Genomic DNA, 115343 nt, shown 5'->3' on the forward strand with positions numbered 1-115343 from the left:
GTTCTAGCTTAAAGTCATCATCACAGTGTACCAACCTTCTATAATGATCGTATAGAAAGGTTTGAGGTTAAAGCGCTCATCGTACTGCCGTCAATAGCGCGACTACTAAGCCAAACCAATTTATCCAGCGAGTTGTAGGTACCAGCATGTCACGAATATTGCTTTTACTATTGTGTTTACTTCCACTCAAAGGGCATTCTTTCCCAAATAGCGGGCATGCTTGGTCTCACCGCAGTATTATCTACTTCTCTCCGCTGCGAGATGAATATGTGGAACGTTTTTTACTGGAAGCCTTAATGAATGAGTGCGACCTAAAAAATCGTGACATTGTCACGTTAGTGATAACAGAAGATGGCGACAGTGAACCGCCATGGGTAAAAGAGCACTTTGATCTTGGCGTGTTATTTAATCTCTTTCAGATCAATTCACAACAGCATACCGCCGTGTTAATTGATAAAAATGGACAAGAGAAATTGCGCTGGGGGAAAAAGATAAATTGGCAGACGTTAAAGCAAGTAATTGATAATACTGACCTAGGAAAACAAGAGAAAAAGAGACGAAAAGATCCATGTTCAATCTAAATAATGACAGAGACTAAAACTTGGGATAGATAAAAAGTAGAGTAGATAAAAATCTTGAGATTGTACTTTGAGATAAAAATAGAATGGAGGCGCCTCCCGGAGTCGAACCGAGGTCCACGGATTTGCAATCCGCTGCATAGCCACTCTGCCAAGGCGCCTTTATTTGTTCCAACCCCTCAGGAAGAGAAATTGGAGCGACACATCGGGTTCGAACCGATGACCTCAACCTTGGCAAGGTTGCGCTCTACCAACTGAGCTAGTGTCGCATTAGTTACTAAGTAACTGATTTAGATGGTGCCCCGGGCCGGACTTGAACCGGCACAGCGCGAACGCCGAGGGATTTTAAATCCCTTGTGTCTACCAATTCCACCACCAGGGCACACAAATCTAAATTTGTGATGCCTTTACGAACAAGTAAAGCACCATCTCTCACCGCTTTCGCCGTGAGAACGAGGCGTACTTTACCCGATTATAATTTTACGTCAACAATAAATTTGACCAAAACAATCAACTGCTTAGTTTACGATCTTGATGTGCGTATTTCATACCAAATTCGCTACTTTTTCCGCTACCCCTCAAAATAGAATGACGCATTCTCTAAACCCAATTTCTGTTTTTGACCGTTCACCATCGATAGATTTCATGCCTTGAGTGCTATTAACGCACGAACGACAAAAACTCATTGTGCGCTTTGTAATCAACAAATGATGGACGCTGACAAAACTCTCGCGTAAATTATTAAAAATATTGGACTAATTCATAAAAAGGATCTTTGATGAAGTTACAAATCCCAACCAATTACCAACCTCTACTCGAACTGCGTGATACCGAAGTCGCGATTAAAAAGCTCAAAGATTACTTTGAGTATGCTCTGGCTTATGAACTGTATTTGACCCGTGTCTCTGCACCATTGTTTGTTAAGCCAGAAACTGGCTTAAACGATAACCTAAACGGTACTGAGCGCCCGGTAAGCTTTGACTTACTTGACGACAACGGTGCTCAGGTTGAAGTCGTTCATTCTTTGGCGAAATGGAAACGCATGGCGCTAGGTCGCTATGGTTTTCAAAAAGATGAAGGGCTTTACACTGACATGAATGCGATTCGTCGCGATGAAGAGCTAGACAACATTCACTCGATCTATGTTGACCAATGGGATTGGGAAAAGGTGCTCGATAAATCGATGCGTAATGAAGAGTACCTGCGCACAACCGTTGAAAAGATTTATAACGCTTTCCTAAAAACAGAAAACTATATCTATCAAGAATACCCAGTATTAGAAAGACGCCTTCCCGCCAAGGTGACCTTTATTACGTCGCAAGAGTTGCTTGACCGCTACCCAGATTTATCATCAAAAGAGCGTGAAAACGCGATCTGTAAAGAACATGGAGCGGTATTTATCCGTAACATCGGCCATGCCCTTTCTGATGGTGAAAAACACGATGGTCGTGCGCCTGATTACGATGATTGGAACTTAAATGGCGACTTACTGTTCTGGAACCCAGTGCTTGATAGCGCTCTGGAGCTTTCCTCAATGGGCATTCGCGTTTGTGAAGAGAGCCTAACCGAGCAGCTAGCCCTTTCCGGTTGCGAAGATCGCGCTTCACTGCCATTCCACAGTATGGTTTTAGACAAATCCCTGCCTTACACCATTGGCGGCGGTATCGGCCAGTCCCGTATTTGTATGTTCTTCTTACAAAAAGCGCATATTGGTGAAGTTCAGTCGTCTATCTGGCCTGATGCGATGATTGCAGAGTGCGAAGAGAATAAAATTCAACTACTGTAATAAACCAATGATAACGGCCCCTGAAACCAGAGGCCGTTATTATTAACTAGCAACAACTCGATTCCGCCCACTATTTTTAGCTCGATATAGGCTCTGATCAGCTTCAAAAAAGTAACTCTCATCGGCTAAGAATTGACCGGGTTCGGCTTTTCGGCTAACACCAATTGATATTGTCACCTTCACCAGTCCATGTGAAGTTTGTAGTGGAGAATTTGCGATTGTTTCTCGTATATTATCCAAACGTTGAATTGCATTCTTATCTGCTTTAATTAACAGTAAAAACTCTTCCCCCCCCCAACGTACAAACAATTCTTTAGTATGTAATTTTAACTTCACAGCTTCTGCTAGCCTTATTAATACTTCATCCCCAACCATATGGCCATAAGTATCATTTATCGATTTAAAGTAATCTACATCTAAAAGAGCTAGATAATATTCGTCATGTAGGGATATTTCCTTTCCTTTCGACAATTGAAGGTAATAATGATGGCGATTGAATAAACCTGTTAATTGATCCACACCGGAATGAGTCACTAATATTTTATTTTCGCACTTAATTAGATAGGTTCTAATGCTCATGAATACCATCAATAATATGGCAACCACCCCAAACCAACTAGCATAGGCTAAATATCGTTGCTTTTTTGTAAGAGCTAAACTTTTTTCATGGTTGTTTCTACTTAATTTATCCCTTTGCAGTAACAAATCTAATGTTTCTTGGGCATGAGTTAAGTCATGTAGTTTTGAAAGCAATTGATTTTTTTCAGTTTGATATACCTGCTTCGCAAGTGCATACGCAGATCTATAATCACCACTTAGCTCAAATATTCTTGTTTTATATTTAAGAGTCTTGAATGTTGAATAGATTTTATTATCAACCTGAAAGCTATGTATACTTAGGTCTATTGCTTCTAGAGCTTCAGAGTAATTTTTTTTAGCAACTTCCAGCTTAGAACGTTTTAGATAGCAGCGTCCTAAGTTATAGGTAAATTGTTCTCTCTGACTAAGTGATATACATTGTTCTATTAGGGAACTAGCCTGCATGTATTCTTTATTAAGCAGCGCAATATTTATCTGGCTTCTTATATCAAGAATTTGATAACGCATAGTTTGTTGACTTAGTTGAAAATACTTGCGGGCTTGTAAATCAGCCAATTTTGCTGCGGGAATATTGCCTATTTTACCTTGGATTACCGATTCATTATACCAATATAACTGTTGAACACTATGATCAGGTTCTGAAAGTTGGTTATGAATCTTTCGAGCACTTTGTATATGATGCAAGGCCTGCTTTCCTTGTTCCATCATTAAGTACATTTTTGCTAGATTATAGTGACTTTTACTCTGTGATAATCGTTCATTATGCAAACCTGACAAGTAAGTACTTCTCAATAGATACTTCTGCGCTTCAATAAGTTCATGTTCTGCTAACGCCATACTCCCAGCCCAATTCAACAGTCTTGGCATTAAAAAGGCATGTTTTTTAAGTTCTGCGTTAGTGAGTAATTCTTCTAACAGAAGATACCCTATGCGTTTATCACTAGAATGCCAAATATGCAAAGCTAACTCTGCTTCTAGTAAAAGATCCATCCATTCTATCTGAACAATTTTTTGTGGCACGATGCCCATTGCTTCTTTTATCCATAGTTCTTCGCTATAGAGTGAAAGGTTGTGCAAAATAATATTGAGATAAGCATAATCAAGCAGCGTGAAATCTACTTTACTCTTTAATATCTTTTGAATCCTATCCGCAACAATATCCGGCTCTAAATGTGACCGATCAAGTAACTCTCGCCATTTGTAACTAGGCATAACGCGGCTTTCATCTAACCACTCTTTCCACTGATGGCTAGGCAAATTAGATGTAATTTCTTGCTTTTGTTTTATAAAATCCAAAGTAAACGCTTGAGATGGACTATTAATTTGGTGATAAATAGCCCATGTAACAAACATAACCGGTAAAATAAAAACGAATCTACTAACACGCGGGAACACGTAGAAAAGCCTATCAAGAAAAAGGGGCGCAATAGTACAACGGAACATAGCAGCACACAATCGTTTGCTTTGTGTATGATGCAATATTATATGTCGTAACTTTCTTATAATGAGGGATATCGCGATGTAAAAGGAAAATAATGGAGGCGCCTCCCGGAGTCGAACCGAGGTCCACGGATTTGCAATCCGCTGCATAGCCACTCTGCCAAGGCGCCATTATTTTTGACCAATTCTCAGAGAGAGAAATTGGAGCGACACATCGGGTTCGAACCGATGACCTCAACCTTGGCAAGGTTGCGCTCTACCAACTGAGCTAGTGTCGCAATTTTTGTTACTATCGTAACGGGTTAGATGGTGCCCCGGGCCGGACTTGAACCGGCACAACGCGAACGTCGAGGGATTTTAAATCCCTTGTGTCTACCAATTCCACCACCAGGGCACACAAATCTAAACTTGTGAGGCCTTTACTGAAAAGTAAAACACCATCTGGATATCGATATGAGCTTATCGCTATCTTATTATTTGGAGCGACACATCGGGTTCGAACCGATGACCTCAACCTTGGCAAGGTTGCGCTCTACCAACTGAGCTAGTGTCGCATTTTGTATCAAAGCATTTTCTTTAAGAGAAAATGGAGGCGCCTCCCGGAGTCGAACCGAGGTCCACGGATTTGCAATCCGCTGCATAGCCACTCTGCCAAGGCGCCTTAATGAAACGCTTGAGTTACCCACCGCTGCGTTCGCTGCATACTTTACGGATTACGGGATCAGAGTCAAACAAAAATATTAATTCTTTGTTTGTTTGCCGAATATAAAAGCGATTGGGTGACTATTCGATCAAATTGAACAAATTTTATAACGCCAATATGACCTAATCCCGATGACTAATCAAAACCCAACGCAACACGTTCAAGCTTTTTAAGTCCTTTAACCACCAGCGCATACGAACGTTCGCACAAATCTTCGACCATGCCATCCTCTACATCACCTGGATAATACACGGTAATCCAATGGCGTTTGTTGGTGTGATAGCCTGGGGTAATATCATTAAACTGGGAAGTGAGCACTTCTCCATCTTCTGGCTTTACTTTTAGAGTGACGTACTCTCGCCCTTCTCGTCTTGCTAAAATAGCAAACATTTTGCCTTTCACTTTATACACCAAAGCATCCGGACCAAATGGGTAATCGGCTTCTGCACATTGGAATGAATCAAGAAATTTCGCCAACTCTGTATTTGTCATTGTACTTCCCTTTCAATCAGTTTTCGGTGAGACATCTTTCGTCACGATGTCGACAAATCCATCGAGACATAATGATTGTTACGTATCGAACGTCATCAACCACTGTTTGAGCTGTTGATTTAGCGGCTCTCGTTCATTGACTGCAATACCCGCCATCAACTCCTGCTGCAAAGTAACGTGTTGCTCTATTAGATGCTCGATTAACTCTAACCCTTTATCGGTGAGTTGCACACTCACACTACGTCGATCCAACGGATTGCTCGCACGTGAAACCAATTCTTTATCGGCAAGCCTATCAAGTCGATTCGTCATCGCCCCAGAGGTGAGCATTAAAGCACTTAACAACGCATTCGGAGTTAACGCATAAGGCTCTCCGCTGCGCAGTAGTGAGGCCAGCACATCAAACTCTCCCATTTTAAGATCATGTTGTTTGTGCAATTTCGCAATACGCGTTTCTAAATGCTTACTTAAGCGCAACATTCGGCCAATGATCGCCATTGGCTCGGTATCTAAGTGCGGTTTTTGTACCGCCCATTGTGTAATGGCTCTTTCTACCGGATCCTGTTTCATGACTCACTGCTATTAAATTGGTTTTTATCTTTACGTAAAGACACTTTACATCGTTCGACTATCACCGTACATTCTACGATTAATATCTTTATGTAAAGATAAGTAACCAGCAATGGGTTACTGTCAAAAACGGCACTATGAATATACTCCTTGCGATGATCCCCGCATTTTTCTGGGGTTCGACCTACGCGGTAACCCAGTATGCACTGCCTAACTGGCCACCGATTCTACTCGGAGCATTAAGAGCTCTGCCTGCTGGTTTGCTATTGTTATCCATTAAACCCATGTGGCCACATGGTAAACAGTGGCGTCAACTTGCCCTGCTTGGCACTATCAACATCGCTATCTTTTTCTGCTTGATCTTTGTGATGGCACTGACGCTACCATCGGCGATTTCGGGTGTAGGCATGATGTCAGTCCCTGTATTTGCCATGCTCTATCATTGGTTGTTTCGCGGGCGTGTTCCTGCGGCTATTCAAGCGATATGTGGCGCCCTATTGATCTTATTGGCATGGTTGCTCTTTGACCCAAGCGAAATTACGCTCAACCCGATTGGGCTGCTGGCAATGCTCGCAGCCATCATTTGTATCGTGATTGGTAGTGATATTACCAAATCACTTGGTACCAGTATGCATTGGTGGCAGGTGCTCACTTGGCAGCTTATTCTGGGTGGGAGTTTGCTTAGTTTAGTCGCCACCATACATGGTGTGTTTGAACCTTTGTCTTACCTCACTGCGATTGGCCAGTTTAATGCCCACAATTTGGGTGGTTTGCTCTGGGTGATCATTCTCAACACCGCATTAGGCTATGGTTTGTATGTATGGCTATTGCAGCGCATGACCGTAGTGGAATTTACCTTTGGCGGCATCGCCAATCCGATTGCAGGCATCGTGTTTGGCTTACTGCTGATGGGGGAGAAATTTAGCTCGTTTCAATACAGCTTAATGGTTGGCATGATCATAATGTCGTTACTACCACAGATCGTGATGCAACGTAAACGTCGTAAAGCGCTAATCTAATCGCCGCCTATCCCCGTCAACGCTATTTTTGTTCAAGCTTGCCGGTTAAAAAGAAGGCCACGAGAGTCATAGCCTTACCTTCATCTACATGCTTCGCGGGGTTACCACTTACGCATCAAACGTCCAACTAAATTGGGGTGATATGCCCAGCTATGGTCAAACATCTGTAGTAACTCGGGGTTGCCATATTTAGACAAGTTAATCGCATGGAAGCGATTAGAGCAGGCTTTTAAATCCAACACTTGTTGCTGCATTTCCGCCACCGGAACAGGCGCAATAAAATCAGAAATCACCACCATATCGGCATTGCGGTACTTATCTCCCTGCATTAACGAGACCGTTTTCTTAATCACCGGCTCTAGATCCGTACCACCATGAAAGCTATAACTTAAAAAGTCGCTCGCTTCACGCAAGCCATCTTGCTTGGTTAACTCGTAAGTGATCACTTGCGTTGAGAACAGCATGACATAGCATTCCCGTTCTTCGGCCAATGCGATTTGCATCAGCGCGTAAGCCATTGCTTTAGCGCATTGCTCAGGAAAGCCACTCATTGAACCTGAAGAATCGATACAGACCACAAACGGGCCTTTATCGATGTCCGCTTTACTGTGAGCAGGCGTATGGGCACGTATTTTACGTAAAGTGCGTGATTTACCCTGAGTTTTATAATTCATCAGTCGCTTATCCACTAAATGCTTATAGAAGATCACTTCCAATTCTGGATAAGCGAGAAATAGGGTTTCGTTTGGCAGTAGCTTATTAAGATCATCGCTTTCATGCACACCAACAATATCATCGGTCGCTTCATCGCTGAGCTCTTCCACCACTTGAAGTTCTTCTTTTGGTGTGCGTTGTAAACTAGGATCATTGACCTCACTGGCCATACGTCCAAGCTGCTCGGCAATTTCTTGTAAGCCTTGGTGTTTTTGTAAAAACTCGGCGTGACGCTTCATGACGGTGAGATCATTTTTACTCAGCTTAGCTGATGCCATATCCCATAGGCGTCCAACACTACTTTCATCACCTTCCTGCGTCACTTTATCCATGTTTTTCATGGTTTCCATGCGCTGGTAAAGATCTTTCAACACCTTCTCTTTGTTGACTTCTAACTCTGTTAACTGCGCTTGGCGAATCGCATCATACAAACTTTGATACCATTGATCGCAAAAATAATGAGGGAACATTGGGTTAGATAACCCTTTGTTTTTCTCCAACAGTCGACGGGCTTGTAAATAAAACGCACTATGCCATTCAAGCTGCTTCACCACTTCTGGTATCTGTTGGAAGAACCGGGCTTCATCCCAATGGATCACTTCTTGATACAGCGCCAGCTCTTGCTGAAACCGTTCCGTTTCGCATACTTTGGTAATACGCTTTTTAACGCTGCCACGCCACTTAACCAAATGATTCTTTACGGATGATTTAATACCGCGATTCTCCGCCATCGCCATCACTTGTGAGCGAGCCATCAAATCATTCACTGCCGAATCGATAATGCCTGAATCGGCAATCATCAATGCAAGGTTAAGTCCGTCTGCGCCTAACATGCCGTCACCTATGCAAAGAACTGATCAAGATTTTTAAATCGAAATACCGTGCGTTCACACTCGGCTTTGGTCGATTCAAGCTGTTGCTGCAAGCTTTGTAAGCCCGCTTCCATCGCAATCGGCAATTCTGGATGAATGAAGCCATGAGGAAGCGCACCATGAAAATTCGACTTAACTTTACGCAAATGATGTTCTGCATGTTCTAGTTGCGCGACCGCTTGCTCAGACTTGGCCAACCACTCTTGATAGGTCGCCGCATCAAGCCCCTTTTTCGTCACCAAACCGACCAGTACCGCGCGGTTAGCGATATCTTTGACGATCAAATTGTTCGCCGCGTCTAAATCAAAACGTAGCAAGCAAAGGTTCGTATTCTGGTTTACGTAACCGTAAACATTGCCACTGCCCTCTTTGACTACACGCTCTAGCTCATGCTTAGGTACATAGATCCAGCGGCTATCACCTTTTTCGGATTCCGACACTGACATATTGCTTTGTAGTAACACCAATTTAACCAGATCTTTGGCATTACCAACTTGATAGGCTTTAGCATCACTCACATCGTAGTGATGAATTTGCTTCTTAATCAAACCCGTGGTCGATTCCAGCGATACCAACATCGAGAACTCCGCTTCCAACTCTTCTTGCACATCAGCGAGTTCTTCACGACACACGTTCAGTTGCTGCTCTACCTCTTGCTGGTCAAAAGCATGATTAAGTGCAAAGTCGTTCATGACCTGTTGCACAATTTCAAGTGATTCTGGGCTGTTCCACAAACAGTCTTGTAATAGCAGTAGATCAAGCGGATTAATGGTTTCACGGCCATTAAAGTAAGCGCTGGCTTTAAGTAACTTGACCGCTTTTTTCCATCGGCGGTCAGAGACGTACATGTCTGATTGGGCGAATTCAACCCCCACATCCGCCGCCTTTTGCTCAAGCAGTGATTTTAACTGATAAAGCTTTTCAAACACATCATCGCCCAGCGTCAGTTGATCAAGCTCTTGCTGCCACTGATGATATTCCAAATCGGTAATCGCCAAACCCGGTGGAATTTGTGCCTCTTGCGCAGTCCCTACTGTGAGCATTGATTTGAAGTTTTGTTTGTTTTGGATTCGATTGACAAAGATGCGCACCAACATGCGGTCATAAAGCGCCTCTAATCCACTGTCTTGGTCGGGTAATTCGTTAGAAGCAGAGACCAACAAACGCATCGGTACACGCTCTACATCACTGCCGTTTTTGAAGGTTTTTTCATTCACTACCGTTAATAAGGTATTCAGGATTGCCGGCCCTGCTTTCCAAATTTCATCAAGAAATACGACTTGTGCAGTTGGCAGATACCCCTGTGTTAAACGATGGTAACGACCGTGATCTTTTAGCTCTTGAATACTAAGTGGGCCAAATACCTCTTCGGGCGTTGAAAAACGCGTCATCAAGTATTCAAAATAGGACGAGTTATCAAAAGCTTGAATTAAGCGTTTGGCAATCAAACTTTTGGCGATACCCGGAGGGCCTAACAAAAACACGCTTTCACCGGCAAGTGCCGCCAATAAACACATCTTAATCGTATCTTCACGCTCATAAACGCCATCCGACAGCGCTTTGGCTAGCTTATTGATACGTTCAGAAAGTAGTGCTTTATTGGAGTGATTCACTCGTGAAGTGTTTATCAACATTTTGCTCCTTGACCCTGCGGTATTAGCTTCCTTAAATGTAAACACTTGTTATCAAAATGTTACACATACATTTAAAGAATAGAGCAAATATTTATAACAGAACCACTTTTGCGGGAACGGAATGCAATCATTGTTTGCATAATTGAGATAGGCATCACTTTTTCATTCGAGTGATTCTCAACCTATTAGAATTTAGACGCTTTTATTCCACAGAATAAATCGCTAAGGTAGCATCAGTCTCTTAAGAATCGACCGATACCATGACGCAAGCAAGTTACCAAAATGTGATCCATACATGGAAGCGTATTTCACTGGTTGAAGAACAGGTTGAATTACCCAATGGTCAACAAATCGTTCATACCACTATCGCTCATCCTGGCGCAGCGGTAATCCTGCCGATTGCCGACAACGGCGACATCGTGATGATTAACCAATATCGACCGTCGCTTAAAAAGTGGTTACTTGAGCTACCGGCAGGCACACTCGAAAACGACGAGCCCATTGAACAATGTGCTTGTCGCGAATTAGAAGAAGAAACCGGCTATAGCGCTGCCACCATTCAGCCGTTGGGCCAAGTGACACCACTTGCCGGCTTTTGTGATGAAATCCAGTATCTTTTTGTCGCCAAACAACTCAGCAAAACCGCTCGTTATCAGTGCGATGACGATGAGGTGATTGAAGTTATCCATTTACCGCTTGCTCAAGTAGAACAAATGATCATTAATGGTGAAATCACCGATGCTAAAAGCATAGCCTGCCTATCCAAAGCTAAGCTGTGTGGTTATATCTAAATGCTTTTTAGCCGCAATCAATAAAGGAACATTCATGGATTTTCGTTCAGATACCGTAACTAAACCGACGCAAGCAATGCGTCAAGCGATGGCCAATGCTCTTGTCGGTGACGACGTTTATGGTGATGACCCAACCGTCAATGAATTAGAGCAATGGGCAGCTGAGCGCCACGGCTTTGAAGCGGCCCTGTTTACCACCTCTGGTACACAAGCGAATTTACTCGGTTTAATGGCGCACTGCGGCCGTGGTGATGAATACTTATGTGGCCAGCAAGCGCATAACTACCGCTATGAAGCCGGTGGGGCTGCCGTGCTCGGTTCTATTCAGCCACAGCCAATCGAAAACAATCCCGATGGTACGCTCGATTTTGCCAAGCTCGAGGCGGCAATCAAACCCGATGACAGCCATTTTGCGCGTACTCGTCTATTAAGCCTTGAAAACACCATCAATGGCAAAGTGCTCCCTTTAGCTTATCTTGCGCAAGCAAGGAAATTTGTCGATAAACACCAACTCGCCTTGCATCTGGACGGCGCGCGCGTTTATAACGCTGCGGTTGCGTTAGATGTAGATGTCAAAGAGATCGCGCAATACTTTGATTCCATGACAATCTGTCTTTCAAAAGGATTAGCCGCGCCAATTGGCTCACTACTATTCGGTAGCCATGAGTTTATTGCCAAAGCACGTCGTTTGAGAAAAATGGTAGGTGGTGGTATGCGCCAAGCAGGCATTTTAGCCGCGGCAGGGAAACTCGCATTAACCGAGCAAGTGCCACAATTAAAGCAAGATCACGCCAATGCGAAGCGCTTAGCTGAAGGGTTAAGCGAGATCGACGGCTTCTCCGTCAATCCTGAGTTCATTCACACTAATATCGTTTTCACCAAACTCGATGATAGCGTTGACGTAAAAGCATTGGCAGAAAAGCTCGCTCAAGATGGTATTACTATCTCACCAAGCAATCCGTTGCGCTTTGTCACCCATAAAGACATCTCTGCACAAGATATTGAAACACTATTATTGAAAGTCTCGGCTGCGATCTAATTTCATAACTAGAGCCCATCGCAACTCTAATGTAATATCGGCGCTGTCAATCTGACGCATTATATTTTACTGATGCGTCAGTGTGCTTCCCTTAAGTATGTCCTGAGACTAGGAAGCGCTTTTTTATTTCAAGTAACTACAGCGATATCATCACATGATTAACAAATTCGTTTGGCTTTCTCTTTTGCCTTTAGTGTTTTCTTCTTTCACGTTTGCCGAGTCTTTCGGCGATGCCAAACTCGGAAAAGTAAAATCACCAAGCTGTGTGTTCTGCCATGGGCAAACAGGTAAGGCCATCAACCCAAGTTACCCTAATCTTAATGGGCAAAATGCCGCGTATCTTTATCAATCGATGTTGGATTATCAGCAAGGTAAACGCACCGGTGGCATGGCGCAAATGATGGGAGCGCAACTGCGTAACTTGAACGAGCAAGATCTAAAAGACATCGCCGCATTTTACGCCGAACAACCTTAATTTTATCACAGAGATATCAAGGCTAACGGATCGCTTCCACAAGCGGCATTTTTCATTTGTGTAATCACCGCCTTCGATATAGACTGCGCCACCTTTAAAATATGACGAACAGTTAATGCAAAACACGACACGATCGTTCCAGCTAAAATTCCTCCACCCTCGCTACTGGGGTACGCTTCTATTGGTCGCGTTTATGTTCCTGCTTAGTACGTTGCCGTTTAAGCTACAACTGAGTCTAGGTAAAGGGATAGGACGTTTTGCGCTAAAGCGCATGAAAAAGCGCACCCATACCATTCGCCGCAATCTTGATTTATGTTTCCCAAACATGAGTGAGGAAGAAAAAGCGCGCTTGATCGAACAGAACGTCGAAAACACCGGTATTGCGCTATTTGAAACCGCAATGGCATGGTTTTGGCCCGATAAACGTGTTAATAAACACGTGACTATTGTCGGCCTAGATAAGCTGGTTGAACTTGAAAAGCAAGGTAAAGGGGCTTTGATGCTGGCCGTTCATTCAATGAACTTAGAGCTTGGCGCACGTGCTTTTGGCATTCATATGTCTGGCATGGGGGTTTATCGCCCGAACAACAACCCATGCTTTGATCATTTTCAATATCATGGCCGTTCTCGTTCAAATCGCACTTTGATTGACCGTAAAGACGTTAAAGGGATGATTCACGCCCTGAAAACGGCAGAACGAGTTTGGTATGCACCGGATCATGATTATGGTCGCCGTCGTTCAACCTTCGCACCGCTGTTTGCGGTTGAGAATGCCTGCACCACGACAGGTACCAGCCTACTCGTGAATGCTTCTGATTGTGCTATCGTACCTTTCACCATGGTTCGCGATGAGAATGACCACTATATTCTAACCATTCATACACCGTTAGAAGGCTTCCCGAGCGATGATGAAACCGAAGCTGCGGCATTTATCAATAAAGCAGTTGAAAACTCAATTCTTGCCGCTCCAAGCCAATACATGTGGCTACATCGCCGCTTTAAAACTCGCCCAGAAGGCGAAGCGTGTCTTTATACCGCCAATGCATAAGCAACAAGTAGAACAAGACAGATTTTGGATACTAAAAAGCCCCTCGAAAGGGGCTTTTTAGTATCTCTCGTACTCGGACTAAACACTAGGTACGGTACAGCACCTTCACTACGTGCCAACCGAATTTGGTCTTGACTAAATGTGGTACCAAAGTTTCGCCACTGAAACAAACTTTATCAAACTGCGGGACCATTTGGCCTTTACGAAACTCACCAAGGTCGCCACCATTTTTACCTGATGGGCAGCTTGAGTATTTTTTTGCAAGCGCTTGAAATTTTGCGCCTTTCTTTAGCTGCTTGATGATATCTTCAGCTTGTTCTTTGTGCTTAACCAAAATGTGTAGAGCCGCTGCTGTATTAGCCATGCTTGTGTCTCTTTCGTTTATCAATCTCAATATTTTATGATTGTACCAAAAATTATGAGATCTTCATCATACCTTTGTACCATTGTCACATTCACAGCATCTTATTCTGTCAATCTCTGATCTTGTTCATTGCACCCAGTGCCTTTTGGGTTACCATGACCCATATTGATTATAATGTTTGAGAATCACCAATGGCCAAAAAAAGCAAAGCAAATCAGTCACAAGGCATGCTTATGTTTACCCTAACAGCAAGTAAGCAGATATTTGCTATTGGTACATTGAAGGTACGTGAAATTGTACCTTATGCTCAGATGACACAAATCCCCTACTCACATCATCATGTTATTGGAACGGTGACTATCCGTGATCTCAATGTACCGGTGATTGATATGCCTGCTGCGATTGGTTTTAGACCAATTCAGCCTGAAGAATATGCTTCTTGTTATCTGATCGTCACCGATTGCTTGCGCACAGTCGTGGCTTTCATGGTACGCAGCATTGAAAAAATCATCGACTGCGACTGGCGTAACATCGAACCCTCGCCACGCAGTGCGGGTAATAATGTGTTTGTTACCGGCATCACGCGCTTCGAGGATAAAATCGTCCAGATGTTGGATGTTGAACTGCTGCTGTCGAAAATATATCCGCCATCTGAATCTGCTCGCATTCCTATTTTGACCGATGTTGAGCGTGAGAGACTAAAAGCGCTCAATATTCTGTTGGTCGATGATTCAAGTATCGCTCGTAAGCAGCTTTCTGATGCACTCGACAGTATTAACATCCCCTATCAGATCTGTATCAACGGTGTGGAAGCGCTCAATGCGATGCGAGAATCGGTGAGTAAAGGGCAAGCCATTGACCTATTGGTGAGTGATATTGAAATGCCGGGGTTGGATGGCTATGAACTGGCGTTTGAAACGCAAAGTGATCCCGAACTTCGCCACGCTTATATCATCTTGCACACCTCACTCTCGAGCGAGATCTGTGTTAATCGAGCACAGCAGGTTGGTGCGCATGAAGCACTAGAGAAGTTTAACGCTGGCGATCTGATTAAAGCGATGTTACGCGGTGCTGCTCAGCTCAATCAACACAGCCTTCAACTCTCTGTTACTGACTAATCAGTAGACATCGCAAAACAAATTGAGCGCAACCTATCACAGTTTTTTGCTAACAGACGATAAGCAACTATACCTATGCGTTACAATTGTTTACCTTCTGTTTATATATAAATATAAACTTTCGAACCATATTTGCTAATTAGTAACTAACCCGTGAGTAAAATGATCCACATTCACTCACATTTTAGTAGTATAAGTACAAGAGTTTTAAGAAGAATTGCCCAAAGAGATGACTGAAGACGAATTCAAAAAGTCGACCGCCAATTTAAAAAAGGCCGTCCCACTCATGATGAAGAATCACGTTGCCGCAACGCCGTCCAATTACGCACTATGGTATACGTACGTCGACAATGCCATTCCAAAGCTCAACCATGAGCTAGAAACGGTCATTGAGAGCTTTGGTATATGCCCTCCCGCAGCCGGTGAACAGCTCTACCACCGTCACGTCGCGACACGCAATGAAACTAAATTGAGCGACTTACGAGCCAATATCGAAATATTGGTCAACGAAGTTGCTAACTCGATGAACGATACCCTCAGTGACACCTCTCAATTTTCGGAAATGATCGATAAAAGTTTTCGCAATTTGGAACGCGTTGAAGATGAGAGTATGTCAATCGATGAGGTGATGGCCGTGATTCGCCAGTTAGTTTCTGAATCTCGAGACATTCGTCACTCCACCAGCTTTCTCTCAAACCAGCTGTCGACAGCTGGCCATGAAATTAGTCGCCTTAAATCGCAATTAGCGGAAGTGCAACGAGACGCTCTATTCGACAGTTTGTCCGGCCTCTATAACCGTCGTTCGTTCGACAACGACATTCACACCTTATGTCGCAGTGAACAGAACTTTTGTCTGATCTTGGTCGATATCGATCACTTTAAGAATTACAACGATAACTACGGTCACTTGTTTGGTGATTCGGTGATTCGCGGGCTTGCGCGACGCTTACAAAGCAGTTGCCGTGATGGCATTACCGCTTATCGCTTTGGTGGTGAAGAGTTTGCGTTAGTCGTCCCTAACCGTAATCTGCGCGTCGCACGTCAGTTTGCCGAAAGCTTGCGCCGTGCCGTGGAAAAGCTCTCGATCAAAGATCGTCGCAGTGGCAAGCAAGTCGGTAATATTACCGCTTCGTTTGGTGTCACTGAGCGTCAAGAAGGTGAGTTTGCTGAAGACCTTATCGAACGTACTGACAAATTGCTTTATGAAGCCAAGCAGCTTGGCCGCAACCGAGTCATGCCGTTGTAAGCATCGCTCTGACTTCTCGACTATCCTATATCTCAACTATCCTTGAACAAAATGCACAGCGCATTTGTTTAAAAGAAAAAGTGGAGATACGTCATGATCAGAACACCTACACTGTTTACCATCATAGGGCTGTCTACGGCCCTTGGTCTCGCTGGCTGCGCATCAGAAGACAATCCCTACAAACCCACTAAGTATCAAGCTGCCAGTAATCCAGCTTCGGTCTATTGCGTAGAAAGTGGCGGTGAACTAGAAATGTTGACTCTCGAAGGCCAGCGCACCACTTTCTGTGTATTAAACAATGGTGAGAGAGTCGAACAGTGGGAATATTATAAACAAAATCATCGTCAGCCCGACTCGGACAGTAGTCAATAACCGAACAATATCAAACTCAACCGCGCGATGTGGATTGATTAGGAGTCGATGCGTCACTCTCTGGATCAAATCGACGGTTGAGTTGAGTGAGTAAAGTGTGAAACTCTGCGTACAATGGCTGGAGTAGAGTGGCCTTATTACTGGCGTTTAACGCCTCAACCGAATAACTCTGTGATAGCTCGATCAATACCGCCAATCGGGTCAGAACGTCTTGATGAGCTCGAGTATATTCCAGAGTAAGCAGTTGCGTGATGGCACGCTTAGCCACCTGATATGGCTGAATGCTTACCAGCTCGATCGGAGCGGTAAAAGCTTGCTTGAGCACTCCTTCCATATAAACGCGGTAAGTGGTCAATTCATCAACCAGCAAAAAAGCCTGTGCCTGCTCACTCTGATGAGGATAAGGAACAGCGCAATGTTGAGTTATATCCAATGAGATGGTTACATGCAAACCAGCTTGCTCACAGCGCTGTGTGAGCGTGGTCAATAACCCCTGCTCTGGCATCATTTTTTGAATCTCAATAATGCGTTGAAGGTGATATTCATTCGACACTAAACAAATTTCAACACATTCACTGGGTTGGCCGGAGTTGTCGCATTTCCTTTCGCACAGCCCGCTTGCAATAAGCTTACTTGCTGCGTTTTCCATGTTCTCAATGGTATTTTCAGATTGCCCCTCCAGTATTAAGTGGCCAAACGAAGTATACGAGTCAGCCAACGGGGCGAATAGATGCTGAAAGTGATCCGCCATCGCGTGTGCTTCAGATCTCTTTTGCCCACGCAATTGGCCACCACAAAAAATCAACGCTGTTTGCTCGACTGGCATTGGCGTCAAATAAGCGGCTAACGCTGCGACACGCGAATGTCCTTCGGCAGTTAACTGGTTATCGCACAATCTTTTCCCTAGCACTAACACCACCCGTTTTACATTACCTAATGGTGCGGGGCAGATTCCTTTCTCACTCACAGCTCAAGATCCTTGTTTTGTTACTATAGTTGGTAGTGTGCCTGTCGTTTTGCCTATTACAAAGGATGGTGGTTATGTTGTCTATCTTTGATATTTTTAAAATCGGCGTCGGCCCTTCCAGCTCTCATACCAATGGGCCCATGTTAGCCGGTTATGACTTTATTCAACGGCTGAAAACCGGCTTACATTCTCAAGCTAGTGTGCAGATTGAACGTATTCAGATTGATCTGTTTGGCTCATTATCACTAACGGGTAAAGGCCATCATACCGACCGAGCCGTACTGCTTGGCCTGATGGGCAATAGGCCCGATACACTCAAAGTGACCAGCGCAAAGAGAGCGCTAAAACAGTGCATAGAACAAAATCAGCTTACCCTGCCGTTAGCTAATCAGGCGGTGATCGCTTTTTATTATCGTAGCGATATGATTTTTCATACTAGCAATCTGCCATTGCACGAAAATGGTATGAGCATCACCGCCTTCGATGCGACAGGTACATCGCTGCTCAATCAAACCTATTACTCGATTGGTGGTGGCTTTATTGCCACAGAACAAGAATTGCTTCATGGTGTTCAAGAATCTGACATCACGGTGCCTTTCCCATTCCATAACGCTGATGAAATGCTACTCAAAGCCGATAAACTTGGGCTAAGCCTATCGGGGATGGTGTTGCAGAATGAAGTATGTTTTCAAGCAATGGACGACATCGACCAAAAAGCGGATCAGATTTGGAAGGTGATGTCATTGTGCATGCAGCGCGGCTTTGATACCGAAGGCACCCTAGAAGGCGGCTTAAACGTAACGCGTCGTGCACCCAACCTACATAAAAAGTTACTCGCTAACCAAGAATTTGAAACCGACCCAATGGCGGTGATGGATTGGATAAACCTCTTTGCCTTTGCCATTAGTGAAGAGAATGCAGCCGGCGGACAGGTTGTCACCTCTCCTACCAATGGTGCAGCGGGCGTGATCCCCGCGGTCTTGATGTATTACCATCAATTTATCCGCCCTCTTGATACCAAACAGCTAAAAGATTTTCTCGCGGTTGCAGGTGCTATAGGTATTTTATATAAAACCAATGCTTCTATCTCTGGAGCAGAAGTCGGTTGCCAAGGTGAAATAGGCGTCTCTTCCTCAATGGCAGCAGCGGGCATCACTTCTCTCCGTGGCGGGAGTAACGAACAAATTTGTATTGCTGCTGAGATTGCGATGGAGCATTCACTTGGGATGACCTGCGATCCGATTGGCGGCTTAGTGCAAGTCCCTTGCATTGAGCGCAACGCGATGGGGGCGATGAAAGCAATTAATGCCTCGCGCATGGCACTAAAACGCACCAGCAAATGCGTTATCTCTCTTGATAAAGTGATTGAGACCATGTACCAAACGGGCAAAGATATGAACAAAAAGTATCGCGAAACCTCACTGGGTGGATTGGCACTGATTCACCTCGCCCCTCCATGTGAGTAGCATGATCCGCCACTAAATGAATCAGATGCTTATGCAACAACCTGCTACTTTTTTAATCACAACAAACTTAACGCAAACGTTTCCTTACAAATTCAGAACAAAACACTACCTTTCAGTGGGGTTTTTCCGTGCATCAATGACGATTTCTGGCATAATCTCCGGCCTTAATTTCTACACACAAGAGAAAACTATGTGGAATAGGCTCAATAAGTCGATGATGTTCTGCCAAATGATGTTTGGCTTGTCTTTCTACGGTGTCATGGTTATTTTGACGCGCTTTTTCCTAGAAGATCTAGGTTATAGTGAAGCAGATACCATGATGGTTGTAGGCGCTTTCTCTTCAATCGGTCCACTGTTCGCTATCGCGGGCGGTTTCATTGCTGACAAATTCCTCGGCTCATATCGCTCTCTTACGATCTCTTACGCAACGTTTTCTGTCGGTTACTTACTACTTATTTTCGGCGCATCGACCACAAACGTGCCGATGAGTTTAGTTGGTATCGCGCTGGCGAGTTACGCTCGTGGCTTAATGTCACCGTCGTACCCGAGCTTGTACAAACGTACTTTTGCTTCGCAAGAAGACTTTGAGAATGGTTACCCGGTTAACTATTCTGTTAACAACGTCGGCGCTCTGCTTGGCCAATACCTATTCCCAATGTTTGTCTTAGTGATTGGTTTCCACGGCAGCTTCACGCTATCAGCCGTGATGGCAACGTTTGCACTTGTCACGCTTGTTGTGTTCCAAAAACCATTAGTCAGTGTTGGTGCAGAGATCGATCAAAAACCTGTTAGCCTACCAAACTGGATCGCGTTCTTTGTATTGTCTGCGGCGATGGTTGGCCTTGTTTTCTTCATGTTCTCAAACATGGATATCGGTCAGAACATTGTTTATGCCATCGGCGGTGCGGCAATCTTATACTTCATCTCTTTGATGTTTAAATCAGGTAAGTCTGATGCATTAAAGATGGGGACTATCTTGATCATGACGGTACTTACCACGTGTTTCTTTGTTTACTACGGTCAAATGATGACTTCAATGACCATGGTAACCATCAACACTATGCGTGGTGACCTATTTGGCTTTATTCCTATTGCACCAGAAGCCTCAATGGCGATGAACCCACTATGGTGTATTTTGGCAGGCCCTGTGATCTCTTACAGCTTTTCAAAGCTTGAAAAGCGTGGCATCACCTTCTCAACCGCGACGAAAATTGGCTTTTCGTTCATTTTGACTGCGATTGCATTTGGTATCCTAACGCTCGCTGTCATGCATGTTGGTGAAGATGCGATTATTCGCCCTGAAACTTTCTTGCTGATCCACTTCTTCCAAGCATTTGCTGAAGTGATTGTGGGTAGCTTGGTTGTAGCATTCATCTTGTCTGTTGCACCGAAGCACATCGAGAACTTCTCTGTATCGCTTTTCTCTGTTGCGATGGCATTAAGCGGTATTATCGGCGCGGTGTTCTCAACCTCGATTGCGCTAGAGAAAGGCCAAAAGATTACTCAAGAAATCGTACAAAATGTTTACGGTGACTACTTCCAGATGCTTACCGTTCTAGCGGTTGTGATGGTCGCTATCGCGTTCTTCTCTTCTTTCGTTATTCGTAAGATGCTAGAAAGCGCTCGTCGCGAAGAGTCTGAGTTAGTTGAAGCTGACGCATAAGTACGCGCAATAAATTAATAGAGCAACTTAGCTCGGTCCTGCTCATAAAAAGCCCCAAACAAAGGTTTGGGGCTTTTTTTATCAACGGAATAAAAGGTTATAGACATCGAGGTAAAGTTCGACATAAACATAGTTTATTCGCGGAAATAGTCGCGTGGAATTAGCGAACTCGTCACTCTCTGACTGGCTATTCTCCGTTTCGTGCTAGCGAAAACGTAGAGATGAGCGAGACTAATTAGTCACGGTCGCGAGCACGATATTCGTAACTTACGCTAATCACTGGCTGATAAGCGATCGCCCCTTGGCTAGTGACGATTTCCTGCAATGCCACTTGTGAGTTCAGTAGTTCAAACGAATTAATATCCACTTGATCATTGGTGTCCCAACGAACATTACGGCTTAATTCGATTGGTGACATGCTGTTAACGTCAACAATCATATTGCGGCCAACTTGTAGGGCTGCATCTTTCGATGCGTAAGCATCTCCGACCATGGTGCTATTTGAAAGTACGGTGGCATATGGTCCACTTAACCCTGCCATCGCCGCTGAACTGAATAGTAGTACGCTCGCTAAACTTATTGTTCTAATCATAATAGACTCCTTTACTTACCAAAATTCGAGCCCCTGCTCTGCTGCTCGACACACTAACTGTACGTAATAGATGACCTATAAGAATTAAAATAAATTGCACGAGTTGGTCAGTTTTTTTGAAATGTTCGCTGAGTGCTTAAATCGTAATATTGCAGCGCAATATCGGCTCAATTCCTGCTTTTTAAACAAACTAAATGATTTCACTCACGTTAATTTGATTCGCGAAGCAAAGTTTCCATATTTTGTGCTGCTTGCGTTATAATTGATAGTTATATCGATAAGATAAAATGATATGAGCGTTTTTGCCGATCATGGCAGTGGAACACAAATCCCGATGCAAAAGTGTGAACTTCTTGCTATGATGCGCGCCCCGTGACAAACCGAATTTAATGAGAAAACCGAGCTGATTGCTGGGTAGTAAAGGTCATCTTAATGAACCGCAAGAAAAAAATTAACCAAATTTATAAAAACAGAATGAAAAAGCAAAACGCGAAGCTGCATACCAGCAACAAGCCGCGCTACATTTCTAAAGCTGATCGTGCCAAGATGGAAGCCGAAGAAGCGGCAAGTGAAGTATTAGCAGTGGTTGTCGAAACGGCTGACGATGTTGAAGCTATCGAGACAAGCGCAGACGTTGAGGCTAGCCCAACAACTGCTGCTTAATTGCGTTATGCAGAGTATCGAGTTGAGTGACACTGCGTGTCACTCAGCGTCGTTCTAACAATAATTCGCTGCTAATTGGTGTATAGACATCACTCGCATCAATCAGGCATTGTGCTGTTAAGGCACGCACTGAACAGACTTCTACTTTGACAGCAAAACGCTGTTGAACTCGCTTGATTAGCACTTCAAAGTCACCATCCCCGGATAGTAATATCACACGATCAACATTGGCAGCTGCCTCGTAAACATCCAGCGCAATACCGACATCCCAGTCTCCTTTCGCACTACCATCACTGCGTTGAATAAAGGGTTTCAACTGCACGTTAAAACCGATACCACGTAAAATATGATGAAATTGACGCTGCTTCGCATCTTGTGATGCAATCGCATAAGCATTCGCAAGTACGACCTGACGATTTTGAGTGGCCTGCGCCCAAAACTTGTTGTAATCAAAATTACTTTGATAGTACTGCTTGGTGGTGTAATAAATATTTTGTACATCTACAAAAATCGCCACTTTTTCCATCGTATTTACCTCTTCGCCTTCTATCGCGCCATAGTAGCAGTTAAGTGACGAGCGAGTAAGGCTAGCCTTAAGCATTACCCAAGAAACAAAGTGCCGGATGATACGGTTTTACTGAAATTTCGCGCAACAGGGTTAACTATTTATATGGCATGTCGTACCATATGTAAAATTTGTATTAGGTAACTATTATTAATGAACTTTCGCTACGCAACTCCCCAAGATGTTTCTGCGTTGGTACGACTACAAAACGAGTCTCACGTGAGCAATATCAGTCAACAACACTTAGGAGACGGCTTTCTTAATACGGTATTGAACGAGAAACAACTGCTTAATGCCATTAATCATCAACAAGCGGTATACGTTGCTGAATTCGACAACAAGATTATTGCCATGGCAGTGTGCGCTTGTTGGCAATTTTGGTACTTCTCTTCGTCGATGAAAAATATTGCCAAAAATATCCACAATATTAAAGTCGTAGGAGGGAACCTAACTGAGACTAATAGCTTATTTTGGGGGCCGGTGTGCGTGAGTCGTCAGTTCAGAGGCCAAGGGATTTTTGCCAGTTTGTTTGAATATGCACGAACGCAATCCTCTGCACAATACCGTTATATCTATACCTTTATTCACCATCAGAACCGTCGTTCACTTTGTGCTCATAAAAACAAAGTACTATTTGAAAATAAAGGAGATATCACGATTAATCAGCAGCCTTTTACGCAATTGACTCGCACAACCGCATAGCCTAGGGATAAGACTCTAGGTGTGCCATAACCAATAAGTCAGCAATATAAAGATGGATTACGTCAAAGCATATTCCCCCAGCGCATAGGCTCTGGAAATTTGCGAATCACTTGTTTGAGGTACTCTTGTCGATGACGTAATGCATTTACGCATTCGCCATCTAGTTTACCTCTCTGCACCTGCTTTTCTAGCTCTAACAATGCCGAAGGTACCGACAACGCTTGTCGATCATGCTTGTCTGTTGTCATGCTATCAAAACAGGTCGCCACTGCCACCATCCGAGCTGAAAGTGGAATTTCATCGCCATGAAAACCATAAGGATAGCCACTGCCATCCAATCGCTCCGATTGAAACCGCATAATTTGATTAAGTAACTGAATACTTGGATGATTTGGCTCACCAACAGAGGCGACAATCTCCTCCATGATTTTGACACCCTGATCGATATAATTTTTCGCCATAAGCGTGATTGACGAACTCAACGGATCGCTATTACATGGTGTCGATTCAGCCACTTGAGTCTTACCAATGTCGTGGAATTGGGCAAACAATGAAATCGCATCCACTTGTTCCTCATCCAACTGATGATTTTCTGCCAACTCCTCAGCGACAATATGCGTGTATAAACGCATCCGCCGACCATGATAATACTCATCTTGTCCGTACAACTGCGCGCCAGTTTTTACTCGTTCGGCCAATTTGACTATCGCCTCAACCACTTGGCATTGTGATTCCACCGTAAACTGAACCATTTCTAAATAAGGCTCTAGATAGGCCAATGATTTTTTGTCAAACGCGCCAGTTTCATAAGCATTGAGAAAGATAAAACCGCTCAATTTACGCTGATGATAACAGGGAATGGCAGCAGAAGAGCGGTAACCTTTTTTAATCAATAGGTTAATTCGTTCACAGTGGGTAATCTGGCGAAGATCATCGATAATGCGTGGAATCGCGGTGTGGGCAGTCTGCTTTAAATGATTGAGCTTGCGCAGACGTTGTTCATGATGCAGTTCGCTCCAGAGATCAAACTCACTGTCTGCATAGGTGACCAGGGTATCGCTCTCTTGGCAATATTTTGCATAAGAAACCCGAGCAATGGCAGGAACACGAGTATGCATTCGTTGCATAAGTTGCTCGAGCTGTTCATTAAGAGGCTTTGTGGTTTGAAAATAGCGATTGTTCATCATATCCCTCCATACATGTTCTCACCCATGCATAGGGATAAGCGCAGCGCTGTCGCTGCGTCTATTCGTGCGTTAAGCAATAAAGAAACATACGCTTAATGACTGTTATGCATCAGAGAGCTGTACCAACTGTCTATAAAACATACAAAACAATCTCTAGTTTCAGCCAGTCTATTTGCTCTATCTCGTGATCCCAGTCAAAGCTGTTGTTGAACTTTGCTTAGTTTATCACTCAAACCAATTCAATTTTTCATGTAACGAGGTGACACTGCCTACGACAATCAAGGCTGGGCTTTGCGCTTGCTGTGCTATTTGCGCCAACTGATTAAGCGGACAGCGAAAGACGCGCTGCTCGCGACGGGTACCATTTTCAATGATGGCACAAGGCATTTGCTCATCTAAACCATGGGTGATGAGCTTGTCGGCAATATAACCGCTCTGCTTTAGGCCCATGTAGAACACCAAGGTCGAATTTGATTGCGCAACACTGCTCCAATCAATCTCCTGGCCATCTTTTTGTACATGGCCAGTAATGAACTGTACTGCTTGAGCGTGATCGCGATGAGTCAGTGGAATACCAGCGTATGCCGTTGCACCAGCCGCCGCTGTAATGCCCGGAACCACCTCAAAGCGAATGTTTTGCTCAACTAAAGTTTCGAGCTCTTCCCCGCCACGGCCAAAAATGAACGAGTCCCCACCTTTAAGGCGTACCACGCGTTTACCTTCTAATGCTTTATCGACCAATATTTGGTTGATTTGCGCTTGAGGTACGCAGTGATAATCCAACTTCTTCCCCACATAAATCATCTCGGCTTTATCACTAGCAAGCGCCAAAATGTCCGCAGAGACAAGACGGTCATACACCACAACATCTGCTTGCTGAATGACTCGAAAGCCTTTTACTGTCAATAAATCCGGATCACCCGGACCTGCGCCAACGAGAGAAACAAAACCTCGACTTGGAGTATGTGGATTAAACGAAGTGCGACGAGCCGCAGCTGGAGGAGTCATTTGCATAGCAATGCCTATCAATTCAAATTTGGATATAACAAGAGACACTCAGCGTAAAAACGCTACGGGTAAATGCGCCCTTTTTATAGCCAAACAATACTTTCAAAAAGTGATAGGGTTTTCACCCTACCACTTCTATCAATACTATTTTGTATTCAATGCTGGTTGAGCATCGATTTCAACATCGGCATCCAATGCAGGTGCGGTTTTCTTATGCGTTAGGTAAAGCGGGATACAGGTCATAACCAAACCACCAACAATGTTACCTAGAATGGTTGGGATCAAGTTGTAGTTCAACCATGTTGCAATACCAAAATCAGCGCCTAGCATCATGCCTAGTGGGAAGAGGAACATGTTAACCACCGCGTGCTCAAATACCAATGCGAAGAAGATGAAGATTGGTAGCCACATTGCCGCAATTTTGCCGGCAACACTACGCGCAGTCATATTACCAATCACGCCTAAACATACCATTAGGTTACATAGAATGCCGCGAACAAAACAGGTAATCCAACCATCAGCCCCTAAGTTTTCAAAACCAACCGTACGTGCTGTGGCGATCGCAATGAATTTTTGGCCAACTGCATTTGGTTCAACGCTGAAGTTCATCGTCAGTGATAGAGCAATCAAACCAGCCACCAGCAGTGAGCCGATTAAGTTACCTAGCCCCACTAGACCCCAACAGCGGAAAACGCGATTCCAAGTCACACCCGGACGATTTTCAAACTTTGCCAATGGCGCAAGACCAAATACACCAGTAACCAGGTCATAACCCATTAGGCTTAGAATACAAAAGCCTACCGGGAAGACGAGCGCACCAACAATACCAATTCCGGTTTGTGTAATGGTGGTAATCGCCACAACCACCGCTAAAGACAAAATAATACCCGCCATCATGCCACGTAGAATAAGATCGCGCGTAGAGGTGCGAACTTTTGCTTCACCAGTATCAATCATTGTCTGGATAAATTCTGCAGGTTTTAAATAAGACATCATGTCTCTCCAAAAAGTTAAATTAAAAGTTGAAATCAAATAGTGAAAGGTTCCCTATCCCACGATAGGCACATTGAGTAGGAAACCTTTAAGCTATTGAATCTCTTCGATTAAGCTGCGATCTCTACCACACCGTTTTTAACGCGTGCGGAGTAAGATTTAACGCTAAAGCCCGCATCTTCCATGCACACACCGCTGGCAAGATTGAAGCGTTGCTTTTTCAATGGACTTGCTACCCAAAGTTCGCCTTTGTGCTCGCAAATCAAGCCACGTGACAATACGTTTGATTGGTAAAATGGGTCGGTATTGCTGATGGCGAAGACCTGTGGCTCCTGCGATGGACGAAACACCGCGACTTGTTCACCATTCACCAATGCACACACCCCAGTTCCCGGTACGATATCGTTGATTTGGCATACTTTTTCAAATGACATAATCGCCTAATCCTTATGCTTCAGTAATGGTTTCAGTTAGCGTGACGTGCAGAATGTCGCCTTTCGCTTCTGGGTGTTTTTCGGTAAATGTTGCAGGGCGATGCTGTTCACGCTCTTGAACAAAAACAACATTGTCATCGCGCTTATCAGAGTTAATAAAGTGCGCAAAACGAGTCAATTGCGCTTCATCTTTAATCGTCGCCGTCCACTCACACTCAAACTCACCCACCAATTTAGCAACGTCGGCTTCTAGCTGGGTGTTGATGCCCAATTTGTCGTTGACGATCACATCACGTAGGTAATCCACACCACCTTCCATGTTTTCCATCCATACCGAAGTGCGCTGTAGTGGCGCAGCGGTGCGAATGTAGAACATCATGAAACGGTCGATGTATTGGATCAGTGTTTCTTGGTCAAGATCGCTAGCCAACAAGTCTGCATGACGTGGCTTCATACCACCGTTACCACATACATACATGTTCCAACCCGCGTCAGTCGCTATGATGCCAAGATCCTTGCCTTGTGCTTCCGCACACTCACGAGTACAACCCGAAACACCGAACTTCATCTTGTGGGGAGTACGAATGCCCTTGTAGCGATTTTCGATGTATGAGCCAAGGCCAACTGAATCTTGTACCCCGTAGCGACACCATGTTGAACCAACACACGTTTTCGCCATGCGTAATGCTTTAGCGTACGCTTGACCCGTTTCAAAGCCGGCCTCAATCAATTTGCGCCAAATCTCTGGAAGGTCATCTTTTTGCGCACCAAATAGGCCAATACGCTGTGCACCGGTTACTTTGGTGTAGAGCTTGTACTCTTCAGCCACTTTAGCCAAAGCCCCCAGAGCTTGAGGAGTCACTTCACCACCGGCCATACGTGGGATTACGGAGTACGTACCATCTTTTTGGATGTTGCCAAGGAAGTTGTCGTTGGTGTCGTGCAGTTTCACCAATTGCGGCTTAAGAATATGCTCACCCCAGCATGACGCTAGAATTGAGCCAGCCAGTGGTTTACAAACTTCACAACCGTAACCTTTGCCATATTTTTCTAGCAGTTCATCGAAGGTTTTGATCTCTTCAATTCGGATAAGGTGGAATAGCTCTTGGCGAGAATAGGCAAAGTGCTCACACACATCGTTTTTCACTTCGATGCCTGATTTTGCCAATTCTGCATTGAGCACAGAAGTAACCAGTGGAATACAACCACCACAGCCAGTCCCTGCACCAGTTACAGCCTTGATGTCGCCGATAGTGTGGTGACCGGCGGCAACCGCTTGGGCAATCTTGCCTTTAGTCACATCGAAACACGAACAGATCACCGCAGATTCAGGCAATGAATCGGCACCAAGTGTTGGTTTTTCCGCGCCAGCATGCGCTGGTAAGATCAAAGCATCAGGGTGCTCAGGCAAATCAATTTCGTTAAGCATCAACTGCAGTAAGTCGCCATAATCAGCAGTATCACCAACCATAACGGCACCAAGCAGCTTTTTGTTGTCCGCAGAGACAATCAGACGCTTGTAGACTTCTTGTTCTTCATTCTGGTAAACGTAGCTCTTACAGCCCGGCGTGCGGCCATTGGCATCACCGATTGAACCTACTTTCACACCTAACAGCTTCAGCTTGGCAGACATGTCTGCACCTTCAAATTTGCTGCTGTTGCCAAGTAGATGGTCAACGGCCACTGTCGCCATTTTGTAGCCAGGAGCGACTAGACCGTAGAAGGTGCCATTCCAAGAAGCACATTCACCAATAGCGTAGATATTTTCATCAGACGTTTGACAGAAATCGTTAATCGCAACACCGCCGCGTGGCGCAATCTCTAATGCCATTTGACGAGCAAGCTTGTCTTGTGGACGAATACCTGCAGAGAACACGATAAAGTCGGTTTCCAACTCTGTTCCATCAGCAAAACGCATCACGTTACGTGAGCCAATACCTTCCGGTGCGATCTCTAGCGTATTTTTACTGGTATGAACATTAACGCCCATGCGTTCGATCTTTTGACGTAACTGATCACCACCAGCTTGATCAAGCTGCTCAGCCATCAGTTTTGGCGCAAACTCAACCACATGCGTTTCCATCCCCAACGCTTTCACAGCACCAGCAGCTTCAAGACCAAGCAAGCCACCGCCAATCACGACACCGCTTTTGCTGTTTTTCGCAGTCGCTTCAATTTGCTTAAGATCTTCGATAGTGCGGTAAACAAAGCAATCTTTACTTTCGTTGCCTTTGATCGGTGGAACAAATGGATATGAGCCAGTTGCTAAGATCAATTTATCGTATTGAATCTCACGCCCTGTTGAGGAGTAAACGATGCGGTTTTGGCGATTGATGTTTATCGCGCGCTCACCCAGTAAAATTTGGATGCCGTGCTTTTCATAAAACCCTTCTTTAACCAGCGAGAGTTCTTGTGCGGTATGGTGAGAAAAGTAAGAAGAAAGGTGAACGCGGTCGTAAGCGACACGAGGTTCTTCACAGAAAACGGTGATCTCCATTTGTGAGACATCCGTTTTCTCAACCAAATCTTCGATATAGCGATGACCAACCATGCCATTACCGACGATCACTAGCTTGAGCTTGCTCATAATCAATTCCAGTCATTATTTTGTCTAACTGAATTGTTAATTATGAAGAAAAATTAATACATGATGTAAATCAATTACAGCTTTAAACTACCCTAAAGGGGTAGACAGACAAATTAAGGGGTAGTAATAGAGCTCGAAGACAAAATTTGTGTCATTAAATTTCATATTTTGTTACTAAAGGCCAAATTCAGCGACAATATAGCCCCTGCTCCAATACGATAAGATTTGTATGGACAAAAAAATAGACGCTCTTGGCGTCCATTTTTATCGTCTGTTAACTCTGCTGTTCAATCAGGCTTGAAAGCGCCTAATACATCGCGTGTTACTGCGCCTCTGATAGCAAAATCGCTTGCAACTGGCTCAAACAAGACACGGTATAGTTCGGTACAATCATAGGGTCATGTGCTTCTTCACTACGGTTCAGCCAACAGGTATCAATACCATAGTTAACACCACCCAAAACATCAGAATGCAAATTATCGCCCACCATCAGCACTTTGCTCTTACAAGGCTGGCCGATTTTTTCCATCGTATAATCAAAAATTCCCGCATCCGGTTTAGCAACGCCCACTTGCTCGGAAATCACCACTTGCTCAAACGTGTCACTTAAGCCCATCTTAGCCAAACGGACTTGTTGTAACTCAGTAAAACCATTGGTAATAATGCCTAGCTTCGCTTTTCCTGCTAACGCTTCAAGTAACTCACGCGCGTGTGGCAGCATGCTACAAATATCCGCCATCGCATCAAGGAAGGCACTATTAAGTGCTGATGTGGTGGTATTAAACTGCTCAGCATAACCTTTAAAGCGAATGTGCTTAATGTCGTCTGCGATGATCGTTCCGTTTTGGTAATCCACCCAAAGCGGTTTATTGATTTGTTGGTATTGAGCGAAATCATCTTGCGTATATTCAACACCCATGCGTTCAAACATCAACTGCATGCCTTTAAACGCATCAAAATGAAAGAGAGTTTCGTCGGCATCAAACAGAATCCAATCGTACTTCATGATTCTAACTACCTTAATCGTGGCAAAATGTGAGAAAGCCATACTGGCTGGAAATGCACAGGCATTATACCGATTTAGCGGACAAAAACAAAAAAGGGATTTACATTGTAAACCCCTATATATTCAATAATTTAAATAAATTAACCATCACTATCAGCGATAGAAAATCTTCCCTGTTTGAACATTTAAGTAAATTTTGTTGGCCTGCTTTAACCCGCCACAATAGACAAAATAGACATCATTTTGATATTTGACGGAACGCACCCAACCTTTTAGCTCTTCAAAATCAGGCGGTAGGCAGATCCCTTCCTTAATCAAATCATCGGTGGTTTGGATAAAAACATCAAAGTGCTGTTTAAAATCATCAGAACCTTCAACATAGCTACTGATGGTTTTCACCCGCTCTTGTTGAGTAATGGTCGGTGGCACTTCAAGTAACGCATCCATAGGGATCCATTCCGCGACCTCTGGTTCACCTTCATTGTAAACATAGTAAGGTGAAATACGCGCCCAACCTTGCTTCTTTTCCAAAACGTGAACTTTATCACCACGATATAATTCAGATTCAATAAATCCATCTGCCGTCGGAGTTTCACGCACACCAAGCTTTTCAGGACTGACATAGTAATCCGTCTGTTCAATGATGGGTTCAGGGACAGGAAGCGACGGCTGTTGATTGGTTACTTCAGGAAGAGGTTGTGATGCCAGTTTAGCCAGGCGGTCAGCCTCCTCTTCGGCAGGTTTATAGTAGAACACATAGTATCCTCCACCCGCGAGGGCAATGCCGACGAGCAAAAGGACAACCATCAATATTTTTTTCATGCACGGGTGCCCGCTAACAATCAGAGTTAACTTCTATATCGGCACCAAACAGAAATCTTTAGGGGTGTTACTCTCGTTTATCGTAAAGTGACCAATTGTTCGCTCAGCATAAACCACTTACACGCATACCACGGCGAATAGCGCGACTAATACCATTGCGACTAACACAATAGCGACTCTGCTCGTTGAGCGTGAGAAACGAACCCTGTGCCTAACTAGGGTGTAATTTCATCGCACTTGGCAGCACAAATAAAATCGTTTTTATGCAAACCCTTAATGGAATGACTCCACCATGTTACCGTAACCTTTCCCCATTCAAGTAATATCGCCGGGTGATGAAACTCTTCTTCGGCCAATTCCGCGACTCTATTCGCGAATGACCATGCCGAGAGAAAGTTATTAAATTTAAAACTCTTCTCCAATTGAGGGATCCCCTCTCGCTCGATAATATGCCATTCATTCAATAGCGCCAACAAGGCTTGCTGCTGGTCGTAATTAAGCGCGATCGCATCATCACTGCATGCCTCACAACGTAATTCGTTGAGGGTTTCGTCATTCAAATTGAACTCATTGAACATGATCAAATTCCTTTGCTGAAAAGAGGGGTGGATAAAGACCGTCAAGCGCTGCGCGTTCAACCTCTGCCATTAAATCTAGCTTACTCAGTTGATAGAGCTGGTCAATATCGCGTAATACAAAGTAAATCGGCTGCATAATGTCGATACGATAAGGTGTTCTCAATACGCGATTAATATTAAACGCTTCACGTTGACCCCCCTCAGCGGACAATGCAGCTAGCGTCTCACCCGGTGACGACAAAATGCCGCCGCCGTATACCTTTAGTTGATCCCCTTCGTTAACTAAGCCAAATTCAACCGTAAACCAATAAAGACGAGCAAGGTAAGCGCGCAACTCCGGCTTGGCGGCATGGCCTAACTGGCCATAAACATGAGTAAAATGCGCAAAATTTGGATTGGTCAACATGGCACAATGGCCAAAGACTTCGTGGAAAAAATCCGGCTCTTGTAGATAGTCAAACTCGGCACGTGAACGTAAGAAGGTGGCGACAGGAAAACGGCGATTAGCTAACAATTGAAAGAAGCGGTCAAAACTGATTAACGCAGCAACAGGCTCAACTTGCCATCCGGTTGCAGGCAATAACACTTGGTTAATTTCAGCTAATTGGGGCACACGATCTTGCGGTAAATTGAGTCGAGTTAATCCAGATAGGTACTCTTGGCAGGCATGCGTTTGCACCAACGACAGTTGCCTTTCCATTAGATCATGCCAAATCGCATCTTCTTCACGACTCCAAGCGACTAAACCATCTTCATCAACGGCCTTAGAATGATACTGAGACATAGCTTTTCCTCCCTGCATAAACGTTTAATAAACGCTTATTTACGCCAAAGCTCACCGGTAAACCTTGCTGATAAAAATTGCTGATAAAACAAGCCGGCGATTCCCCTCGCTCCCCCTTATTTCGACCATCGAAGCCTTAACTAAAGTTTATTAATCAGCGGCAATTCCGACAATGTGAACATCAATATCTGTCACCTTTGTATGTAACATAATTTTTACACCTTCATTTTTTTATCATTAATTCAGTAAGATGCTGATTTGCTTTTTCTGCCAGCCGTTTCAATACTCAGGCAAAGCAACCGGATTATGCGAGTGACGATCACTGATGAAAGCGACGAGTGAATACAATAACGACATCTGTTGGCAGCCTAGCAAGCAACGTATTGAAAACGCGCAGCTGACCGGTTTTATAAACCACATAACCACCCACTGTGATTCTGCCGCCAATGTTACCGATTACGCCACTTTACATGCTTGGTCAATTCAGCATAGTGACGAGTTTTGGCGCTCAATATGGCAGTTTTGCTGCGTAGAAGGTGATATTGGCGAGCGCACTCAACATCTTGCTGATGCGAAATGGCACAGCGTGGTTGAAAACCGCGATACGCAGTGGTTTGGTGATGCCCAGCTCAACTACGCGCAAAATCTATTAGCCGGCGAACGATACTCTAGAGATCAGCAAACCCAATTGGCATCAAACCATCACTTACCAAGCCATCACTTGCCAGTGGCAATGATCTTTGAACGAGAAGATGGCTTTGAAGAGCAATTAACTTGGAACGATCTCAAGCAACAAGTCTCTATTGTTCAGCAGTGGCTGCAAACACAAGGCGTCACTAAGGGCGATGTAGTTGCAGGCTATCTGCCCTACAACTGTCAATCGGTGATAGCAATGCTGGCAACAACCAGTATTGGGGCGATTTGGACTTCTACCTCGCCGGACTTTGGCATAGAAAGCGTCATTGAGCGCTTTGGTCAGGTTGATCCCAAGGTGTTCTTTTGTGCACAACAGAGCCACTTTTCAGGTAAAACGATATCGCTCATCGACAAAAACCAAGCCATCATTCGCGCCCTACCGACACTCAACTCTGCCTGCATTATAGGTGACGATATAGAACTAAATTCATCGGACTCGCACTTAGTTCATCATCCTCATGAAAAAGGCTCGCTCGCCATCTGTTATTGGCATGAGTTAGCCACACAATTTTCCGCACAAATGGTTGAATTTACGCGGGTGGCCTTTAATAACCCACTATTTATCCTCTACTCTTCTGGGACGACAGGTAAGCCGAAATGCATCGTGCACAACGTGGGTGGCACACTACTAAACCATCTAAAAGAACACCAGTTACATTGCGATATTCAGCCAGCTGAGCGAGTATTTTACTACACCACTTGTGGTTGGATGATGTGGAATTGGCATGTTTCCGCTCTTGCCAGCGGCGCAACATTGGTGATTTATGATGGCAGTCCAACTTACCCCGACGCTAAGCGTCTTTGGCAGTTGGCAGAACGCGCACAAGTTTCGTTGTTTGGCACTTCTGCAAAATATCTTGAACACATTGCCAAGGCCGAGGTTTCACCACTCAAAGAATTTGAGCTAACCGAGTTAAGAACGCTCTGCTCTACTGGTTCAGTGCTCTATCCTGAGCAGTTTGATTACGTCTATCGCGAGATTAAAGCCGATATTCACCTGGCTTCAATCTCGGGTGGCACCGATATCTGCGGCTGCTTTGTGCTTGGCAACCCTATTTCACCCGTGTATCGGGGTGAATGCCAAGGCGCAGCGCTTGGTATGGATGTCGCCGCTTTCGACACCGAGGGAAAACGCATCATTGACCAGCGCGGGGAGCTTGTCTGCTGTAATAGCTTCCCTAATCAACCGATTGGGTTTTGGCGTGATGATGGTGAGCGCTATCATCGAGCCTATTGGCAACGTTACAACAATACTTGGCATCATGGTGATGATGTTCTTGCGACCCGACATGGTGGCATGATGTTTTTTGGCCGCAGTGATGCCACGTTAAATCCTGGTGGGGTGCGCATTGGTACTGGCGAGATCTATCGCCAAGTTAATCAGCTCAAAGAGGTTTTGGATTCACTGGCCGTGGGCTACTGTGCAAATGGCAACGAAGTGATCGTCCTGTTTATACAGCTCGCCGCAGAAGCACAGCTTAACTTGGCATTAAAAGAGAAAATAGCAGTGGCCTTGCGCACTCGATGCTCTCCACGACATGTCCCCAAGTACATCATCGCGTTAAGTGAGATGCCCAAAACAAAATCGGGCAAGTTAGTTGAGCTTGCGGTGAAACAAGTTTTGAAAGGTCAACAAATAGAAAATCTGGGCGCAATCGCAAACCCAGATATTCTTAAAGAGATTGAGCGAGTGTGGGCATCAACACGGTAAACAGCGCTGACTGCCCGTCATGAAATCGCTATTTCGTGGCGATGACCATCAACACTTTGAGGCTGCCCTGTTCGGTTGCAATCTCAAACGATGTTGAGGTTTTCACATCACTAAAGCCTACCCCGGTCAAAACACGTTCAGCACGCGCCGCGGTCATCGCTTGAGGCTCGCTTTCATCGCTGGCTAACCAATCCCATTGAACGAATTGGCCGCCTTTTTCAAGCAGGCTATAAATAATGTCAGACACATCGGCATAATTTGGAATGAGTCCACAAACCGATGAAGCCACCACTAAATCAAATTGGTTACGGAACGCAGGGTGCATTGCCACTAACCCACGAGTCAACATATCAACCACTGGCTCAACGTTATCCAATGCTTTTTTATCCAACTGCTCGATCATCCCTTCCGAGCCGTCAAGCGCAACAATATCTTTAACCAATGGTGATATTTTTTGCGTAAGCAACCCAGTGCCACAGCCAAAATCTAATACATGTTTGTTGGTTAAATCTACCGTCTTAGTTAGAGAAGAAAATGCATTCTCAGCATAAGTTATTGCTGCTGTATCGCTGTCCCACGTGTTCGCACATTCATCCCAATTGATCGCCATTGTGGTCTCCTTAAAACTGCTTTCACCGCAAAGGTAAGTGTATTCCTCATTATACGCCACCCCTTTTTAAGTGGAAACAGACATTTGGCGCAAATTAAATTACCATAGTGATCAAAATTAAAGAAAAGCGACGCATATGAACTTATCGCAAATCGAAGCGTTTTGTATCGTTGCCGATACGGGGTCTGTCTCGGAAGCGGCGCGACAATTAGATTGCAACCGAACCAAGCTCAGCATGTCGATTAAGGCATTAGAGAAAGAGCTCGCAACAGCGCTGTTTATTCGCTCGGGCAATCACCTCTCAATGTCTGAAGCGGGTAAAGCGATTTATAAAGATTGCCAAAACTTATTGGTGACTGAGTCTCGTATTCGACAAACCTGTGTTCAAGCCAGTGGCGAATTTAACGCTGAAGTTTGGATAGCGCGTGATGACTCACTACCTGATGAATTATGGCAAGATCTCGCTCACCGATTGAATAAACGCTTTCCCGCCACCTCGTTTAACATGGTTCTGGCTTCATCGGGTGATTTGGCCAACTTAGTCGTCACTGGGCAGGTCGATTTTGCCTTTGGTGTCGATTATGAACGAATTAACGACCCACATATTACCTCCCAACCACTGGGTAAAATTCGTATGATGTCGGTATGTAATGCCACTCATCCTCTTGCCAAGCTGCGCCGCGTATCGGACAGTGAATTGCGTAATAACATGCAGGCAGTGATGGTTTATCTCAATGAAAAAGACAACCCAGAATTGCAACCTTTGGCGCTGCAACACATCGGCTTCTCAAGCTTTGACTACATCCTCAACTCAATTCTGACCGAAGGTGCCTGGGGTGTGCTGCCTGAACCATTGATTCGCCATCACCTCCGCCAGCAAGATCTTGCGGTGATTAAGCATACTTATGGTTTGACGCAGGAAGACTACTGTATGTTTTCACTCGTCAGCATGAAAGAACACCCGGGCATGACTTGGATAGCCGATAAACTCAACGAATACCTATTTGATTTCTAGTACTTTTTACTCAAATCTCAGTTCGAATTAGTGTCGATTGATAATTTTTATCGTGACAAAAGACGAAAAATCACTCAGCGTCAATAATGTTGACAGCAAAATCAACAGGTAAACATCTGTTTTTAATTAACTTTATCATTTTCACTGTTAACACCCCTAACTTCGCCTCGACAATGAGTTTGTCAAAATGGTTAAAATTCTCAAGAATAGAGGGACGTTCTAAGGAGAATTTCAACCATGTGTGCCCAAACAAGCTTAAATGAAAAGCGAATCTTAACTTTCTCAGCCCTTTTAGCATCAGGGTTTGCAGCAAGCGGACTCGTGCTTGGCCTCATAATGGGTTCGCTTGTTATCGTCTTCGACGGTGTCTATTCACTGGTTAGTTTACTGCTAACATTATTGTCACTCGCCGCATCACGTTATATTAGTCGCCCATCGCAAGGCGAGTTCCAATTTGGTAAAGCGGTCATTGAACCGATTGTAATTGCCATCAAAGGCCTAGTGATTCTTACCATTGTAGGCTACTCACTCTACTCAGCTGTTATGTCAGTTATGACGGGTGGTCGTGAAGTGAACGCTTCCATTGCTGCTTTATTTGGCATTGTTAACGTTATCGGCTGTGGTTATGGCTGGTGGTATATCGCTAATAAATCGAAGCGTTTCTCTTCGGGATTAATTCACGCCGAAACCAAACAATGGCAGATGGATACTTTGCTAAGCGTTGCGGTAACACTCGGTTTTATGGTCGCATTTTTATTGACGTTAACACCTTATGCGCATCTTAACGTCTACGCTGACCCGATGATGATGATCTTAATGTCATTTTACTTTATTAAAGTGCCTTATGAGATGCTAAAGCAAGCAATGAAAGAGCTGCTATTAATGACGCCAAGTGATGATATTCACAATGCCGTTGATATTGAAGTTAATAAAATCGACCAACAGTTCTCGCAACATATTGAGTTAGCGGGCGTTGCTAAAGTAGGTCAAGAGCTTTGGGTAAATATCGATGTGCATACCGATAACAAACATCTTGAATTGGCGGAAATAGAAAAAGCGAAACGTCTATTGAAAGATAAACTTTCCCCGCTAAAACTCGATTTACAGTTGACCATGAATGTGGCGCACTAAACGTTATAACGGCTTAAAAAATATCAGTACTTTGCTAAAAAGAGCACTTCTCAGTGCTCTTTTTCATTTTTAGCGTAGCGAAACAATAAACCATAAGCGACTAAGTAACCATTTAATATATAAGTGAATGGCAAATATGAAACCTGTCGACTAATATCTAACAAAGGGAAGGATACCTAATATATATGGCTAGCATGGGAGGCGCTCTTGAGAAAGGTCAATACCAGCTTTTTAAAAGATATGCGCGTGCTGATCGTCGACGATTCCAGTACCGCCTTACTCTTGATCAAGCAACAACTCGTCGCGCTCGGCGTCAATCATGAGCAAATCATCACTGTTGAACGCTATCAAAATGCCATTAAAGCAATAGAGACTCATCAATTTGATGTGCTCATTCTTGATTATCATCTCGAACAACATCTTACTGGTTACGAGTTAGCAATGTTGCTCTATCGGAATCGATTAATTAGTGACACCACCGGTGTGTTGATGATCTCCGGTGATGCACGGCAAGAGACTGTACTGACCGCCCTTTCGGGCAAAGTGCGACACTTCGTCACCAAACCACTCAGTAATACCTCTTTGGCTGAAAAGCTCAGCGTGATAAACCGTGAAACACAAAAATTGATTCAGATTAGCCAAGCGATTGTCGCTGGTGAAACCTTATCCGCCAGTGATCTATTTGAAATGATTAATCGCTCGGGCTTCAACATTAGCTTAGAAGCATATTTGCTCGAACATTGGATGAGCAAAAATAAATGGGCGCTGATAGATGCCTATATCACGATATCCTCAACCCAGTGCCATGCTTCTAAAATGTGCGCAATGGCATACCTACTCCATCGTGACAACAATACGCATCAAGCGATTGAAGAACTGCACTTATTTTTGACCGAAAACCCGCTTTCTATTCGGGTAATGGATACCCTTTCACAGCTCTACGCAGAGTCGAATCAGCTTAGCCACGCGGCACTGTGGGCAAATAAAGCCTTCGAACTGACGCCAAGTATTGGTGAACGTGCTTCTAAGGCCAGTCAATTGACCGCTTTGGCTAACAAGCGAAATCAATTGATCAAAGTCGGTCAAACCTACGCAAGGCACATGTCGCTAGCCGATATCAATTGGTTAAAGAGTGTTATTCAGCATTTTCAATCACTAGAAAATGTTTATCAGTTAACGGAAAGTACGACCGCGAAAACCGAAGTTCTGCACCATGCCAATAAGTTCGTACAACTGGCGAGTCGCAAACTCACACCCAAACGGGTCCAACAACTGGTGGCTTTGCATTTGCTGTTCCAATGCCACGTTTTGATCGATGAGAATAACGACGCCCTTGGACATAAAAAACTCATGCAATCTATCGCCACTTTCTATGATGAGTTGTTCGAGTGCCCCCCGATTCTATTGATGGAGTTTTTACCTGCACTAGGGCTGCTTGGAGAGCATGATATTCATACCGCACTGATCAATGTCCTTAAAGCACGTGGCGCCAATACCCAACAACTGGGCCTATCGCAAAACTCATTCTCAATCAATGCTAACCCAGCGGAGCATTGTCAATCACAAGATCAGCGACTCATCAGTCAAGCATTTTTGCAGCAATTTCCCCATTCGAGTCAGGCAAAAATACAGTACTTACATGCTTATAGCCAAAGTGCTAACCTGGCTGATGCCACTCAAATTAGCCGTCTTATTTCGGAACTAACGACACTTGATCTGCCACCAAACTGGCACAACTGGGTGATTACTGGAAAGCAGCATGGATTTGCGCTCACTCCCCCAGCTGCTTTTTCGCTTTCAACCTTGAACAATAGGATGTAAGAGAAGCGAGAAGCGAGAAGCAAGAAGCAAGAAGCAAGAAGCAAGAAGCAAGAAGCAAGAAGCAAGAAGCAAGAAGCAAGAAGCAAGAAGATTGTAGGCATTAACGAGGATGTACAGTCTAGATTTAAAAGTATTAAGTTGGACGCGACAAGCTGATAGATAAAAATCGACAGAATCCGTCGCGAGAGTTATTAAACAAGGCTTAGCCTTGCTCCTAAATAGCCATTGCTAGGGAGGTTGATATGAATGAAGACACAAAACGGATGATGTATCAAACCATCGATTCACTCTCTGCAGGGGAACGCCAGCAGCTTATCGCCTATTTGGAGGCCAGCAGCCAGCACCATCGCGTTTGTGATATCGTCACCCAAGAAGAACTCGATATGCTTTACGCGACCACGCTCGATATAGAAGCACAAAATAAACGTATTAAGAACCAATAGTTGACACTGATACTCACGTAAAGCCTCCCTTATAAAGGAATCAAATCGGTTGACCTTCTAGTCAACCGATTTGATGATATAGTCTCACATTAAATATTACAGACTCGTCGTTAAGCTTCTTGTGCATGTAACGATTTAGCCGCAACAATCCAGTTTCTCATCGATTGAGGTGACATGACATTAGGATTCCCCAAATCCGCGTCAGAGGCCCCGGCTAGTTCTGGCGGTAAAACATCGATCAGAAGTTCAAGATCTTTATGAGAGTCGATTTCTTTGATAAAAACCTCCGCCATATCTTCACTGTATGACACTTTACGCGCTTTAGCGGCCTTAACTAAACCATTCAGCAGCACGTACCATGTTGTCATTGGTCCTTGAACTATAGAAGCAGATTCAGCAGCAGAATCGATAAAAGCAAATGGAACGGTGGTGATCGGTTGATTCATTTCCATTGCGGCAAAAATCCAGTCCGTATCGAATGAAAAGTCATAGACGGTGGGCTTTTGCAGGATTTTTTCTAACACTGGTCGACTATAGAACTTAAATGCAGCCTGAGTGTCTTTGATCCCTTGATCAAAAATTTGTGCTCCAATCATACGCTGCATGTGACGCAACGTTTTGATGCCGACCCCCCAACGCTCTTCCTGTTTCACCAGAATAGAATCAGCGTGCTTTCGATTACCTAACACGACTTGCTTTGCTTGATTCGCGTAAGGCTCTAAAATAAGGCCTAGCTGCCCCAAATGCACTGAATTATCAGCATCAGTGTAAACCACACCATCTACCCCCGCAGATAGAGCATACTCACAACCGAGTATTATCGCTCCGCCTTTACGCGAATCATCCACACTATCCAAGCCATTAAGTGGACCAGATTTGCTCGGGATAGCCATTGAAAGCTGTAAAACTTTTACCTGTTCATTCACTTTTCTTAGCTGTTGATGAACAATACGTTTGGCAATATGAGCACTATCATGCGGACAACCATCATCGACGGCATAGAGTTGCCATTGTACTTGAGAGCCTTGTGTTACCCATTGCAATTGATTGATTTTCATCCGCAACGAATCCTCTCCGTTTGGGTTAGCACTGCTCCTTGGTTGCAAACGGTTATGCTCTCCCCACATAGCGAAGACAATTCCAACTTTAATCGGTTTGGTGATAGCCAATATTTTTTGACGTGACTCCACAAGTTTTAGTGCCAATTGAAATTCGAGCGGAGCGTTATGTTGAACAACAAGGTGTTTGAGTTGTGGCAACTGTAAATCTTCTAAGCCAAGAAGATCATCAGCAAGATTTAGCAAGCGAAGTTGATGTGAGTTATCGGTAAGATCAAAATCTACGCTTGCTTGATGCATGAGTTCAAGCGCATGCGATAATGATGTATCCATACTATTACCCCAGACTGACGTTGTGTATTTAATCGTTGTCTTTAAAAGGTAGTATGCATGGTGTTGAATACAAGTTGGATAAGCCGGTTTTCCTTAAAAATATTGCTTGCCACTATGAATGTATGCCCATCTCAGGCTTTATTCACAATGACTATCGGGCGTAAACGAGAAGTTACGATATTTTGCTTTATAGGTTGTACGTTTTTCCTGATTAAATAACCCAGCCCAGTTAGCTATTTCTGGATCGGTAGCCCAGACATTGGCCATAATCCGCAATCTTGAATGCTCAACATTTGGCAGCGGATCAAATGGGTTGTTTTTCACCTTTAGAATCGACTCACCATCAATAAACCATTCAAGAAAATTCTCCCCCCAATAAATGCCATAACGGTGAAACTCTTTCGAGGCATCAAAATCGAGAAATACTAACGTTTCATGCGTATTGGCATATTCATCATCATCAGTCCAAAAATTAAGCTGTACCATATTGGTGTTACTGCCCAAAAACTCAATATCTATTTCATTATGTAATCCATTACCATCTTCAGGTTTATCATAAGGACCTGAAAATAGGAAAAAAGAAGTCACGACACCAGCGGCTTTTATCGGGCGCATTTCGATTTCATAGCAACCATAGCTATAATAATCGTGGCTTCTTAATTCTCCCGAATAGAAAGTTCGTTGGCCAAGTTCGTTAAGTTTTTTGTCCGGCGTTAATGCAATCGTCATCCCACGCTTACCAAACGATACGGCTTTACCTTCCCAGCGATTTAAAAAAGGGAAACCATTTTCCCAACCATCTGCTACCCACCATCTAGTAGAGTCAAAACTTTTAAGATCATCTTGAAATGCCATCGCATTAACTTTTAGAGGAAGAAATGCCAAGGGCATCATCGCGGCACACGCAATTAGCGAATGAGTAAGATTGGACATGGGCTAGCACTGCAATTTGATTTATATTTACTTAAGCGTAATTCAAAATGTGATCTTTGCATGGTTCTCTTTATAAGAAATTTCTGTTCACTCCGTTGAAGGTGTAAAACTACGCCGTTGAGATGCCTCAACGCCTTTACCACTTTTTGTTCCCAGATTACCTCTAGAAATTAGCTTATCCTCGCTTTGCTGGTCTAGCTGTCGGGATTCTTGTGCGACGCTCTCATGAGAACGACCCAAATGATCTGTTTCCGTTATCTCACCTTCAACGACAATTGGAGTGACTATCGTTGCAGGCGCTTGTTCGAATTTAGGCTGTCTCTCGTTAAGCTTAAGACTTGAGTCATTTGAAAGGCTATCCGTCGCCGTGGGTACAACATGTTTAGTGGGTACTCTTATCGGTTTAGATTCCTCACTTTTAGTGTTCACATCTGGTTGAAATCCCTGCTTTCCTTTAAACGCGTCATTTAATTGCAGTTGTTTGTTCGGAGAATATTGTCGCAATTGGGAACCATTAGAACTATTTTCATTCAATGCGGATTTTTTTGACTGCTGAGTGACTTGTTGAGCTAAACCAGATGATGGTGAACGATAAGAAAAGTAATCGAGTTTTTCTTGCCAAACTTCAATCAGTGAAAAGAGCTGCAACCAAGTATTATCAATTGTTGCGCCGGTATCTCCAGGGGCCATATTAACTTGCAACCGTGTAGTCGACTGTTCAAAGTCTTGGTGTAATTGGCTTTGTAATTGGCCCCAGTTTTCACCAGACATAAGAAAATAACGCACGCTATTCGACCAATACTCATATGCGACAGGGTCGTTATTTTTTTCCGCAGCAATGGCGGCTAACCCTTCAGCTAACCCAGCCACTTGCCACATCCCTTTTGTTCCTAGTTGCCTTTCAAGCGTTAACACCACTGTACTTTGGGTATGAAAACTGTCTGCAGCTTGAGCATACCGACCTTGCCCTAATAACAACGTTGGTGTAACAAGGGCATTAATGGCTGATTTATGCAGCGTTTCTTTAGCAAGTGCCCAGCCTATAGGTAAAGATAGCAACAAAAGAAATAGCATTATTTTTTTCATCGAAACGTCTCAACTAAGCAGTTGCCAGGGTGATCAAATCGTGAATTAAACTTCACATCTCGATACTCTTTATCGGTACTACGCTGATACAATTTACCTTGCTGCTTATACAATAAGGCCTCAAGTACCCCAGCATTGGTTTTTAGACTCAGACTTTTTTCATAGGCGCTTGTCAGTTCAAAACGGCCTTCATACCAACCTCGTTGCGGATCATAGAGTTCTTTAACAAGGGTCATTAATCGTTCGGTGTAGTCTGTTTTCCACAGCGCCCACATTTGAAAAGCGACTCGTGTGGATATCAGTGCTAATAAATCATGAGAAGAGCCATCTTCTGCTAACGTAATCCACGGAGTTCCAAGGCCATAAATCGCATCGTAGACAAAATAAGGTTCACCAGAGACGACATGTTCACCACGCGCCGTATAGATCCGCTCGTTTTCCCAACGCTTTTCTTGCACTAAATAGATAGCATCAGCCATAGCCGATAATGTTTGATTGGTGTGTGTTGCATCACTTGAGTGCTCATCACCAATATCATCCCAATTGAACTCTAATCCCATCCACAAATACGGAGTACTGTATACCGGCCTCAATACATTAAAGATGCGAGGATCACGGCCATCAAAAATCAAATCAACACCATAAATAGTCGCCACATCATAAGGCTCAATATTGATCGCTTTCTCCGGCACGATATGCCAGTCTATATAGCCATAGGAAGTATATTCCTCTACACCTAAGCGCCCCTCTTTATAGCGACTTATCTGGCCATCATTCACGACCGCGCCATACAACTCGCCGTCGGAGCTAATCAACTCACAAAAATTCCAACGTAGCACCGCTTTATCAATATATTCGGAAAACTCCGGAGAGTGGCGTTTAACAATCGCAAGGACAATTAAAATCCGACCAATATCGAGCGATGACCAGCCTATATCTTGGGGATGATTACCATAATTAACCATTTGACCGCTTTGGGTGCTGTAGACTTTATTCGGCACTTTCCCCTGACTGAGCGGCATGCGATTTAAAAATGCCAACACTAATGAGAGGCGCTCGTCATATTCTTTGTTGCTGATAAAAGCAAACTCTTTCGCCGCCAACAGCGCAATCAAATAATCGGCAACCCCAGACATGTTAGTGGTCGGGTAATTATCTAAGCTATTCACTAACCCTGTAGACAATTGAGTGTTGTTATTGACGTATTTCCACGCGATCGCCGCCCAGGCAAGCTCTTCTTCCGTTAACTCACCATGGCGACCCTGGCGTACCATTTGCGAATGATTAAGCGCGGTAAATCCATCGTTCACGCCTTGATAAACCACGCCGCAAGATGATAAGACCACTATAAACGCTAATACCACTACATTCTTTAGCATTGAGCGCCTCGCTACTTCACAGGCTCTATTTTCTTACGCGGTAAACATTGCCCTTCGTAACCAAACGGAGACTCTAACGCCCGTTCCCACAAGCTCGGCGCAACATTATCTTTATACTTAAGTAGCTTCCCTTGCTTCTTGTACAATAAGATCTCTAATGTGATTCCGTTGTTATTGGAGGTAAAGGTATTTATTAAACCAGTACCGTTTTCAAAAATCCCTTCATAGAAGCCTTTTTCACGATCATAAGCGGTTGAGACATGATTAAACAATAAGTCGGTATATTCGGTGTCCCATAACACCCACATCCCCATCGCCCCTTTGATCGCGACAGCAGAAAACTGTGGTAGAAAATCGCCTACTTCCGAGATAGTGTTCCAGGCAAACCCATCGGTATAAATTGTGTCATAAACGAAATATGGCGCTCCCGCTAACTGGTGCTCAGTACGCGCAGTGATAATCCCGGTCTGCTTGTAGCGCTCTTCTTGTACACGATAGATTTGCAAAGCAAATTCTGCCATCCACTGATGAGAATAAGATTTATCGTGTTCTGAGCGATCATCGACTGTGTCCCAACCCAACTCGATACCATCTAATACGTAACTTTCCGTTACAACGTAACTATGCGCTTTTAGTTTTCTTGGATCTCGTGTGTCATAGGGTACATCGTAACCAAATAGATTAATCGTGGAATAGGGCTCTGGGAGTAGAGCTTGTTCAACGTTAAAGCCCCACAACTTGAAACCTTTCGCAGCGTATTCCTCGTAACCTAATCGCCCTTCTTGTAAATACTGTACATCTTTACCCGGTTCTAGTAACGCGCCGAACATGGTGCCATTTTCATCGATGATGTTACAAAAGTTCCATCTCAACACCACAGAATCAATACTAGTGGCAAATTCTGGGTAGCGGTGCTTAATGATATGCAACCAAATCATTAGACGACCAAGATCCAATGCTGAATAACCAATCTCACCTGGTTGATTACCATAATCTACTTTGGCAGCCGTCTGAGTGTTATAGGCTTTATTAGGCAGTTCACCTCGGAAAAGATCGAGCTTATTCAAGGTGCCAAGAAAGCGCGTTAATCTTGAATCCAACTCCTCTTTTTTAATGATACCCAGCTCATAAGCACTAACCATCCCAGCCAAATAAGAAGAGGCATCCCACCAAGTCACTGACGGATAATTATTTACCGCATTGACTAATCCTGTAGATTCTTGATAGTTATTCTCAAAATATTTCCAAGCAATTCTTGCCATATCCATTTCTTGCTCAGTGAGTTCACCAGAGCGAGGCTGAGGAATATTCCAATGAGTTTTACGTTCAACTATGTCATCCGAAAATTGGTTGTACTTGTTACCACAACCAATTAAGGCAAGCGTCACTAAACCAATACAGATACCGCGCATACTCTCTTCCTTAATACTTATTATTTTTCGCCTATGGTGAGCAGTGGTCCATTTTCGATATAAGCGAGTGACTCCAACACAATGCCATTGGTGTTGGCCGTAATCGCTTTATTAGTCCGGCCATCAGTTTCGTAGCGGCCGGAATACCAACCTTTTTTATTTGAGTAGAGCTCGCTCGCTTCGGTAATCAAAAGATCGGTATAGTCTGATTCATATAAGGCGTACCAACCAAACGCCGCTTTGGTAGATAAGGTTTTGAGATGTGATTGGTCTTTACCATCATCAGATATAGCATTCCACTTTTTGCCATTGGAAAAGACTGTGTTGTAAACAAAGTATGGGGCTTGATCGACATTATCTTCACTGACTGCAGTGACAATGCCCGTTTCATCGTAACGACGTTCTTGCGCTTGATAAATTCGATGAGCAAAGATTTTCGAGACACTATCAGCGCCAAATTCAATACCATCGAGAATATAAGACTCACTCACAACGTAGTTATGCGCGTGAAACTCTGCCGGATCACGTTTATCGGTTGGAATATCAATACCGTACACATCAACCATCTGCAAAAAATCTATATACTTCATTGAATTGAATACATCTCGCCCCATCAAAGCCAACGATTTCGAGGCGTACTCTTCGTAACCAATTCGCCCTTCTTGCACCAGTTCCATACGGCCATCTTTTGCTGCTGGGCGAGCACCAAACAGGTAACCATCAATCAGCATATCGCTGACACTCCAATGGTTTAATACATCGTTAACCTGCTTGTTAAACTGCGGGTACTGCCAAATCACAATGTTCATCGGCACCAAAATACGACCGATATCAATCGCCGACCAACCTATACCGTTTTCTTTCGGGTTATTTTCGTAATCCACCATCTCAAGGGTTTGGGTGTTATAAGCTTTATTCGGCAGCTTTCCGTTTACCAACGGTAATCGAGATAAGGTAACCAAAGCCTTTTCCATGCGCATACTGAACATATCAGTTGAAATCACATTCAACTTTTCTGCCGCGATCAGCCCCATCAAATATGATGCGGTATCCCACATAGTGGTTGATGGATAACCATCTACTGAATTCACCAAGCCGGTATTCTCTTGATAGTTATTTTCAAAATATTGCCAAGCAATACTGGCCCATTGATACTCTTGAGTCGTCAGCACTCGATTCTGCTTTAGTGGGATCTCTTCTGCTGCCTCGAAGGTTATATTACCAAGCACTCGCCCGTCTTCACGGGTCTCAATACTGAACGCAATTACAAGTGCTGTGGTCAGACCTAAAATGAACACGATATGGTGACGAGCATTCACTAACGCTTGTTTAAACTTCATATTTCAACTCCTCTGAATTGGTCGCCGCCTGCTTATCTTCATCTGTATTCGGTGGTGTCCAAAATGCGGCTGCCATTACGCCCCACATCGCCATCATGTTGTTAATTATCCAAAACGTATTTAGCACTAAACCACCAAAGGAGTAACTTCCCCACATGCCTGTTGAGTAACCTGTCCATGCGAATGCCAGTGCAAACAGACTAAGGAAAAAGACCATACTTTGAGGTAAAACCAGTTTGAAGAAATTACCCGTTTGGCGCTCTTTCGGCGTGGTTGGGAAGGTGATTTTTCTCCCTCGTAGTACCGTCCATAACGCACGTAAATTAACCGGAAAAAAGGAGAGAAAATTTGTCTTACCTTTGTAGCCTGCTACACCCCAAGTACCAACCATCATGGCCAATTCAGCCGTCAAAACAAACGGAAGGAAATGCATATAGAAAGTCACGTCATAAGCACTAACAGGGGCAATCGAGGTTAGGAAGTAGACGATTGGACAGGCTAAGAAAATGATATTCCAGATCGCAGATAAGTTTGACCAAAAACTGGCGCCATACATCAGCTTTTGCTTGAAGTTAAGACCCTTACGAAAAATTGGATTGTCGTTCATAAAGATATCAATCGAACCGCCAGAGTATTTGAAGCGTTGTACCGTCCAAGTTTGGAGATCTTGCGGCGATAACATTTTACTTTCAACACGAGGATGCATTACCGAACGCCATTGACGCTCTTGATCAGAGTGCAACACGATTGAGGTATAAAGGTCTTCTGAGACGTGGAATTTATAAGGCGTAAATTCGGTATCAAACAATATTTCGTTACGCAGGTTATCGGAAATATCTTTATCGACCTCACGTTCTTTGGTCAACCGGCGAATTTGGCGCTCTACTTCATCCTGCTCATTAGTAATTTGTTCTGCATACGCTCGTAATGCCGCTTCCATAACCGCCTCACGACGGTGGATTGAGCCTGCACCACAACAAAAGGCCGCATTTGCCCAGTTTCTGCGGCGCTGAATGACGTCATAAAACATTTGAGGATCATTAACAAAAGGATCTTCGCCTAGCGTGACTGGGCCATACAGTTTTTCAACCCCAGCACCAAAATAAGATGCCCACTTACCGATCTTGCGTTGTAAAAACTTCGGTAGTCGCTCACCTTCTGGTAGATCGAAAAACCATTGTGGTGTCTGCACCCAAGCGACATTTGGATCACGAAAATAGCCCAACGTATTCTCTAAAATAGTGGGGAATGGTCGCGTGTCGGCGTCGCAAATGACCACAAAATCACCGTACGTTTGCTCCATGGCATTACGTAAGTTACCGGCTTTAAAACCAATATTTCCCTCACGAGTGATGTAACCAACGCCCATGCTCTCGGCCATTGCTTTCATCTCAGGACGATTACCGTCATCAAGAATATAAATGTTGATTTCGATCGGATGGGGGTAGCGAACCTTTTGTGCATCCAAGATGCTTAATTTGACCAGTTCAGGTTCTTCATCATAACTCGGAAAGAACACATCGACACTGATCGGCCTATTTTCCTCTGTGTCTCTAACACATTCAGCTATTTTGAAAGGAGGAGCTTTAGATGGCTCATCTTTTACTTTCCACAAATTATAAGTAAACAGGACTGAGCCGATAAATGCGCAAGATTCCGCGAATGCAAGTGGTAGGGAAAACCACAACGCATCGTAGTTTAATGCAAAGCTCCAACGCCACCATAAATACCATATGCCAAGCGTCAAGTTACAAGTCGCTAAATATTGGTACAACAGCTCACGCGGGATGCTATGAGGCACGGGTTCTGGCGGAACACGGTGTTCAAAATGTTTAAAATAGTGATCCATCCTGGTACTCCCTATCCAATTCAGTGTTAGCAAACGATGTCATGCTGGACTACACGGCGAGCGCTTGTTCCTCTAACGCTTTCACCATTAAAAAGGTATTTTTGGTTTGTTCAGAAGTGAGCTCAACCTTATCCATAAGAGTGGAGACAATGATAAAGCCTCGTCCTGACGTCGCCCATGTTGTTTCGTCTTCCGGGTCGGGTTCGAGAAACTCATTGGCAAGCTTACGCTCAAGTTCCTGCTGCGACATTAAGCTGCCGAAATCGGAAATCTTCATCAGTAATACAGATTGAGAATCATCGGTTTGAATTTCACACTGCAATTCAATCGGCTGCCCTTCCTGCTCTTTGTACGCATGAATAAACGCATTATTCACCATTTCCACCACGCACAATTCCAATTGAGCGGCAAGTTCATTAGAAATGCCAACTCGGCTGCAAAAGTGCTGTAGGTCTTCAGATGCTTCGCGAGAAGCATCTAATGAGCTTGAGTAAGTTCTGCCAAAATGCCTGCACCCACGATTGGTCATCCTTCTCTCCTTGTGATGATTAAATCGATTTAAACGCGTCCGATACGCGGTCTTTGGGGCCTGAACGCAAATGATTCCACTGCAAACCTTCACATGGTTTACCATCATGACCGATACAGTAATTGCCAAAAATGGTTTGCTCTTTCACTTGCGTGCCTTGATGAACATGAATATTGTCGAAAATCAATGACTCTTGAACTTGACAATCAGCCTCAAGGACACAGTTCGCTCCGATTAACGCCGGCCCAATAATGTTGGCCTCATCAGAAATTTTGCAACCACTGCCAATCACCGCTGGTGGCACTATGTTACATTTATCTAAGTCAACCACGGTATTGATCCCTAGCCAAATACCGGCTTTAACTTGTGTTCCCGGGATGCGATAACCCGGAACCTTACCATCGAGAATATCGCGGGTGACGCCCCAAATATCGCTAATATTGCCGACATCCAGCCACTGAAACGGCATATCAACTGAGTAAAATGGCACATGCTGCTCCACCAGATGAGGGAATAAATCACTACCAATATCGAACTCCTCTCCATGGGGGATATAATCGAATATCGCCGGTTCAAAGATGTAGATACCCGTATTAATCTGGTTAGAAAGCGCTTCTTCTTTCGCTGGTTTTTCTTGAAAGCTGGTGACTTGACCGCGGCTATCCGTCACGACAACACCATACTTTTCCACTTCATCATCGAGAACGTTTTTACTTATAATGGTCGCGATACCACCCTTTTTTTTGTGCTTTTGTACCGCTTCATTCAAGTCAAGATCGATCCACGCATCACCACATACCACAACGAATGTTTCATCGAAGAAACCAGAAAATTCTTGAATTTTTTTCATCCCCCCGGCAGAACCGAGTGCTTTACTGCGATATTCCCCATCTTTCAATTCACCCTCATATGAATATGAAAGCTGGACGCCAAAGTGATGACCATCACCAAAATAGCCTTCAATCACTTCCGCTAGGTGGCTGGTATTGATCATGATTTTACTAATATTGTGTTGAGCAAATAGCTCAATCATTGATTCCATCACCGGTTTACCTAAAATCGGAATCATCGGTTTTGGTATCGATTGAGTAATAGGACGCACACGTGTACCCTTACCCGCAGCTAGAATCATCCCTTTCATAATGCCTCCTACACCGAGGTGGTCAGCGCTGCATCAACGCTATCGTAGGTTTTGATTAATCGGTCCATACGGGTCAACTTGAAAAGATCTTGCACTGGTTTTTGTGGGTTTGCGACACTGATCTTTTTATCACGGAGTAGCTTATACACGCCCATTACCGCACCAAGACCACTGCTATCCATAAATCGAACCGCACCAATATCAAGAACCAGATGAGGACTCATTGTGTTCATCACGCTTTCAATTTCAGCTCGGAACTGAGGCGCCAATTTAGCGTCAAAGCGTTCTTCATTTATTTGAAGAATTGTGCAGTTTCCTTTTTCACTAATCTCATATCGCATTGATTTTCTCCTTCAATAGATCCTTTCCACTCCGCGACTAACACACTCACGTCATCATCAAAACATTCTTTGTTACGCCATTGCTGTACGGACTTGACTGCCATTTCTGTCTGTTGTTGGGTGGGATAATTGTTCAATTTCTCGATTGTGTCGCGTAGACCATCTTCTGAAAACTGTTCTAGCCCGTTATCGGCTTCAGTAATGCCATCCGAGTAAAACCAAACCTTGTCACCGGGTTCAAGTTGAATAATGGAGGATTGGTAATCAACATCTTCAAATGCACCGACGACAAAGTTGTCATGGCCGATCAACTCAGCCTGTCCATGTTTACCGTGATACCAAACCAAAGGGGGGTGGCCAGCGCAACAGTATGACATGAGACCGGTTTGAGTATTTAACACAGCATAAATCATGGTGAAATAGAGCACGCTCGTTTCACCACTCATATAGATTTGGTTAAGCTTTTCCACCACTTCTTCTGGCGAAGCGATCTCACTGCCACTCGCTTCCGAGCGCATCACTACAGAGGAGCTTCCCGTCAATACTGATAAGCTCTGTTGAACAGAGAACGACATGAGTGCAGATGAAACGCCATGCCCAGCGACATCAAATAAATAAAAAGCAATATGATTGGCATCAAGCTGCATATAACCCAGCATATCGCCACCTATTTGGGCGCTTGGGATAGAGACATAGCTCAGCTCTGCACAAGGGAACACTTTTGTCTTTGGTAAGATTTGCTTGATTAGATCGCCTGCTGAATCGAGATCACGCTTGATTGTGTCATAAGCTTTATCAAGCTCATGGTTTTTCTCTAACAGGTCATTGTGAAGCTCTAGAGTACGAAAGCCCGCTCGAATACGCGCTTCAAGTTCTTCAACAGAGGTTTTTTTATCAACGAAATCATCTGCGCCAGCATCAATGCCACTGATAATGGATTGCTGATCGTTTTTAGAAGAGAGGAGCACAAAGAATATGTAACGGCCAAAATTATGACATTTTAGCGTTTGGCAAAGTTCAATACCGTTCATACCCGGCATCATCCAATCGGACAGGACAAATTGGATGCTATCTCGTTCGCTAAGCACCTCTAAAGCGTCCTCACCACTCATAGCGGTGTAGACCTTATATCCCCGTTTTTGGAGCACCGAACTCATATAAATAAGAATGGTTCGGCTGTCATCCACCAGCAGAATTTCTTTCATCCCTAGCCTTTATATTTTCTATGTTCTGACGTTAATGCGGCTTCCTGCCGCGTTCTTTGCGCTTGATGAGACCTATTGTTGGCTCTTAAATTCGCAAGCGCTATAACTTTAGGTTAGACTCGATTAGTAGCAATGCAAATAATTTCTTATTATTATCCTAAACTTATCTGCTCACTACTGATGCTAACGATATGGATGACGGTATTTTGCAAACAAGAAAAGTTGCGGCACTATTATTGTTTCTACTTAGTGGGTTGTCATTAAAGTCAGCTTTGGCCGATGAGTACCTCGCAAACACGAGCCCAATGGCGGCTAAATCCTCACAACATGTCCTGACCGTCACACCGCCATCAGACCACTCATCTCCGATAAAAAACGATGTCGATATTGAACTAGAAGAGATCTGGAATGGTGTCAGCAGTTCATTTAATTTCCCTTACGAAGAATGGGAATCACGCACCTTACTCCAAGGGCTAAGTGGCAATATTGGCTACCATCACCCACTGGCTGAAACCGAATCCGCCAATCTGCCCGCGGGAGCAACCAATGGCCCAACGAATAACAACACCACGGCCACACTCTCATTGAAGTACACTATTGCTGGTGCCTGGTTTATTTCCGGTACCGCTTATTATTATTGGGACAGCGATCAACAACAAGCATGGAATCCTGACTTTACTTATGTCTTTGGCTATAGCGATTGGCGTCCTTACACTTTTAGTTTGGTGTACTCAAACTATGGTGGTAACCGATTTTCACCCGAAGACGGAGGACGTATCACTGAGTTCAACCAAGGAACTTGGGCGTTGGGTTGGAAATTTCCGGTTACCGGTTTAGCCAAAGATTGGATAAGTTTTACCGAGCAAGGAGCCATTGGCTGCCAAGTTGATTTCAATCACACACCCGAGTATTTCGATTTAGCCTCGATTTCCTATAAAAAGAATCACCAAACCCTTAGCCTTGGATGTAAATATTCTATTTTTGGCAATTGGTACGTGAATGCCACCGCTTTTTACTATTTTGACAAAGCACAACAACAGCCTTGGAACCCTGATTACACCTACGGTTTTGGTTATTTTGACTGGCGGCCAGGCACTGTCACTTTGCAATATAACAATTATTCTGGGAATCGTTGGCACCCTTCAGAACGGGGCGAAGACACTGGCCGCTTCAAAGATGGCTCTATTACCCTCGCATATAGCTTCTCATTTTAACTGCTGATTTTGTTAATAAATTAAACTTTCGTGGCAAATATCTCCTCGCCTACTAATCTAGAACTATAACCAAAAATATGAATCTGGTATCACAATTGCAATACCAAGAATTCAAGCACAATGGCTAGGAGAAGGCTTATGGAAGGTACCAAACATGATGACCTCATTACTGGTACATCAGATGACGATTCGATAAACAGTCGCGCTGGTAATGATGAAATATCCACTCTCGCTGGTGACGATTTCGTCGCCGCTGGTGAAGGTAGCGATACTATCTCAGCCGGTGATGGCGCAGATACCGTTCTCGGGGATGTAGAATACGCACTAAAAGAAGATCAGCCTCCAGCTAGCACTGATGATTCTTGGGGAACCTCAACCACAGTCTATGAATTTAGTGCCGGCCAAGAAGAGCAAGCAACCCACGAAATAAAACTGAATAATTTCGCCGTCAATCAAGCCGTGCAAACCACGACTAATGCAGGTGGTTTCTCTGAAAACGCCCAAATCACCATACAAATTACCGACGAACAGGGCAACATCCTTACCACACAATTGACTACCGCGACTGCGGGTGGAACGGTGAGTGTTGATATTGATATTGCCGAAGCTGATCTGCCAAGTGATGGCGCGGTTGTACTTGCGTTCATAGATCAAGATGGCGCACCAATCACCTCTGTTAGCGACATGGACGTGCAAGTTCGCAACATTTTCAACGATACGATCGATGGTGGCGCTGGTGATGACATCCTCAAAGGTCAACAAGGTGACGATACTATCTATGGTGGTGAGGGCAACGACTTTCTCGATGGCGACATCAATAACGACCAACTTCATGGTGGTCTAGGTGATGATGTCTTAGTTGGTGGTTCTGGTGACGACACCTTATATGGTGACGAAGGAAATGACACCCTACTCGGTTCCGATGGCACAGATGCGCTCTATGGCGGCCAAGGAGATGATCTTCTAATGGGAGAATTGGGTGACGATCATCTTGAAGGCGGCACGGGTAACGACACCCTGATTGGGGATGATGGCGCTGACACCCTACTTGGCGGCGAAGGTAACGATAGCTTACTCGGTGGCAAAGGTAATGATTTTCTTGAAGGAAACGCCGGTAATGACGAAATTCACGGTGATCAAGGTGACGATACTATTATCGCGGGAGAAGGCAACGATTTTGTTCTTGGCGGTGAAGGTGTTGATACCATCACCGGCGACGCAGGGGACGACTTACTGTTGGGCGGCGATGGCGATGACATAATCTCTGGCGGATCAGAACAAGATGTACTAGTCGGAGAGCTCGGCAACGATCAGCTCGACGGTGGAAGCGGTGACGACACACTCTATGGTGATGTAGGTAATGATACTCTCATTGGTGGCCTAGGTGACGACCAACTGTATGGTGGTGAAGGTAACGATACCATCGATGGTGGTGATGGCGACGATATTATTCACGCGAATGAAGGAAACGATATCATCACGACGGGCGAAGGGGCTGACCAAGTCTATGCAGGCTCTGGGGATGACTCCATAACCACTGGTGAAGGTAACGATATCGTATTTGGTGAGACCGGCAACAACACCATAGATTCTGGTACTGGTGACGATACTATCTACTCAGATGTAGGAGACGACACCATACTATCTGGCGATGGTAATGACACAATCTATGCCGGTGATGGGAACAATACACTGGCTACAGGTGCCGGTGACGACCTACTGTATGCCGGCAGTGGCGCAGACAATATTACAACAAGCTCTGGGCAAGATACCGTATTTTCCGGTGATGGTAACAATACAATTGACACTGGCAGTGATAACGACACGGTTTATTCTGGCAGTGGTATTGATAGCGTGTCGCTCGGTTCTGGTGATGATAAATCGTTTACCGGCGCGGGCGAGGATACAGTCTACGCAGGTAGCGGTAATGACCAAATTTTTGCTGGCGCTGGTAACGATGTATTACAAGGTGAACAAGGCAATAATCAACTGTTTGGTGAAGCCGGCGATGATCAGTTATTTGCGGGTGTCAATGCCAGCGATCTATATGGCGGTAGCGGTCAGGATACGATCGTTGGTTCTGATGAAAGCGACAAGCTCTATGGTGGTGCCGATGACGACATTATTACCGCCAACGCAGGTCATGATTTTATCGAAGGCAACGATGGTAATGATGTTATATCAGCTGGTGCAGGAGATGATATCGCCTTTGGAGGCGATGGTGACGACATCATTACAGGTGCACAAGGCAATGACACGCTCATCGGCGACGCAGGCAATGACTCTCTTTTCGGTGATGATGGTGATGACGTTCTCGTCGGAGGTAAAGGTAATGATCATTTAGATGGAGGAACTGGCCGCAGCGAAATCTATGGCGAGGATGGTGACGATATCCTCATCAGTAGCGATGAAGCCGATTTGCTATCCGGTGGTGCAGGTAACGACACTATCAGTTCTGGCTTAGGCGACGACACTATTTTTGCAGGCTCTGGTGAAGACCAAATCGACTCTGGTGCAGGTAATGATACCGTCTATGGTGAATCTGGCATCAACACCATCTCTGCCGGTTTAGGGGATGACACTGTATATGGCGGTAGCGATGCCGACACGATCACCACAGAAGAAGGCAATGACCAAATCTACGCAGGTTCAGGCAATGATGATATTGATGCAGGCGCTGGCGATGACCACATTGATGCTGGTGATGGCGCAGATATCGTCAAAGGTGGCTCAGGCAATGATGCGCTCTTTGGCGGCGCGGGTAATGACGAACTGATTGGTGGTGAAGGGTACGACTTTATTGCCGCGGGTGCAGGAAATGACCTCGTACGGGACGATGGATTCGATACTATTCTGGGTGAGCAAGGTAACGATACGCTCTACGCAGCTGAAACTGGCAGTCACCAGATATACGGTGGTGACGGTGACGACACACTGGTGGGAAGTGATGTCGGTGATACGCTCTATGGTGGCGCAGATGCTGACACCATTACTGGCGCTGGTGGAGACGATATTCTCTACGCCGGCGATGGTGCTGATAACGTTGATGCCGGTCTAGGCGATGATACGGTTTACGGCGAAGCTGGCCAAAACACCATTGACCTTGGTGAAGGTCAAGATACTCTCTATGGCGGCTCTGGTAACGATACCGCGTCAGGAGGTCTAGGCGATGACTCATTGTTTGGTGGTAAAGGCAATGACAATCTCAGTGGAAATGAGGGGCAAGACCTGATTGATGCAGGTGACGGTAACGATACTCTATCTGGCGGCGACGCTAACGACCTGTTGTTTGGTGGTGCTGGTAACGATACCTTGCACGGTGACGCTGGCATAGACGAACTCTATTCCGGCTCTGGGAATGACCACTTATTCGGTGGCACTGGTAACGATAAATTGGTTGGCGAAAGTGGCACTAACACACTTTCTGGTGAGGAAGGCGACGATACGCTACTTGGTGGAAGCGGAGCCGACACCCTACTGGGTGGCAGTGGTAACGACATTATTGAAGATGAGTCTGATAGCAACAGCGTCTACGGTGATGACGGACAAGATAGCATTACATTAAACGGTGCAAATAACCTTGTTTTCGGTGGCGCAGATGATGACCACATCGAAGTAACAGGTGCGGGCTCAAACCAAATAGATGGTGGCGATGGCGCTGATACCATCATCGCTACTGGTGACAATAACATTCTCTTCGGTGGACTGGGTAATGATGATATTCAACTGTCAGGTTCTGGCAATAATCAAATAGATGGTGGGGATGGTAATGACACCATCACTGCACAAGGCGGAAGTAATCAAATCGATGGTGGCCTCGGTAATGACACCGTCACTGTTACCAGTGGCACCAATACCTTAACAGGAGGTGAAGGTGACGACAAACTCACAACCGGATCGGGAGCTGACGAATTACGTGGTGATGCCGGCCAAGACACGCTAAATGCAGGCAGTGGTGCAGACCAACTGTTTGGCGGCGCTGATAACGATAAGCTCTACGGCGGCTCTGGTGACGACATCCTACAAGGGGATGACGGCGATGACTCAATGTGGGGACAAAATGATCACGATACACTCACTGGCGGGCTAGGCAATGACTATCTGTCTGGCGGCTCAGGTAATGACACCCTACACGGTAACGAAGGGAACGACACACTACGCGGAGATGGTGGTAATGACACGTTATGGGGTGGTACGGGTAACGACAACCTCTCTGGCGGTGGCTCGTCTGATACGCTGTTTGGTGAAGATGGCAACGATACACTATCAGGGAATGGAGGAAACGACATGCTTTATGGTGAACAAGGCGACGATAAGCTTTCTGGCGGTAGCGGCGAGGACTATGTCTCTGGTGGTGAAGGTAACGATACCATCAACGGCAATGATAATGCTGATACGCTCGACGGTGGCGTAGGTAATGACATCTTAGCTGGAGATGCTGGTGACGATACGCTCTATGGTCAAACGGGTAATGACCGCCTCGATGGTGGGGAAGGCATTGACCAACTGTTCGGCGGTGCGGGCAACGACCACTTAGTGTTTGACTCAAATGAAATTGAAAGTGGCGAAGCCAATATGGTTCACTTTAGCGGGGGCGCTGACTTTGACGTCCTACTGGTAGGAGATGACAACCAAAGCCAGATGATCGATATGAGCCACAATACCTTCCAAGAATTAGAAGGGGTTAGCATTAACTCTAGCGACACAGAGCTTTCACTCGCACTCGATAAAATTGCAGCAAACCACACCGCAGGAGAAACCTCCGGGCAATTTGTTTGTACTGGGGCCAGTAGCATTGACTTGTCTGGCTGGGGCTGGACGCTCACTGAGAGCCACGTAGAAATGAGTGATTCTATCGCCAGTATTTATCAAGCCAGCGATATTGATACAGGATCACTTTACGGCTACCGATTTGAAAATGACTCAGGGCAAGAAGTGGTTATCTGGAGTGATCTCGATAGCAACGACATTAACTTCCCAGATTCGACCGAAGTGTAGTCCTAAAATTCAAGTTCACACCACTGCTTGGCCCACCCCGGTGGGCCTTTTTTCTTACTGCATGCTATCGGAACAATTGAAACGACGACAAGATCGCCTTAATTTGTTTTTATCGAAATAAAATCAAACCAATTGTTTGTAGCACTTTTGCTCACATCGAGGACAATGATAAGCATGGCGATCAACTTTTGCAGAACAATGCGGACAGTGACCATGACGTCGGTCTTGGCTAAACAAGATCAACACTAAACCAATTGGCCCCAAAACATAGCCCAACAAAATCCCCGCTACGGTATTGTTTTTATGATATCCCACTAATGCCGTTACTAGCATAAAGAAGCCATAAAAACACAACCAAAACATCATTTCTTGCGTCATTACACTTCCCTCATCGCTTTATGTAAACCGCTAAATATCGGACTCACCAAGTAATCCCAAAGCGTCCGTTCTTCACCCAGAATCAGTACTTCCGTTAACATGCCCGGGTAAAGTGCTACGCCATGATTCTCAATCAAATCAGCAACTGAAGAGTGATCAAAACGAATAGTCACTAGATACCCTTGCGCGGTATCTTTATTCTCACCACCCTGTAATACTCGATCAGCAGAAACATGCAATACCTCCCCCATCACTGGCGGTGTATTTCTCGCACTGTAAGCCGTTAAACGCACCCGAGCATCTAGCCCAGGCCTCACCACATCAATGTCCTTTGGTGACACGATTGCCTCAACAATCAATTCGTCACTTTCCGGCACGATCTCCATCAATACTTGCCCCGGCTTAATAACACCTCCGATATTGGCGATATTCATCCCCACGACTTTGCCATCAAATTCACTACGAATTAAAATACGCTCGCGGATATCCAAGGCGGTTTTGATCAGTTGTTGTACATCCCTTAACTCATCATTGACCCCTTTAAGCTGAAAAGAGTGCTCACTCTTTAGCTCCAAAAGTTGATTTTGGTGAGTTTGATGCAGCGATTCTAGCTCTCGCTCTGCCATATCAATCGTCAGACTGATCTCGGCCAATTCGGCATCAATACGTGCTTGATGCCGCAACAGCTCGAGCATCCGCGTTTTAGACACGTAACCTTTGTCAACTAAGCCCTGTGTCATTGCGACTTCTTGTTTGACTAAATCGCCTTGAGTGGCAATAGCGCGCTTTTGAAACTGATTGCCTTTGATTTTTTCGTTATATAAGGCAATTCTCTGCTGATATTGACCTTCCAGTAATTGCACCCGCAACAATGCTTGTTCAAACTGAACATTTTCACTGCGCAACAGTGCTGCTATTACCAACTCATCTTGATCTTCAGTAAGCGCTGCGGGCCATACGATCTCGGCATCACCATTGGTTAGCGAATTCAAGCGCGCTTGCTGTGCCTGTAAAGAGTAACTACGGTAAAGATAACGGCGATAGTCTGCTTCCGCTTTCGTATCTGAAAGCTCAATCAGAGGTTCACCGACCGCTACGGTTTGCCCTTCTCGCACGAAGACTTGTTTAACCCAACCACCTTGTAAATGTTGAATTTGCTTACGCTTACTCTCCACCACAAGACTGCCTGGCGCAACGGAGGCTGAACTTAATGGCATACTCATTGCCCAAACTAAAAAGCCTACTGTCGTGACGACTAACACCGTCAAGCCAATCGTAATTAGTTTGCGGGTACTGAACATCTCTTGTGCAATAACATTACTCATAACTCCCCCTTAAGCCGTTTGACTTGCTTGGCTCTGTGACAGCTCTTGCTCAACATGTAGCCCCAAGAATTGCTCGCAGGTACCCGCTTTTTCTACTTTGCCATCTTTGAGTTTGATCACCCAATCCATTTGACGTAAAAAGCCTGGACGGTGACTGATCATCACGACGGTGATCTGGTGCTCTTTGCAATGTTGCAGCACAATCGCTAAGGCCGTTTCACCTTCTGGATCCAAATTTGAATTAGGCTCATCGAGCACCAATACTCTTGGATTCGAATAAATGGCTCTCGCGAGACCAATCCTTTGCTTTTGTCCACCGGAGAGTAAAACACCACCCTCTCCAATATAGGTTTCGTAACCGTCCGGCAATGACATGATGATTTCATGAATGCAAGCCAACTTGGCCGCTCGTATTACGGCCTCATCATCTCCTTCAGTAAAACGGCAAATATTTTGTTTTACCGTCCCTGCCAGCAGGCCGACATGTTGAGGTAGATAGCCAATGTACTGACCAAACTGATTAAGATCCCACTTTTCAATGCTGGCGCCATCAATCATGATCTCGCCCATACTCGGTTGTTGGATGCCCATTAACAAACTGGCTAAGGTTGATTTTCCAGAGCCGGAGTTACCCATTACTGCAAGTGCATTTCCTGCCCCTAACTTAAAACTGATATTTTGAATCGTCGCTTTACGCGCATGAGCAAATTTAAGGCTGACATTACTAAACTGAATATCGCCTTTCGGTTCTGGTAACAACGTCTTCTGGGAGTGTGTATTTTCCAACACGCTATGATTTAGGCTTTGCCACGCTTTGAACGCGCTATACCATGTTTTCCAGCCGCTCACCGCGCTTTCAAACGGACTTAAAACACGTCCAATCAATATCGAACTGGCTATCACTGCGCCAATGCCTATTTGCTGTTGCAGTGCCAGATATACTCCACAGGTCAGCACTGCGACTTGCAATAAGGTTCTAAAATAACGGCTGATAGCTAGCAATAGTCCCACACGAGAATTCACCAACCACTGTAAATGCAACACACTAGCATTGGTTTCTTGCCATGAATTACCGACATTCTCACTCATACCCATCGCTTTTAATGTGGGCGCATTTCTTAAATAATCATTGAGCTCCATGCTGACCTGAGCGGTGGTCTGCTGCGCTTGAGCAGTTAACTTTCTACCGCCCAACATCATCACAGCAGCTAAACCTGCAAATACCACCACGCCAATCAGAGCGACAACGCCGATGTAGGGATGGAACGCAAACAGTAGTAATAAAAACAGCGGAGTGAAGGGTAAATCAAGAATAGATGACGTAGAAGGTGACACCAAAAAATTGCGTAACGTGGTGAGGTTTTGTAAGGCATTCTTTTCTATGCGGTTGGTTTTTGAGGATTCCGCAATGCTTTTTGCCAGTAGCTCACCACTCAATTTCGCGTCCAACTTCAATGCTGAGCGTTGCATTAACAAGGTGCGAATATACTCAAGTAGTGCCTGAGCCGAAACTAAAAAGAGTGTAATGGCCAGCAAAGCAAACATAGTTTCAACACTGGCACTGCCCATCACCCGGTCAAAAAGCTGTAAGCTATACACTGGCACTGCCAGCACGAGCAAATTAACCCCTAAACTGAAAGCGATCGCTGCCCAAATTTCCTTCCGGACAGCATCGAACGGATTGCTCGACAGCAAAGCCTTTGCTGAATCTATACTCATAACTTAATTAACCTTAACTGACGTTGTTGCATATAGTTATCTATTGAGTATAGACGCTGTTTTGTCAGTCGATGACTAAGCTAGTTGATATTTCTGACTAATTTCATAGCCTGTAGCCATATGTCGATGGCTCTCTTTAATCACCCAATTAATCGGATTACGAACCCACGGCTGTGGATCGTTCGCGGGGAAACCATTGACCACTTTCAATGCAACGACTTCCAGTCCCAATGACTGACAGGTTTCGATACAACGCTTGGCATGCCACGCTTGAGCCAATACCAATACTTTTTTCCCCACTTGTCGCTGTTGCGCTTGCTTCGCCACATCAAACGTTGTTTGATACTGATTATTAGCAATGGTTATCTGCGGCGTTGAAGTATGAAGAGCTATCTCTTGCTGCAAATAGAGTGTTAATGATGGCGCAATTTGATGCACCGTATTGGCGATATTTGCCAACTCTAGGTTGATACAGTCGCTATCACCAAATGAAAAGCCAATCGCAAAATCTGCCTGTTCTATTTGACCATAATCTTGTAAAAAAAGAGGGGAGTGGGCTAAGTAATCGTGTACACGTCTTTTGGCATCAGAGCCTAGAGTGTAATCAGGATGAGTATAAAAAAATTGCGGTTCAGAAAAGGGATCACAAGCGCCGACTTGGCACTCACTAAAGCCTAGCGTTTGAACAAATTGACAAAAATGTTTCATAACAGTATTTCCTAACTAAACTCAAATCCATTTAGCCAGCACTGTCCGTTGTCATAAAAATTATTGTGATAAAAGTAATAGAATGTCGGATAACTTCAGCGTATCGCGATCCTTTATAGTTTATCAACGCTCATCTGTGAAACTCAAGTATTTTTGCTTATTTAACACTCAATTTGTTCATTATTAATTCGATTCATAAATCGCAATACCGAACAAACAAGCACCAACTAATAGCTGATTTTTATTCAACCTAACTAGCGTATAGCAAATCTTGTATTATCATTATCTTAGATAAACATTTGCGAATGGAATTGCATAACACGTGAAATCTCGCTGCTGGTTAGTTATTGTCGGTGTTATTACTGCCCTACCGATATACGGTAATAGTGATGATCTTGTCGATGGTAGCTCAATGAAAAATGATGCATTAGCCGAAGAACAAGTGAGTTTCTATGGTCAGCGCAGTATATCTCAACAAACACAATCAGTAGCTCCAGCAACAACATTTCACCGCCGAGTCATCGCACCGCCTATTCTCGAATCTTCAATTCTTACTGAGCCTGAACCCTCTGATTTTTCAAACGGGTTAAATGCAATAACGCTGACAACCGTGGACGTTCACCCTACGTACCAGCATGGAAAACCGCTCTATCAACTCAATCGCAATGAGCGTCTATTAGCAAAAAAAGCACAGTACTATCTTGACCGAAATCGACGTGAAACCACCGGGCTATGGGATTCTGTTCAAGGTTATGCCCATTCAACGATGTGGGATGTAGCCAGTGGCATTGCTGGCACGCTCGCGCTGGAAGCACTTAATTTAAAATCGAAGGAACAAACACACCGAGAATTGGCACAGACACTCTCAACACTGCGTGAAATGCCGCTTTATAAAGACTGGTTGCCAAATCGTGAATACAGTACAAAAACAGGTATGCCGTCTGGGAGGCTGAGTTCAGATCCAACTAATGGCAACGGCTGGTCAGCACTGGATATCGGACGACTGTTGATTTGGCTAAAAATACTCTGCCAACAGCACCCTGAACTGGAAGATGAAATTCTTGATCTTCTCAGCTACTGGGAGCTGAATAAAGCAATCAGTAACGGCACTCTTTATGGTGAAAAGCGCTATAAAGGTACCGAATATTATCGCCAAGAAGGTCGGCATGGTTATCTACAATATGCGGCAACAGGCTTTGAGTTGTTTGGGTATAAAGTGCCACTTCCCAATATTGACGACTATATTTCAACCGTCGACATATCAGGTAATACGTTACAAATTGATAGTCGTAACGTGCCCTTCATGACCAGTGACCCTTATGTATTGGCCAGTTTAGAGTTTGGCCAAGATAGTGATTGGAACCAAATCAAGACGATCTACTCTCTGCATAAAGAGCACTCCAAACAACAGAATAAACTCTTCAGTTATGCTGAAGATGCGATGAATAAAAATCCATGGTTCGCTTATAACAACCTCTACTATTACGGTAAATCATGGACGAGTGTTAGCCCCGGAGGGAAAGTCATTGAGAACCCACAGATATTAAGTCATAAAGTCGCCTTTGGGTTTAGCGTGCTATTTGATGATGAATTTGGTCAACAGCTGTTCGATGCGGTACTCAACAATAGCCTGCAAGCACGCAGTATACCAACAGGCGAATATGAAAATGGCGGCTCAAACACCGCCTTTAACATTAACACCAACTCACTAATCCTCGTCGCGCTATGGTATAAACAAAACGGACAAAGCCCCCTGCTTCTCCCCTCAAATATCACTGGCCATAATCCTAACTCGGAAAAATTGAACTAAGCTTTAATTATTCTAAGGAAAATAATTAACGATCAGACAGATAAACGTTATGGCTACTATAAAACACTCTATCCGCTTACAAATCTTGCTAGCGAGCGTTGTGATACTCACTCTAGTCAGTGCGTTTGCGTTGCTTAACCACTATTACAAAGGGCTTGAAGGCAAATTAAAAACAATACAGCTGTCTGTAGCTCATTCTGAGAATCTAATGCTCGATATCCGACGACAAGAAAAAGACTTTATTAGCCGCGTCGACCGTCGTTATTTAGATGATTTGCAGCGAACGATTATTCAACTTGAAGACAATCTGTTACTGATAGAACAACAACTAGAACAACATCAACTCACGCTGCCCTTTACATCCAGTGAGATGCACCAAGCGATTGAACGTTATTCAAAAACGTTTGTGAAACTAGCCGACCAAAAAATACTCATTGAAGGAGATAATCAGCAAGGACTCATTGAACACTTTAAGGCGGCTTGGTTTAAATTAGAAGAAAACATCTTAGATCTAGGAGACAAGCGATTCCATCAGACCATCCTCCATTTGCAAGAAAGCAGCTATTATTTTTTCCGCACTTTTAATCCTGATCATCTCACCAATGCGCAAAAACTGATTTTTGAACTCTCTTTTTTATCTGCAGGGGCGCCACCGTCGTTACAACACGCAATACTCGATTATCAGCAGAGCTTTAATCAATTGCAAAGTGCTTATCACACATTTGGTTATGACCATAAATCTGGCTTGCACGGCGATCTCCGAAGAGAAATCCATACCGTTGAGGAGAAGCTGAATATCATGCATAAAAACTTACCTCAACAGATTCAAGCAAAACTCAATACTATTGACGACACTACCCATCATATTCTCTTTGCTTTAGTCACTAGTCTAATTTTGGTACTTGGCTATGTCACTTGGTCTATCACTCGATTAGAACGCCGACTGGTCAGTTCAGAATCTGAAGCTCAGGTATCAAACAAAGCTAAAAGCGCCTTCTTAGCCAACATGTCACATGAAATTCGCACACCACTAAACGGCATCATCGGGATGTCTCAAATCATGGCTGATACCACGTTAACCCCCAATCAACGCGACTATCTTCATGCGATTGAAACCTCTTCACAAACCTTACTTATGTTGATCAATGATGTATTAGATTTATCTAAAATCGAATCTGGACATATCGAAATTACACCTTACCCGAGCCAGGTGCGCGATGCGATTTATGATACGGCTTCAATGGTCGCGCAGAAAATAAAAGAAAAGAACATTCGTATGGAAATTCACATCAGTGACGATACACCACACTGCGTTAAATTGGATGAACATCGCCTACGACAAATACTGATGAATCTCGTCTCTAATGCGGTGAAATTTACCGAACATGGAGCGGTGACATTAGAAGTAACAGCCCATAACGACCAAGGTAAAACATTCCTAACTTTTGCCGTGACCGATACCGGCATTGGCATAGAAAAAGATAAGCAGAGCGATATTTTTGAGCCGTTCAAACAAGAAGATGGTTCAATTACCCGCCAATTTGGTGGCACTGGTTTAGGACTAAGCATTAGTTCACAGCTCGTCACACTAATGGGAGGAGAGCTAAAAATTGAATCCGAAAAAGGCCAAGGCAGTCGTTTTTACTTTAGATTACCGGTTGAGCTATTGGAGCGTGCTCCACGTAAACAGCAGACGATCGTCTCACACGTATGTGTAATCAGTTGCCATCAACAAATCAATGACGCCCTCGAGCGTACACTGGTCTTTTATGGTGTAGAAAAAACAACAACCGTTAAAGATGTCGCTTATGCTGTCCCGTCAGATGTCATCTTTCTTCATTATCAATCGAGTGACAAAACACTCTGTGATCTAGCGCAGTTACAGAAACTCGCCCCCTCAACTCCTATCATTATTATTCAAGACCTTGCTACTAATGACTTTGACTTTAAAGACAAAGTTGATGGGCTGATTAAATACCCAATATTAGGGATACGCGTCATCACTACCATTCAACAATCGAAACAAGCTCTATATGAACGTATGTTGCATCAAGGGGATGCATCCTCGATGGCAACAATTACTAATGGCGATCAGAACATCGAATCGAATGGTGCAAGAGTGCTGATTGTGGAAGACAATCAAGTAAACCAACAAGTCGTCTCGTTATTTTTAATAAATGGCAATTATCAATATGATATCGCTAACAATGGTCTAGAAGCCCTAAACAAGGTTAAACAAGGCAATCGCTACCAAATGATGCTTATGGATTGCATGATGCCTGAAATGGATGGATTTACCGCTACTAAAGAGATTCGTCAGTATGAACAGAGTCAGAACTTACCCTCAACACCGATTGTCGCTTTAACCGCGAGTGTGCTCGACCAAGATATCAAAAAATGCACCGATGTCGGTATGGATGACTATCTATCTAAACCATTAAGAAAAGAAAAGCTCTACGATATGATCAAAAAATACACCTAAATTTTTTCAGCATTCTCTACGTCACTAAGTGAACATTTTCGTGATTAGAGTCAAAAGTCTAAAAAATACGTTTCAATAATTCATTTGTTGGCAACCTAATACTTTCCGTCAAAATACCATCACTATTGGGATTGCGAATAACACTGATAAAACTATCTGTTACATCTATATGTGAATTACTCCACCCTTATATTTTTTTCATCAGCAAAATAAAAACCAAATACGTTTTGCTAATTTACTTCCTTGCGATTCGGTAGTACTTTTTATCTAGAACAAGAAGAAACCTTCGTTTGCCCCTGGAATTCCAAGCTTTTTTGCTGACAGTTTGGAGAGAAAAGAGTCGCTATTGCGGCTCTTTTTTTATGCCGAATGTCTATCGCTCCCGCTAACTTGTTATTCTTACAAAACGTATTACCCCCTCCCCAATACCTCTCTTATCCGTTTTTAATCAGCAAGAATGATCAACAACTTATAGTAATTGTTTTTGCTGGGTAGCAATGAACAACGATTGAGTTTGATTGAGGATTTAGTTGGATTGAATTTACTTTCAATTAATACAAAAACGGCATACTTTCGTATGCCGTTTTGACTTAATCAATCATCGAGTTAAGCAGATTAGCGGTTGTTATTACGCGACTGCTTTTTTCTCTTTCTTCGATTTAGGACGAGGTTCATCCAGCAAACCTTTAACCAAAGAAATCGAAGCAACAAGTAAAACAAGTGTAAATGGCAAGCCCGTGGTTACCGCCATCGCTTGGGCTGCAGCTAAGCCACCACCAAGTAATAGCGCGATCGCAACTAAGCCTTCAAACGTACACCAGAATACACGTTGAGGTGTTGGTGCATCAACTTTACCACCCGCGGCAATGGTATCGATAACCAATGAACCAGAGTCAGCAGAAGTAATGAAGAACACAACAATCAAAATGATACCGACGATAGAGGTGATCTCGGCAAATGGCATCACATCAAGCATCGCAAACAGTTTAAGAGGCAGATCAGCATTAAATACCGCTTGGTAACCGTCATTAACGTACTGGCTAATTGCAGTGCCACCGAAAGCTGTCATCCACAATACACACACCGTTGATGGGATCAGGATAACGCAGACGATAAACTCACGAACTGAACGACCACGAGAAACACGTGCGATAAACATACCAACGAATGGGGACCATGAAATCCACCACGCCCAGTAAAACGCAGTCCAACCTTGTGAATAATTCACATCTTCACGGCCAAACGGCATTGAAAGCGCAGTAATGTTCGACAAATAAGCACCGATGTTATCAAAGAAACCGGTGAAGATAGCCAGTGTTGGACCAACAACAATCACGAACAGTAATAGAACCGCCGCAACACCCATGTTGATCTCAGAAAGACGCTTAACACCACTATCTAGACCAGCAACAACGGATACAAGAGCCAAAGCTGTGATAATAACGATCAAGATAATTTGCGTCGTGTCATTCATCGGGATACCGAACAAGTAGTTCAGGCCCGTAGCGGCTTGAGAAGCGCCATAGCCAAGTGACGTTGCTAGACCAAACACTGTTGCAACGACTGCTAGAATATCGATCACGTGACCAGTCCAACCCCAAATACGCTCACCAAATAGTGGGTAAAAGATTGAACGCATGGTCAAAGGTAGACCTTTGTTGAACGAGAAGATCGCTAGACCAAGTGCAAGCAATGCGTAGATTGACCATGGGTGCAATGCCCAGTGGTAAATCGTTGCAGCCATACCTAGAGCAGAAGCCGCTTCAGTATCACCAATTGCCGCTCCCAGAGGCGCCCAGTCAGTACGTACGCCATTTTCCACGGTAACGCCATTAAGCGCAGCACTGAAGTGAGACATTGGCTCAGATACACCAAAGAACACCAAACCGATACCCATACCGGCAGCAAATAGCATGGCTAACCAACCAGTGTAGCTATAATCCGGTGTTGCTTCTGTTCCACCAATTCTTACTCGGCCAAGCGGAGTAAAGATTAAGATCAGACAGACGACAACAAAAAAGTTACCTGATGCAAGGAAGAACCAATCTAAGTTAGAGACCAGCCATCCGCGCAATCCAGCGAAAAAGGGTTCAACTTGCTGTCTGAAGGTAAGTGTTAAAATGACAAACAGGATGATAGACATACCTGAAATGGCAAAAACACGGTTGTGAATATCAAGGCCAAATGGGCCTACTTTTAAAGCAACGTTATCTTGACCAATTTGGTAATCAGTGTCGATCGCGTTTACCTTGCCGTCGGGACGTTGAATCCCGCCATTGTTTTCTGTGCTCACGAATTATCTCCTTAAAAACGTGACCATTTATCAAAATTCTTCTTTCGTAATCATTAAGAATGAAAGGTAATTTCTAATCCAATCGCTCAACTTTTTCACTATTGAGCATTTCCTTAACTAATCGAAAGGATGAAGGATCATAATCTTAAACTACCTGGTTTACACTTATTTTTTACCAATAAAGAACATTTTTTCCTATAACCACACTTCTGAAAGCGGCGTTTCTGGTGCAAAATAGTACTGAAACTGAGCTTGTAAGAGTTCGGCGGTTGCTAAGGCATCTGTGAGCGCATGATGCGGTTGATACGCGGGTAATCCATAACGCTGTCGTGACTGCCCAAGCCTTACAGAACCAGGCTTCTTACGTTTTAGCCAATTGAAAAAACCACGGCACTGTTCACGCTGGATGGCATACTCAATATCCAAGGTATCCACCACTGGAAACTCAATCCCTTCACCGATACATTCCATCAATGCTTGATAGAAAAACTGGCGCTCAATATTTTTATAGTGAACCACGACAATCTTACCGGCCAAAGCCTGCAAAACCTCTTCTAGAATCGCTTCAAGCTGCGGAGCCGCCTTTACCTCCGTGTCGGTAATACCGTGAATAACGACCGATTCTTCGTTGAGATCTCGGTTAGGGTTAACCACCCAGTGCGCCGATTCTTTACACGCAACTCGTGACAATGTAAAAGGCACTAGTCCAATAGTAAGAATCGCATCTTGCTGAGAATTCAACCCAGTGGTTTCAAAATCGAGCGCGACAAACTGCACCTCTTTTAACGGTGTCGACGCCTCAGCAATTGGCACTGAATAATAGGCTTGTAGGCGGGGGTCTTGTGCTTGCTGTTTAAGCTGCTCAAAATAAACGGGCCAATCAGGTGTCTGTGACGTATCCAACAAGCTCGTTCTGTCTTTCGGCAAGGCGATCATTTGCTGCTTCTCTGATAACGGAACTTGATGTAATTCTGGGCGTTACTCAAAATTTGGAAGGCGGCTTTTAAATTTCGGCGCTCAAATTCAGACATGTGCTCAGGTTCGATGTTGTTATCTGGCTCTTCTTGATTCTCGATATCCAGCGCTTGGTGACGAATACGCACCATGTAGATCAGTTCCATGGCATCTTTTAAATCCATCCCTCTGCCTTTGGGCAAAATTCCCGCATTGTTGATGTCATCGAGTCGATCAAATGAGTTTTGCGAGCGCGAACCAATCGCTAAAGCATGCACACGAATCAAATCTGCTAGCGGTGCGGTACCGCGGCGTTTTAAGTTTATTGAGTTGCGATGGCGACCATCTTTTTCCATCACAAAATCTTTGAAGAAACCAAGCGGTGGCGTGCGACTAATCGCATTGTAAGCCATGCAGGCAAGGAAGCGATTGTTACGCTTAGCACGGCGCACGATAAAGCTCTGCAACTGCTCTGCCCACTTAACCCGACCGCATACACCGAGTAAGTCGAAGAATATCGAACTATTCAATAAACGCTCAGGCGTAGGATGATCGATCCAATTTGCGAAGCACTCTTCCCATTCGGTACGCGTTTTACGCCATTCAGGATTGGTCGCCATGATATCGCCACTGCAATAGCTATAACCACAAGCCGCTAAACCATCACAAATGAACTTAGAAAACTGCGCAAAGTACTCACCATGCAACGCTTCATCGTAACTGTTGTCGAGAATAATTGCGTTGTCTTGGTCAGTAACAATCAATTGTTCATCACGAGCCATCGAGCCCATTGCCACAAGGCAATAAGGAATTGGCGCAGGGCCTAACTCCATTTCTGCCATTTCAGCTAAACGTTGTTTAAAACTACTGCCGATCACGGACATCGCTCGGCCAACCATGTGCGCGTTAGCGTCTTCATTAACCATTCGTACGAAGCAATCTTTTACCTGAGCTGCGACCAGCTGTAAGTCTTCTACCGTGGTTTGTTGGAAAATCGAGCTAACCAATAACAAGCTATTTTGTGATTCATGACGAACAAGATCCGTCATGCCAATCACACCAATCGGCTTCTTATCTTTTAAAATCGGCAGATGATGCACGTTATAACGCAACATAGTGAGCATAGCTTCAAACACATAAGCGTTGTAACCCAATGAAACGACATCCGTTGTCATCACTTCGCTGACAGTTAAATTAGTATCGATACCTTGCGAAATAACCCGAATACACAAATCACGATCAGTCAGAATGCCGAGTAGTTCGTCTTCATCATCGTCTTCCAAACACTCTTCCGCAGGACGAACAATTAACAATGCTGTGGCATTTTCTTCTGCCATTAAATTCGCCGCTTGCTGGATAGTCGCATTCGATTCTAAGGTGATCGGTTCACGACTGAGAATTTTGCGCGCTTTGGCAGTGGTAAAATCATTGCCTTCAGCATGATTAGAGACAGCAGTACGCAGACGCGCACTGTCCTCCAATTCCATAAAATCGGCAAAGTTTTCGAATTCATCACACAATTGAGTAAAGATGACTTCAGGAATGCAGTAGACTAGAGTATCAGCCGTCGCTTTTGCTGGCATACGCACGCGGTTATTCATCAGAAGGCCCATTTGGCCAAATAATCCACCGGTAGCAAAGCGGTTGTATAGCTCCCCTTTACGTCGGTAGATTTCGACAACACCACTGCGAATCAAGTACAGATCACGGATGTCATCACCGACTTTAAGAATGTCCGTTCCCTCTCGGAAATATGCAACTTCCACATTCAGGGCGATATTACGTAGATGCTCTTCTGGTAGGTCATCAAAAGGTGGGTGTTGGCTAATGAAATTGAGTACTTCTAATTGCTCGGCTTCCATTCCTGGCCTCATTTTCAAATTATACTGCAGCGATAAATAGCACCAAGTCTGTAAATTGGCAAACTAATTATACCTAATGATTACATAATAAACACAATTAGTATTCAAATTAGACGAATAGCATCGAATTTTATAATTACGTCATCAGCGAAAATATATCTGCCTTTCTTTTATTTAATTGAAACAGCACTTTTATTATCAACTACCGCAGCAGTACTAAAATAAAAACACTTAATATCAATGATATAGACAACTCCCTTCGATGCCGCTCTTATATAGGTAAAAACCTCTCTACAAATAAATACTCTCAATTCATTTATTTAATAGGGCGCCAATATGTAGATGTAAAATGTAGATGTAAAAACAAAAAATCACTTCAATTTGTCGTTACGACAAATAAACAAAATTGCACAATGAATAAAATTAACATTTGCAACCATTCATTTTGATCTATTTAACAAATCATTAAACTACCATTTTTTACGTGGTTAATTTGCTGTCATTATCTTGCCTGCCTTATGGCATCAAAAGGAAGATAAATATAATGAATAAAAATGATAGTGTCCCTCTACCTACCAACACTCGTGAATGGTTAATCAACCGCAATAGCATGATCATATTGGCTGATATTGTGTTATTTGCGACTCTGTATTTTACATTACCAATGGAGCCCCAAGTTGTTCTCGGAATATGCATGCTGGTCTTTATCGCCATCTTATGGCTAACCGAGGCTTTGCATGTCACCGTTACCGCCATTTTAGTTCCAGTTATGGCGGTATTGTTTGGTGTCTTTAATACCCAAACAGCGCTTAACAATTTTGCTAACTCAATCATTTTCCTATTTTTAGGCGGCTTTGCGCTCGCGGCAGCAATGAATCGTCAAGGCCTAGACAAAGTCATTGCCGACAAAGTACTGGTAATTGCTAAAGGAAAAATGAGCGTCGCGGTATTCATGCTGTTTGGCGTCACCGCTCTACTATCGATGTGGATCAGCAACACGGCCACCACCGCGATGATGCTGCCGCTCGCGTTAGGAATTCTAAGTAAAGTGAATCAAGAAAGTGGCCACAAAACCCATGTCTTTGTACTACTTGGTATCGCTTATAGTGCCAGTATTGGTGGTATGGCGACCATCGTCGGTAGTCCACCGAATGCCATTGCCGCAGCGGAAGTGGGATTAACCTTTACTGAGTGGATGAGCTATGGCTTACCGATTGCTTCCGTGCTATTACCGCTATCCATTATCGTACTGTTCGGTTTATTAAAACCCGAATTGAAAGGGGATTTTGAACTCAACCACACACCAGTCGAATGGGATAAAGGCAAAGTTGTAACGTTAGCAATCTTTGCGACAACCGTGACATTCTGGATCTTCAGTAAGCCGATTAACGCCATGATCGGTGGCTATGCTAAATTCGATACGATCATTGCCTTAGGCGCAATCATTGCGGTGAGCTTCTGTCGTGTCGTTCACTGGAAAGATATTGAAAAAACCGCCGATTGGGGTGTCTTACTCTTGTTTGGTGGTGGTATCTGTTTAAGCAATGTACTCAAAGCAACGGGGACTAGCGAATTTCTTGCCACCGGGCTGAGTGTTTTGGTTGCTGATTTAGGGTTGGTATTAGTACTGCTTCTGGTGGCGACCTTCGTGGTCTTCTTAACCGAGTTTGTCAGTAATACCGCGCTGTCTGCGCTGTTTATTCCTTTGTTTGCGACCGTAGCAGAAGCCTTTGGCCTTTCTCCGATTATCTTATCGATTCTGATTGCTCTTGCGGCCTCATGTGCTTTCATGATGCCAGTGGCAACACCACCTAATGCGATTGTGTTTGGCACCGGAATGGTGAAACAAAGTGAGATGATGCGGGTGGGCTTTATTCTCAATCTTGTCTGTATTGGAGCGTTGACTCTTATTGCCCTCGTTTTTTGGTCGTAAGGTGTAAGATTGAGCTCTTGTTTAGCTTGCCACTAACTGTTCAAGAGACTCGCTGCTCAAGAGGTAGAAGAGCCGTGATAAACGGTTCTTTTATCATCGCCCTCCAATACCCCTCAATAATGCAGATTACAGTACCAAGCCACCATCAATCTTCAATACTTGGCCGGTAATGAAACTCGACTTATCACTGGCTAAAAACTCAATACCATCAGCGATGTCATCGACTGAGGCCATCCTACCAAGCGGTGTTTTTTCACGCATCATGCTCAGCACTTTTTCGGGTAGATTCGCCGTCATTGGTGTTTCAACAAACCCGGGAGCAACACAGTTGGCTCTCACTTGTTCACCATGACGAGAAAACTCTTTCGCCCAGCCCTTGGTCATCGCAATGACACCGCCTTTGGTGGCGGCATAGTTACTTTGGCCGATATTACCATCGGTTCCCACCACGGATGACATGGTGACAATCGAACCATAGTTGTTTGCCATCATAATCGGAGCGACCACTTGAGTGAGGTTAAACACCCCCTTCAGATTAACCGCCAAGACAAGATCCCATTGATCTTCGGTCATCTTTTCCAATAGCGCATCTTGAGTAATACCGGCATTATTAATCAATACATCAATATGACCATATTGCTGCTGTATATCATCAACCAACTGTTTAAGCGCACTTCTATCGCAGATGTTGATACCAATCGGCGTGACATTCTCTCTATCATGCCATGCGTGGGCTAAGGCCTCATGGTTAAGATCCAATGCATAGACCATCATTGCGCCGTTATCACTAAAACGTTGCGTAATCGCTTGGCCAATACCCTGTGCGGCTCCGGTTACAATACAGACTTTATTATTGAAACTATTTCCTAGCATATTTTGATTCCTTTTCATCTTGGGCAAAAAAAAGAGAACGAGCAATGCCGCGTTCTAACACAATGAAGATAGCTCAAATTGCTCATCGAACAGGCGCAAATCCATAACTTTCAAGTCACTGCTTATCAATGGCTTAAAAGACATTTGTTGCATAATATCGCGCTGAAAATCTAAATTTGGAGCAATTTCAATCAGTTCTAGGCCTTGTGCTGTCAAACGAAATACTGCTCGTTCTGTGATATAGAGCACTTTTTTTTGGTTATTAATCGCTTGAACCGCACCGCCCTAACCCAAGGAACGCTTGATCGCCCCACTTAACGGCTCGCTCTGACAGCATTACCGCTTACATTTTTATGATCTTTTTGGGCGATTCTTGTTTTGCTATGGTACTTCGAGAGTTGAGCGGGGATGAGTTAATCGAATCATTTTTGAGTGGCTTACCATTTGGCAGTAATGGAATTATTGCCTTTATTTTATTGATCGGCTTCTTCCTTGATTGGATTGAAATCACCTTAATTGCCTTACCACTGCTCGCCCCCGTTGTGGCCAGCCTCGGCATTGAGCTTGATGGCCATGGAGTAGTGGACAACCCAAGTCTCGTTTGGTTCGTCATGTTGGTGGCGATGGCGCTGCAAACCAGTTTTCTAACCCCACCGGTTGGCTTTGCATTATTCTATTTAAAAGGCGTTTGCCCAGAAGGTGTGGCGCTTAAAGACATCTATCGCGGTGTGATCCCTTTTATCCTCATCCAGCTAGTCGCTTTGGTTTGCTTAGTGGTGTGGCCTCAATTGGTACTGTGGTTCCCAAGCGTCGCTTACGGGTAAAAGGGCAATTATGGTCAAATAATCATTAAAGGTTAAATCGCACCAATCAACGCCATTTTCATCGCACCTTCAATTTACGCGGTAATCAAAAAGAGTCCTATCGAGTAAACAATGAAATCGATAGGACTCTTCTATCATGACTATGTCATCCATTTTTATCTTTCGTAAGAATACATTCACAACGCAATCAATTACCTGAAATTTCAACCCTTCTATTCAACTTTCGCCCCTCAGAACTGCTGTTTGATGCTATAGGCTGTTTCTCGCCATAACTAACCGCTTCGATATTTTTTTGTGCCACATTATTATCCTGTAAAAACTCCTGTACTGACATTGCACGCTTTAAGCCTAATGAAAAATTATAGCCATCGCTACCAATTGAGTCAGTATGTCCAGCCAGTGTGATGTTATTTTCTGCTCTACCTAGATGATCTAGCATGGCATCAAGGACTGTAATGGAGGCCGACGTTAGCTTGTCACTATCAAACGCAAAATAGACTCTCCCATCGATAGGATTATTTGTTCCTTGAGAGATAAAATACTCCGTACATTCATTTGACACTCCGATGTTTTTCATCTCCGCCTGCAACAGTTGTTCCGTTGGCATAGGTCCTTTTGAGTCAATGCGTAGCATGCCACCCTGTAGCAGTGAGACACTGGTGGATTGTTCGATTTTAACCTGCTTTTTAATACTAACATCCGAGTGGCCACATACACTGACTAACTTGTCGTTGTCCAAAGCATTTGCAGAAGTAACAAACAATAGCATTCCGATGCAACTCAGAGCCGTAGATACAGTTTTCATAAATATCCTTTATTTATTTTAAGTGTCCAATCTCTTCTGCCATTAGAGACAGTAATGTTTTTTTAATCTCTTCTTTATTATTTGCATAAAGAATATTTCCTGCGCCTACACACTCATCCAATGCCTTGTTTGTAGCACCCGGCCTATAATCAAAGCCAATAAGATAGAGTTGAACATTTTCACCGTTTTTTGATAAACCATTTCTTACCTTTTCACATAGCAAATGAGGTTTATCTACAAGTGTACTTCCTATCTTTTTATATGACGGATAGCGATTGCTTGGACTGCCAGGCTCAATTTTACCTTTAGGCGCGTGATCTTCAGTATCCACCCCATCAGAAAGAATAACGAGCAGCTTTTTTTTGTTTTTCCTTCTTTTAAATGTTTATAACCTTCAATAATTCCTTGAAATGATGCTGTATATGATGATGGCTGAAACCTATTTATACTTGATATAAAGTTGGATATATTGGTAGTCAAACCAATACTGTAAAATGTGGATTTTTTATATTCATTACTGCTAGGACATACATCACTATCAATAGGCGTTTCTGCAGCCAATATTGTTGCCTGAAAATCGGTCGCATTATTTGTAAATTTAGTGTGTTCCACATTCCATACATCACCATTCGTAACGTTATTACAAACTCCTCCTGCGCCTTTCTTTCTGAATACAAAGTGGTTATAAGGAGTAATACCAATAGTACTGGTTTGCCCTGGCACTTTTTGCTTATTATAGTCATCGAGTTCAAGCGCCACTTCTTTAATAATGTCGAACAAGTCTTGGTACTTTTTTTTGTTACCACCATCCCACTCCAACGTCATTGAACCAGAGTAATCAGCAACCAACATAAGATCGACAGCATTATTTTGATATTTTCTTGCCGTACTTAAACCACCAACTTCAACTTGATCACCAAAACCAACAATGGCACTGTTTCCCGGAAACCAGGTATCGTATTTAAAGGCCGCCTGTATTTGATATTGGAAAAACTGATAACCATCCGCTGAACAATCTGCAAGTTGAGAACATTCTTTCCTTTCGATTCTTAAATTTGTTAAATCTTCAGGCCCGTTAATTTTCACATCTGGAAAATACGCTGAGATAAAGTCCGCCACAATTGCTCGATTGACTTTACTACCGCCCTCAGGCGTTTGTCCTTCACCTACGATATTCTGATCCGCGTGAGCTGTCACAGCCAAAACGGCGACCTCTGAAGCATCTTGCAGTCGTGCTTTTTGTTGTAATGCTCTTGCACCATCAGTGCCTAACATGAACACACCAAATAGGACCGGAATAATCATCACAAATAGTATTGAAGCGTGCCCATTTTGAGAAACAATGCGAGACTTCATGATCATCTCCCTATCATGACTGCGTCAGACTCTACACGTGTAAAGTTCATATTGAGTAAATCACCGATCCAATTTGCGGTTTCATAGCATAAGGTGACGCGATAGAGCGTAGACGGACGCCCCCATGTTGTGATCTTTGATAAATGCATCATTTGATTCAGCTTGTTAGGGGTATTGCACTGGATAGCCGAATTACCTACCACATTTGATGAAAACGCTTGATACGTCGCTCGATGGCTTGCGTCAAAAGTGACAGCCTCAATCACATAACCAAATTTGTTGGAATCGAAATCAGTTATCATTCTACGCAACGATGCCTCTGCAATATTTGCTACCGTTGTTACATTTTCTGGGGTTAAACTATAACTGTCGTCATATAGCTGGGTTCGTTCTTTAACTATATTCACTAGCGAGTAGGCAAGGCGATCAAGTTTCCCTTTATAGGCAAGTTTAATAATCACATCGCCACTAAAAACAAAAAGTAAACTAAAAATCAAACCGACGATTGCAAATTCAACGGTGAATGTTCCTCTTTGACTATAATCTAAACTTTTCACGCTCATATTCCTGTATTACTACAACTTCACGAGAAAATAGCTGGTTTGAATTGATAAAATAATTAAACATCGGTTCATAGTCATAATTCAATCGATAAACCGCTATAGCACTATTAAAAGAATTTCCACACTCATTTTCAGTTTCACCCTGCGTTAGAGCACAATAATCATCCGCTAAATTTTCTAGCTCTAAAGGCGTTGTTAAATATTGAATAGAAAATCTAAATTTAGTAGGGTCAACAAATTTAGCCCATAATGAGTTGTTGTCGCGTAAAGCCAGACTAAAGCGTTCTGAATAACTATTAAGACAACCTTGTCCAGTACAATCTTTATCTACCGAATCTTCTAAGCGAGTAACTCTTGATGCTTCACTAACTGCTAAATCAGAAACAGCAGAAATATAAGACATGTAACTCACTTCGACCCAAGCCATACATAGCCACCAAAACAACATAAAGCCCATTGCAAATTCAATAGTGGCAACACCATCCTGTCTCTTTTTACTATTCCTCCGCTTCATGATCCTTCTCCATTAAACCTCAGGCTGATCGGCCGTTTGCTCCACTATGTTAGGGGTTACAACAGTCGGCGTTACAGAATCGGAATCTACCGTCATTTCATCTGATGCCATTGAATCTTCAGCAGTCATTTCACCTGAAGCAGGTTCAATTGGTCGTAGACCTTCGATTTTTGACGTCAAAGGTAATCGCTCAACCTCTTGTGCAATAACTAAAGGATCGGAAGTCATCACCTTAACTCTTTCATCAAATTCCGCCGCCGAGTCCGATGCAGATGCCGATTCACTCTCTACGGTTTGAAGATTCTCAGTCTCAAGCGCAGCCGATTCGGGAGCAATAAGTACAACTTGATCCGTTTCGATTTCGTTTGGATCTATCATTTCAGTCTCTGCAACATGATTTTCTAACTGCGTTGATTCAGGTGTAGATGCTTCTTCTACCTCATGCATGCTCGCAATTAAATTTTGAGAATTCGTATCTTGAGTTGTAGGCAGCTCCGTCACTAAAGACTCTAGTGCTATCGTTTGTTTCGTTGAAGGTACGACTACTTTGTCTGGAATAGGCTGAGTGATGAGTTCTGGTAGCAATTTTGGTATGGATTCACTGACCGGTTCAACAATGGCATGATTTTCGTTGTGACGAATCTGAAATGAACTATCTCGCAACGCTCGATAGATCTTATCTTTTTGCACTTCAGAAAGTGTCGAATCTAAACCATCAAGGACGTACTCTCTCTGGCCATTCTTCGCCATAATCAGCATTAAGTTCGCTTGTAATTGCTTATCTAGATTGGGTTCACTGGCTAATGATACAATACGTTGTAGCGCTTGTGTTCGCTCCCCTTCCATCATGTCCAGCAGCGCTAAGTTATTTTTAATCTTTGTATCATCGTAGAAATTACTGCGTGCAAGCTCAAACATTTTCCTAGCCTTCAACACATCACCTTGCTCTGCGTGGACAATGCCTAATAAGTTAGCAACTTCTCCATCTTTAGGTGCTGACTTTATTGCTTGTTCTAGCTGCGATCTCGCCTGTTCATGTTGACCAAGGTCAATATAAGCTTTGGCAGCGACAACCGCGCTTGAGACAGAAAATTTTGACTGCACTAACAGAGGCTTAATTGTGAACAATGCTGATTCTGCATCAAACTCTCTTAGATAGGCTTGAGCGAGTTTTAAGCGGTATTTTTCTGACTCATTCGCCTTTAATTGCGATTTATAAAACTCTATTAATCTCGCATTATTATTGGCCGCTTCCAAGAGCTTTTCTTGGGTGTGAATGTTCATACTAGCAGAAGCAGTATTCGCGCTCTTTCCCGTTGCCATGCAACCCTGAAGCGAAAAGAAAAATACAACTAATAATGTTTGTTTAATATAATTATGCACCGGACATCATCCTCATTACACCAGGGACGGCGATTAGAATTACAATTGGCATCATGATGAATAGGATCAGAGGAATCGACATTTTTGCCGCCAACTTCCCGATCCGCTCTTCGACTGTCAGCATGGTCACTTGACGGATATCTGACGATAAGGTCGTCAACGTTGTATAGATTGATGAGCCATATCGCAGGCTTTGCTTTAGTGTCATCACAAAACTGCGCATTTCAGACGTTGGGATATGTAAATAAGCTTCATCTAACGCTTTATCCATGCTGACAATGCGCGAACGTTCATCAATTCGTTCCATTAACTTCGCAAGCTTAGGGTCGAAACCGCGCATCTCTTTGGCTAGGTAGCCCATTGATGCTTCTATTGTCATACCCGTTTGCACACAGACAGCCAATAGGTCGATCACATAAGGCAATTGCTGGGTAATATTTGCACGGCACGCTTTAACTCGAGCATCTAATACCAAATCTGGCACAATCAATATCGTAATCACCCATAGAGACAGCGCTCCGATTAACACGATAACCTCGAGTGAGTCATAGAATAATAAGCCAATAACAACACTGCCAATCAATAGCACCGCATACTTAATGGGCAAATACAGGTGGGCATATTTCAGCGAACCTACACCTGCATTGAGCAGCTTTTCATTGATCGCGCTTTCATTCATTGCAAAGGCACTTGGAATAATCGTATCAAGCCAATCAAGTAGGTTTTCAGGATCCTTACTTTTCTTTTTTCCGGTCAACTCTTTCTTAACCAAATATTTTTGAATGTATTTCGTATTTTGCTGTTTTCGCAAATAGATGGAGAGTAATAAAACGCCAAAACAGATCAAACTCAGCGCAACCCAAATCGAGTAACTGATCATGCCTCCACTCCTTTCATCAGTTTCCAAATAATAGAAATACCGACGAACTCACTGAACAGCACGTAGTAAAGGATATAGCGGCCTGCCGGATCAAACATGACAAACTCATAGTTTTCGGGACTCAAAAACTGCAACAGCCATAGAAAAATGAAAGGAATTGCGGCTACAATTTTTGCCGATGCCCTCGCTTCGGACGTCAATGCATACTTTTTTTTATCCACGGCTCGTGCATCAAACATCAATCGGTTTAAGCGAGTCATCACTTCTTTTAGTTGACCACCACGCTGTAAGTTGGCGCGCATCGTGATAATAAAAAAATGGAAAGGAGGGTATGGAAAGCGTTTACAGGCTTTGCGAAAAACCGAGTCCGGAGACTCCCCCATCTGCATGCGCTCGCCCATCAATTTGAACTCTTTACCAACTTCGCAATCCATGGTGTTACCAACATAGATAATCGCGTGCATCAAGCTTTCACCTGTACCTATCGCACTGGTCAACATATTGAGAGCATCGGGAAAAGCTTCATCAAATTGTGAACGCTCGCGTTTCTGTAACCAGCCATAACCAAAGTACAAACCCACAAATTCAATGACCAACAAAACCAGCCATGGGTTTCCGCGAACAAAGCTATAGTTAATGTAAATAGACAGAGCAGCCAATAATGAAACGACCGCTATCACTTTAAACACGGCACCACCGCCTAATTGACGGTGCGTATTCTTAACTAAACGGGAACTTTTCTGCTGAAGCGTTTCATCTGACAATGAATTTAAGTTAATTGCATTGCCATGCTCCATAGAGCTAACCATCTTAGTTCCCATCGTCTGTTTAAGATAACGCGTCGATGTTTCCTTCTTTTCCAGCTTTGCAATGAAGTAAAACAGCAGTCCACCAACAATCAGACTTATCCATGCCATTATTCAACTCCCTTGAAGCCAAAAATTGCATTAAGGTTGCCTTCTAAACCAAAGAAGCGCGCTTTTTCTACCAAAACTGAACGCTTCATCAAGCCTGCTGAAATAAAATCCCCATTCACTTTATCGTCGCCTTCGTTAACACGTGAGGCTTCAAAACGAAATATTTCCTCCATCACCACACTGGTGCCTTCAAGGCCAAAGACTTCCGATATACTCATCACCTTACGAGAACCATCGTGCAAGCGGCTAATTTGAATCACTAAATCGACGGCACTGACAATTGTGCGACGAATCGCTTCTAAGGGAAGATTGCTATTTGCCATCATAACCATCGCTTCGACACGCGCTAGTGCGTCTCGCGGAGTGTTGGCGTGTAGAGTGGACATCGAACCGTCATGGCCGGTATTCATCGCCTGCAGCATTTCAAACGCTTCACCACTACGACATTCACCAACAATGATTCTATCCGGACGCATCCTTAAAGAGTTAACCACCAGCTCACGCTGAGTAATGGCCCCGGTTCCTTCAATGCCTGACGTACGTGTTTCCAATCTCACTACGTGAGGTTGTAGCAAACGTAGCTCTGCCGCATCTTCTATCGTTACGATGCGCTCTTTTTCAGAAACAAACTGGGACAATGCGTTCAGCATGGTTGTTTTGCCCGAGCCCGTTCCCCCTGAGATCAAAATATTGAGTCGACACCGCGCAGCAATCATTAATACCTTTGCCATGTCTGGACTCATGGCTCCAAACCCAATTAACTGTTCAAAATCAATGCTTTGCTTTTTGAACTTACGAATCGATATTGCAGTACCATCAATAGCAATCGGGGGGATTACGATATTTACACGACTACCATCTTGCAGGCGAGCATCACAAGTAGGTGAAGAATCATCGACTCGTCGCCCAACACGTGCTGCTATCCGTTTCGCAATTTGTAGCAGTTGTTCTTCATCAATGAAGGTAATCGATGAATTTTCAACTAAACCATTGCGTTCAATAAAGACGTTGTTATGGCCATTGATCATGATATCCGTAATGCTTTCATCATCCATTAACGGTTGTAGCGGACCAAGACCAAGTAACTCATCAATAATGTTTTTGACGTATTCACGTCTAACGACTGACGCAACCGAGTGTTCATTACGCTCGATAAGAACGTCGACCGCGGTGGTGATCTGATCCGTTAACTGTTCTCGAGTTAACGTGTTGACCACATCGGCTTCGAGCGCTTCATAAATCTGTTTTCGCAAAGAAACGAAGATACTTCTCGATTGGGTTTGAATCATACTATTCTCCTATCCCATCACTTCCTAAAGAACCAACGTTTACTTTGCTTTACTTTCTTACTCACATTTTCGCCCATGATCATCGATGTTAGGGTGGCAATAGGTCGCGCAGATGACAGCCTTGAGTTGTACAAATAACCACCATCGAGAATATGCTTCAACATGCCCATCTCGAAAGGTATTTCAATATCAATACTTCGCCCGAGAAATGCCTCAACCTCATCGTTCGATAAAACCGTCGCTTTGTTCGGCTGCGTAAAATTGATAACAAAGATCTGGCGAGAATTTGGCGCCTTTTCAGCCAGCCAATCTGACATTTTTTTAAGCTGACGAATACTAGAGATCGCAGGAGAACAGACTAAAACCGTTGTATCGACTTCGTCGGCCAAATAACGATAATCGACCTGAGTTTGCCCTCCTTTTGAGAGATCTGACACAATGAAGTTGTTTTGCTCATTAAGCAGGTCTTCAAGAGAGCGCGTGTACTCTTTTAACTCATGGGTTGAGTGCTCTTCCGAAGTCAGTGATAACAACGACAACATATCATTTATCTTGCGCGTCATACTATGTGCGTAGGTCGTATCAACATCAGTATCGATGCTGTTTATCGCAAGTGCCTTTTTTTGAAAATTCTCCATTTTTAAAAGGATATCGATATTACCCGCATAGTAGTCGTGGTCGACAAGCAGGCACTTTGCATGATGTTTATCAGCCAAGTGCGCAGATACTTCCGTAGCTATTAACGATGTCCCGACCCCTCCAGAGCATCCCCATACCGCAATTTTTTTTGCAATGCGTTTTTTCCCTAAACCACGCTCGCGCTGACGGTTATCATAGACATTCTTTATAAAGTCGAGCATTTCGGGCTTTGTGGCTGGCCAGAACAGGTAGTAGAAGCCCATCTCCTTCAAATTACGAATCGTAGAAATGGCATCTTCTTGGCCGATCACTATGACGGAAGCACTATTAGGTAAAAGGTGGCTAATACGTCGCATATCTTCACTGACGCTCAAAGAATCCGTCAATTCAACTAATGCAATTTCAACATCGGAGTGCCTTACATGATCGCGAATTTCTTCATCAGAATTACTGACAAAGCTCGGTAAAGACATGCCTTCAAAACAAAAGGCTTCTTCAATCAGTAAGCGGCACTCTTTGCTCTGCGTAAATGCAACACATGAAAAATTTACTATTTCGCGAGTTTTTTTTTCAACTTTATTTAGCGACTCTAAAATATCGATCATGCGTTGCTTCCTAAATTAAATTGGTTCTACTTTTCTTGTGCAAGAGCATCTTGCGGATAGGCAAGAGATTGCCAAAGACTACTGTTTACCGCACAGCCAATAGGCGTCTTGGCATACCCTGATATTTGCTGGGGCTGACATATTGGTGTCACGACCTTGAAATCGACAATCTCAACTTTGACGTCAAATTCGCCCATATCGACACCTTTTCCGATGGTGATGTTCTTTTGCTGCGCACCACCTGCAATCAGTTCACTTTGCCAACCTGATACCACTTTTTTTCCTTGTGCATTGGCATAAGAAAAAAGCACTTTACGGGTTAATAGTGTTTGATGGTGATCGGTATAAAACCTTTGCCATTCGAGTTCATTTTTCGCCAAGTGTTTTTTGTCAACAAAAAGTGACATCTGATATTGAACCGGGTATACATCAACCACGATGCTCTGGTGTTCCAAATCATGAGGAGCACAGGCACTTAAGCCAATGACAAAAAGCGTGAATAATATAATACGGTTCATTTTTTAAACCCTCCGGTCGCCAAAATATCTTCTGCTCTCTGGGTCGTAATCGACGGATATTCATCTGCAATATTAAATAAACGAGATAGATTGGAACTGCGCTTCATCGCAGGAATTTGAACTTGTTGTGGTGCAATAGGTTCGACTAAGTTAACCGTAGCGACAATAATTAATTCGGTCTTGCTACGAGAGGTTTCGCTATGGCGAAATAGTGATCCTAATATGGGAACATCACCGATATATGGCACTTTACGTAGTGTCTCGACATCTTCTGAATTAAGTAGGCCTCCTAAGACGAAACTTTGCCCATTACCCAACTCAATGGTTGTTTTTGCACGGCGAGTTTTCAAAGCAGGTAAACTGTAACGTTCGTCAGCGTATTGGCTGTCGAGTGAACTGACTTCAGGTTGCAGTGACAATTTTATTTTGTCATCTCGAAGTACTTTAGCAACCATATCTAAACGAATACCAAACTCTTTAAATGCAATGTTGGCGCCGCCATCGATTATCGTCACAACTGGGATTTCCCCACCGACTAAAAACGAAGCGCTTTCACCCGAGATTACCGATAGGTTAGGCTCAGCCAATACTTGGCCAATGGTATCATCGGCCACAGCAGTAATCCCAGCCAAGAGATCATCAGCACTAAAATCGAGAATTGGATTGACAAAGACACCAACCCCCAGACCCGCATCACCATATTGAATACCAAAATTTTCCATAAAACTTTGTGATACTTCAGCGATGGTGATTTTAACGTTCACTTGCTTAGTGGTGTTCACTTCCAGTTGATTAACGATACCCTTATATTTTCGCTTCGTCATAAAGTCGATAATATCTTCTTCATCGTCATCATACTTAGTCCATGAAAATATAGATTTTTCAACATCTTTCGATAGCAACTCCCCCACTAAGTCGTTAATGCCATCTTTTTCAGCTTCACTGGATACTGTGCCCGTCAGTACCACTTGTTTGCCAATATTGCTTACCGATACATCCGAATAAGGAAAATGCAAACGAACTTGTTGAATGATCTCCGAAAAGCTTTGATTCACAACCAACTTGCGATTCACGAGGGTATTGGCATTCTCATCAAACAGCATTAAGGACGTAGTACCCATTTTTTTACCAAAAATGACAACTTTTGTTCTATCAATCACTTGATAATCAGCAATACTGGGATCAGAAACAAAAACCGTATCAATATCCACATCCGTGATTACCGGCTTTGCCTCTCCTTCCATTAAATACATAAATCCATCGGCCACTGCGCCAAATGAACAAGCAAGACCAGTAACTAAAACAAAGAGGCTCGCGAAATAACGGCTCATAACATCTAATCCTTTACCAACTAATTAACAACGACTTGCTCAGCTCTCAATTCTTTGATTGCTTTAAAATCGGGTAAGACATCGCCTGCATTTGCCTCAAGCTCTGTGAGTGAATAATTGCCTATTGACTTGTGCACCTCGATCGCAGAAATATTCTTGGCAATGGTGAGCACTGCGACCTGCTTTCTATCGAGTTCCAATATCAAATAGCTTTGCTCTACCTCTCCTTGACCAAATCCAGAATCGATATTTTCCACTGAAATTTTTAACACTTTGACATTGGTTAAGACTGGACTTATTGATACCTGTTTCTGCTTTTTTTTCTCTGACTCAGGATCGGTGTTTTGTTTCCCCGTTAAGGCAAGAATGTCGACATAGGAACCAATATTAATCACCCCGCCAACAATCGCACTCGGTGAAACTTCGATAGGATAAGGGACATGACCTTTTGCCAAGATAAATTCGATATAGTTTGGTTGCGAGGGTTGAATCACATCGGTCGCAAAGACACTCTGCCCTTCAGTTAAATCAGTGCGATAAATTGAACCATGCTCAAAGTCAAATAATGCGTCTTGGTCAAAACCTTTTTGATTCGCTTCATTTTCAGAGAGTTTTACAATCTTAAAATCAGCACGGTTGACTTGTTCACCTTTCGTAACGTTACCGTTCGCTAACACGTAGGATTTAAAAAATATTTCCGGTGCTTCTTCGACTACCTTCATTTCTGGGGTGGGTTCTGAATTTGAGAGTAACAAGCCAAAAACTCCTACAGCTATTGCAACAAACGCAATAAGCATTAATATTTTAGAACGCATATTTTTTCCTTATAGCGATGCCGCGACACACAACAGACCAGAGATACATATCGGTATACCAAAAGGCAATCCGCCTTTTTTAATTTCATCAAACCCTCGCCGTAAACCGGCAATTAAATAGACAGATAACAAGACACCACCTAACAGACCTATTCCAATCAAAAACAACAACGCATATTGTGAAGAAATAGCAGGAAGAAAGGCGATCGCTAGCTTAGTATCACCACCACCCCAAAAAGAAAAAACATAGAAAAACAGAAAAAAAATGCCGACCAATAAATTATAAATACCAATGATTTGCTCAGAGCTTACGGTAAATATAAATATACTTACCAACATCACAAATCCACAAACTCTATTCGATATAATTCTACTACGGACATCAAAAAAAACAACGAAACAAGATAGGATGACTAGAAGCAGCCATCCTAAAAAAACAAAGTTCATTGAACTCATTTCTAACATCTATATTATTAAGCTTTAATTGCCGTTGATATTTTAGTAAATGCATCAGTAAGAGCTGTTCCCAAACCACCATTCGTAGCGAATACAGTAAGAACAAGTGCAGATACTGCAACACCAATAACCGCATATTCAATCGCAGTCACACCACGCTGATCATTAACAAAGTTATCAGCAGCAACTTTCGCCTTAATTACAATCTCATTAAACATGATTAACTCCATATAAAGTGTTTTATTAAAATACATCCGAAAGTTACAACCTATCGAATAGAAGCCATATTAATCCTTGTTAATGCCTTGTCAATTAACCACAAAATGGTAACCACTAATAAGTCACAGCTATTTTTCTCACTTTTAAAACAAGATTTTATACGTAAAACCTCAATTAATGCGAGAGCCTTCACTATTAGCAGTCGCAACCAATAACAATTATCACCAAGGATTTATAAATGCTAATTCTAACAATATATATCAATTAGCATTTAACGACGAAGTTCAATATTTAAACTTCAATGCAACATTTCGTTACATAAACTTTAGATTGAGTCATTCTTATAAAGGGGTATCTCCATCACAGATACGCATACTTTTATTACAACTTTTTTTCAAAAAATCATTAAGTATAATTATCAAAAGTCATCAACTCTTTTATCAAAACCTTCCACAAGCTCAACTCACCTTCATTAATCACTTTTTATATTGCAATAATTAAATAGCGTATTTTCATTAATGGCTAATACGTATTTAATATTGACTTATAAAACTCTTCGATGAATTTTAATAACCGACAGAGTTCGTATTCGAGGCTGAACTGCTACGCTTTCACCCACTAAGTAACTTATGGCTATTATCTCGCGCTCGCTCCACAGCTGATAATCAATCTCACCCACCCAGAAACACTATAACTACTTGATTTTTATCACAAGAATGCTCATCCTATTCGCTGTTTTTTTACTAATTACTAATTCAGGTGCCACAAGATACAAGCTGCGATCCCGTGGTGATTGAGGCATCTGACGATTTTGTCGTTACGTAGGTACTCCATGTTAAAAGAATGGTTTTGGATCTTTAAAAAGGTAAAAACAGATGCGCACTTTGCCGATCATCACCCCGCTCTACAGGCCCTCGTCGATTCTGGTCAAGACATCCATGAGCGTGATGGCAATGGCCGCAGCGCCTTGCAGTATCTATTTGCAAAGCCATTTCCAAGTGCTGACGCTGTTGATTGGCTAATCAACCAACCTCGCTTTGAAGCAAGCAAAGAAACGGCTCTCTATCCCTTTAGCCTTGACTTACCAAAAGGTTGTTTTGAAATTGCTCCGGATAACAACATGATGGAAAGGCTTGATGCGCTGATGCCTGACAAGAAGTGCAGCATCGAGTCGATTGAGCAAAACATGCGGTTGGCTAAACCCTATTTACTGCTTTTAGAGAAATTCGAAGCACACGGGTTAACTAACCAATATCAAACCAGCAGTGCTGACTATAAACGCCGGTTGTCTGATAGGTTAAAGCAGCTAAACCAGCTGACCGAGCTTGAAGATCAATTTACCGATCTCTCGATTGGTTTTCGCATGATGCCCGATACTTACCAAGGTCCTTTTCAAAGCCGTATTGGTGGCGCTCCTTGGTTACCATCAATGCCATCAATTCTTGCTCTAGATGATAGCCTTAAACTGGCGTTTCAGATTAACTTTGACGAGTTGGGAGGGCTTAATCCTCTTTTGCCTAAACAAGGGCTTTTGCAAGTCTTTGTTCATGACATTGATGTTGAAGAAGGTGAAGAACCTCGCAACGGATGCAAAGCCTTCTACTGGCCAGAGATAAACGAAGCATCTTGGCAGCAAGATGAAGAGAGAATGATTTACGACCGATGGCTAATGCCGACAGAGTTCGAGTTTAATCGCCAAACTCCATTTCTCTATCCAATTCGCTGGCAAGCATACAAACAACTTCCAGACGATCCTAAATTGATCGCAGAGGCAGTAGTAAAATTGGCTGAACCGATGGATTCTTCACTCTATCAGGAGCCTAATTACGAAACTGGGTTGATGCCACGCATGGCGGAGCAAATGCGAATTGAAATGACAGAGCACAATGAAGTCAGCGAACAACCCTATATTCCTAGCAATCATAGTGTCATTTTCAACATGCTCTATGTCGACTCAGGTAATAGTGTTTACAGTATTCCCACTGATGCGCTCAACGGTGACCAGACAGATTGGAGCCAATTAACACACACCTATTGCTTTGACTAATTTTCTTATTTGCTTAGCTCAACTTTAGACTGCGGTTAGATGGATAACCGCTGTCTAGCGGCGTTCCCATCAGACTCAAATAACTTAAAGAACTTCCCGTATCCAACAAGTGCCTAAGCTATCTCCTTTGTAGCGGTGAACAATATGCACAAAATGCCCAATACAAACCCTATTGACAGTATTCTCTCTATAAATACTTTTCTTTAACACACAACTAACATTGTCGATAACTTACCTCACACGTGATTTATCGATAAAAAGTCACGTACACCATAACCCGACATTCGTGTGCATAAGGAACGTGAACTATGTTAACCAAATTTAGACCGTCTATCGTCCCAGTCTTGCTAACCGGCCTTTTTTCATTTTCCACCGTGGCAGCTGAGCTAGAGAAAATTCACTTTTTGATCCCCGGAGGTGCAGGAGGCGGGTGGGACATGACCGCTCGAGGAACGGGTGATGTTCTAGTCAAAGAGAATCTTGTTGAGAACGTTTCTTTTCAAAACCTCTCTGGCGGTGGTGGCGGAAAAGCCATTGCCCATCTCATTGAAACAGCACAGCGCCAACAAGATACCTTGATGGTCAACTCAACGCCGATTGTGGTTCGCTCACTAACTGGTATTTTCCCGCAATCATTCCGAGACCTCACTCCGGTTGCTGTCACTATTGCAGATTACGGCGCTATTGTTACTTCAACTGACTCAAAATATACAACTTGGCAAGAAGTCGTTGCTGACTTTAAAAAGGACCCTCGCAGTGTAAAAATTGCCGGAGGATCTGCTCGAGGTAGCATGGACCATTTAGTGGCCGCTGCAGCCTTTAAAGGGGAAGATTTAGATGCAAAAGCGGTACGCTACATTGCTTACGATGCAGGAGGCAAGGCAATAGCAGCCCTGCTCTCTGGCGAAACACCACTGCTCTCAACGGGTCTTGGTGAAGTTCTAGAAATGTCCAAATCGGGACAAGTTCGTATTCTCGCAATCACCGCGCCAAAACGCTTAGATGTCGCTCCAGACATCCCAACACTGACGGAATTTGGTAATGAGACTGTCTTTGCAAACTGGCGCGGGTTCTTTGCCGCACCAGGTACAGAGCAGGCAAAAATAGATGAGTGGAATGATGTCTTAGCTAAGATGTACACCACTGAACAATGGCAAGTTGTCCGTGATCGCAATGGTTGGATCGACAACTATAAAGCGGACAAAGATTTCTATTCATTCCTCGAACAACAAGAACAGCAAATGGGCTCACTCATGAAAGAGCTTGGCTTTCTTAAGTAATCATTTAGGCCAACACGTTTGGCCTACCTTTCACTTATTTTGTGCATATGGGACGACTTACTTTACGCAACTTAAAGGTAAAGCAGTCATTGCAATCTCCTTTGTATTTGAAGCTTTGACTCACTCTTAGCCTCGAACTTGTTCTCAATTTTGTTGAACTTCCCCTATGCACTTTTTCTTTGGAGAGAGAGATGAAGCATCTATCTTCTGTGCTTAAAGGCCCACTGTTATGCCGAGATCGAGTCGGCGCGCTTTTGTTTCTATTGTTTTGCTTAGGTTATGGCTATCAGTCAACGCTGATTCCGTTATTTCCTGGAGATGAGTATGAAGCGTTTACCGCAAGAACATTGCCAACGATTTTAACTTGGGTGGGAATTGGTTTATCTCTTGTTCTGCTTGTCACCGGGAAAAGCGATACACAATCTGGCGCGATTACAGGCTTTAACTGGAAGTTGCTCATCGCTTTCCTCGCCTTGATGGCGCTGTATGGCATTGGCCTAACCGTTCTAGGGTTCTTATTGGCCACCAGCCTATTTTTACTTTGTGGCTTCTACCTACTCGGCGAGCGAAGAAAATCAATTTTGTTTGGCGCCTCTTTCCCGTTCGTGACGGCCTTTTATCTTTTGCTCACTCAAGCCTTGGATGTCTACCTCGAGCCAGGAGCGCTGTTTTTGTTATTCAATTAGGGAGAATTGAGGATGTTAGATGGTATTTTTCAAGGACTATCAACGGCGGTGATGCCATGGAATATTCTCATGGTTGTCGTGGGCTGCTTTGTGGGCACTTTTATTGGCATGTTGCCAGGCCTTGGCCCTATTTCGGCAATCGCGCTCATGATCCCTATTACCTACGGCTTAGAACCTTCTTCTGGTTTGATCCTGATGGCTGGCGTTTATTATGGTGCCGTGTTTGGCGGATCGACATCGTCTATTTTAATTAACGCGCCGGGCTGTTCTTCAACAGTCGTCACGGCTTTCGATGGTTACCCTATGGCGCAAAAAGGCCAAGCAGGGAAAGCGTTAGCACTGGCGGCATATTCATCATTTACTGGTGGGACACTATCCGCGCTCATGTTACTGATCGCCGCCCCTGCTCTTGCAACGGTGTCACTGAGTTTTCAATCTTCAGATTATTTTGCCTTGATGCTACTTGGCCTCTCTGCCGTCGCCGCTTTTGCAGGCCCCGGGCAAGTAATTAAAGCATGGATGATGACAGTTTTAGGCTTGATGCTATCGACCGTTGGTATTGATAAGGGCGTAGGAGTCGAAAGATTTACTTTTGGCCTAACGGATTTAATGGATGGTTTTAGTTTCTTGCTCTTAGCAATGGCAACCTTCGCGTTAGGTGAAACCTTAATGGGCATTATGAAGCCGGCAAAAGATACCAGCGCTAAAGAAAATCAGCAAATGCAAAATATAGGTAGTATGAAGGTCACTAAAGAGGAGCTAAAGGATGTCGCTCCAACCTCAATCCGTTCATCCATCGTTGGCTTTTTCACCGGTGTTTTACCTGGTGCAGGCGCGACGATTGCGGCTTTTCTCAGCTATGGTATGGAGCGTAGCCTTGCACCCAAAGAGAAGCAAAAAGAGTTCGGTAAAGGCAGTTTACGTGGACTTGTGGCACCTGAATCAGCCAACAATGCGGCATCGAGCGGGTCATTTGTTCCGTTGCTAACGTTAGGTATTCCTGGCTCGGGCACAACCGCGATCATGCTCGGAGCGCTCATCGCCTATGGTATTCAACCAGGACCTCGTTTGTTTGTCGATCACCCCGATGTATTTTGGTCAGTCATTATTTCAATGTACTTTGGTAATATTGTTCTCGTTATTTTGAACTTACCTTTAATTCCATACATATCCAAACTACTCGCAGTACCGAGAACAGTACTATTGCCAATGATTCTGTTTTTCTCAATTACTGGTGTGTACTTGGTCTCGTTTAACACTATGGATGTGTTTGTAATGTTATTGATTGCTATGGTCGCCATTGCCCTTCGCCTAGCAAACTTTCCTTTAGCGCCACTACTGCTCGGTTTTATTCTTGGAGGGATGATGGAAGAGAACCTTAGACGGGCACTAATGATTAGTGATGGTGAGTTGTCTTTCCTTTGGGAGCGTCCGATTACGATGTGCTTTACCATCTTATCGATACTTGTGTTATCTGCACCTATTTTGCGAACGCTCTTACGTAAGATTAATCCCAAACAAAAAGCGCTAAACTAAGCAGAAAATGTCTATTCCCCCAATGCGCAGGCATCTCAAGGCCTGCGCTTTTTTGCTTGGCTCTGCCACAATTTTGTTACCCCAAATTTTGCCACATATAGCTCCTTTCCGGACGACCGACCGTCCCATAAACAACGTCCGTTTTCACTTCAGTAGTACTCACTAAGAATTCTAGGTAACGACGGGCTGTGCTGCGACTGGCTCCAATTTGAGCTCCCGCCTCTTCTGCCTTCCAAGCGTGTTGTTGTTTGAATAAAGCACGGATTTTATCTAACGTTACCGCATCAATTCCTTTCGGTAAGCGGTTGTGTTCATGGTTAGATGGCGCATTAACCTGATCACCATTAAGAACAGAATCAACAAAGCTTTGATCAAAGTGCTCTGTGGACTCTATCTTATTACGAGTTTTGAGGTAGTGAGCAATGGCCGCATCAAGACGGGGCAATAACACAGGTTTAAGAAGATATTCAACCACACCCAAACGCATTGCTTGTTGTAGCGTTTCCGCCTCACGCGCCGCCGTAATCAAGATAATGTCGGTCTGTTTGCCTTGCTGCCTTAGTGCTTGAATAATCTCTAACCCTGTCCCATCCGGTAGATAGACATCCAAAATTAACAAGTCAGGGTCAAGTATCTCAAGCTGCATTTCCGCTTGCTGCTTATTTAGCGCAATGCCTTGTATATCTAGGCTTGGGTTTGCTTGTAAATATTGATAGTGCAGCTGAGCAATCGCTTCATCATCTTCAATGATCAGCGTACGTACTTTATTTGTCATGCGCATCCCCCACTCTTTGGAATAAATACTGCGAATACAGCGCCTTTATCGGCAGCGTTGTCAGCTTCAATCGTCCCGTGATATCGATTCACGACCTCTTTAACCAAATGTAATCCTATCCCATGGCCCTTTACTGTCTTGGATGTCACACCTGAATTAAACAGCTTCTCTATGCTGACATCGACAGGTAATCCGGCTGCAAAATCTCGCACCTCGATTATGATCTCGTCACCATAATCTGACACTGAGAGTTCGATAGGTTGTGTTTTTTCTGTCGCCGTTAGCATCTGGCTGGCATCAAAAGCATTATCAATTAAGTTGCCTAATATCGTTACGATATCTTCAGCTTGAATATGGGCGGGTAAAATAGAGAGATGACTCCCCTCTTCAATCTGCAAAAAGAGTCCCAACTCACGGCCTCGCTCAATTTTGCCAAGAATTAATCCCGCAATAAGCGGCTCTTGAAAATCTTGATGTAACTGCGAGATGAGTCGTTGGTAATGTTGTGACTCTTGGCCTATCAGTTCCTGAACTTTGTCAATTCTTTCAAGGTGCAGCAGGCCACTAATTGTATTGAGTTTATTGCGATACTCATGAGTTTGCGAGCGCAGCAATTCGGCATATTGTTTGGTTTGAGAAAGCTGGCGAGTCAACTCAGTAATTTCCGTTTTCGGCCTAAAACTCGATACGGCTCCGATCACTTGACCATTCACCGAAATAGGCTGTCGATTCGCAACAACGTGAACATTGTTTAACAATAGATCAATATCACTTTCCGCCGTGTGTGTTTTCAATAGCTTCGTCAACTCACTCTCCGGTAACACAGAAGCCAAAGGCCGATTTATGGCTTGATTCGCATCGACACCGAGAATTTGCGCCGCTCTAGCATTGAAAATTCGCACATTGCATTGATGATCCACACTGATCACCCCTTCTTTAATCGTACTCAGCGTTGTATCCAATTCGCTATACAAACGAGAGATCTCTTCGGGCTCAAACCCTAGCAATGTTTTCCGGAAACGTTTGTACGCATAATTGGACAACAGCCCATTGAGCAGCACAACAATGACTGCGATACACAGCAAAAAGACAAGATAAGGCTCAACTCGGTCTTTTAGACTATCTAATAAATACCCAACCGATACCACACCGATAATATTGCCTTGTGAGTCAAATATTGCTGTCTTCCCACGAACAGAATGACCAAGAGATCCTTCAGCAAAAGAGATGTAGGCTTCGCCTAATTTTAGCGCTCTAACGTTATCGCCCCCTTTCATTGGTAGGCCCAAACGATCCTTTGAAGGATGAACCAAGCGAATACCATTGGCATCGCCAATCACGATGAAAGTGGCACCCACAGCTTGGGTAAGCGATTCTAACTTTGTATTCAACTCGCCAACCTGACCGCTTTCGAGCATTTTGACAATCGATGGGCTATTACCTAAAAATCGAGCAAGGCCTAAAGCCTTTTCACCCATCTCTTGCTCTTGAGTGTTTTTGATATAATAAAAGCCAGCAACAGAAAGAATAAGCAGTTCAACAAAACCAGACAGCACCATAACAAGTAAAAGGCGCTTTCTTATACTTAGCTTGCTCCATTTCACTCTCACTCTCCTTGTCATCAATACCACTCCCTGATAAATGTAACATTTAAACAACAAGCTCGCTTGTTGCGTGACGAATAGTGAGAGAATGGCCAAGATCTCATCGGAGTTTAAAGGGTTATCGTTGTAGCTGAATTTTGCCTTACTCTGATAAAGATTGTTTCTTCTGCCGCTACTTCTCAAAATTTAGGCAAAAAAAAGAGCCGCTAAAAGCGGCTCTTAATTATTCGAACTTTAGGAAAAGTGACTAAATCACTCTTTACCGAATACGTTGTTCTCTTGCTCTTGTACGCGGATAAATGTCGTGCGCTTCGTTAGCTCTTTAAGCTTTGCTGCGCCTACGTATGTACACGTTGAACGTACGCCGCCAAGGATGTCTGAGATGGTGTCGTGCACGGTGCCACGGAATGGCAATAGTACGGTTTTACCTTCTGCTGCGCGGTATTTCGCAACGCCGCCAGAGTGCTTAGCCATCGCTGATTGTGAAGACATGCCGTAGAATTTCATGAACTTCTTGCCGTCTTGTTCAATCACTTCGCCGCCTGACTCTTCGTGACCTGCAAGCATACCGCCAAGCATTACGAAATCAGCGCCGCCGCCAAATGCTTTTGATACGTCACCCGCACAAGAACAGCCGCCATCACCGATGATCATGCCACCTAGACCGTGTGCTGCATCACCACACTCAATGATTGCAGAAAGTTGTGGGTAACCAACACCAGTTTTAACGCGTGTCGTACATACAGAGCCAGGGCCAATGCCCACTTTCACGATGTCTGCACCCGCAAGGATAAGCTCTTCACACATATCGCCAGTTACAACGTTACCCGCTGAGATCACTTTGTCTGGGAATTCAGCACGTACTTTCTCTACGTATTCAACAAGGTGCTCAGAGTAACCGTTAGCAATATCAACGCAGATAAAGATCAGCTCATCTGAAAGTGCCATGATGTCTTTTGTCTTCTGGAAGTCAGCTTCAGAAGTACCAGTTGAAACCATCACGTTATTCAACTGTGATTTTTCAGCGCCTTGAACAAACTCAGCCCAATCAGCCACTGTGTAGTGTTTGTGTACTGCGGTCATTACACCATGCTCAGCTAGGGCTTTAGCCATCGCAAAGCTACCCACAGAGTCCATATTCGCAGCAATCACAGGTACACCAGACCATTGACGACCGCTATGCTTGAATGTAAAATCGCGGGTTAAATTAACTTGAGAACGACTTTTTAAGGTAGAACGTTTCGGGCGAAACAGTACATCTTTAAAACCTAACTTAAGTTCTTGTTCGATACGCATTGTGTAATTCCTTGATTCATATAGCTATGTGTCACTGCAGAGTGCGTTAGTAATGTCGTTTGCAGACGAAATTACTAAATGTCGGACACAAAAAAACCGGAGCGTTTGCAGACGCTCCGGTTTTCAGCATTATAGGTCGTGATTTCTTTCTCGCAAGTCTGATAATTCGATTTTTTTTATGCTACAGTTGGGCTTCCTTGCATATCCATTAAACTCAACCGAGTTAACCTTTCTACAAATACTCTCACTTTTCAGCAACTTAACTTCAATTATTGCCATTCGATTACGCAAAGGTTTGCGTGATAGCCTTAATAATCAATTCTCGCCCCTCTCTCACACGACGATCCAAGTCACGTTTTTAGTAAGAAGTGCCGCTAATTCGCCTATTTTATCATTCTCTTTTTGGTGTTTTTTTTCATACCAACAGCACAAATTTCAGCTTAAATCTAACGGAGTGAGAAAAACAAACGCTCGCGTATAGCTCGCATTCACACTCAAGTGCATTGAATCGCATAGCGCAAGTCATCAATAACATCGGAAGCGAGGAGACCACAGGGGCCATTTGCCTCTGCATTTAGATCGGCAGCATAGCTGTGCAGCATAACCCCAACACGCGCAGCCGTCATAATGTCCAATCTTTGTGCTAATAATGCGGCGATAATACCGGTTAATGCATCACCCATTCCGCCACAAGCCATTCCGGGGTTTCCCGTAGAGCAAACATACGTCTTATTACCATCACAGATCAGAGTGCCCGCTCCCTTTAATACCACTACGCCTCCATAACGGGCTTGAAGGTTGCCGACAGCACGATAACGATCAGATTCAATCTCTGCCACACTGGTGTTTAATAACCTCGCAGCCTCGCCCGGATGAGGAGTAATAATGCGATTCTCGTCAACATTAGGGTTAAGCGCCAATAGCGTTAGAGCATCCGCATCAAGTACCTTTGCTTTGTCACTCTGAGCGACCATTGCTGCCAGTTGTACCGCCCATGCAGAGGCATCAGGTTGTAACTCCTTTTGTTGTGCAGCCCCACCTTGGAAACATCCCAGCCCAGGGCCAAACGCAATCACATCACACCAACTCAATCGATACTTCACCTGTTGCATCGTCCATTCAGCAAACATCGCTTCAGGGCTTGAGATCAAACCAGCGTTAAGGTGCTGAGGTTCGGTCAAACACGCAGTTAATCCAGCCCCAGCTCGGAGACATGCTTTGGTCGCAAGCAAAATCGCCCCTCCCAAGCCTGTACCTCCGCCAATCAATAGCGCCTTACCATGAGTGCCTTTGTGAGCTGACGGTTCTCGCGTCTTCAACCGCTGCAAAATAACTGGAAAATCCAGCATGGCACTCGGCGTTTCGATATTTTGGAAAAGCTCGCCTATATTCACCATCGCCGGTTGACGACTAAGCTCACTGTAGGTTGCGATATTCTTAGCCGATATAACCAATGGCGAATAATGCAGTTGCCCAACATAGCTACGTGCTTTCCCTGTCACTAACCCTTGTTTAATTCCAATAAAGGTTATTGTGTGCGCCGCTTTTATACTGTTACCTAATACGCAGCCACGATTGCTACACAGCCCCGACGGAACATCCACCGCGACAACGGGTATATGGCTTTGATTAATCGCCGTAATCACGGTTGCAATTTCAGGCCTAACATCGCCACTTAATCCCGTACCTAACAACGCATCGACCACGACATCACAATCAGAAACTTGCGCCATATCGAAAGGAACCGTCTTCCCACCAACAGCAATAAAATCCTCATAAGCGCGCTTGGCATCACCACTTAGCTTGGCTGGCTCAGACATTGCCGTTACACGAACATCGCCACCTTGCTGCAACGCAAGTTTTGCCACCACATAACCATCACCGCCGTTATTGCCACCACCACACAACACCCACAGTTTTACTTGGGTACCATAATGCTGCAAAACACAGTCATAAACAGCGTCACCTGCTGCCAACATGAGCTGATACATATCAATGCCGACTGCACGAGCCACTTTGACTTCGCCGCATTTCACTTGTTGTGAACGGTAGAGTTGGCTTGGTAGCGTCATGTAGATCCTTCCTTAGAGCAATAACTGAGACAATACGTAGCTGAAAATAGCTAATCGGTACCGCTTCGAACATTAAAATGTATCGCTTCGGATAACAAAAAGGCTAGCTCATCACAAGCTAGCCTTCATTAGTAATCCATCAATAACTGAGTGTGATTACACGCACCATGTAGCTGACGTTTAACGCTTAGATGATAATGCTTCAGCCGTCGCATCTTGAATGGACAGAAATAACGAGCGGATCTCTCCGGTTGGTGTACGCATCGGATTCAAGGTGATGTTCTGGTACATAAAGTCTGCCTGCTGGGTAATCGGCCGTACATTGCGGCACTTAAATAAGTACGGACGTTGCTGCCAAGTAATAAAACTACGACAACCCAGATCGTATACAGGCTTGGTTTTGAGTTTAAACCACTCTTGTGGGATCTCTGGAAACAGAGTAAAGATCGATTTACCAATCGCATCGTGAGCTTGAATGCCGCTGTGGTGAGTCATGAAACCATTCCACACTTGAACGTTATGATCACGATCGAGCACCACTAATCCCAGATCGACGTTTTGTACCATGTCGACCATCCAGTGAAACTGCTCAAACTCAGCAGGAAGATGTAACATTAGAAGTCCTCCATTAAGTAAGACAACTTACTATCAAGTAGCGGCAAAGATTCATCGACAAACATAAATAAGAGATCGCAGCGAATAGAAGTGCCATCAATCGCGTAGCTCACTTCAAACGTCATGGTTTTGCTAAAAGAGCCCGTCGTCGATTGGATAACGGAATCAATGGAAATATGCTGACCTAATAGCACTGGCGAGCTTTGAAAGAAGCGAACTTCTGCTTGCGCACCTAAGCCATTTAAGAAAGAGCCAACCAAAATATTGGAGACATCCATCAACAGCTCTAACTCTTCGAGTTCTTCACTATCAGCGGGCACTTTCATCAGTTTTTTTAGATCCGCAACACTCGAATCACTGAGTAAAACCAGCGCTTCACCTGCAATACCTTCACCACTGAATCCTTGGCAGACTCCCGAAACCTGATCGTTATTGGCCAGATCACGCAGTGCCATGTGCAACTCGCTCACTTCCAAGATGGCAACGTTAGGCAAAGGCAAATGAACAAACACATCAAAGTGACGTGCAAGCGCATCCGCGGCGCGGCCAATTGAAACGTTAGCCACTTCCATATAGATGTCGCGACGTCGCAAACTTGGGATGTGCACAGGCGTCATCATAACCGGAGCGGCAGGACGACTTTCAGCAGGCTCAACCAACTCTCTCAGAACACTTTTCAGTACATCTTGATCAATCGGTTTTTGAATAAACGCTTTCGCGCCTAGCGCCATTACGCGCTCTTTTGCCTTGGGCTGAATATCTCCAGAGACCACGACGACGTTAATGTTTAGACCACGTTTTTGAATTTCTTCTAACGTACCAAAGCCATCAAGCTCTGGCATGGTTAAATCCAAAAACATAATTTTAAATGATTGGTTCGCCAGCTTTTCTAACGCATCTAAGCCATGAACGGCAAAAGTTATCTCAGCATTCAGTGAAGCAGGTAATGAGCGAGCCATCTGTTTGCGTGCTAACGCCGAATCATCACAGATTAAAACGGGATAAGACATCGTTGTACCTACTGCTATTGGTTTAATTTATATTCAAATTGTAACAGATAGTTATAGGGTCAGGTACGGTTTAATCGGAGAAAACACACACCTAATGATAACTCTGAACTGTTGTCTAATTTACGGTACAAAAAAGCCAGCGACGAACGCTGGCTTTTAACAATTTTCAGTGACTACTTTTTAAGAGGCCATACGAATCAGAGACTTACCGATTAGCCATTCCAACTCTTTCGCACTATTATCGCCAAACTTCATTTCAACGGTTTTGTACAAACGCTCAATCCCTTTAGCCGCAAATTCATGAGCACTCTCTGCCGTAACGATATGGTGGAAAAGTAAACGCAAAATGGCAAGAAACTCGCTATCATCCAGTGCCTTTACCCAGCTATCAGAAAAATCGTTTAAGCTTGCATCAAAATTCAAGTGCTCAACAAACATCTTGAAAATACGACCATCTAACGCGGCTGAAAAGTCTGTTTTCTTTGGAAAATGGTGGCTGATACCAGTGCGAGACACGCCAGTTTGTTGGCTTAACGTGGTGTATGACATCTTGTCATAACCAAGACGAAGAAGTTGGTCAACGACTGCGTCCATGATTTTCTGGATGGTGATCTCGGTATCTTCTTTACTACGCTTTGGCATGTCTAGGCTCTTCTCTTCGTAAATCCGTCTGACCCAAAATGAGTCAATAAAAAATAGAGACTCGCAATATCTGTGGAATCTATTTCTTTGTCAGCAGGAACAACGTGTTACTGCTAATTTTTACGACACTAGCTTACCATGTCGATAGATTTCATCAGTGCTATATTGCTAGTGGAACACCGTTTTCTCATAAATGATGCAAAAGCAACATAAATAGGAATGCGAGTCATTAATATTATATATATTGAATTATGAATAATGTTACAAATTTAGACTACTTACAACTAAACGCACATCATTCTGACCGAATAATTGCAATTCAATTTGTATCTATATGAACAGTATCACACAAGAAAATGTACATAATGTTGCGTAATTGCATGAACTTTATTAATTCATTGGATATGTGCAGTTGAAAACATCCCTCGACATCACGTCATTTCTGTAGATTATGTTCAAATATACCGATAAAATATCCATGATTTTTTTAAGAGGATTGTTCGATGAGTAATGAATTAGAAGCTCAAGTATGTGAAGCGTGTGGCTGTGCTGGTGAAATGGGCTTTATCATTAAAGAAGGCGATGACGTAGCAGAAGTAACGATCTTTTCTCAAGATCAAGCGCTACTAGAAGCTGAACTGGCTAAGTACGTTGATCTCGCAAAACAAGTAAATGCAGCGGTTGAATATCAAACTACAGATATCAATGCTGACTCTACTGAATTGACCGCTCGCTTTAAATTCGAAGTTAGTGCTGAAAAACTGATCTTCGAACTAAAAACTCGCTCTCTAGTGCGTTAATTCCGAGGCGGGCACTCGCCCGCTTTATCTTGCTCCCATCATTGACGAGCAAAAGTTGACCTTGTCTTGTGGGTTAGGAATACTAGACACTTCTAATCTAAACAATGCCTACTATGACTCGACCTGTCACAACTCTCTGTTTACTCTTTTGTGTATTACTTGCTAACTCGGTTTCAGCACAAAAACTCGATTCATTCCGCACGCTAAATCACCTCGACAACTACGGTAACTTGGATTTACGCAATAAACCCTACACCGAATTTGCCGATGGGTTTACCGTGAAAGGCAACCTGAACATTGCCAAAACACAAATCAAACGCCTACCCAAAAGCACGACAATTGGGGGTAACCTCGAAGCCTCAAACAGCGAACTCATTGCCATCGGTAAAGGCTCTAGTATTCGCGGTTATGCCAACTTGCTTGGTGCTAAAATCAAGCGTTGGCCTGCAGGGATAAAAGTGGGTGGTTATCTGAATTTCACCGACACGCCCCTCGAAAAACTACCCAACCGCTTGCGAGTAAAAGGGGATCTTAGCGTTATGCGTACACCTTTAACAACGTTGCCTGAAGGGCTAGTGGTAGAAGGAAATCTGTTTTTAGGTGGTTCTAAAATTGGTGAGTTTCCCAATACCATGACAGTGAATGGCAATATCTTCCTTGGCGGTAATCATATTAGCAAGTGGCCAGAGAATCTCACTCTCGGCGGAGCCGTTGCGCCGTAATGAGTTGCGACGTAGCGAGTTGCGCATAGTGCTATGTCACACGCTCAGCCAATCTCCCACGTCATAAAAAGTAGCTAAGAAAAAGGGTAGCCGAAGCTACCCTTAAAAACTCGTGTGTTGCCCATTGGCTACCGAGCTCTATTCAGCTTGGTTTTTTACCGGATTTGCATAGCTATCAATTAAAAAGGCATGTGCACCTTGAGGTAATTGACTAAGCTTTTGTTGCAGCAGCGCTTTTACGCTCTCATCCACACTCTCATCACCGGCCGCTAACAGGTTAATTGGGAACAATTTGTAGTTAGCATGAATTTGGCGATCAATCTCGGCGGCAAGTTCATCTGGCGCAGAAAAGGCTTGCTCAATCACATCACCAAACGCAACATTGATTCGGCCTTTATCGCCCACAATGCCTTGGATGATACTTTCGATATCTTCAAATTCACCTTTCTCGTAACGACCATTGACCGACTTTTCGTACAACTCTCTGGCTTTCGCTACATCGCAAGGGTCATTCTCATAAGAGATGGAAACTGGCACAATTTTTAGTGACTGAATGTACTCGGCAAAATCGATTTTTTGCTTACGTCCTTCAACATGAAACATTTTTAAGATTGCAGGCTCAGTAAAATCATTCCCGTCTTTCGCTCGCCCTTCTCTTTGCGCGATCCAAATAGAATTGCCCGTTTCTAGGGAGTGCTTGATGTAAGATGACAAGGTACTTAGTGCCTTCATCATTTCACGTGGCCCTTTCGCTGAACGCTTAACAATAAAACTCTTATTCAAACGCATCAGCTCTGTCGCACACGGTTTTTTCAGCAAGTTATCGCCAATCGCGATACGGACAGTATTGTGACCATTCTTGAACAAACCGTAGTTGACCAGCGCCGGATCCATAGCGATATCGCGATGGTTTGAGACAAATAGGTAAGCACTTTGAGGATCGAGTTTCTCTAGCCCTGTATAGGTGACACCTTGAGTGGTGTTATTGAGGGTTTGATGGAGATACTTTTTCACTTCAAGCTGAATCGCTTCAATCGAGTTCAGCTTTGACCATTTAAATTTCAGATACACTTTGACCAACGGAGCCATAAGCGTTTTGAACCATGGCGCGTGGTTAGAGAAACGATGCTGTAAGATGGCAGAGATAAACTCTTCATCTTGAATTAGGCGGTCAATTGCCGCTGGAATCTCGTCATCGTGATAAGGACGAATTTCAATATAGGGATCAGTGTTCGCAGTCATTAGGGTCTACATTAGTGACAAATCGCGGCTCATTCTACGCATAGAATCGCCTCTTGGCAGCATTAGAACACGCATATTTACTAAGGTCAGACCAGAACACCATACTCCTGATAGCTCAATCAATGCTGTTAATGGCTTTTTGAGTCGAGAAACGGTAATCTTAGCGCCCCATATTTATCGAGCGATACCATGCACTACGCTATTTCTCATCAGACATCTGATATTCAATTTCTATCCGTCACACCACGTAAAAAGCTGATGAAGCACACATTACTATCGGTACACGATGGCTTAGTACTGGTTCGATTGGGAAAAAATGAATATGCCATCAAGCCAGGCCAAGCGATGTGGCTACCGTTTGATTGTTTGACCTCAATTTGCTGTTTGCCACAAACCCGTATGCACACCGTAGAGCTTTCTTGCCGTGTAAGCAGTCCACTGCCTAAGCAAGCGGGTTACCTCGAACTTAATGAGTTATCTGCCGCCCTGCTCAATCGCATGGCAACGCTAGCAGATGATCATCAAGCGAAAATTAATTTGCTCACGGTATTGCGTGAAGAACTTCACCACTACGCACCAACGTTAGAACTAGACTCATTCAGTGATCAGATCTCACGTTGGCAGCCAAACGTAAGCAGTCCGCTAGATCAAAATATTCAAGTGGCACTTCGAGTCCGTGAAGCGCGTAAGCGCTTGCTATCAGGCCAAGGCAAAGCCAACGTTATTAATGAGCTATTTTCAGGCAGCGAAGATGCCTACCACGCCATCTGCCAAACCGTACTAGGTGAGTAATCTTGCAACGCGAATTACTTGCCTGATTTGTCATTGATTAACTCACGACAGGGACGAGCATCGCTCCGCTGCGAGGAGAGACTTCAACCACAAGAGTCTCTTCTCGTTCACAACGACTTTTAAGTAACACGTCTCGCCACTCTCCTTCTACTGACAGTTCAAATCGTTGCACTTTGCTCGATTTATTAAGCAGCACGATACCTTTTCCCGCACGAGAAAAAGCCAACTTCTCATCGCCCGACTGCAAAACCGTCATCGGACTTCCGTGCATTTGGTTATGAAATTGAATCATGGCTCTCATCGATGGGCTTTGCCACTCTTCTTGCCAGCGGGGAATACCTTGTTGGTTTTCAAAACCACTGGTATTGAGATCGCTATACACCAATGGCACGCCCCCATCACGGCCAAACAGATAAATGTAAGCAAGCGCTTCCCACTCTTCCTCCATGACCAAACCCGTAAATACGGCATTATTGGGAATATCATGGGTAATAGCAAAGGTCACCGCACGACTTTCAGCTAGTGCTTGGCCCAAACTATATGGGTTAACCAGACTGGTTAATGTACCCGTTGGTTGAAAGGCTTCCAACAATGTTTGAAACAAAGGAAAATCATACGCACCCATAGGTGTGCTCGCTAAATAGGGTTCAAGAAAATCTTGATACTCCTGTTTAGTCGCCCCGCCATCCGTAATGATTTCGGCAAAAATATGCACACCTTCACAGATATCTACGCTCCACACCTGCGTTAAATGCTCCAACGTCATATGCTTCGCCGCATCAATTCGAAATCCTTTCACCCCCAACTGCTTTAATGCAATCAAATAGGCACGTTGCTGAGCAACCACATGGCTATTGTCCATTAACGTTGGTAAGCCAGGATCATGCTCATCTCCAACAAGACGACCATGCTGAACTTGCCACTTATCACCCCAGTCAGAAATACTAAATGCTTCCACGAAATCGTCTTCACTAAACAAAGGGGTCGCAAGATCACCAAACAGCTTTTGCGCTTGATAGTATTCACTTTCTTGTTGATATTGAGCGAGAATCTCATCATTGGGGTATTGTAGATCGTGACGAATATCCGATTCATTCGCCATATGGTTAAACACCACATCGACATAGACGTGGATACCATTTGCGTCCAACGTCGTTATCATCGACCGTAATGATGATAAGTTACCGAGTTGATTGTCGATCACACGATAATCTTGTGGCTGATAGCGCTGCCACCAAGGTGTGCCTTGGGGCAAGCATAACGACTTCATCGCAGGTGAAATCAGCACAGAGCGATAGCCCATGTGGGCGATTTTCTCTGCTTGCTGTTCAATCAAACTATACGGCCAATCAAAAGCGTGCAGAATCACATCCGTATTATTAATCTTTTCCATAGCCCACTCTCAATGGCATGTTCACTCTCCTTCGTAGTGACATAATACAGTACGATAGCCTAATGTTTGTTAACGTGATTTGTCCGTTATATCAAACACAAACATCACTAACGAGCAAAAGTTATTCGGCTTATTCTGTTGCTCACTATGCTAGCACTCAATGCCTTTGCTGATAAAAAATGCCCAAGTTAATAGCCGATTTTTCACTTTATGACGAATTCTGTTTGCACGCTTAACTGGGCCTCGCTATGCTGATTTTGTTCCCATCAAATAAGAAGTTAATGATGACAATAAACAACACCTACCCAATTGGTACTCCAGGTCAAAAATGGGGCGACGCAGAACGCCAAGCATGGCGCGCTCAAACCACCATCAAACGCCTCTACAGCGAAGAAGTCCTTCCAAAAATTGAAGCACTAAAAGCACGCTTTGATGTTGAACAATATGGCGCTCTTTCTTACGACGTTGAACGCTTTCCACTTTACTGCATAAAAAGCAAAAACTGGTCAAACGACAAACCAAGCGTGCTGATTACTGGCGGTGTTCACGGCTACGAAACCAGCGGTGTTCAAGGTGCATTAGAATTTGCAGCACAAAAAGCCGAGCAATACGCTGAAACCTTCAACATTGCTATCGCGCCATGTGTAAGCCCATGGGGTTATGAAACGATCAACCGTTGGAATGCCCTCGCGACCGATCCAAACCGTTCGTTCTACCAAGATACACCTGCCGAAGAATCAGCAGCATTGCGTCAATTGGTTGCGAGCCTTGGTGATTTTTTAGTGCACTTTGATCTGCACGAGACCACCGATACGGACGAATCAGAATTTAGACCAGCGCTGGCTGCCCGTGATGGCGTAGAATACGATGCCGACACTATCCCAGATGGTTTCTACACTGTTGGCGACACGCTAAACCCGCAACCAGAGTTTCAAGCAGCAATCATTGCCTCTGTTGCGAAAGTAACTCATATCGCGCCTGCAGATGAAAAAGGCGAGATCATTGGTTCTGAAGTGGTACAAGAAGGGGTGATTCTCTATCCGATGAAACAACTTGGCCTATGTGGTGGTGTCACAGATTGCCTGTTCCATACGACGACTGAAGTGTATCCAGACAGCCCGAAAGTAACCGACGCTGAATGCAATCAAGCGCAGGTTGCTGCGATAACCGGCGGTTTAGATTTCGTAATTACGAATCATTTAAACGGCTAGTCCGCACCATAAGCGTAAATCTGTCCAACAGTAAACGGCCATTAGGCCGTTTACTGTTTCTACCAGTGCCTATCTCTGCAGTACAAAACAACCAATACACTCAACGACTCTTCTCTCTACATTGATTCTAAACCTGATTTAATTGATTACGTTATATAAGCTATCAACAACGAAGAAGCATTTTTCTCAACAGGAAAACATGACAGCGTTACGAAACATTTTGTCTATCACAGCACTATTCCTAGCAATGGCATTGATGTCACGCAACGTCAACGCGCAAGTAAATAATGACTGGCAATTAGATAGTCGTCGGGATGGCATCACCATTTATGCGCGAGAGCATAAAGACGGCTTAGTAGAAATTCGCGCGCAAATGTTCACTGCCACTAGTTACAGTGCATTTTTAACGTTGTTGGAAGAAAGTGGAAAAGTCCCTGATTGGATCGATAACGCCAGCCACAGCCGCGTACTAAAACAGATCTCCCCAACTGAAAACATCGTTTACACCCAGTTCAGCGCGCCATGGCCAGCCAAAGATCGTGACATGGTCACCTACTCTAAATACTGGGTCGATGATCTCGGTTTCACTATCCACATTACTGATGCACCAGAAGCAATACTTGCCGAGCAAAGTGGCTACATTCGTATTCGCGCGGTTGATGCCAGTTGGACTTTGCACAAGCTCACGAATGGTACAACCCTAATAGAGTACCAAGCCTTCGCGGATCCTGGCGGCCTATTGCCCGATGTATTAATCAATAAGCTGTCGAAACAAAGTGCTCGCACCACTTTTGAAAATCTACGTGCCCTACTACCTGCATATCAACAATACCAGCACCCGCAGATTAAAGAATGAATTTACGATTAACTAAAGAATACCCTTAGTGAATGCCATTATTTAACAATACCTATCACTTAATGAAACAAATTATGGGTATGAACCTTTCATTTTAAATACAAAATAATTTTCTGCAGGCTATTGATATTAAACATTATTATCGTCACCATTAACCAATCACATTGATGGCTATTTATTTGTGATCGCAACGTCATTGCTGAAATAAATCTTTATTTTTGCGTCGCAGTTATGAAAAATTTCTTTATGTGGGGATATTATAGCCTTAGCACATTAAAAGGAATTCATACCGCCCATGAAGAAAGCCCTCTCTTTCAAGATGAAAATAATCGCTATTTTCATCGTTATCACTTCAATCACGATCTTGACGTCATATTTCAGTGCTCGTCATCATATTAGTAATTATATTTACCAAAGTGATACTCAGAACATCAACAGCCAGATAAACCTTGTGAAAGACAAACTGGTCGAAGACATTAACAATCAAATTGTTCTTGCAGAAAACCTAAATTTTGGACTGATTGCGGTAAAATCGACGCAAGAGAAAACTGGTTTTTATAACATCATCAAAGTTGTTAGTGATTTAGTTTTTACTCCTCAAGGGAGTATTGATGACCCTGCCGAAGCACAACCGTTTATCGACCTATTATCTTCAGCTAATGGCAAAGTGACCGTCAGTAACATCGTTTATGAACAAGGGAAACCTCTGCTTACCATTATTGTTCCTGAGGGTGACGGCCAAGGAAACATCTTTTATGTAGACCTTAGTGATACGCAAGCGCTTTTAGCATCATCTGCCGTTGATGGTAGCTATATGGAGCTCGTTGACCCAAATAACAATATACTGTTTTCAAACAAAATAGATGGCGACCTTATTCCATTGCCTAGTACTTTTGATGTTCGTGGAAGCCAATGGAGCCTAACTGGTTATATTGATAACGCCTATATCTTACAAAACACGGCGAAGCTCAATAATGCCATTACGCTCACCTTAGTCATCTCAGGAATTCTAATTATTTCGCTGAGCGTTATCGCCGTTAATCTTGCCTTTAAGCCTATCGTGTCACTTCGCAATATCGTCACTGATCTTTCCCAAGGCAATGGTGACTTAACCCGTCGTCTAGAGATAACCTCTCAAGATGATCTTGGAAAGATCGCAACTGGCATCAACCAATTTATTGAAAAACTACAAACCATGATGCTCGATGTGGCGAAATCCAGTCAGCAAATCAAACAAGAAATAAATGTGGTCGGTGAAAATGCACACTCGAATCAAACGCTGTTAACCGCCCACGCAAAAGAGACCGAGCAAGTGGTAGCCGCGATTACTGAAATGAGTTCCACCGCAGAGTCTGTCGCACAAAGTGCAGCGGATGCGGCAAAATTAACCCATAAAACCAACAATGAAGCGAACCACTCTAAAGCCGTTGTACAAGAGGCGGTGCAAAGTGTTTCAGCCCTTGTGGAAGAGGTAGCGAGCATGTCTCAGTCCATCACAGCGATGAGCAAAGATACTGACCAGATTGGCTCTGTGCTTGGTGTTATTGGTGATATTGCGGAACAAACTAACCTATTGGCTCTCAATGCCGCAATCGAAGCGGCTCGCGCTGGCGAACAAGGGCGTGGTTTCGCAGTGGTTGCCGATGAAGTGCGCGCGTTAGCGGCTCGTACACAACAGAGCACCTCACAAGTCAATGAGATGCTGACCAAGCTGCGCAACGGCAACAATACGGTTGTTAGTGCAATGAAAACAACCCAGTCGAGTTGCCAGCAAACATCAGAAACCACCGCTCGTGTGATGACATCCCTAGACTCGATGACCGATTCAATTATTGAGATCAACGATTTAACCACGCAAATCGCCGCATCAGCAGAGCAACAGAGCGTCGTCACTGAAGAGATCACTCGCAATATGACCAGCATTCAAGAGATGATCAGCAATATTAACCACAATGGACAACAAACCGTGACAAGTACCCATCAACTCACGACAACCAATAGCCAACTGAGCGATGTGGTTGGCCGTTTCAAACTCAGCTAACGTATAAATGAAAAAAGCGAGTCTGCTACCAGGCTCGCTTTTTCCACGGTATTGCTGTCCCCCTCAAACTGTATCAATAAGATAAGCCTGTAAGGCCAAAGCACCTGATGATTGGCTTCACGATCGCGATGATAATGGCCACCTCAATAAATCAATTTACTCTTATATTGCTCAGGAGTCTGGCCCGAATATTTGCGGAACATCGCAATGTATGGGCTGGCTTGGTTATAACCAAGGGTGAAAGCCACTTCTTTAACAGACTGGCCTTTTTGTAACAATTCCATTGAATAGAGATAACGCACGCGCAAGCGCCACTCGGTAAAGCTCATGCCCAGTTCGGATTGGCAATGCCGAGCCAGTGTACGCTCGGTGGTATGAACGCGTTCGGCCCATTCTGACAAACTGGTGTTATCAGTAGGATCTTCCTCAACCGCCGATAGGATCGGCGCTAGGTATTTATTGTCTGTCGATGGTAGAAAGTGATGCTGTGTATCTCGTGTGGCCAGTTGATCTAACAACACTTGCACCAAACGTTTATCCGCATCGGTTTCTGCAACATTGATTCTTCGCGCACGAAAGTCATCCACAATGGAAGAGGCTATCGAAGTAACGCGAATCAAGCTGGTTTTATCGGGAAAATTTTCCGTCAAATGCAGCGCTACATTTAGAGAGCAGTAAGATAGTGGCTTACGGTTAAAACTGGTATGCATGATACCCGGTGGCACCCATATCGCGAGATGAGGGGGAGCTAAAAAACGAGTTTCCTCGACTTCCATTTCAAGAATACCACCGCTGATCAGTTGTACCTGACCCCAAGGGTGGCTATGAACACGCGTCTCAGTGTTCGATAAAAACGCCTCAAAATTCATAAAGACATCTGATGGTGCTTTATCGATCGATAACGACGGGTGCAAATGTTTGGCTGGTTTTCTCAAACTTGTCTTCCTAGAGCGCACAATGTCGTTTTAAAGATACTTGCAATTATACAGACCTGACAAACTACCCGCCACCCTAACAATGCGATGAACCTCACATGATCTACTTACTGCCAATACTCACTGTTTTCATCTGGGGAACCAATGCTGTTGCCAGTAAAATGGCGGCTTCTATCATTGAACCAAGTGCAATGAGCTTTTATCGCTGGGTATTCGCTATCGCGATTTTAACCCCATTTTGCCTGCCAAAGGTGATCCGCCTGTGGAGCGACATTCGCCCAAACCTTGCCAAACTGAGCGTGCTTGGGATGCTGGGAATGGTGATCAACCAATCATGCGGTTATTTCGCCGCGGTCACGACAACGGCTTCTAATATGTCGCTGATCAGTGCCTTAGTGCCGTTGATTGCGATCTTTATTAGTGTGCCTATTTTAGGCAAGCCTATTTCACGCAACAGCATTTTGGGCGGTATCATCGCCTTAATCGGCTTAGCCTACATGCTGGGTAAAGGGGATATGCTGTTCTTCTTGTCGCAAAGTGTCACGACTGGCGATGCTTTGATGGTCGTAGCCTCAGTCGCTTACGCGTTGTACTGTGTACTACTTAAGCGCTGGAAGATGAATTTACCTAATACCGTCTCGATCTACATGCAAGGGTTTGCTTCAATGATTATGCTGGCCCCTATTTGGCTGACCAGCGACCAACTGCTACCGCCATCAGAAGCGATGCCGATTATCTTATTTGCTTCGGTTGCAGCTTCGATTGCCGCACCATGGATGTGGATCAAGTCGATTGATGTGATTGGTGCAGACAACAGTGCGATGTTTATGAATTTATTACCGGTGGTGGCGGTGACTTTAGCCGCCACAACGCTAGGCGAGACTGTCCACATCTACCACTTAATTGGCGGTATCATGGTGATAAGCGGGGTTATTTTAGCGCAAATTAAACGCCGTAAAAAAGACGACATCGATCCCGTCATTCTCAAGAACGATTTAGTGTAATCACGAGCTAATACCAATAACACCTTGTGCTAATAGCCCACCAGCACAAGGTTTAACGCTATTCTAACCGCTAGTATTTCACTTCAATATCGGATGAAGGCACTGCGCAGCACGCTAACGCTTCTCCACCTGCGACATCAATATGGTCAAGAGCGGGAACTTGAGCATGCGTTACCTTCCCCGATACGACTTTCACTCGACAAGCACCGCACAAACCGGCACGGCAGCTATTAGGAATATTAACCCCTGCCTCTTCCGCTTGTTCCAGCATCGTGCGCTGATTGTCTCCAACGAATTGGTGGCTATTCACTTTAACGGTCACTGTTTGCTCAACGGTATGCTCTACTCGCATGGCGGTAAATGCTTCTTGATGATACTGGTCTTCATTCATACCGACTTGCAATAACATTGATTTTGCTTGTTGCATAAACCCTTCGGGGCCACAAACATACACTTCTCGCTTTGCAATATCTGGTACCTGCTTTAAGTGCATCGGGCTTAACCGCCCTTTTAAACCGAACCAATCTAATGGCGCCTTAGAAAGGGAAATCAACACCTTCAACCCGCCGTGCTCACGTGCCAGTTGTTCAAGCTCACTGCGATAAGGGATATCCGCTTCTGTGCTGCACTGATGATAAAAGACCACATCATCCAATTGCTTATTGTCGGCAAGATAACGCAACATCGACAGCATTGGGGTCACGCCACTACCTGCAGACAGTAATAAGGTGGGGTTGAAATGGTTTTCTTCTAAGTGAAAGCAACCATCTGGTGATTGGCAACTCAGCACATCTCCCACTTGTAAGTGCTCACTTAGCCAATGAGAAATGCGCCCACCAGCGATTTTTTTCACTGAAATCGCCAGTTTATTAGGCCGTGAAGGTGACGAAGAGAGCGTATAACGTCGCGCAACCTGTTCACCATCAAGCGTAATTTGAATCGGCAGATGCTGACCTGCTTTGTACTCGATAAGCTGCTCAGATTCAAACCAGAACGTGGTAAAGTTACGCGCGATGTCTTCGCGTTCAACACAAGTTAATTGGTGCAATTGCGGAGAGTTATCGGCATAGAACTCTTTCTCTTTGTACTCAAGCACCTCAATAGGGTCTCCAGCACGGATCATTCCTTCATTTTTTGCCACCAAATTTTGCCCCAAAAAGACGCCACCAAACTCATTAGCACGGAAATCGCTCAAGGTTTTTAATGGTTCTTTATTGTCTCTAAGTTGGCCAGTTTGCGTATCAACAGTGGTCAGAATACAGCGTTCGCAAGGTTTGACCGCTTCAAATTCAACCTCGCCAATACGAATCCGTTTCCAGCTATCTTCAACAAAAGGCTCAAGATCAGAGGCAACCAAATTGGTACGAAATTGATCCATAGTGTGCGTATCACTACTGCGTTTATTCAGCTCTGCTAACGACCCTTCACTGATGATCAGCAATGGATAACCATCCGCAAAGCTGACATTGTGGCCCAACGTTTCTCGCACCCGCTGAGATTGCTCACCCGTAAAAACCAACTCGACACGGCAACCGACCACGTCACTAAACCAATCATCCGCTTCATCTGACGTCGTAAATGCGCTAAAGGTATCACTCCACACTGTGACTGGTGTGGGCTGCATTTTAAATTCGCTATATCGAATGCGTAGCGCCGCACGATTGGGAGCGGTGAACAATAAACCATCTGAACACAATACCGATTTCACTTGCACCATATGAGGATATTTTCTAGCTGTGACCATCGCGCCATCAGCTTTGGCAAGCATGAAACGTCGATCGAACATCAGCCCTTGCTTTTCAACCCATGCCGTTGACATCGAAACACCGGCGACTGACTTAACCGGGTAAACATTAATTTTTGCGAGTGTTGACGCTGACATTGCCCTTCCTTAGTTATCCATTTTCTAGGGATATTTGTTTGCGAGTATAACCAATTTTTAACCTGCCGACTGCCCACCCCGCGAGTGAAACAATAGAGCCGCGGCCGCTATGACTCATTCAATCAATTGCGCAAACGTTTAGCTTATTATTATGCCACGAGCGCAATCGATAAAAAAAGAAGGTGAAATCGTTATCGCTTTCCTCTATCATCCTGTCGCCTAAGCATTCGCGTTTATTCATATAAACAATTGCTTAGGCTCCAATCAGACAACTATTTCATGGTGGGAGCTAACATGACAACTATTACGATTACTCGTCCGGACGACT

General features: G+C 44.0%; 100 protein-coding genes, 8 tRNA genes and 1 pseudogene (1 of these 109 running past the window's edge). 37 read left to right on the forward strand and 72 right to left on the reverse strand.

The window, feature by feature from the left end:
* Positions 1 to 146: 146 nt before the first annotated feature.
* Positions 147 to 581 (forward strand): DUF4174 domain-containing protein, encoded by a 435-nt coding sequence (locus RH86_RS03645; protein ID WP_038219204.1) that lies wholly within the window; start codon positions 147 to 149, stop codon positions 579 to 581.
* An 84-nt stretch (positions 582 to 665) separates the two neighbouring features.
* Here the strand turns inward: RH86_RS03645 and RH86_RS03650 are convergent.
* The 3 genes from RH86_RS03650 to RH86_RS03660 form a co-directional block, all read right to left on the reverse strand.
* A tRNA-Cys gene (locus RH86_RS03650) sits at positions 666 to 739 on the reverse strand.
* A gap of 32 nt (positions 740 to 771) precedes the next feature.
* A tRNA-Gly gene (locus tag RH86_RS03655) sits at positions 772 to 847 on the reverse strand.
* 26 nt (positions 848 to 873) lie between these two features.
* A tRNA-Leu gene (locus tag RH86_RS03660) sits at positions 874 to 960 on the reverse strand.
* Between the two features lie 396 nt (positions 961 to 1356).
* On the opposite strand from RH86_RS03660, the gene asnA reads away from it, so the two are divergent.
* Positions 1357 to 2364 carry an aspartate--ammonia ligase gene (gene asnA, locus RH86_RS03665; RefSeq protein ID WP_009385049.1) on the forward strand — a complete coding sequence of 336 codons (1008 nt, stop codon included), beginning with the start codon at positions 1357 to 1359 and terminating at the stop codon, positions 2362 to 2364.
* Positions 2365 to 2406: 42 nt separating this feature from the next.
* Here asnA and RH86_RS03670 read toward each other — a convergent pair whose 3' ends face one another.
* The 8 genes from RH86_RS03670 to RH86_RS03705 form a co-directional block, all read right to left on the reverse strand.
* The gene (locus tag RH86_RS03670) at positions 2407 to 4359 is read right to left on the reverse strand and encodes a GGDEF domain-containing protein (protein WP_190275895.1); all 1953 of its coding nucleotides are present in this window, start codon (positions 4357 to 4359) and stop codon (positions 2407 to 2409) included.
* 141 nt (positions 4360 to 4500) lie between these two features.
* Positions 4501 to 4574: transfer RNA gene (locus tag RH86_RS03675), tRNA-Cys, on the reverse strand.
* Positions 4575 to 4606: 32 nt separating this feature from the next.
* A tRNA-Gly gene (locus RH86_RS03680) sits at positions 4607 to 4682 on the reverse strand.
* A gap of 29 nt (positions 4683 to 4711) precedes the next feature.
* A tRNA-Leu gene (locus tag RH86_RS03685) sits at positions 4712 to 4798 on the reverse strand.
* Between the two features lie 84 nt (positions 4799 to 4882).
* A tRNA-Gly gene (locus RH86_RS03690) sits at positions 4883 to 4958 on the reverse strand.
* A 33-nt stretch (positions 4959 to 4991) separates the two neighbouring features.
* A tRNA-Cys gene (locus RH86_RS03695) sits at positions 4992 to 5065 on the reverse strand.
* A gap of 177 nt (positions 5066 to 5242) precedes the next feature.
* Positions 5243 to 5599: an MmcQ/YjbR family DNA-binding protein gene (locus RH86_RS03700; RefSeq protein ID WP_005594516.1), complete on the reverse strand. Its 357-nt coding sequence runs from the start codon at positions 5597 to 5599 to the stop codon at positions 5243 to 5245.
* A 78-nt stretch (positions 5600 to 5677) separates the two neighbouring features.
* Positions 5678 to 6169, reverse strand: a complete 492-nt coding sequence (locus tag RH86_RS03705) for a MarR family winged helix-turn-helix transcriptional regulator (RefSeq protein ID WP_009385051.1) — start codon at positions 6167 to 6169, stop codon at positions 5678 to 5680.
* A gap of 137 nt (positions 6170 to 6306) precedes the next feature.
* Here RH86_RS03705 and RH86_RS03710 point away from each other — a divergent pair, with 137 nt between their 5' ends.
* Entirely contained in the window at positions 6307 to 7188 is an 882-nt protein-coding gene (locus tag RH86_RS03710; RefSeq protein WP_009385052.1) for a DMT family transporter, read from the forward strand.
* Positions 7189 to 7289: 101 nt separating this feature from the next.
* Here RH86_RS03710 and viaA read toward each other — a convergent pair whose 3' ends face one another.
* Complete coding sequence (gene viaA / locus RH86_RS03715) at positions 7290 to 8735, reverse strand: ATPase RavA stimulator ViaA (RefSeq protein ID WP_009385053.1); 1446 nt, start codon at positions 8733 to 8735, stop codon at positions 7290 to 7292.
* Between the two features lie 8 nt (positions 8736 to 8743).
* Complete coding sequence (locus RH86_RS03720; RefSeq protein ID WP_086026426.1) at positions 8744 to 10408, reverse strand: ATPase RavA domain-containing protein; 1665 nt, start codon at positions 10406 to 10408, stop codon at positions 8744 to 8746.
* Positions 10409 to 10668: 260 nt separating this feature from the next.
* On the opposite strand from RH86_RS03720, the gene RH86_RS03725 reads away from it, so the two are divergent.
* The 4 genes from RH86_RS03725 to RH86_RS03740 all read left to right on the forward strand — a co-directional run bounded on the left by RH86_RS03725 (position 10669) and on the right by RH86_RS03740 (position 13761).
* The gene (locus RH86_RS03725) at positions 10669 to 11199 is read left to right on the forward strand and encodes an NUDIX hydrolase (protein WP_009385055.1); all 531 of its coding nucleotides are present in this window, start codon (positions 10669 to 10671) and stop codon (positions 11197 to 11199) included.
* 34 nt (positions 11200 to 11233) lie between these two features.
* Positions 11234 to 12238: a low-specificity L-threonine aldolase gene (gene ltaE / locus RH86_RS03730; protein WP_009385056.1), complete on the forward strand. Its 1005-nt coding sequence runs from the start codon at positions 11234 to 11236 to the stop codon at positions 12236 to 12238.
* Positions 12239 to 12392: 154 nt separating this feature from the next.
* On the forward strand, positions 12393 to 12713 hold the full coding sequence (locus tag RH86_RS03735) for a c-type cytochrome (protein WP_009385057.1): 321 nt from the start codon (positions 12393 to 12395) through the stop codon (positions 12711 to 12713).
* Between the two features lie 115 nt (positions 12714 to 12828).
* Complete coding sequence (locus RH86_RS03740; protein WP_009385058.1) at positions 12829 to 13761, forward strand: LpxL/LpxP family Kdo(2)-lipid IV(A) lauroyl/palmitoleoyl acyltransferase; 933 nt, start codon at positions 12829 to 12831, stop codon at positions 13759 to 13761.
* A gap of 85 nt (positions 13762 to 13846) precedes the next feature.
* Here the strand turns inward: RH86_RS03740 and RH86_RS03745 are convergent, their stop codons facing one another.
* Positions 13847 to 14146, reverse strand: a complete 300-nt coding sequence (locus tag RH86_RS03745) for a peptidylprolyl isomerase (RefSeq protein ID WP_263053151.1) — start codon at positions 14144 to 14146, stop codon at positions 13847 to 13849.
* A 170-nt stretch (positions 14147 to 14316) separates the two neighbouring features.
* Here RH86_RS03745 and RH86_RS03750 point away from each other — a divergent pair, with 170 nt between their 5' ends.
* The 3 genes from RH86_RS03750 (at position 14317) to RH86_RS03760 (ending at position 16861) form a co-directional block, all read left to right on the forward strand.
* A complete protein-coding gene (locus RH86_RS03750) occupies positions 14317 to 15243 on the forward strand; it encodes a chemotaxis protein (protein WP_009385059.1) in 927 nt (308 codons plus the stop codon).
* A 229-nt stretch (positions 15244 to 15472) separates the two neighbouring features.
* Entirely contained in the window at positions 15473 to 16489 is a 1017-nt protein-coding gene (locus RH86_RS03755; RefSeq protein ID WP_009385060.1) for a GGDEF domain-containing protein, read from the forward strand.
* A gap of 93 nt (positions 16490 to 16582) precedes the next feature.
* Positions 16583 to 16861, forward strand: coding sequence for a DUF333 domain-containing protein (locus RH86_RS03760; protein ID WP_009385061.1), 279 nt, complete (start codon positions 16583 to 16585; stop codon positions 16859 to 16861).
* A 16-nt stretch (positions 16862 to 16877) separates the two neighbouring features.
* Here the strand turns inward: RH86_RS03760 and RH86_RS03765 are convergent, their stop codons facing one another.
* A complete protein-coding gene (locus RH86_RS03765; protein ID WP_009385062.1) occupies positions 16878 to 17828 on the reverse strand; it encodes a YdcF family protein in 951 nt (316 codons plus the stop codon).
* Positions 17829 to 17902: 74 nt separating this feature from the next.
* Between RH86_RS03765 and RH86_RS03770 the strand changes: the two genes are divergently transcribed.
* Positions 17903 to 19294, forward strand: coding sequence for an L-serine ammonia-lyase (locus RH86_RS03770; protein WP_009385063.1), 1392 nt, complete (start codon positions 17903 to 17905; stop codon positions 19292 to 19294).
* 190 nt (positions 19295 to 19484) lie between these two features.
* Positions 19485 to 20957, forward strand: coding sequence for a peptide MFS transporter (locus RH86_RS03775; RefSeq protein WP_005594495.1), 1473 nt, complete (start codon positions 19485 to 19487; stop codon positions 20955 to 20957).
* Positions 20958 to 21192: 235 nt separating this feature from the next.
* On the opposite strand, the gene RH86_RS03780 is transcribed toward RH86_RS03775, so the two are convergent.
* Positions 21193 to 21549 carry a DUF3316 domain-containing protein gene (locus tag RH86_RS03780; RefSeq protein WP_009385064.1) on the reverse strand — a complete coding sequence of 119 codons (357 nt, stop codon included), beginning with the start codon at positions 21547 to 21549 and terminating at the stop codon, positions 21193 to 21195.
* 432 nt (positions 21550 to 21981) lie between these two features.
* Between RH86_RS03780 and RH86_RS03785 the strand changes: the two genes are divergently transcribed.
* Entirely contained in the window at positions 21982 to 22212 is a 231-nt protein-coding gene (locus RH86_RS03785; protein WP_009385065.1) for a DUF2986 domain-containing protein, read from the forward strand.
* A gap of 43 nt (positions 22213 to 22255) precedes the next feature.
* Here RH86_RS03785 and RH86_RS03790 read toward each other — a convergent pair whose 3' ends face one another.
* Positions 22256 to 22738: an NYN domain-containing protein gene (locus RH86_RS03790; RefSeq protein ID WP_005594492.1), complete on the reverse strand. Its 483-nt coding sequence runs from the start codon at positions 22736 to 22738 to the stop codon at positions 22256 to 22258.
* A 192-nt stretch (positions 22739 to 22930) separates the two neighbouring features.
* On the opposite strand from RH86_RS03790, the gene RH86_RS03795 reads away from it, so the two are divergent.
* Positions 22931 to 23479, forward strand: coding sequence for a GNAT family acetyltransferase (locus tag RH86_RS03795; RefSeq protein ID WP_009385066.1), 549 nt, complete (start codon positions 22931 to 22933; stop codon positions 23477 to 23479).
* Between the two features lie 62 nt (positions 23480 to 23541).
* Here the strand turns inward: RH86_RS03795 and RH86_RS03800 are convergent, their stop codons facing one another.
* The 9 genes from RH86_RS03800 to phhA all read right to left on the reverse strand — a co-directional run bounded on the left by RH86_RS03800 (position 23542) and on the right by phhA (position 32878).
* Complete coding sequence (locus RH86_RS03800; protein ID WP_038219209.1) at positions 23542 to 24666, reverse strand: HD-GYP domain-containing protein; 1125 nt, start codon at positions 24664 to 24666, stop codon at positions 23542 to 23544.
* A gap of 225 nt (positions 24667 to 24891) precedes the next feature.
* A complete protein-coding gene (gene cobA, locus RH86_RS03805; RefSeq protein ID WP_174269636.1) occupies positions 24892 to 25674 on the reverse strand; it encodes a uroporphyrinogen-III C-methyltransferase in 783 nt (260 codons plus the stop codon).
* 144 nt (positions 25675 to 25818) lie between these two features.
* Entirely contained in the window at positions 25819 to 26667 is an 849-nt protein-coding gene (locus RH86_RS03810) for a formate/nitrite transporter family protein (protein WP_009385068.1), read from the reverse strand.
* 110 nt (positions 26668 to 26777) lie between these two features.
* The gene (gene nirD / locus RH86_RS03815; RefSeq protein ID WP_005594484.1) at positions 26778 to 27101 is read right to left on the reverse strand and encodes a nitrite reductase small subunit NirD; all 324 of its coding nucleotides are present in this window, start codon (positions 27099 to 27101) and stop codon (positions 26778 to 26780) included.
* Between the two features lie 13 nt (positions 27102 to 27114).
* Complete coding sequence (gene nirB, locus RH86_RS03820) at positions 27115 to 29688, reverse strand: nitrite reductase large subunit NirB (RefSeq protein WP_009385069.1); 2574 nt, start codon at positions 29686 to 29688, stop codon at positions 27115 to 27117.
* Between the two features lie 322 nt (positions 29689 to 30010).
* Complete coding sequence (yjjG, locus tag RH86_RS03825) at positions 30011 to 30694, reverse strand: pyrimidine 5'-nucleotidase (protein WP_009385070.1); 684 nt, start codon at positions 30692 to 30694, stop codon at positions 30011 to 30013.
* 153 nt (positions 30695 to 30847) lie between these two features.
* Positions 30848 to 31516: a hypothetical protein gene (locus tag RH86_RS03830; protein ID WP_411572002.1), complete on the reverse strand. Its 669-nt coding sequence runs from the start codon at positions 31514 to 31516 to the stop codon at positions 30848 to 30850.
* A 215-nt stretch (positions 31517 to 31731) separates the two neighbouring features.
* On the reverse strand, positions 31732 to 32094 hold the full coding sequence (locus RH86_RS03835; protein ID WP_009385072.1) for a 4a-hydroxytetrahydrobiopterin dehydratase: 363 nt from the start codon (positions 32092 to 32094) through the stop codon (positions 31732 to 31734).
* Complete coding sequence (gene phhA / locus RH86_RS03840) at positions 32084 to 32878, reverse strand: phenylalanine 4-monooxygenase (protein WP_009385073.1); 795 nt, start codon at positions 32876 to 32878, stop codon at positions 32084 to 32086. The genes RH86_RS03835 and phhA overlap by 11 nt, the downstream gene beginning before the upstream one ends.
* Before the next feature lie 325 nt (positions 32879 to 33203).
* On the opposite strand from phhA, the gene RH86_RS03845 reads away from it, so the two are divergent.
* The gene (locus RH86_RS03845) at positions 33204 to 35285 is read left to right on the forward strand and encodes an acetoacetate--CoA ligase (RefSeq protein ID WP_009385074.1); all 2082 of its coding nucleotides are present in this window, start codon (positions 33204 to 33206) and stop codon (positions 35283 to 35285) included.
* Between the two features lie 28 nt (positions 35286 to 35313).
* Here RH86_RS03845 and RH86_RS03850 read toward each other — a convergent pair whose 3' ends face one another.
* Complete coding sequence (locus tag RH86_RS03850; protein ID WP_009385075.1) at positions 35314 to 35895, reverse strand: class I SAM-dependent DNA methyltransferase; 582 nt, start codon at positions 35893 to 35895, stop codon at positions 35314 to 35316.
* Between the two features lie 136 nt (positions 35896 to 36031).
* On the opposite strand from RH86_RS03850, the gene RH86_RS03855 reads away from it, so the two are divergent.
* The 4 genes from RH86_RS03855 to RH86_RS03870 all read left to right on the forward strand — a co-directional run bounded on the left by RH86_RS03855 (position 36032) and on the right by RH86_RS03870 (position 40305).
* On the forward strand, positions 36032 to 36910 hold the full coding sequence (locus RH86_RS03855; RefSeq protein WP_009385076.1) for a LysR family transcriptional regulator: 879 nt from the start codon (positions 36032 to 36034) through the stop codon (positions 36908 to 36910).
* Positions 36911 to 37147: 237 nt separating this feature from the next.
* Positions 37148 to 38041, forward strand: a complete 894-nt coding sequence (locus RH86_RS03860; RefSeq protein ID WP_009385077.1) for a cation diffusion facilitator family transporter — start codon at positions 37148 to 37150, stop codon at positions 38039 to 38041.
* Positions 38042 to 38248: 207 nt separating this feature from the next.
* Entirely contained in the window at positions 38249 to 39862 is a 1614-nt protein-coding gene (locus tag RH86_RS03865; RefSeq protein ID WP_009385078.1) for a response regulator, read from the forward strand.
* Between the two features lie 242 nt (positions 39863 to 40104).
* Entirely contained in the window at positions 40105 to 40305 is a 201-nt protein-coding gene (locus RH86_RS03870) for a hypothetical protein (protein ID WP_009385079.1), read from the forward strand.
* Between the two features lie 110 nt (positions 40306 to 40415).
* On the opposite strand, the gene RH86_RS03875 is transcribed toward RH86_RS03870, so the two are convergent.
* The 11 genes from RH86_RS03875 to RH86_RS03925 all read right to left on the reverse strand — a co-directional run bounded on the left by RH86_RS03875 (position 40416) and on the right by RH86_RS03925 (position 52911).
* Positions 40416 to 41696: a glycosyl transferase gene (locus RH86_RS03875; protein WP_009385080.1), complete on the reverse strand. Its 1281-nt coding sequence runs from the start codon at positions 41694 to 41696 to the stop codon at positions 40416 to 40418.
* A 138-nt stretch (positions 41697 to 41834) separates the two neighbouring features.
* Complete coding sequence (locus RH86_RS03880; RefSeq protein ID WP_009385081.1) at positions 41835 to 42629, reverse strand: family 16 glycosylhydrolase; 795 nt, start codon at positions 42627 to 42629, stop codon at positions 41835 to 41837.
* An 87-nt stretch (positions 42630 to 42716) separates the two neighbouring features.
* Complete coding sequence (locus RH86_RS03885) at positions 42717 to 43715, reverse strand: hypothetical protein (RefSeq protein ID WP_009385082.1); 999 nt, start codon at positions 43713 to 43715, stop codon at positions 42717 to 42719.
* Positions 43712 to 45094 (reverse strand): DUF3131 domain-containing protein, encoded by a 1383-nt coding sequence (locus tag RH86_RS03890; protein ID WP_009385083.1) that lies wholly within the window; start codon positions 45092 to 45094, stop codon positions 43712 to 43714. The genes RH86_RS03885 and RH86_RS03890 overlap by 4 nt, the downstream gene beginning before the upstream one ends.
* Before the next feature lie 11 nt (positions 45095 to 45105).
* The gene (locus tag RH86_RS03895) at positions 45106 to 46506 is read right to left on the reverse strand and encodes a DUF3131 domain-containing protein (protein WP_009385084.1); all 1401 of its coding nucleotides are present in this window, start codon (positions 46504 to 46506) and stop codon (positions 45106 to 45108) included.
* A gap of 20 nt (positions 46507 to 46526) precedes the next feature.
* Positions 46527 to 47846 carry a DUF3131 domain-containing protein gene (locus RH86_RS03900; protein WP_009385085.1) on the reverse strand — a complete coding sequence of 440 codons (1320 nt, stop codon included), beginning with the start codon at positions 47844 to 47846 and terminating at the stop codon, positions 46527 to 46529.
* Positions 47836 to 49695: a glycosyltransferase gene (locus tag RH86_RS03905; RefSeq protein WP_009385086.1), complete on the reverse strand. Its 1860-nt coding sequence runs from the start codon at positions 49693 to 49695 to the stop codon at positions 47836 to 47838. Before RH86_RS03905 ends, RH86_RS03900 begins: the two co-directional genes overlap by 11 nt.
* Positions 49696 to 49744: 49 nt before the next feature.
* Entirely contained in the window at positions 49745 to 50224 is a 480-nt protein-coding gene (locus tag RH86_RS03910) for an ATP-binding protein (protein ID WP_009385087.1), read from the reverse strand.
* 19 nt (positions 50225 to 50243) lie between these two features.
* Positions 50244 to 51365, reverse strand: a complete 1122-nt coding sequence (locus RH86_RS03915) for a sugar phosphate nucleotidyltransferase (RefSeq protein ID WP_009385088.1) — start codon at positions 51363 to 51365, stop codon at positions 50244 to 50246.
* Positions 51366 to 51373: 8 nt separating this feature from the next.
* A complete protein-coding gene (locus RH86_RS03920) occupies positions 51374 to 51706 on the reverse strand; it encodes an STAS domain-containing protein (RefSeq protein ID WP_009385089.1) in 333 nt (110 codons plus the stop codon).
* Positions 51658 to 52911, reverse strand: coding sequence for a SpoIIE family protein phosphatase (locus RH86_RS03925; protein WP_009385090.1), 1254 nt, complete (start codon positions 52909 to 52911; stop codon positions 51658 to 51660). Before RH86_RS03925 ends, RH86_RS03920 begins: the two co-directional genes overlap by 49 nt.
* 191 nt (positions 52912 to 53102) lie before the next feature.
* Between RH86_RS03925 and RH86_RS03930 the strand changes: the two genes are divergently transcribed.
* Positions 53103 to 54125 carry a hypothetical protein gene (locus RH86_RS03930; protein ID WP_009385091.1) on the forward strand — a complete coding sequence of 341 codons (1023 nt, stop codon included), beginning with the start codon at positions 53103 to 53105 and terminating at the stop codon, positions 54123 to 54125.
* A gap of 138 nt (positions 54126 to 54263) precedes the next feature.
* A complete protein-coding gene (locus RH86_RS03935) occupies positions 54264 to 59123 on the forward strand; it encodes a beta strand repeat-containing protein (RefSeq protein ID WP_009385092.1) in 4860 nt (1619 codons plus the stop codon).
* A 123-nt stretch (positions 59124 to 59246) separates the two neighbouring features.
* Here RH86_RS03935 and RH86_RS03940 read toward each other — a convergent pair whose 3' ends face one another.
* The 4 genes from RH86_RS03940 to RH86_RS03955 all read right to left on the reverse strand — a co-directional run bounded on the left by RH86_RS03940 (position 59247) and on the right by RH86_RS03955 (position 63253).
* Positions 59247 to 59501, reverse strand: coding sequence for a hypothetical protein (locus RH86_RS03940; RefSeq protein ID WP_009385093.1), 255 nt, complete (start codon positions 59499 to 59501; stop codon positions 59247 to 59249).
* Positions 59501 to 60826: an HlyD family type I secretion periplasmic adaptor subunit gene (locus RH86_RS03945; RefSeq protein ID WP_009385094.1), complete on the reverse strand. Its 1326-nt coding sequence runs from the start codon at positions 60824 to 60826 to the stop codon at positions 59501 to 59503. Before RH86_RS03945 ends, RH86_RS03940 begins: the two co-directional genes overlap by 1 nt.
* A gap of 9 nt (positions 60827 to 60835) precedes the next feature.
* A complete protein-coding gene (locus RH86_RS03950) occupies positions 60836 to 62545 on the reverse strand; it encodes a type I secretion system permease/ATPase (protein ID WP_009385095.1) in 1710 nt (569 codons plus the stop codon).
* Between the two features lie 75 nt (positions 62546 to 62620).
* A complete protein-coding gene (locus tag RH86_RS03955; protein ID WP_009385096.1) occupies positions 62621 to 63253 on the reverse strand; it encodes a hypothetical protein in 633 nt (210 codons plus the stop codon).
* Positions 63254 to 63575: 322 nt separating this feature from the next.
* On the opposite strand from RH86_RS03955, the gene RH86_RS03960 reads away from it, so the two are divergent.
* Complete coding sequence (locus tag RH86_RS03960; protein ID WP_009385097.1) at positions 63576 to 65063, forward strand: DUF3131 domain-containing protein; 1488 nt, start codon at positions 63576 to 63578, stop codon at positions 65061 to 65063.
* 49 nt (positions 65064 to 65112) lie between these two features.
* Entirely contained in the window at positions 65113 to 67545 is a 2433-nt protein-coding gene (locus RH86_RS19965) for an ATP-binding protein (RefSeq protein WP_009385098.1), read from the forward strand.
* A 628-nt stretch (positions 67546 to 68173) separates the two neighbouring features.
* Here the strand turns inward: RH86_RS19965 and RH86_RS03970 are convergent.
* The 3 genes from RH86_RS03970 to RH86_RS03980 form a co-directional block, all read right to left on the reverse strand.
* Positions 68174 to 69838, reverse strand: coding sequence for a BCCT family transporter (locus RH86_RS03970; RefSeq protein WP_009385099.1), 1665 nt, complete (start codon positions 69836 to 69838; stop codon positions 68174 to 68176).
* Positions 69839 to 70033: 195 nt separating this feature from the next.
* Positions 70034 to 70774: a 3'-5' exonuclease gene (locus RH86_RS03975; protein ID WP_009385100.1), complete on the reverse strand. Its 741-nt coding sequence runs from the start codon at positions 70772 to 70774 to the stop codon at positions 70034 to 70036.
* A complete protein-coding gene (locus RH86_RS03980; RefSeq protein ID WP_009385101.1) occupies positions 70771 to 72654 on the reverse strand; it encodes a DUF294 nucleotidyltransferase-like domain-containing protein in 1884 nt (627 codons plus the stop codon). Before RH86_RS03980 ends, RH86_RS03975 begins: the two co-directional genes overlap by 4 nt.
* A gap of 544 nt (positions 72655 to 73198) precedes the next feature.
* Between RH86_RS03980 and RH86_RS03985 the strand changes: the two genes are divergently transcribed.
* A complete protein-coding gene (locus tag RH86_RS03985) occupies positions 73199 to 74587 on the forward strand; it encodes an SLC13 family permease (RefSeq protein WP_009385102.1) in 1389 nt (462 codons plus the stop codon).
* Positions 74588 to 74713: 126 nt separating this feature from the next.
* On the opposite strand, the gene fabG is transcribed toward RH86_RS03985, so the two are convergent.
* Positions 74714 to 75460 carry a 3-oxoacyl-ACP reductase FabG gene (gene fabG, locus RH86_RS03990; RefSeq protein WP_005594432.1) on the reverse strand — a complete coding sequence of 249 codons (747 nt, stop codon included), beginning with the start codon at positions 75458 to 75460 and terminating at the stop codon, positions 74714 to 74716.
* A 338-nt stretch (positions 75461 to 75798) separates the two neighbouring features.
* On the opposite strand from fabG, the pseudogene RH86_RS04000 reads away from it, so the two are divergent.
* Positions 75799 to 76284: pseudogene (locus RH86_RS04000) on the forward strand (TRAP transporter large permease subunit); the annotation flags it as partial.
* Positions 76285 to 76471: 187 nt separating this feature from the next.
* Here the strand turns inward: RH86_RS04000 and RH86_RS04005 are convergent.
* The 15 genes from RH86_RS04005 to RH86_RS04075 are packed head-to-tail and all read right to left on the reverse strand — an operon-like array spanning position 76472 to position 88573.
* Complete coding sequence (locus tag RH86_RS04005; protein WP_009385110.1) at positions 76472 to 77089, reverse strand: OmpA family protein; 618 nt, start codon at positions 77087 to 77089, stop codon at positions 76472 to 76474.
* Between the two features lie 13 nt (positions 77090 to 77102).
* Positions 77103 to 77312, reverse strand: coding sequence for a hypothetical protein (locus RH86_RS04010; RefSeq protein ID WP_038219215.1), 210 nt, complete (start codon positions 77310 to 77312; stop codon positions 77103 to 77105).
* A gap of 26 nt (positions 77313 to 77338) precedes the next feature.
* Complete coding sequence (locus RH86_RS04015) at positions 77339 to 78445, reverse strand: TadE/TadG family type IV pilus assembly protein (protein ID WP_038219217.1); 1107 nt, start codon at positions 78443 to 78445, stop codon at positions 77339 to 77341.
* 2 nt (positions 78446 to 78447) lie between these two features.
* Complete coding sequence (gene tadF, locus RH86_RS04020; RefSeq protein ID WP_009385111.1) at positions 78448 to 79002, reverse strand: tight adherence pilus pseudopilin TadF; 555 nt, start codon at positions 79000 to 79002, stop codon at positions 78448 to 78450.
* Positions 78983 to 79522 (reverse strand): TadE/TadG family type IV pilus assembly protein, encoded by a 540-nt coding sequence (locus tag RH86_RS04025; protein ID WP_009385112.1) that lies wholly within the window; start codon positions 79520 to 79522, stop codon positions 78983 to 78985. Before RH86_RS04025 ends, tadF begins: the two co-directional genes overlap by 20 nt.
* A gap of 12 nt (positions 79523 to 79534) precedes the next feature.
* Positions 79535 to 80905, reverse strand: coding sequence for a tetratricopeptide repeat protein (locus RH86_RS04030; protein WP_009385113.1), 1371 nt, complete (start codon positions 80903 to 80905; stop codon positions 79535 to 79537).
* The gene (locus tag RH86_RS04035; RefSeq protein WP_009385115.1) at positions 80898 to 81785 is read right to left on the reverse strand and encodes a type II secretion system F family protein; all 888 of its coding nucleotides are present in this window, start codon (positions 81783 to 81785) and stop codon (positions 80898 to 80900) included. Before RH86_RS04035 ends, RH86_RS04030 begins: the two co-directional genes overlap by 8 nt.
* Entirely contained in the window at positions 81782 to 82702 is a 921-nt protein-coding gene (locus RH86_RS04040; RefSeq protein ID WP_005594403.1) for a type II secretion system F family protein, read from the reverse strand. The genes RH86_RS04035 and RH86_RS04040 overlap by 4 nt, the downstream gene beginning before the upstream one ends.
* Positions 82702 to 83991, reverse strand: coding sequence for a CpaF family protein (locus RH86_RS04045; protein WP_009385116.1), 1290 nt, complete (start codon positions 83989 to 83991; stop codon positions 82702 to 82704). The genes RH86_RS04040 and RH86_RS04045 overlap by 1 nt, the downstream gene beginning before the upstream one ends.
* A 17-nt stretch (positions 83992 to 84008) precedes the next feature.
* Positions 84009 to 85235, reverse strand: a complete 1227-nt coding sequence (locus RH86_RS04050; RefSeq protein ID WP_009385117.1) for a CpaE family protein — start codon at positions 85233 to 85235, stop codon at positions 84009 to 84011.
* A 26-nt stretch (positions 85236 to 85261) separates the two neighbouring features.
* The gene (locus RH86_RS04055) at positions 85262 to 85753 is read right to left on the reverse strand and encodes a hypothetical protein (RefSeq protein ID WP_009385118.1); all 492 of its coding nucleotides are present in this window, start codon (positions 85751 to 85753) and stop codon (positions 85262 to 85264) included.
* Positions 85750 to 87084, reverse strand: a complete 1335-nt coding sequence (locus RH86_RS04060; RefSeq protein WP_009385119.1) for a type II and III secretion system protein family protein — start codon at positions 87082 to 87084, stop codon at positions 85750 to 85752. Before RH86_RS04060 ends, RH86_RS04055 begins: the two co-directional genes overlap by 4 nt.
* Positions 87085 to 87104: 20 nt before the next feature.
* The gene (gene cpaB, locus RH86_RS04065) at positions 87105 to 87899 is read right to left on the reverse strand and encodes a Flp pilus assembly protein CpaB (protein WP_009385120.1); all 795 of its coding nucleotides are present in this window, start codon (positions 87897 to 87899) and stop codon (positions 87105 to 87107) included.
* A 9-nt stretch (positions 87900 to 87908) separates the two neighbouring features.
* The gene (locus RH86_RS04070; RefSeq protein ID WP_038219222.1) at positions 87909 to 88364 is read right to left on the reverse strand and encodes a prepilin peptidase; all 456 of its coding nucleotides are present in this window, start codon (positions 88362 to 88364) and stop codon (positions 87909 to 87911) included.
* An 8-nt stretch (positions 88365 to 88372) separates the two neighbouring features.
* The gene (locus tag RH86_RS04075; RefSeq protein WP_009385122.1) at positions 88373 to 88573 is read right to left on the reverse strand and encodes a Flp family type IVb pilin; all 201 of its coding nucleotides are present in this window, start codon (positions 88571 to 88573) and stop codon (positions 88373 to 88375) included.
* An 833-nt stretch (positions 88574 to 89406) separates the two neighbouring features.
* Here RH86_RS04075 and RH86_RS04080 point away from each other — a divergent pair.
* The 4 genes from RH86_RS04080 (at position 89407) to RH86_RS04095 (ending at position 94123) form a co-directional block, all read left to right on the forward strand.
* A complete protein-coding gene (locus RH86_RS04080) occupies positions 89407 to 90621 on the forward strand; it encodes a DUF1963 domain-containing protein (RefSeq protein ID WP_009385123.1) in 1215 nt (404 codons plus the stop codon).
* A gap of 308 nt (positions 90622 to 90929) precedes the next feature.
* Positions 90930 to 91901 (forward strand): tripartite tricarboxylate transporter substrate binding protein, encoded by a 972-nt coding sequence (locus RH86_RS04085; protein ID WP_009385124.1) that lies wholly within the window; start codon positions 90930 to 90932, stop codon positions 91899 to 91901.
* Positions 91902 to 92092: 191 nt separating this feature from the next.
* A complete protein-coding gene (locus tag RH86_RS04090) occupies positions 92093 to 92587 on the forward strand; it encodes a tripartite tricarboxylate transporter TctB family protein (RefSeq protein ID WP_009385125.1) in 495 nt (164 codons plus the stop codon).
* A 12-nt stretch (positions 92588 to 92599) separates the two neighbouring features.
* Entirely contained in the window at positions 92600 to 94123 is a 1524-nt protein-coding gene (locus tag RH86_RS04095) for a tripartite tricarboxylate transporter permease (protein WP_009385126.1), read from the forward strand.
* A gap of 76 nt (positions 94124 to 94199) precedes the next feature.
* On the opposite strand, the gene RH86_RS04100 is transcribed toward RH86_RS04095, so the two are convergent.
* The 7 genes from RH86_RS04100 to RH86_RS04130 all read right to left on the reverse strand — a co-directional run bounded on the left by RH86_RS04100 (position 94200) and on the right by RH86_RS04130 (position 102137).
* A complete protein-coding gene (locus RH86_RS04100; RefSeq protein WP_038219236.1) occupies positions 94200 to 94898 on the reverse strand; it encodes a response regulator in 699 nt (232 codons plus the stop codon).
* On the reverse strand, positions 94895 to 96502 hold the full coding sequence (locus RH86_RS04105; RefSeq protein ID WP_009385128.1) for a sensor histidine kinase: 1608 nt from the start codon (positions 96500 to 96502) through the stop codon (positions 94895 to 94897). The genes RH86_RS04100 and RH86_RS04105 overlap by 4 nt, the downstream gene beginning before the upstream one ends.
* A 252-nt stretch (positions 96503 to 96754) precedes the next feature.
* Entirely contained in the window at positions 96755 to 97798 is a 1044-nt protein-coding gene (locus tag RH86_RS04110; protein WP_009385129.1) for a GMP reductase, read from the reverse strand.
* Between the two features lie 494 nt (positions 97799 to 98292).
* A complete protein-coding gene (locus RH86_RS04115; protein ID WP_009385130.1) occupies positions 98293 to 99870 on the reverse strand; it encodes a bifunctional ADP-dependent NAD(P)H-hydrate dehydratase/NAD(P)H-hydrate epimerase in 1578 nt (525 codons plus the stop codon).
* A 180-nt stretch (positions 99871 to 100050) separates the two neighbouring features.
* Positions 100051 to 100485 (reverse strand): PAS domain-containing protein, encoded by a 435-nt coding sequence (locus tag RH86_RS04120; protein WP_005595391.1) that lies wholly within the window; start codon positions 100483 to 100485, stop codon positions 100051 to 100053.
* Positions 100485 to 101495 (reverse strand): response regulator, encoded by a 1011-nt coding sequence (locus RH86_RS04125; RefSeq protein WP_009385131.1) that lies wholly within the window; start codon positions 101493 to 101495, stop codon positions 100485 to 100487. The genes RH86_RS04120 and RH86_RS04125 overlap by 1 nt, the downstream gene beginning before the upstream one ends.
* 180 nt (positions 101496 to 101675) lie before the next feature.
* A complete protein-coding gene (locus tag RH86_RS04130; protein WP_009385132.1) occupies positions 101676 to 102137 on the reverse strand; it encodes a TetR/AcrR family transcriptional regulator in 462 nt (153 codons plus the stop codon).
* Positions 102138 to 102640: 503 nt separating this feature from the next.
* Here RH86_RS04130 and RH86_RS04135 point away from each other — a divergent pair.
* Together RH86_RS04135 and RH86_RS04140 are read left to right on the forward strand one after the other, a co-directional pair.
* Positions 102641 to 102937, forward strand: coding sequence for a YfcZ/YiiS family protein (locus RH86_RS04135; RefSeq protein ID WP_005595386.1), 297 nt, complete (start codon positions 102641 to 102643; stop codon positions 102935 to 102937).
* Between the two features lie 113 nt (positions 102938 to 103050).
* Positions 103051 to 103659: a hypothetical protein gene (locus tag RH86_RS04140; RefSeq protein WP_009385134.1), complete on the forward strand. Its 609-nt coding sequence runs from the start codon at positions 103051 to 103053 to the stop codon at positions 103657 to 103659.
* 138 nt (positions 103660 to 103797) lie between these two features.
* Here RH86_RS04140 and RH86_RS04145 read toward each other — a convergent pair whose 3' ends face one another.
* On the reverse strand, positions 103798 to 104901 hold the full coding sequence (locus RH86_RS04145) for a 1-acyl-sn-glycerol-3-phosphate acyltransferase (protein ID WP_009385135.1): 1104 nt from the start codon (positions 104899 to 104901) through the stop codon (positions 103798 to 103800).
* A gap of 189 nt (positions 104902 to 105090) precedes the next feature.
* Between RH86_RS04145 and RH86_RS04150 the strand changes: the two genes are divergently transcribed.
* Positions 105091 to 105693, forward strand: a complete 603-nt coding sequence (locus RH86_RS04150) for a hypothetical protein (protein ID WP_009385136.1) — start codon at positions 105091 to 105093, stop codon at positions 105691 to 105693.
* A 37-nt stretch (positions 105694 to 105730) separates the two neighbouring features.
* Here RH86_RS04150 and RH86_RS04155 read toward each other — a convergent pair whose 3' ends face one another.
* A complete protein-coding gene (locus tag RH86_RS04155) occupies positions 105731 to 107086 on the reverse strand; it encodes an alpha-amylase family protein (protein WP_009385137.1) in 1356 nt (451 codons plus the stop codon).
* Positions 107087 to 107370: 284 nt separating this feature from the next.
* On the opposite strand from RH86_RS04155, the gene RH86_RS04160 reads away from it, so the two are divergent.
* The 3 genes from RH86_RS04160 (at position 107371) to RH86_RS04170 (ending at position 111194) form a co-directional block, all read left to right on the forward strand.
* Positions 107371 to 108297, forward strand: coding sequence for a M14 family metallocarboxypeptidase (locus tag RH86_RS04160; protein WP_009385138.1), 927 nt, complete (start codon positions 107371 to 107373; stop codon positions 108295 to 108297).
* Positions 108298 to 108496: 199 nt separating this feature from the next.
* On the forward strand, positions 108497 to 109153 hold the full coding sequence (locus RH86_RS04165; RefSeq protein ID WP_009385139.1) for an START domain-containing protein: 657 nt from the start codon (positions 108497 to 108499) through the stop codon (positions 109151 to 109153).
* A 295-nt stretch (positions 109154 to 109448) separates the two neighbouring features.
* On the forward strand, positions 109449 to 111194 hold the full coding sequence (locus tag RH86_RS04170; RefSeq protein WP_009385140.1) for a methyl-accepting chemotaxis protein: 1746 nt from the start codon (positions 109449 to 109451) through the stop codon (positions 111192 to 111194).
* A gap of 143 nt (positions 111195 to 111337) precedes the next feature.
* Here the strand turns inward: RH86_RS04170 and RH86_RS04175 are convergent, their stop codons facing one another.
* The gene (locus tag RH86_RS04175; protein WP_005595373.1) at positions 111338 to 112129 is read right to left on the reverse strand and encodes an AraC family transcriptional regulator; all 792 of its coding nucleotides are present in this window, start codon (positions 112127 to 112129) and stop codon (positions 111338 to 111340) included.
* A gap of 98 nt (positions 112130 to 112227) precedes the next feature.
* Here RH86_RS04175 and RH86_RS04180 point away from each other — a divergent pair, with 98 nt between their 5' ends.
* Positions 112228 to 113133 carry a DMT family transporter gene (locus RH86_RS04180; RefSeq protein WP_005595372.1) on the forward strand — a complete coding sequence of 302 codons (906 nt, stop codon included), beginning with the start codon at positions 112228 to 112230 and terminating at the stop codon, positions 113131 to 113133.
* Positions 113134 to 113203: 70 nt separating this feature from the next.
* Here the strand turns inward: RH86_RS04180 and RH86_RS04185 are convergent, their stop codons facing one another.
* Positions 113204 to 115015, reverse strand: coding sequence for a hybrid-cluster NAD(P)-dependent oxidoreductase (locus tag RH86_RS04185; protein WP_009385141.1), 1812 nt, complete (start codon positions 115013 to 115015; stop codon positions 113204 to 113206).
* Between the two features lie 294 nt (positions 115016 to 115309).
* On the opposite strand from RH86_RS04185, the gene pyrC reads away from it, so the two are divergent.
* Positions 115310 to 115343 carry the start of a dihydroorotase gene (gene pyrC, locus RH86_RS04190; protein ID WP_005595370.1) on the forward strand. It continues 995 nt past the right edge of the window, so 34 of the gene's 1029 nt are visible here — the first part of the coding sequence; the start codon lies at positions 115310 to 115312; its stop codon lies off the right edge, out of view.

This window comes from Vibrio sp. N418 (assembly GCF_000222565.1).
GTDB lineage: Bacteria > Pseudomonadota > Gammaproteobacteria > Enterobacterales > Vibrionaceae > Vibrio > Vibrio scophthalmi.

What these genes read in the sequence shown, in the direction of transcription:
- RH86_RS04075 (WP_009385122.1), bottom strand. Translation starts at nt 88,573, where the DNA reads ATGTTTAATGAGATTGTAATTAAGGCGAAAGTTGCTGCTGATAACTTT.
- ltaE (WP_009385056.1), top strand. Translation starts at nt 11,234, where the DNA reads ATGGATTTTCGTTCAGATACCGTAACTAAACCGACGCAAGCAATGCGT.
- cpaB (WP_009385120.1), bottom strand. Translation starts at nt 87,899, where the DNA reads ATGCGTTCTAAAATATTAATGCTTATTGCGTTTGTTGCAATAGCTGTA.
- RH86_RS03955 (WP_009385096.1), bottom strand. Translation starts at nt 63,253, where the DNA reads ATGAAACATTTTTGTCAATTTGTTCAAACGCTAGGCTTTAGTGAGTGC.
- RH86_RS03735 (WP_009385057.1), top strand. Translation starts at nt 12,393, where the DNA reads ATGATTAACAAATTCGTTTGGCTTTCTCTTTTGCCTTTAGTGTTTTCT.
- RH86_RS04155 (WP_009385137.1), bottom strand. Translation starts at nt 107,086, where the DNA reads ATGGAAAAGATTAATAATACGGATGTGATTCTGCACGCTTTTGATTGG.
- RH86_RS03935 (WP_009385092.1), top strand. Translation starts at nt 54,264, where the DNA reads ATGGAAGGTACCAAACATGATGACCTCATTACTGGTACATCAGATGAC.
- RH86_RS03720 (WP_086026426.1), bottom strand. Translation starts at nt 10,408, where the DNA reads ATGTTGATAAACACTTCACGAGTGAATCACTCCAATAAAGCACTACTT.
- RH86_RS03780 (WP_009385064.1), bottom strand. Translation starts at nt 21,549, where the DNA reads ATGATTAGAACAATAAGTTTAGCGAGCGTACTACTATTCAGTTCAGCG.
- RH86_RS03895 (WP_009385084.1), bottom strand. Translation starts at nt 46,506, where the DNA reads ATGCGCGGTATCTGTATTGGTTTAGTGACGCTTGCCTTAATTGGTTGT.
- RH86_RS03910 (WP_009385087.1), bottom strand. Translation starts at nt 50,224, where the DNA reads ATGACCAATCGTGGGTGCAGGCATTTTGGCAGAACTTACTCAAGCTCA.
- RH86_RS04090 (WP_009385125.1), top strand. Translation starts at nt 92,093, where the DNA reads ATGAAGCATCTATCTTCTGTGCTTAAAGGCCCACTGTTATGCCGAGAT.
- RH86_RS04165 (WP_009385139.1), top strand. Translation starts at nt 108,497, where the DNA reads ATGACAGCGTTACGAAACATTTTGTCTATCACAGCACTATTCCTAGCA.
- RH86_RS04185 (WP_009385141.1), bottom strand. Translation starts at nt 115,015, where the DNA reads ATGTCAGCGTCAACACTCGCAAAAATTAATGTTTACCCGGTTAAGTCA.
- RH86_RS03855 (WP_009385076.1), top strand. Translation starts at nt 36,032, where the DNA reads ATGAACTTATCGCAAATCGAAGCGTTTTGTATCGTTGCCGATACGGGG.
- RH86_RS04150 (WP_009385136.1), top strand. Translation starts at nt 105,091, where the DNA reads ATGCACTACGCTATTTCTCATCAGACATCTGATATTCAATTTCTATCC.
- RH86_RS04170 (WP_009385140.1), top strand. Translation starts at nt 109,449, where the DNA reads ATGAAGAAAGCCCTCTCTTTCAAGATGAAAATAATCGCTATTTTCATC.
- RH86_RS03980 (WP_009385101.1), bottom strand. Translation starts at nt 72,654, where the DNA reads ATGGAAGCCGAGCAATTAGAAGTACTCAATTTCATTAGCCAACACCCA.
- RH86_RS03930 (WP_009385091.1), top strand. Translation starts at nt 53,103, where the DNA reads ATGGATGACGGTATTTTGCAAACAAGAAAAGTTGCGGCACTATTATTG.
- viaA (WP_009385053.1), bottom strand. Translation starts at nt 8,735, where the DNA reads ATGTTAGGCGCAGACGGACTTAACCTTGCATTGATGATTGCCGATTCA.
- RH86_RS03845 (WP_009385074.1), top strand. Translation starts at nt 33,204, where the DNA reads ATGAAAGCGACGAGTGAATACAATAACGACATCTGTTGGCAGCCTAGC.
- RH86_RS04045 (WP_009385116.1), bottom strand. Translation starts at nt 83,991, where the DNA reads ATGATTCAAACCCAATCGAGAAGTATCTTCGTTTCTTTGCGAAAACAG.
- RH86_RS03700 (WP_005594516.1), bottom strand. Translation starts at nt 5,599, where the DNA reads ATGACAAATACAGAGTTGGCGAAATTTCTTGATTCATTCCAATGTGCA.
- RH86_RS04100 (WP_038219236.1), bottom strand. Translation starts at nt 94,898, where the DNA reads ATGACAAATAAAGTACGTACGCTGATCATTGAAGATGATGAAGCGATT.
- RH86_RS03800 (WP_038219209.1), bottom strand. Translation starts at nt 24,666, where the DNA reads ATGATGAACAATCGCTATTTTCAAACCACAAAGCCTCTTAATGAACAG.
- RH86_RS03795 (WP_009385066.1), top strand. Translation starts at nt 22,931, where the DNA reads ATGAACTTTCGCTACGCAACTCCCCAAGATGTTTCTGCGTTGGTACGA.
- RH86_RS04115 (WP_009385130.1), bottom strand. Translation starts at nt 99,870, where the DNA reads ATGACGCTACCAAGCCAACTCTACCGTTCACAACAAGTGAAATGCGGC.
- RH86_RS03830 (WP_411572002.1), bottom strand. Translation starts at nt 31,516, where the DNA reads ATGAAAAAAATATTGATGGTTGTCCTTTTGCTCGTCGGCATTGCCCTC.
- RH86_RS03880 (WP_009385081.1), bottom strand. Translation starts at nt 42,629, where the DNA reads ATGTCCAATCTTACTCATTCGCTAATTGCGTGTGCCGCGATGATGCCC.
- RH86_RS04120 (WP_005595391.1), bottom strand. Translation starts at nt 100,485, where the DNA reads ATGTTACATCTTCCTGCTGAGTTTGAGCAGTTTCACTGGATGGTCGAC.
- RH86_RS03945 (WP_009385094.1), bottom strand. Translation starts at nt 60,826, where the DNA reads ATGAGTAATGTTATTGCACAAGAGATGTTCAGTACCCGCAAACTAATT.
- RH86_RS03810 (WP_009385068.1), bottom strand. Translation starts at nt 26,667, where the DNA reads ATGTCTTATTTAAAACCTGCAGAATTTATCCAGACAATGATTGATACT.
- RH86_RS03750 (WP_009385059.1), top strand. Translation starts at nt 14,317, where the DNA reads ATGGCCAAAAAAAGCAAAGCAAATCAGTCACAAGGCATGCTTATGTTT.
- RH86_RS03885 (WP_009385082.1), bottom strand. Translation starts at nt 43,715, where the DNA reads ATGAAAAAAATAATGCTATTTCTTTTGTTGCTATCTTTACCTATAGGC.
- RH86_RS03900 (WP_009385085.1), bottom strand. Translation starts at nt 47,846, where the DNA reads ATGAAGTTTAAACAAGCGTTAGTGAATGCTCGTCACCATATCGTGTTC.
- RH86_RS04005 (WP_009385110.1), bottom strand. Translation starts at nt 77,089, where the DNA reads ATGAAAACTGTATCTACGGCTCTGAGTTGCATCGGAATGCTATTGTTT.
- RH86_RS03850 (WP_009385075.1), bottom strand. Translation starts at nt 35,895, where the DNA reads ATGGCGATCAATTGGGATGAATGTGCGAACACGTGGGACAGCGATACA.
- RH86_RS04080 (WP_009385123.1), top strand. Translation starts at nt 89,407, where the DNA reads ATGTTAAAAGAATGGTTTTGGATCTTTAAAAAGGTAAAAACAGATGCG.
- RH86_RS03915 (WP_009385088.1), bottom strand. Translation starts at nt 51,365, where the DNA reads ATGAAAGGGATGATTCTAGCTGCGGGTAAGGGTACACGTGTGCGTCCT.
- RH86_RS03920 (WP_009385089.1), bottom strand. Translation starts at nt 51,706, where the DNA reads ATGCGATATGAGATTAGTGAAAAAGGAAACTGCACAATTCTTCAAATA.
- asnA (WP_009385049.1), top strand. Translation starts at nt 1,357, where the DNA reads ATGAAGTTACAAATCCCAACCAATTACCAACCTCTACTCGAACTGCGT.
- RH86_RS03875 (WP_009385080.1), bottom strand. Translation starts at nt 41,696, where the DNA reads ATGGATACATCATTATCGCATGCGCTTGAACTCATGCATCAAGCAAGC.
- RH86_RS04070 (WP_038219222.1), bottom strand. Translation starts at nt 88,364, where the DNA reads ATGTTAGAAATGAGTTCAATGAACTTTGTTTTTTTAGGATGGCTGCTT.
- RH86_RS19965 (WP_009385098.1), top strand. Translation starts at nt 65,113, where the DNA reads ATGGCTACTATAAAACACTCTATCCGCTTACAAATCTTGCTAGCGAGC.
- RH86_RS03785 (WP_009385065.1), top strand. Translation starts at nt 21,982, where the DNA reads ATGAACCGCAAGAAAAAAATTAACCAAATTTATAAAAACAGAATGAAA.
- RH86_RS04025 (WP_009385112.1), bottom strand. Translation starts at nt 79,522, where the DNA reads ATGAAGCGGAGGAATAGTAAAAAGAGACAGGATGGTGTTGCCACTATT.
- RH86_RS04050 (WP_009385117.1), bottom strand. Translation starts at nt 85,235, where the DNA reads ATGATCGATATTTTAGAGTCGCTAAATAAAGTTGAAAAAAAAACTCGC.
- RH86_RS04110 (WP_009385129.1), bottom strand. Translation starts at nt 97,798, where the DNA reads ATGCGTATCGAACAAGAACTTAAGTTAGGTTTTAAAGATGTACTGTTT.
- RH86_RS04015 (WP_038219217.1), bottom strand. Translation starts at nt 78,445, where the DNA reads ATGAAGTCTCGCATTGTTTCTCAAAATGGGCACGCTTCAATACTATTT.
- RH86_RS03725 (WP_009385055.1), top strand. Translation starts at nt 10,669, where the DNA reads ATGACGCAAGCAAGTTACCAAAATGTGATCCATACATGGAAGCGTATT.
- RH86_RS03790 (WP_005594492.1), bottom strand. Translation starts at nt 22,738, where the DNA reads ATGGAAAAAGTGGCGATTTTTGTAGATGTACAAAATATTTATTACACC.
- RH86_RS04040 (WP_005594403.1), bottom strand. Translation starts at nt 82,702, where the DNA reads ATGGCATGGATAAGTCTGATTGTTGGTGGACTGCTGTTTTACTTCATT.
- RH86_RS03835 (WP_009385072.1), bottom strand. Translation starts at nt 32,094, where the DNA reads ATGTTCAATGAGTTCAATTTGAATGACGAAACCCTCAACGAATTACGT.
- RH86_RS03905 (WP_009385086.1), bottom strand. Translation starts at nt 49,695, where the DNA reads ATGGATCACTATTTTAAACATTTTGAACACCGTGTTCCGCCAGAACCC.
- RH86_RS03860 (WP_009385077.1), top strand. Translation starts at nt 37,148, where the DNA reads ATGTGTGCCCAAACAAGCTTAAATGAAAAGCGAATCTTAACTTTCTCA.
- RH86_RS03940 (WP_009385093.1), bottom strand. Translation starts at nt 59,501, where the DNA reads ATGACGCAAGAAATGATGTTTTGGTTGTGTTTTTATGGCTTCTTTATG.
- RH86_RS04135 (WP_005595386.1), top strand. Translation starts at nt 102,641, where the DNA reads ATGAGTAATGAATTAGAAGCTCAAGTATGTGAAGCGTGTGGCTGTGCT.
- fabG (WP_005594432.1), bottom strand. Translation starts at nt 75,460, where the DNA reads ATGCTAGGAAATAGTTTCAATAATAAAGTCTGTATTGTAACCGGAGCC.
- RH86_RS03740 (WP_009385058.1), top strand. Translation starts at nt 12,829, where the DNA reads ATGCAAAACACGACACGATCGTTCCAGCTAAAATTCCTCCACCCTCGC.
- nirB (WP_009385069.1), bottom strand. Translation starts at nt 29,688, where the DNA reads ATGAGCAAGCTCAAGCTAGTGATCGTCGGTAATGGCATGGTTGGTCAT.
- RH86_RS04160 (WP_009385138.1), top strand. Translation starts at nt 107,371, where the DNA reads ATGACAATAAACAACACCTACCCAATTGGTACTCCAGGTCAAAAATGG.
- RH86_RS03925 (WP_009385090.1), bottom strand. Translation starts at nt 52,911, where the DNA reads ATGAAAGAAATTCTGCTGGTGGATGACAGCCGAACCATTCTTATTTAT.
- RH86_RS04085 (WP_009385124.1), top strand. Translation starts at nt 90,930, where the DNA reads ATGTTAACCAAATTTAGACCGTCTATCGTCCCAGTCTTGCTAACCGGC.
- RH86_RS03975 (WP_009385100.1), bottom strand. Translation starts at nt 70,774, where the DNA reads ATGATCGCCTTGCCGAAAGACAGAACGAGCTTGTTGGATACGTCACAG.
- RH86_RS04145 (WP_009385135.1), bottom strand. Translation starts at nt 104,901, where the DNA reads ATGACTGCGAACACTGATCCCTATATTGAAATTCGTCCTTATCACGAT.
- RH86_RS04060 (WP_009385119.1), bottom strand. Translation starts at nt 87,084, where the DNA reads ATGAGCCGTTATTTCGCGAGCCTCTTTGTTTTAGTTACTGGTCTTGCT.
- RH86_RS03770 (WP_009385063.1), top strand. Translation starts at nt 17,903, where the DNA reads ATGTTGTCTATCTTTGATATTTTTAAAATCGGCGTCGGCCCTTCCAGC.
- RH86_RS03870 (WP_009385079.1), top strand. Translation starts at nt 40,105, where the DNA reads ATGAATGAAGACACAAAACGGATGATGTATCAAACCATCGATTCACTC.
- RH86_RS03760 (WP_009385061.1), top strand. Translation starts at nt 16,583, where the DNA reads ATGATCAGAACACCTACACTGTTTACCATCATAGGGCTGTCTACGGCC.
- RH86_RS04140 (WP_009385134.1), top strand. Translation starts at nt 103,051, where the DNA reads ATGACTCGACCTGTCACAACTCTCTGTTTACTCTTTTGTGTATTACTT.
- RH86_RS04095 (WP_009385126.1), top strand. Translation starts at nt 92,600, where the DNA reads ATGTTAGATGGTATTTTTCAAGGACTATCAACGGCGGTGATGCCATGG.
- RH86_RS04055 (WP_009385118.1), bottom strand. Translation starts at nt 85,753, where the DNA reads ATGAACCGTATTATATTATTCACGCTTTTTGTCATTGGCTTAAGTGCC.
- RH86_RS03775 (WP_005594495.1), top strand. Translation starts at nt 19,485, where the DNA reads ATGTGGAATAGGCTCAATAAGTCGATGATGTTCTGCCAAATGATGTTT.
- RH86_RS04180 (WP_005595372.1), top strand. Translation starts at nt 112,228, where the DNA reads ATGATCTACTTACTGCCAATACTCACTGTTTTCATCTGGGGAACCAAT.
- cobA (WP_174269636.1), bottom strand. Translation starts at nt 25,674, where the DNA reads ATGACTCCTCCAGCTGCGGCTCGTCGCACTTCGTTTAATCCACATACT.
- RH86_RS04035 (WP_009385115.1), bottom strand. Translation starts at nt 81,785, where the DNA reads ATGATCAGTTACTCGATTTGGGTTGCGCTGAGTTTGATCTGTTTTGGC.
- RH86_RS03645 (WP_038219204.1), top strand. Translation starts at nt 147, where the DNA reads ATGTCACGAATATTGCTTTTACTATTGTGTTTACTTCCACTCAAAGGG.
- phhA (WP_009385073.1), bottom strand. Translation starts at nt 32,878, where the DNA reads ATGTCTCAGTATCATTCTAAGGCCGTTGATGAAGATGGTTTAGTCGCT.
- RH86_RS04130 (WP_009385132.1), bottom strand. Translation starts at nt 102,137, where the DNA reads ATGCCAAAGCGTAGTAAAGAAGATACCGAGATCACCATCCAGAAAATC.
- nirD (WP_005594484.1), bottom strand. Translation starts at nt 27,101, where the DNA reads ATGTCATTTGAAAAAGTATGCCAAATCAACGATATCGTACCGGGAACT.
- RH86_RS03985 (WP_009385102.1), top strand. Translation starts at nt 73,199, where the DNA reads ATGAATAAAAATGATAGTGTCCCTCTACCTACCAACACTCGTGAATGG.
- RH86_RS03710 (WP_009385052.1), top strand. Translation starts at nt 6,307, where the DNA reads ATGAATATACTCCTTGCGATGATCCCCGCATTTTTCTGGGGTTCGACC.
- RH86_RS03705 (WP_009385051.1), bottom strand. Translation starts at nt 6,169, where the DNA reads ATGAAACAGGATCCGGTAGAAAGAGCCATTACACAATGGGCGGTACAA.
- RH86_RS03890 (WP_009385083.1), bottom strand. Translation starts at nt 45,094, where the DNA reads ATGCTAAAGAATGTAGTGGTATTAGCGTTTATAGTGGTCTTATCATCT.
- RH86_RS03755 (WP_009385060.1), top strand. Translation starts at nt 15,473, where the DNA reads ATGACTGAAGACGAATTCAAAAAGTCGACCGCCAATTTAAAAAAGGCC.
- yjjG (WP_009385070.1), bottom strand. Translation starts at nt 30,694, where the DNA reads ATGAAGTACGATTGGATTCTGTTTGATGCCGACGAAACTCTCTTTCAT.
- RH86_RS03950 (WP_009385095.1), bottom strand. Translation starts at nt 62,545, where the DNA reads ATGAGTATAGATTCAGCAAAGGCTTTGCTGTCGAGCAATCCGTTCGAT.
- RH86_RS04125 (WP_009385131.1), bottom strand. Translation starts at nt 101,495, where the DNA reads ATGTCTTATCCCGTTTTAATCTGTGATGATTCGGCGTTAGCACGCAAA.